We start from the raw sequence: 95,121 nt of genomic DNA, 5'->3' as shown, positions 1-95,121 counted from the left end.
CGGTGGTCCCACCTGACCCCATGCCGAACTCAGAAGTGAAACGCCGTAGCGCCGATGGTAGTGTGGGGTCTCCCCATGTGAGAGTAGGGAACTGCCAGGCATTAAATCAGTAAAAAGCCCATCCTGACGGATGGGCTTCTTGCGTTTTCGTCGTTATTTATCCGCTATGTTTAATCTTGCAGGAATAACGCAAACGGGCGTAATCTTACGCCCATTGCTGAAATACTCACTGCCATTAAGCTTCTGCCAACCATCGTAGAATAAACGCCGCGATCTGCGGAATATCGTTTAAATCTAACTGTGGGAGTGATGTCTCTAATGGGGTGTCGCTGACCACCGCAATCACATGCTCGTCCAGGACGAGTTCCTCGATACGATGCCCACCCTGTTGCCGAAAAAGCAGGAGCTTTGGCACCGGCTCATGCTTAAACCCTTCAACCAGAACTAAATCCAGCTTTGATGCATCCATCCTGCTAACCAGCCAGGCCAAATCCACCTCTTCTTGATCCGGCGTTTCCGTCATTAGCGCCCAGCGTTGTGAACTGGCGACAATCGTTTGAGCTGCCCCGGCTTTACGCAATTCATAGCTGTCTTTACCCGGCCGATCGACATCCATATTGTGATGGGTATGCTTGATCAAACCTGGACGCAGGCCAGCAGCGCACAATGCGGGGATTAATTTCTTTAACAGCGTTGTTTTACCGGTACCACTCCAGGCTGAAATGGCGAGAACGGGGATCATGATTGCTCCTGTATGCGCTGCAAGTCATCAAGGGTATTGACGTTAATAAATGCCGAGCGGACATCGCTGAAATCAACGCGATGTCCGCCGCTGTCGCGCATAAAAGCCATCACGCGTCGTTCGCCTGCAGCAAGATATGCCGCCAGATCGGGCATTAAACATCGATGCATCAGAGTAATAGCGGGATGATCGCGTTCGCCATCGTAAACCCAGACTACGGGGGCGGTCTTTTTCTGCTGTATAAAGCGCTCAGCCAGGAATGGGGGGATAAAGGGAGTATCGCAGGGACAGAAGAGAAACCATTCGCTCTGTGTCTGCTGCATCACGGATAGCATACCGGCTAATGGCCCCGGGAAGTCAGCGAGACTGTCGGAATACACCGGATACCCGCTTTCATACCAGCGTTCCAGATTACGGTTGGCGCTGATAGCCAGGTTGGCCACCTGAGGAGACAGCGCATCTGCAACATGGCGCCATAATGGCTTACCATCGAGTAGCTGCAATCCCTTATCCGCTCCTTCCATCCGCGTGGCCCTTCCGCCTGCTAATACAACGCCGGTTATGACCTCGCCTTGCATATCAATATCGCCTCTTTCATTGTGGGATTGACCCTGTTAAGTTGTCGCTATCAAGAGTAAGGAGCATGACCATGAAATGTAAACGTCTGAATGAAGTAATTGAACTCCTCCAGCCAGCCTGGCAGAAAGAGCCGGAGCTGAACCTGATGCAATTTTTGCAGAAACTCGCAAAAGAAGCCGGTTACGACGGTGAGCTGGTCGATCTTTCCGACGATATCCTGATTTATCATCTGAAAATGCGTGATTCAGCAAAAGAAGCCGTTATTCCTGGTATTCAGAAGGATTACGAAGAGGATTTCAAAACGGCCTTATTGCGCGCACGCGGCGTGATTAAAGAGTAAAAGGTTGTAAGTGCTGCCGCGGAACGAGTTATGAGATGATATCCTGAACTATTCCTAAGATTATCGGATGTCAGGATGCACGATAAGGCTTTTAATTTTCAGACGCTAAACCCGGATACCATCATCGATGGGCTATTCGATCTGGGGATGCGAGTGGACTCCGGGCTCACTCCGCTTAACAGCTATGAAAACCGCGTTTACCAGTTTCAGGACGAAGACCGCCATCGCTATGTGGTGAAGTTCTATCGTCCTGAACGTTGGTCTGCCGAACAGATCCTCGAAGAACACCAGTTTACCCTCCAGCTCAAGCAGGATGATGTTCCTGTTGCTGCGCCATTATTTTTCAATGACAGCACCCTTCATCAGCATCAGGGCTTCTTTTTTGCCGTGTTCCCCAGCTTAGGTGGGCGCCAGTTTGAATCTGATAACCTCGATCAAATGGAGTCCGTCGGCCGTTATCTGGGGCGCTTGCACCAGACCGGGCGTAAAGCGCGTTTTGTCGCGCGCCCTGAGATAGGAGTGAATGAGTATTTGCTCGCGCCGAGAGACGTTTTTGAACACTCAACGCTGATCCCCTCAGGTCTGAAGAAGGACTTCCTCTGCGCCGCAGATAAGCTGATTGCTGCCGTTATCGCTCAATGGCACGGCAACGCGGACATTCTGCGTCTGCACGGCGATTGTCATGCCGGTAATATTCTCTGGCGCGATGGTCCGCTTTTTGTCGATTTAGATGATGCCCGCAACGGTCCGGCCATCCAGGATCTCTGGATGCTGTTGAACGGTGATAAAGCCGAGCAGCGTATGCAGCTGGAGATGATCGTTGAAGCTTATGAAGAATTCAGTCCGTTCAATTCGGACGAAATCGCCCTTATCGAACCTTTACGCGCCATGCGGTTAGTTTATTATCTGGCATGGTTGCTCAGGCGCTGGGACGATCCTGCTTTCCCTATTAATTTCCCCTGGCTTACCGGGGAAGATTACTGGCGGGGGCAGACAGCAACTTTTCTTGAGCAGGTGAAGGTTCTGCAAGAACCCCCTCTTCAGTTAACGCCAATGTATTAATCAGATATTTCCAGGAGAGACGTAAACATGAAAAAAATTTGGCTGGCGCTGGCTGGTATGATTCTGGCTTTTAGTGCTTCTGCTGCCCAGATCACCGACGGTAAGCAGTACATCACCCTTGATAAGCCCGTAGCCGGCGCGCCTCAGGTTCTTGAGTTCTTCTCGTTCTACTGCCCGCACTGCTATCAGTTTGAAGAAGTGCTGCACGTTTCTGATAACGTGAAGAAAAAGCTGCCGGAAGGCGTCAAAATGACCAAGTACCACGTTGAATTCCTCGGGCCTTTGGGTAAAGACTTAACCCAGGCATGGGCCGTAGCGATGGCGCTGGGCGTTGAAGATAAGATCACTGTGCCGATGTTTGAAGCGGTACAGAAAACCCAGACCGTGCAGACCGTGGCTGATATTCGTAAAGTCTTCGTTGATGCTGGCGTGAAAGGTGAAGACTACGATGCGGCATGGAACAGCTTTGTCGTGAAATCCCTGGTTGCTCAGCAGGAAAAAGCGGCCGCTGACTTCCAGCTGCAGGGCGTACCGGCAATGTACGTCGACGGCAAATATCAGCTGAACCCGCAGGGGATGGATACCAGCAATATGGACGCCTTTGTCGCCCAGTATGCGGATACCGTTAAGCAGCTGGTTGAGAAGAAGTAAAAAAAAAGCCGGTCACTGACCGGCTTTTTTAATATCCCTGTTAAACCCCTGTCGAGGTGGCATCATTATCAGGTTCAACGCTCCTCGCGTCCTTTTGTCCGCATGATTTCCGTCAGCTGACGATCTTTCTCTTCCCACAGTTCATTCAACCAACGCTGGAAACGGCGCTTAAAGTTTTTGTCATTCACGTAGTCGCCGTGCAGATCTTCCGCCACGGGAACGAGATTAACGCGAACCACAATACGCGTCAGCCGGCCGCTTAACATATCGTAAAATGGCCTCTGGTTGTTCTCCGGATAGCAAAGCGTGACGTTCAACAGCTTATCGAACTGAGCACCGAGCACGTTCAACGCCATCGCGATACCAGCGGCCTTCGGTGGTAATAAATTGCGATAAGGTGAACGGGTTTGCCTCTGCTTGTCTTCGGTAAAACGTGAACCCTCTACAAAATTGACGATGGTCGTCGGATGTGAGCGAAATTTCTCGCAGGAGCGGCGAGTGGTTTCAACATCTTTACCGCGACGCTCAGGATGGCGAATTAAATAACCTCGCGAGTAGCGACGCATAAAGGGCATATCCAGCGCCCAGCAGGCAAGCCCGATAAAAGGCACCCACGCCAGCTGTTGCTTAAGGAAGTACTTATTCATAGGGATATGCTTGCGGAACAACACGCAGAGCACCACGATATCCGCCCAGCTGTGATGATTACTGATAAGCAGATACCAGTTTTTCTTATTCAGCCCTTCAAGACCTTGCACGTCCCACGTCAGTCTGGGATTCAGGTAGAGCAGCAGTGCCAACCCTTCGCACCAGCAATACATCATGAAATTGCAGAAACGGGAAATCGCACGCCATACCGCAGGGATGGGTACAAGAAGTTTAATCAGCCCGGCGATGATTATCGGTACGGAACAGATAATGGTGACTAAGATGGTAAGGGCGATACTCAGCGGAAGTGTTATTGCAGCGAGTAATCTCGACATAGTTAGTTTATTCAGAAAGTTAGGCTGATAAAGAGCGCAGTTAAACCGTGCAAGAGGCTGATTTTACCAGAAAACGCAGCAAATGACGGGTCTTACCAGAACAGAAAAAAAGGCGGATCTTATATCCACATGGAACATTGAGTCATTAGAAAGGTATTAAAAGCAAGGATCAATAATTAACTTTATGATAAATAAACTTAAATTATGTTTTTTGTTATTTTATTTCAGAGCAGACAGCTATCCTTATAAAACTATGCACAAAGTTATCCACAGATATTGCCGCCGCACGATCGACCGGATCAACGAATCTTTTTGGTGAAATGCGGGAAAAATTCAGGTTTTCAGGCCTGTCTGTGGCATCCTTTACCCATAATCTGATAAACAGGCACGGAAATTATGGTTCAGATCCCAGAAAACCCACTTATCCTCGTTGACGGCTCCTCTTACCTCTACCGGGCGTATCACGCTTTCCCGCCGCTGACTAACAGCGCCGGAGAACCGACAGGCGCTATGTATGGCGTGCTGAATATGCTGCGAAGCCTGATCCTCCAGTATCAACCCACGCATGCCGTGGTGGTATTTGATGCCAAAGGGAAAACTTTCCGTGACGAACTGTTTGAGCATTACAAATCCCATCGTCCGCCGATGCCGGACGATCTGCGGGCGCAGATCGAACCGCTGCATACCATGGTGAAGGCGATGGGGCTGCCGCTGATGGCTGTGCCTGGCGTCGAAGCGGACGATGTGATCGGAACTCTGGCGCGCGAAGCAGAAAAAGCGGGCCGCCCGGTGCTCATCAGTACCGGTGATAAAGATATGGCGCAGCTGGTCACGCCGGGAATTACCCTGATTAATACCATGACCAATACCATTCTTGGCCCGGAAGAAGTGGTGACGAAGTACGGCGTTCCGCCAGAGCTGATTATTGACTTCCTGGCGCTGATGGGCGACTCCTCCGATAACATTCCCGGCGTACCCGGCGTGGGCGAGAAAACGGCTCAGGCGCTGCTGCAGGGGTTGGGAGGGCTGGATACGTTGTACGCTGAGCCAGAAAAAATTGCCGGTTTGACCTTCCGTGGTGCCAAAACGATGGCGGCGAAGCTGGAACAGAATAAAGAGGTGGCCTACCTCTCGTATCAGCTGGCCACGATTAAAACTGACGTCGAGCTGGATCTGAGCTGTGAAGAGCTGCACGTGCTGCCGCCGGCGGCGGATGATCTGTTGGCTCTGTTCAAAAAATATGAATTTAAGCGCTGGATCACCGATGTTGAATCCGGCAAATGGATGCAGTCAAAAGGCGTGAAGCCAGCCGTAAAACCGACAGAAGCGGTGGCAGTAGCGGAAGACGAAGCCGAGGTGGTGGCGACGCTGTCTGCGGAAAACTACGTCACCATTCTTGATGAGCAGACGCTGATCGAATGGATCGACAAGCTGAAACAAGCGCCGCTGTTTGCGTTTGATACGGAAACGGACAGCCTGGATAATATTTCTGCCAATATGGTGGGTCTGTCGTTTGCCATCGAGCCCGGCGTTGCCGCCTATGTACCGGTTGCGCATGATTATCTCGATGCGCCGGATCAGATCTCCCGAGAACGCGTACTGACGTTGCTGAAACCCCTGCTGGAAGACGAGAATCTGCTGAAGGTCGGGCAAAACCTGAAATATGACCGCGGAATTCTGGCGAACTATGACATTGAGTTACGCGGTATCGCTTTTGACACCATGCTGGAATCCTACATTCTTGATAGCGTGGCGGGCCGTCATGATATGGACAGCCTTGCCGACCGCTGGCTGAAGCATAAAACGATTAGCTTTGAAGAGATTGCGGGTAAAGGTAAAAATCAGCTCACCTTTAACCAGATCGCGCTGGAAGAAGCCGGCCGCTACGCGGCGGAAGATGCCGATGTCACCCTGCAGCTGCACCTGAAGATGTGGCCGAAGCTGCAGCAGCATGAAGGTCCGCTGAATATTTTTAAAAATATTGAGATGCCGCTGGTTCCGGTGCTCTCCCGCGTAGAACGTAACGGGGTCAACATTGATCCGGCCGTACTGCATGCCCATTCACAGGAGATTGCCAAACGCCTGATCGAGCTGGAGCAGAAAGCCTACGAGATCGCGGGTGAAGAGTTCAATCTCTCCTCACCCAAGCAGCTTCAGACTATTTTGTTTGAAAAACAAGGCATTAAACCACTGAAGAAAACACCTGGCGGCGCGCCTTCAACTTCCGAGGAAGTGCTCGAAGAACTGGCGCTGGATTATCCGTTACCGAAAGTTATTCTGGAATATCGCGGACTGGCGAAGCTGAAGTCGACATATACCGACAAGCTGCCGCTGATGATTAACCCTAAAACCGGCCGCGTGCATACCTCTTATCATCAGGCGGTAACGGCGACGGGGCGTCTCTCCTCCACCGATCCTAACCTGCAGAACATTCCAGTGCGTAACGAAGAGGGGCGTCGTATTCGTCAGGCATTTATCGCGCCGCCGGATTACCTCATTGTCTCTGCCGACTATTCGCAAATTGAGTTGCGCATTATGGCGCATCTGTCGCGTGACAAAGGCCTGCTGACCGCCTTTGCGGAAGGTAAAGATATCCACCGCGCAACGGCGGCAGAGGTCTTTGGCCTGCCGCTGGAGAGCGTAAGCAGCGAGCAGCGTCGAAGTGCCAAGGCGATTAACTTTGGTCTGATTTATGGCATGAGCGCATTTGGTCTTGCCCGGCAGCTCAATATTCCGCGTAAAGAGGCGCAGAAATATATGGACCTCTATTTTGAGCGCTATCCTGGCGTCCTCGATTACATGGAGCGTACCCGGGCACAGGCAAAAGAGCAGGGCTATGTCGAAACGCTGGATGGCCGTCGCCTCTACCTTCCGGACATCAAATCCAGCAACGGCGCCCGTCGTGCCGGCGCCGAACGTGCGGCGATCAACGCCCCGATGCAGGGGACGGCGGCTGACATTATCAAGCGCGCGATGATCGCCGTTGATGAATGGCTGCTGACCGAGAAGCCGCGGGTGCGGATGATCATGCAGGTGCACGATGAACTGGTCTTTGAAGTGCACAAAGATGACCTTGATGCCGTGGCGAAAAAGGTGCACGAACTGATGGAAAATAGCACCACGCTGGCGGTACCGCTGCTGGTGGAAGTGGGAAGCGGAGAAAACTGGGATCAAGCGCACTAAGTATTCAGTGGATAAGGTGATTTCCTGTAAGTAAGCAACATAACTTATAGCGTTTTGTGATGATCATTTGAATTTGCTATGTAAAGAGTGAAAAAAAACTACAAAAAGTGCTTTCTCCGTAACCAAAAGAAGAGTAGAGTTAATGACGTAGGGTACAGAGGTAAGATGTTCTATCTTTCAGACCTTTTACTTCACGTAATCGGATTTGGCTGAATATTTTAGCCGCCCCGGTCATTTATGACCGGGGCGTTTTTTATTGCGCGAAAGAAAATTCTGGCGGACTGCGGTGGGCTGATGACGCAGCCCGGATAAGGCGTCAGGCGCCGCTATCCGGGAAAACAACGGCGATTACTCTCCGTCGGCGATCTCTTCCTGAGGAGGGATCTCATTAAACCAGCTGTCGAGCTTCTGACGCAGCTTATCCACGCCTGATTTTTTCAGCGAAGAGAAGGGTTCAACCTGCACATCGCCGTTAAAGGCAAGAACCGCCTCACGCACCATATTGACCTGCGCTTTACGTGCGCCGCTGGCCAGCTTATCGGCTTTGGTGAGCAGAACCAGTACCTGGATATCGCTTTCTACGGCCCATTCGATCATTTGCTGATCGAGGTCTTTCAGCGGATGACGGATATCCATCAGCACCACCAGTCCTTTCAGGCACAGACGCTTCTCCAGGTATTCACCCAGAGCGCGCTGCCATTTGATCTTCATCTCCTCCGGGACCTGAGCGTAGCCGTAACCCGGCAGGTCGACCAGGCGTTTGCCTTCGGCGACTTCAAACAGGTTGATTAGCTGGGTGCGGCCAGGGGTCTTTGAAGTACGCGCCAGGCTTTTCTGGTTGGTGAGCGTATTCAGGGCGCTGGATTTCCCCGCATTTGAGCGACCAGCAAAGGCAACTTCGATACCCGTATCGGATGGAAGGTGGCGGATATCGGGTGCGCTGGTGACAAAATGCGTCTGTTGATAGTTCCAGTTAGTCAAGACTGTCGTCTCCGTTAAATAAGGCTATGGCGAGGATTATACCTGAACAGCAGAAAAAGGCTGTTTTTACCGCATCCTCTGCCGTAAGTAAAAACCATTCACTTTGTGAGACATTGTCCATTCAATGTCGAGGTAATCGATGAGAAACGACGGTGTGGATAGTGTTAAGGCATTAAAATTCATACAATTAACTGTATAGAACAATCTTAAATAGCCATTTTTACTTTGTGGTTGGTTGTAGGATTTGATTAAAACGGTAAAGTAATGGGCACAGGCGAGGAAGCCGGCAGGAAAGTGACTCAGGATGAGTAGTCAGGAGCGCCAGGGAGGCGAAGACCCGGGATTAATGTCAGGATGACAAACGTCTGGAGACGTTTTAACAAGGAAAGGGAGATAACAGGGACTGTTATTTGCTAAAGGAAAGACAGGGTGCGTCGTGAGCTAACAGGGAAAGTGGAAACCCGCTAAGGGTTGTCAGTGAGGAAAAAGGCGGCAGAGTAATCTGTCGCCTTTTTTCTTTGCTTGCTTTCTGCTAGATTCCGCCTCAATTCTATACTGAAGAAAACGAATCTGAAGATTACCTATATGAAAAAACCGACATCCGTACCCCGTGGCAAAACGCATCGCAAGACACGTGAAGAAATGAATCAGGAATCCCGCGATCGCAAACGCCAGAAGAAACATCGTGGTCACGCGGCAGGAAGTCGCGCAACCGGCGGTGATGCCGCATCATCCGGCAAAAAACAGAGCCAGCAGCAAGATCCGCGTATTGGGAGTAAAAAACCGATTCCGCTGGGCGTGACTGAAAGCACCCCGGCTCCTAAGCAGCACAAACCGAAGAGCGAGAAACCTATGCTTTCACCACAGGCTGAGCTGGATTTGCTGGAAAACGATGAGCGCCTGGACGCGCTGCTGGAACGTCTGGAAGAGGGCGGCACCCTGAATGCTGAAGAGCAGTCGTGGGTCGATGCCAAACTCGATCGTATTGATGAGCTGATGCAGCAGCTTGGCCTGTCCTACGATGATGACGAGGATGAGGAAGAAGAAGAGCGTCAGGAAGATATGATGCGTCTGCTGAAGGGTGGAAACTAACGTTTGCACTCAATCGGATTCCCGGTCCTGCTTATAACCCTTTTGGTTGTATGTTATCTGCTGTGGTTATTCGTTAAACTACGACGGTTGTCGCGGCGTCAGAAATGGCTGCGCAACCGGCTCATTACCCGAGGTGCGGTTGGGCCGGGGCGGCGTACCCGCCGACGGCACCATCGGAAGGAGTGAGCATGTCTGTGCAGTTAATCGACTGGGATCTGGCCCTGATCCAGAAATATAACTATTCGGGGCCACGTTATACCTCATACCCCACCGCACTGGAGTTTTCGCCTGAGTTCGGTGCGGCAGAATTTGATGCGGCGGTAGCTCGCTACCCGCAGCGTCCGCTATCGCTGTATGTGCATATTCCGTTTTGTCACAAGCTCTGCTATTTCTGTGGCTGCAACAAAATTGTGACTCGCCAGCAGCATAAAGCCGACCAGTACCTGGATGTGCTGGAGCAGGAAATTATTCATCGCGCGCCGCTCTTTGCCGGGCGTCAGGTGCACCAGCTGCACTGGGGCGGCGGTACTCCCACTTACCTGAATAAAGCGCAAATCAGCCGCTTAATGCGTTTGTTGCGCAGCCATTTCAGTTTTAACGCCGATGCAGAGATCTCGATTGAAGTCGATCCGCGTGAAATTGAACTGGATGTTCTGGATCATCTCCGATCGGAAGGCTTTAACCGGTTGAGCATGGGCGTGCAGGATTTCAATAAAGAGGTTCAGCGGCTGGTGAACCGCGAGCAGGATGAGGCGTTTATCTTTGCCCTGCTCAACCATGCGCGTGAAATTGGTTTTACCTCGACGAATATCGATCTGATTTACGGCCTGCCGAAACAAACGCCGGAGAGTTTTGCCTTTACGCTGCAAAAAGTGGCCGAGCTCAACCCCGATCGTCTGAGCGTATTCAACTATGCGCATCTGCCGACGCTCTTCGCCGCTCAGCGTAAAATCAAAGATGCCGACCTGCCTTCGGCGGAACAGAAGCTGGATATCCTGCAGGAGACCATTGTCTCACTCACCGACGCCGGCTATCAGTTTATCGGCATGGATCACTTTGCCCGTCCGGATGACGAGCTGGCCATTGCTCAGCGCGACGGCGTCCTGCACCGTAATTTCCAGGGGTACACCACTCAGGGCGATACCGACCTGCTGGGGATGGGGGTGTCGGCGATCAGCATGATTGGCGACTGCTACGCGCAGAACCAGAAAGAGCTGAAGCTCTATTATCAACAGGTTGATGAAACCGGAGATGCGCTCTGGCGCGGTATCGCGTTGACCCGCGATGACTGTATTCGTCGTGACGTTATTAAGGCATTGATTTGCCAGTTCCATCTCGATTTCTCTGCGGTGGAAACGCGGTGGAAACTGGATTTTCAGCGTTATTTTGCCGACGATCTGGCGCTGCTGGCACCGCTGGCAAAAGATGGGCTGGTGGATGTGGATGACAAGGGCATTCAGGTGACGGCAAAAGGCCGTCTGCTGATTCGCAACATCTGCATGTGCTTTGACGCCTATCTGCGTCAGAAAGCGCGGATGCAGCAGTTCTCCCGGGTAATTTAAACACTATCCCGGCGGGCGACAGGCCTGCCGGGACAGCGAAGCATTACTCCATTCCTAACTCTTTCAGCTTGCGCGTTAGCGTATTACGCCCCCATCCTAGCAGTCGCGCGGCTTCCTGCTTATGCCCTTGCGTATGACGCAGGGCAGTAGTAAGCAGCGTCCGCTCCATCTCCGGCTGCGCTTCAGAAAGCAGGTTTTGATGACCGGAACGTAGAGCGCGATCGGCCCACTGTCCCAGTAAGGTTGCCCAGCTGTCCGGTTGCATATGCGTCGGGCTATCGGGAATCGCGGTTTCAAACAGTTCGCTGGGAAGATCCTGCGTCAGAACCTCCTGGCCTGCTGCCATCACCGTCAGCCAGCGGCAGGTGTTCTCCAGCTGGCGGACGTTACCAGGCCAGGCTAAACGGGTGAGCGCGGTTTCCGTCTCCGGATGAAGCAGCTTGGCTTCGACCCCCAGTTCGCGGGCGGCAATTTGCAGGAAGTGCCGCGCCAGGCGGGGAATATCTTCGCGGCGCTCGCGCAGCGGCGGCAGATGAACGCGAATCACGTTCAGGCGGTGGAACAGGTCCTCACGGAACTTTCCTTCCTGCACGCGCTGCTCAAGGTTCTGGTGGGTTGCCGCAATAATTCGCACGTCTACCTTCACCGGCGCATAGCCGCCAACGCGATAGAACTGGCCATCGGCCAGCACGCGCAGCAGGCGCGTCTGTACATCAAGCGGCATATCGCCGATCTCATCGAGGAACAAAGTCCCACCGTCAGCCTGCTCAAAACGTCCCTGACGTACGGTATTGGCGCCGGTAAATGCCCCTTTTTCGTGACCGAAAAGTTCAGATTCGATCAGGTCTTTTGGGATTGCAGCCATATTCAGTGCGATAAACGGCGCTTTTGCCCGCGGGCTATGGCGGTGCAGGGCGTGCGCAACCAGCTCTTTACCGGTACCGGATTCGCCGTTGATCAATACGCTGATTGATGAACGCGACAGGCGCCCGATGATGCGAAAGACGTCCTGCATTGCCGGCGCTTCGCCGATGATATCGGCCGTCGGGCTATTAATCGGCGCATTACGCGGCTGCTGCTGTTCCTGGTAATGGCTAATCGCCCGATCAACCAGCGCCACCGCTTCATCGATATCAAAAGGTTTGGGCAGATAGTCAAAGGCACCTTGCTGATAGGCGCTGACCGCCGCGTCCAGATCCGAATGCGCGGTCATTATGATGACCGGAAGCATTGGGTGACGCTGTTTGATTTGTTTCAGTAACGCCAACCCATCCATTCCCGGCATCCGGATATCAGATAACAGTACATCCGGGGTTTTGGTGGTGAGTGCATCAAGCACCTCGTTGCCGCTTTCAAACGTTGTACAACTTAAGCCTGCTCCGGTGAGCGCGCGTTCAAGCACCCAACGGATGGAGCTATCGTCATCAACGATCCAGGCTATCCCTCGTTGCATAAACACCTCTACTTCCGAATAGGCAGGTACACCGAGAATTCGGTATGTCCTGGCCAACTGGTAAATTCAATTTTGCCGGAGTGCTGATCGATAAGACTGCGGGCAATGGAGAGCCCCAGACCGGTACCGCCTTCGCGACCGCTAACCATGGGGTAGAACAGCGTATCCTGTAAGTGGGACGGAATTCCCGGGCCGTTGTCCTCGACGTCAATACGCGCGGTGAGGCGGTAACGTACGCCGTGCAGCGTCAGCTGAAAGGCGGTACGGGTGCGCAGGATGATCTCGCCACCTTCTGGCCCCAGCGCCTGCAGCGCGTTGCGTACGACATTCAGCAGAACCTGTTCGATCTGGTCCGGGTCATGAGGAAGCTCCGGCAGGCTCGGGTCGTAATCGCGGACCAGTTTGACGTTATCCGGCAGTTCCATCGAGACCAGCTTCACAACCCGTTCGGCGACCTTATGGATGCTTTCGGTAACGTGCATCCCTGGATGCTGCGGCCCCAGCAGGCGGTCGACCAGATTTCTTAAGCGATCGGCCTGTTCAATAATCACGTTGGTGTATTCCATCAACGCCGGGTCAGGCAGCGCTTTACTCAACAATTGCGCAGCGCCTCTCAGGCCGCCTAAAGGATTTTTGATCTCATGGGCCAACCCGCGAACCAAATCCCGCGCCGCGATTTGCTGGGCGTGCTGCAGCTGCTCCTGGCTCAGGCGTCGCTGGTTATCCATCGGTGCCATCTCCAGCAGGATATAGCCTTCAGGCAGGCGCTGTGCGGTCAGAGACAGGATATGCGAGCGGCCATCGATAACCAGCGTCACTTCGTTGTCGGTAAAGCCCTGGCCCGCCAGCAGGCTTTCCTGCATCAGGCCGATATTCAGTGAAAAGTAGCTCAACAGTTCCGGAAGCGGCGTGCCAAAGAGCTTACGTGAACTTTGCGCCAGCAGCTGCTGCGCGGCCGGGTTCGCGTAATGCACCGCCAGGTCGTCATCGACCAGTAAGATACTGTTGATTAAAGAGTTAAGGATCTGCCCAGCATCGGGCTGAGTGCCTGTTGCCATCTGACAGTCTCCTGAAAAGAGTGCACCATTTTAGTGCAGTATAGCTTTTTATAGATAAAAAGCGCATGAGATCAGAGTGTTGGTGGAGAAAAAAGCCCATCCTGAGATGGGCTGAAAGTTTCCACGGCAACAAAATATCCACGGTACCCCACGCCACAACACGGAATACCGGGGATTTACAGCAAAATCAGACGCTGTAGTACAGTTCGAATTCAACCGGGTGCGGAGTCATGCGTACGCGGTCGTTTTCTTCAATACGCAGGGCGATGTAAGCATCGATAGCGTCGTTGGTGAACACGCCGCCAGCCGTCAGGAACTCACGGTCAGCGTCCAGCGCGTTCAGTGCTTCTTCCAGAGAGCCTGCAACCTGTGGGATCTCTTTCGCTTCTTCCGGCGGCAGGTCGTACAGGTTTTTGTCCATCGCTTCGCCCGGATGGATTTTGTTCTTGATACCGTCAAGGCCAGCCATCAGCAGTGCTGCGAAGCACAGGTACGGGTTAGCCGCCGGGTCCGGGAAGCGCACTTCGATACGGCGTGCTTTCGGCGAGGTGACTACCGGGATACGGATGGAAGCGGAACGGTTACGGGCAGAGTAAGCCAGCATGACCGGTGCTTCGTAACCCGGGACCAGACGCTTGTAGGAGTTGGTGGTCGGGTTTGCCAGGGCGTTGATCGCTTTAGCGTGCTTGATAACGCCGCCGATGTAGTACAGCGCTTGTTCAGACAGGCCTGCATACTTGTCACCAGAGAACAGGTTAACGCCGTTCTTGGACAGAGACATGTGGCAGTGCATACCGGAACCGTTGTCGCCGAACATAGGCTTCGGCATGAAGGTCGCGGTTTTACCAAAACGGTGCGCTACGTTGTGCACAACGTATTTGTAGATCTGAATTTCGTCCGCTTTTTTGGTCATGGTGTTGAAACGGGTAGCGATTTCGTTCTGACCCGCGGTAGCCACTTCGTGGTGGTGAGCTTCAACAACCAGGCCCATCTCTTCCATGATCATACACATGGTGGAACGGATATCCTGAGAGGAGTCAACCGGCGGAACCGGGAAATAACCGCCTTTCACGCCTGGGCGGTGACCTTTGTTACCACCTTCGTATTTGGTGGAGGAGTTCCATGCGCCTTCGATGTCGTCGATAGCAACGTGGGAGCCGGAGATAGAGGCGCCGAAACGGATATCGTCGAACAGGAAGAACTCAGGTTCTGGCCCGAACAGAACGGTGTCCGCCAGACCGGTAGAGCGCAGGTATTCTTCCGCGCGTTTGGCGATGGAGCGCGGGTCACGGTCGTAGCCCTGCAGCGTACCTGGTTCCAGGATATCGCAGCGGATGATCAGCGTCGGTTCTTCATAGAACGGGTCGATCAGCGCAGTGGTCGCATCCGGCATCAGAACCATGTCAGATTCGTTAATACCTTTCCAGCCACCAATCGAGGAGCCATCAAACATTTTGCCTTCTTCGAAGAATTCGGCATTTACCTGATGAGAAGGAATTGTGACGTGCTGTTCTTTACCTTTGGTATCGGTGAAGCGCAGATCGACAAACTTCACTTCGTGCTCGTTCAGCATCGTCAAAACGTGTTCAGCGGACATACTTAAACTCTCCCGGATTGGTCATTGTCGTCGTGGTAACGAAAACTTTTTAACTGCTTAATGTGGCGTTGTTGCCTTAAAAAATATAAAGCGAAATCTGTGCCAACTTTTAAATTGCCCCCAAAAGGCGTTATCATGCACTCCATCGTGCAAAAGGGCTGCACCATTATGAATGCATTGCACCAATATAGTGCAATTGTGTGAACATTGGGCACTATTTTGGTGCAATTGACCTTGAATAACCCTTTTAACGCTCCGTGAAAGCGATCACAAAGAAACTCTGCAATACTTGTTTGTGGAGGATGTTTGTGATCCTGTTTTGTACTGCGATTAATCCGTGTACAATAACGCGCTATTTCTAATGCCTGAGGCAAAGTTGTGATCGAAAATTTGCGTAATATCGCCATCATCGCGCACGTTGACCATGGTAAAACTACCCTGGTTGATAAGCTGCTGCAGCAATCCGGTACGTTCGACGCGCGTGCCGAAACTCAAGAGCGAGTGATGGACTCCAACGATTTGGAGAAAGAGCGTGGGATTACCATCCTCGCGAAAAACACCGCCATTAAATGGAATGACTACCGTATCAACATCGTTGATACCCCTGGGCACGCCGACTTCGGTGGTGAAGTTGAGCGTGTAATGTCCATGGTTGATTCCGTTCTGCTGGTTGTTGACGCAATGGATGGCCCAATGCCGCAGACGCGCTTCGTAACCAAGAAGGCATTTGCTCATGGCCTGAAGCCCATTGTTGTCATCAACAAAGTTGACCGTCCTGGCGCGCGTCCTGACTGGGTTGTCGATCAGGTATTCGACCTGTTCGTTAACCTCGACGCTACCGACGAACAGCTGGACTTCCCGATCGTTTATGCTTCTGCGCTGAACGGTATTGCGGGTCTGGATCACGAAGATATGGCTGAAGATATGACTCCGCTGTATCAGACTATCGTCGATCGTGTTCCGGCACCGAACGTTGACCTTGATGGTCCGCTGCAGATGCAAATCTCCCAGCTGGATTACAACAACTACGTTGGCGTCATTGGCATCGGCCGCATCAAACGCGGTAAAGTGAAGCCAAACCAGCAGGTCACTATCGTTGATAGCGAAGGCAAAACCCGTAACGGTAAAGTGGGTAAAGTTCTGACCCACCTGGGCCTGGAGCGTATCGACAGCGATATTGCTGAAGCGGGCGATATCATCGCGATCACCGGTCTGGGCGAACTGAACATCTCTGACACCATCTGCGATCCGCAGAATGTTGAAGCGCTGCCGGCGCTGTCAGTCGATGAGCCAACCGTATCCATGTTCTTCTGCGTTAACACCTCTCCGTTCTGTGGTAAAGAAGGTAAGTACGTTACCTCTCGTCAGATTCTTGACCGTCTGAACAAAGAGCTGGTGCATAACGTGGCGCTGCGCGTTGAAGAAACTCCGGATGCTGATGCATTCCGCGTTTCCGGTCGTGGTGAACTGCACCTGTCGGTTCTGATCGAAAATATGCGTCGTGAAGGTTTCGAAATGGCGGTTTCCCGTCCGAAAGTTATCTTCCGCGAAATCGACGGCCGTAAACAAGAGCCGTTCGAAAACGTAACGCTGGACGTTGAAGAGCAGCATCAGGGTTCTGTCATGCAGGCTCTGGGTGAGCGTAAAGGCGACCTGAAAAACATGAATCCAGATGGCAAAGGCCGCGTACGTCTCGACTACGTGATCCCAAGCCGTGGCCTGATCGGCTTCCGTTCTGAGTTCATGACCATGACTTCCGGTACTGGTCTGCTGTACTCCACCTTCAGCCACTACGATGACATTCGTGCGGGCGATGTGGGCCAGCGTCAGAACGGCGTACTGATCTCCAACGGTCAGGGTAAAGCGGTTGCGTTTGCCCTGTTCAGCCTGCAGGACCGCGGTAAGCTGTTCCTGGGTCACGGTGCTGAAGTTTACGAAGGCCAGATCATCGGTATTCACAGTCGTTCTAACGACCTGACTGTAAACTGCCTGACCGGTAAGAAACTGACCAACATGCGTGCTTCCGGTACTGACGAAGCAACGGTCCTGGTTCCGCCAGTGAAGATGACCCTGGAGCAGGCTCTGGAGTTCATCGATGACGACGAACTGGTAGAAGTGACCCCAACTTCCGTTCGTATCCGTAAACGTCATCTGACCGAGAACGACCGTAAACGCGCAATGCGCGGTGCGAAAGAAGATTAATTCCCGCTTCTTGTCGATGCCAGAACCCCGCCTTGATGGCGGGGTTTTTTTTGTCTGTAGAAAATCATCGGTCAGGTGAACTGCATCCCAAAAGCTGGGCGGGGGCAGTTCACTGGTAGGGGGGCCGTAAATCTTTCCGCTTTGGGCCCGTTATGAGTGTGCGGGATTTATGGGATATCTGAAGGGAAAAAGTCGCCTGATACTGTATGAGCAGTTTGGTGATCTGAAGTGCAAATACAGAGTCAGGGCGTTCTGACACCGGGGTGACTACGCCGATACGGTGGGCAAGAACTCGGCGAAGATACAGGAATACATGAAGCACCAGATTGAAGAGGATGAAATGGGAAGACCGTTATCGATTCCTTATCCGGGCAGCATAAATCGTTCTGAACGCCGGTTTAAAAACCATACATAGTCAAACCCCGCCTTTCCCGCTACAGTTAATCTTTCATGGCGCGCAAGGAGACAAAAATGCTCTATATCTTTGATTTAGGTAATGTGATTGTCGACATCGACTTCAACCGGGTACTCGGGACATGGAGCGATTTGAGCCGTATCCCGCTCGCGACGCTCAAGCAGCATTTCACCATGGGCGAGGCGTTCCATCAGCACGAACGCGGTGAAATTAGCGATGAGGCCTTTGCGCAGGCGATGTGCCATGAAATGAATATGTCGCTGAGCTATGAGCAGTTTTCCCACGGCTGGCAGGCCGTTTTTGTCTCTCTGCGCCCTGACGTCATCGCGATTATGCAAAAACTGCGTGAGCAGGGGCATCGCGTGGTTGTCCTGTCGAATACTAATCGCCTGCATACCACTTTCTGGCCGGATGAATATCCGCAGGTGCGGGCCGCCGCCGATCGTATCTATCTTTCCCAGGAAATGGGGATGCGCAAACCCGAGGCGCGAATCTATCAAAGCGTCCTGCAGTCGGAAGGTTTCTCTGCGGAGGATACGGTCTTTTTTGACGATAACGCCGATAATATCGCGGGGGCTAACCAGTTGGGGATCACCAGTATTCTGGTGACCGGAAAGGAGACCATCCCCGCCTACTTTGCGAAATAACTATGCTCAAAACCGTTCATCAAAAAGCAAAGCACCGCGTCCGGCCCCTGATGGCCTGGATAAAACTGCTGTGGCGGCGCATTGATGAAGACCATATGACCACGCTGGCGGGGAATCTCGCCTACGTGTCGTTACTCTCCCTGGTGCCGCTGATCGCCGTGGTCTTTGCGCTGTTCTCGGCATTTCCGATGTTTTCCGAGGTCAGCGGGCAGATTCGCCATTTTATCTTCGCTAACTTCATCCCGGCGACGGGGGATGTCATCCAGGGATACATCGAACAGTTTGTCGCGAACTCCAGCCGGATGACGGCCGTCGGCGCCTTCGGGCTGATCGTGACGTCACTGCTGCTGATGTATTCTATTGATAGCGCGCTGAACACTATCTGGCGCAGCACGCGCACCCGGTCCAAAATTTACTCGTTTGCCGTTTACTGGATGATTCTGACGCTGGGGCCGCTGCTGGCGGGGGCGAGCCTGGCCATCAGCTCTTATCTGCTGTCTCTGCGCTGGGCAAGCGAACTGAACGGCGTGATTGATGATGTGCTGCGTCTCTTCCCGCTGATTTTATCGTGGACGGCGTTTTGGCTGCTTTACAGCATTGTACCGACGACCCAGGTACGCAATCGCGATGCGATTATCGGATCGCTGGTGGCGGCGCTGTTATTTGAGGCGGGTAAAAAAGCGTTTGCCTTATATATCACGGCGTTCCCGTCGTACCAGCTGATTTACGGCGTGATAGCCGTGGTGCCTATTTTGTTTGTCTGGGTGTACTGGACGTGGTGTATCGTCTTGCTTGGGGCAGAAATTACTGTCACTCTCGAGGAATACCGCAAACTTAAAAAAGAAGAAACAGAATAACTATGATTGCATTAATTCAGCGCGTATCCCGTGCAAGCGTAACCGTGGAGGGCGAGGTGACGGGTGAAATCGGCCCGGGGCTTCTGGTGTTGTTGGGCGTCGAGAAAGACGATGATGAGCAAAAAGCGAATCGCCTGTGCGAGCGCGTGCTTGGCTATCGTATCTTCAGCGACGCCGAAGGAAAAATGAATCTGAATGTGCAGCAGTCCGGCGGCAGCGTGCTGGTGGTCTCACAGTTCACGCTGGCAGCGGATACCGAACGGGGTATGCGCCCGGGGTTTTCCAAAGGGGCCGCCCCTGACAGAGCAGAAGCGCTGTATGACTATTTTGTCGCGCGCTGTCGCCAGCAGGAGATGAACACACAAACCGGGAGATTCGCTGCGGATATGCAGGTATCACTGGTGAATGATGGTCCTGTGACCTTTTGGTTGCAGGTATGAGCCAGCTTCCGGGCCGGCTGCGGGTAACAAAAGAGAGTACAGCTATGTATCACCTTCGTGTACCGCAAACAGAAGACGAACTCGAGAGCTACTATCAGTTCCGCTGGGAGATGTTGCGTAAGCCGCTTCATCAGCCCAAAGGATCGGAGCGTGACGCCTGGGATGCGATGGCGCATCACCAGATGGTAGTGGATGAAGAAGGCAACCTGGTTGCCGTCGGGCGGCTATATATCAATGCGGAGAACGAAGCCTCCATTCGTTTTATGGCCGTACACCCGTCGGTGCAGGATAAAGGCTTGGGTACGCTGATGGCGATGACGCTGGAGTCCGTCGCCCGTCAGGAGGGCGTTAAGCGCGTGACCTGTAGCGCTCGCGAAGACGCGGTGGATTTTTTTGCCAAGCTCGGTTTTGTTAACCAGGGCGAGATTACCACGCCAACCACCACGCCTATCCGCCACTTCCTGATGATTAAACCGATCGCCTCGCTGGACGATATTCTGCATCGCGGCGACTGGTGCGGGCAGCTGCAGCAGGCCTGGTATCAGCACATTCCGCTCAGCGAAAAAATGGGTGTGCGCATTCAGCAGTACACCGGCAAAAATTTCATCACCACCATGCCCGAAGCCGGTAACCAGAATCCGCACCATACGCTGTTTGCCGGAAGTCTGTTTTCCCTGGCGACGCTGACCGGCTGGGGGCTGATCTGGCTGATGCTGCGCGAACGGCATTTGGGCGGTACGATTATTCTCGCCGATGCCCATATCCGTTACAGCCAGCCGATTAGCGGCCGCCCGAGCGCAGTGGCCGATCTGGGTTCGCTCAGCGGCGATCTCGACCGTCTGGCGCGTGGACGTAAAGCCCGCGTGCAGCTGCAGGTTGAGTTGTTTGGCGGCGAGAGTCTGGGCGCCATTTTTGAAGGCATTTACATCGTTCTGCCCGCGAAGCCGTTTGGTTCGTATGAAGAGGGCGGGAACGAAGAAGAGTAATTCCCGCCGCAGCGATTATAGCGACCGACCTGGCGAACGGATTCGCCAGGCGATATCTCCCATGGCATGGCGCGCCGCCAGACTGATGCCACCCAGCTGAAAGAAACCGTGAATCACGCCAGCATAGCGCTGGCAGGTACAGGCCACATTTTGCTCAACCATCCGTTGGTACAGCGCTTCGCCTTCATCGCGCAGCGGGTCATATTCGGCGGTGAGGATATGCACGGGCGGCAGACCGCTGAAGTCGTCACGCCAGAGCGGGCTGGCCTCCGGGTGTGCAGATTCCGTGGCGGGCAGGTACATTTCGTAGCCGCTCAGCAGCGTATCCCGGGTGATGATGTAATCCTCTCCGTTGCTGATGTAGCTTGCCGAAGCCGCGGTAGCGTCCAGCATGGGATAAATCAGAATCAGTTGCGCGGGCAGCCAGGTCCCCGCAGCTTTCAGCCGTAGCGCGGTGACGAGAGCCAGATTGCCCCCCGCGCTATCGCCCGCAAGGGTGATTCGCGAGGTATCCACCCCAAGCGACTCTGCGTGGCGCCGGATAATCTGCGCTCCCCGTTCCGCGTCATTGTGCGCGGCAGGAAACGTCTGCTCGGGCGCCAGCCGGTATTGCACGGCAATCACCCGGCAGCCGCTTTCATACGCCAGCTGGCGCAATTGTTTATCGTGGGTGGTGAAGCCGCCGCTGACAAAACAGCCGCCGTGATAGTAGATAACGGTAGGTAGAGGGCCGGCAGCATTCTGCGGTGATACCACGCGAAAATTGATTCCTTCCAGCGTGATGTCGTCCACCTGCACACGCGTTTCGCTTTCTCCGGCCAGCACCGTACTGGCTACATAACCCGCCCTCCGGTCATCAATATTCTGCTGTCGTGAAGAGGGGCGCCCTGCGGCGATAAACTCCTCAACCAGCCGGGCGATACCTTGTTCCAGTGCCATCATTATATTCTTTTAATCTGTATGGATATACAGCGTTATAGCCTGGATTGCAGCCGATAGAAAAGGGTTTTTTTGTGAGAAATGAGCGCTGGGGCCGGGAGTGGGGCGTACTAAAGCGAAGGCGTTCCTCGGCTGAGGTGCTTACGCATCGGGGTGGAGTGCCGGGTAACCTGGATTACCCGGCACTATGAGGGGATTTACTCCCCTTCACCCGGGAACATAAACGGGTTAATCGAACTTCTGGCGAAGCCTTCCTGCTCCATGCGGGCATCCAGCACCAGCGAGGCGAGATCGTCGGCCACGGCTTCCACTTTCGGATCTTTTTCCTGATACAGAATCTTCAGGTACGTTCCGCAGTCACCGCAGCTTTCGGCTTTCACCGCCGCGTCTTCATTTTCCAGCGACCAATAGTTGAGATCGCGGGTCTGTTCGCAGTTGCTGCATTTGATGCGCACCACGTGCCATTCAGTTTCACACAGGTTGCAGTGCAGGTAGCGCAGCCCCTGAGTGGTCCCAATCTGCACCATGCTGGAAACAGGCATTGAGCCGCATACCGGGCAGAACTGGCGTGCTTCACCGTATTCGGCGCGGGCTTTACCTGGGATCAGGCTGGCCATTTGCGCCCAGTAGAGCGACAGGGCGGCCCAGATAAACGGCGCTTTATCACTGCTCACCAGCGAGAAGTCGGAAGCGAACAGCGCGCTTGCCATCTCTTCCAGCTCCAGATCGGAGGATTTTTCCAGATTCTCGATAACCGCCAGCGCGGTACCGCTCATCTCCGGCTTCAGCTCGGCAATGAGCGAATGCAGCAGCTTGTGCCAGTGCTTATCGCGCGGCAGGAGGTGAATATCCAGCGGCGGTTTGCCCTGCGCGTTGGCTTCTTTGATGCGCGCGGTCAGGTCCATTTGCAGCGGGTGGTCGTAGAGCACCACTTCCTGCGCGTGGGCGACCAGCGCGGCAAAACGCAGAAAATCGCCCAGCGGGTTGTTCTCTGCCAGCTCGCGCAGACGCTCTGCGCGGCGGTTGTAGAGGTTCTTGAGTCTGGGGAATAACAACGGCGGAATATAATCCGCCGTGCGTTTCTCGCTCGAACCCAGCTCATCTTGCGGGATTATGCGAATACTCATTCAGTCTTATTTTCCTGTTTCTGGCGAACTTCTCGGTACCAGCGGGGGTGATGTTTCTTCGCCCATGTTTTGGTAACCCAGCCTTCCACCATCGCGGTAATGGTGCCTTTCACCCACAGGGCGGCGTAAATATGCACCATGATAACCACAATTAGGGCAACGGCGGCAAATGAATGCAGCATGAGCGCTAACCGGATTACCGGGATTGAGAACGCAGGCGCAAAATACGGACGCCAGATGATCACACCGCTGACCAGCAGCAGAACCAGCAAAATAATCGCCGCCCAGAATACGCATTTCTGGCCGAAGTTATAGCGCCCGGTGTCACCCACTTCCTCGTTGACGACGATCTTACGAATATTCTTCGCCCAAAAGATATCATCCCGATTGATTAGGTTATGGTGCCAGTAGCGGAAAAACATGATGATGAATGAGGCAAACATAATGACCCCAACAAACGGGTGCAGAATGCGCGCCAGCTGCGGAGTGCCCATGATTTGCATCAGCCAGTTGAAGGACGGGAAAAAGAATCCCAGTCCGCTTATCGCCGCCAGCATGAAGCAGAAGGCGGTGACCCAGTGGTTGATGCGTTCCGGCGCCGTGTAGCGCACGATGGTGTCACGTCTTTTCATTTGCGCACCTCGTCATTCTCTTCATGCAGGTTGTCCTCTTCCTCTTCCGCACGGTTCGGACCGACCCCGACATAGTGGAAGACGCTGGCTGCAAAGGTCGCGGCAAACCCTACCGCCGCGAGCGGTTTCCAGATACCTTTCCAGAACTTCACGGTGGCGCTGATTTCCGGATTTTCCGGCAGGCCGTGATACAGATTCGGCTTGTCGGCGTGGTGCAGTACGTACATCACGTGCGTTCCGCCTACGCCAGCCGGATCGTACAGGCCCGCATTGTCATATCCACGAGTTTTCAGCTCGGCGACGCGTTCGCCGGCCAGCACCTTCATGTCCTCTTTGGAGCCAAAGTGAATCGCCCCGGTCGGACAGGTTTTCACGCATGCCGGTTCCTGGCCCACGGTGACGCGGTCTACGCACAGCGTACATTTGTAGACGCGGTTGTCTTCCGGGTTGAGTCGGGGGACGTCAAACGGACAGCCGGCGATGCAGTAGCCGCAGCCAATACACTGTTCGGACTGGAAGTCGACGATGCCGTTGGCATACTGAATGATTGCCCCTTCCGACGGACAGGCCTTCAGGCAGCCCGGATCGGCGCAGTGCATACAGCCATCCTTACGGATCAGCCACTCCAGTTTGTCGTTCTGTTCCACTTCCGAGAAGCGCATTACCGTCCAGGATTTGGCGGTCAGATCCGCGGGGTTATCGTACACCCCGACGTTGCTGCCGACTTCATCACGGATGTCATTCCATTCTGAACAGGCGACCTGACAGGCTTTACAGCCAATACAGGTGGTGACGTCGATTAGCTTCGCGACTTCCTGCTGGTGGTCCCGCGCCTGAGGCGCGGGAGTGAAACCGTTAGTCGCGGAACGACGAATGATGTCTTGCGATTGATAAGCCATAAGTCGTCTCCGTTACACCTTTTCCACGTTCACGAGGAAGGCTTTAAACTCCGGCGTTTGCGTGTTCGCATCGCCGACGAACGGCGTCAGCGTGTTGGCGATAAAGCCTTTCTTCGCCACCCCTTCATAGCCCCAGTGGATAGGAATACCGATCGTATCGATATCCTTACCGTCCACTTTCAGCGTGCGAATACGCTTGGTCACCACCGCCTTGGCTTTGATATAGCCGCGGTTGGAGGAGACGCGAACGGTATCGCCATGCGCGATGCCGAGCTTATTCGCCAGCTTCTCGCCGATTTCCACGAACTGTTCCGGCTGGGCGATGGCGTTGAGCAGCGCATGCTTGGTCCAGTAGTGGAAATGCTCGGTGAGACGGTAGGTGGTACCGACGTACGGGAACTTATCCGCTTTACCCATCTGTTCCAGGTCACCGCTAAAGACGCGGGCGGCCGGGTTAGAGACGACATTCGGGTGTAGCGGGTTGGTGCCCAGCGGCGTTTCAAACGGCTCATAGTGTTCCGGGAACGGACCTTCCGCCATCTTATCGAGAGCAAACAGGCGACCCATGCCTTCGGGCTGCATGATGAACGGCCCGACATCGCTGCCCGGTGCGGCGGCGCTGTAGTCCGGAATATCCATACCGGCCCATTTGGCGCCGTCCCATTTCAGAATCTGACGCTTCGGATCCCACGGTTTACCCTGCGGGTCCGCCGAGGCGCGGTTATACAGGATACGGCGGTTGAGCGGCCACGCCCAGGCCCAGCCCAGCGTATTACCCAGCCCTGACGGATCGGCGTTATCGCGGCGGGCCATCTGGTTGCCTTCCGGTGTCCAGCTCCCGGCGAAGATCCAGCAGCCGCTGGAGGTGGTGCCGTCATCGCGCAGCTGCGCAAAGGAGCTGAGCTGCTGGCCTTTCTTCACCACTACCGCGCCGGTGACCGGGTCGGTCAGATCCGCCAGCGCCTTACCGTTGCTCTCCATCGCCACTTCTTCCGAAGCCGGTTCGTGCGGCGTGGAGTAGTCCCACGTCATATTCAGCACCGGTTCTGGCGTCGGGCCGCCTTCTTCGGCGTACATTTTCCGCAGGCGTAAGAAGATACCGGCCAGAATTTCACCGTCGGTGGTCGCAATCCCCGGGGCGTCCGCGCCTTTCCAGTGCCACTGTAGCCAACGCCCGGAGTTGACGATAGAACCGTTCTCTTCGGCGAAGCAGGTGGAGGGCAGACGGAACACTTCGGTCTGGATTTTCGCCGGATCGACATCGTTCGACTCACCGTGGTTTTGCCAGAAGGTGGACGTTTCGGTGTTGAGCGGATCGATGGTCACCAGGAACTTCAGTTTCGACAGCGATTCGACCACCTTGTTTTTATTCGGGAATGAGGCCACCGGGTTAAAGCCCTGGCACAGATAGCCGTTCACTTTGCCCTGGTGCATCATCTCGAAGTATTGCAGGACGTCGTAGCCCTTATCCCACTTCGGCAGCCAGTCGAAGCCCCAGCTGTTTTCCGCCGTCGCTTTATCGCCAAAGAAGGCCTTCATCATTGATACGAAGAATTTCGGGTAGTTGCCCCAGTAGTTCACCTGATCTTTCAACAGTGGCTTCGGCGTGTTGGCGGTCAGGTAGGTTTGCAGGTCGGTCTGTTTCTCACTCGGAAGCGTCATATAACCCGGTAGGCTCTGCGACAGCAGCCCCAGGTCGGTCAGCCCCTGGATGTTGGAGTGACCGCGCAGGGCGTTCACGCCGCCACCGGCCATCCCCATGTTGCCGAGCAGCAGCTGGATCATCGCCATGGTACGGATGTTCTGCGCGCCGATAGAGTGCTGCGTCCAGCCGAGCGCGTAGAGGAATGACGCGGTTTTATCCGGTGCGCTGGTTTCGGCGATGTACTCGCAGACTTTCAGGAAGTCGGCCTTCGGCGTACCGCAGATGTTTTCCACGACGTCCGGGGTATAGCGGGAAACGTGCTGTTTCAGCAGGTTCCATACGCAGCGCGGATGTTGCAGGGAGGTATCGCGTTTGGCGAAGCCGTTTTCGTCCAGCTCATAGTTCCAGCTGGTCTTATCGTAGCTGCGTTTTTCCGCGTTATAGCCGCTGAACAACCCGTCGTCGAAGCTGTAATCCTCACGCACAATCAGGCTGGCGTTGGTATAGGCTTCGGTGTACTCGCGGTTGAATTTTTCGTTATTCAGCAGGTACAGGATAACGCCTGACAGGAAGGTAATGTCAGTCCCGGAACGAATCGGGGTATAGAAGTCGGCTACCGACGCGGTACGCGTAAAGCGTGGGTCGATAACAATCAGCTTCGCGCCGTTGTGAATTTTGGCTTCCATCGCCCAACGGAACCCTACCGGGTGCGCTTCAGCGGCATTACCGCCCATCACCACGATCAGGTTGGCGTTTTTGATGTCAACCCAGTGGTTGGTCATCGCACCGCGACCAAATGTTGGAGCAAGACTTGCTACCGTTGGTCCGTGTCAGACGCGCGCCTGGTTGTCGACCGCGAGCATACCGAGCGCGCGGGTGAATTTCTGCGTTAAATAGCCGGTTTCGTTACTGGAGGCTGAAGCGCACAGCATCCCGGTGGTCAACCAACGGTTGACGGTAGTGCCGGCGTCGTTTTTGGCGATAAAGTTGGCATCGCGGTCTTCTTTCATCAGCTTCGCGATGCGATCGAACGCTTCATCCCAGCTTATTTGCTGCCACTTGTCGGAGCCTGGCGCACGATATTCCGGGAATTTCAGACGACTTTCGGAATGGATAAAGTCGACCAGACCCGCCCCTTTCGGGCAGAGCGCACCACGGTTGACCGGATGGTCAGGGTCACCTTCGATATGAAAGATGGATGCTTTGGCGTTTTTCGCACCGTCGCCGAGGCTATACATTAACAGCCCACAACCGACAGAACAGTACGTACAGGTGTTACGGGTTTCACGGGTACGCAGCAGCTTATATTGCCGGGTTTCCGCGAGCGCGGCGCCTGGGGCAAAACCCAGCGCTGCAGCCGTTGTGCCTGCCATACCGCCAGCGCAGATCTTAAAGAACTGCCTTCTGCTGACCTGCATGGTTCACTCCTTGTATCGACATTGTCACATGTAGTTATTTACTTTGCGGTAAGCGCCGCAAAGGTTCAGAATTGGGGGGTGATCACCCTTTCACTTGAAGGGGTATGCAAAGAATACCACATTGTGTGTATGCCTGTTCCAATACGGTTAAGACAAAGTGAATAAGAACCCTCCCGAACAAATTGAAAATGTGACAAGCATCACAGGATGTCGTCAGGTCGCGCTCTGGAAGCGCGATGATTTGCAACATCCGCAGTCTGACGAATTAGCCGAAGAGGTTCCTGTGGCGCTGGTCTATAACGGTATCTCACACGTTGTCATGATGGCCTCTCCCAAGGATCTGCAACGATTTGCCGTCGGTTTCTCATTATCCGAAGGGATTATTGAAAACCGGCGCGAGATCTACGGGATGGAGGTGGTGCAGGCCTGCAACGGTCTGGAAGTGCAGATTGAACTTTCCAGCCGTCGTTTTATGGGGCTGAAAGAGCGCCGTCGCGCGCTGGCCGGGCGTACCGGCTGCGGCGTTTGCGGCGTTGAGCAGCTCAACGATATCGGCAAGCCGGTGCAACCTTTACCTTTCACGCAAACCTTTAGCCTGGGGAATCTCGATCGCGCGCTGGAGCAGCTTCGTGATGTTCAGCCGATTGGCCATATCACCGGCTGCACCCATGCGGCAGCGTGGCTGCGTCCGTCTGGTGAGCTGGCGGGCGGACACGAGGATGTCGGGCGTCACGTCGCGCTGGACAAACTGCTGGGGCGGCGCGTAGAAGAGGGCGATGACTGGCAATGCGGAGCGGCGTTAGTCTCCAGCCGCGCCAGCTACGAGATGGTGCAGAAGGCGGCAATGTGCGGGGTGGAAATTCTGTTTGCAGTTTCCGCCGCCACTGCACTGGCGGTGGAGGTCGCGGAACGTTGCAACCTGACGCTGGTGGGCTTTTGCCGCCCGGGCAGGGCGACGGTTTATACCCATCCGCAGCGGCTGATCGCAGGTTAAAAATAAGTCAATTTTTTTGAATGATGAGAGCAAATCCTTCCGCTTTTAGTTGTGGGTTGTGAGGTCTACTATTTATCACATCAAGGCAAAACGCCTTACCCAAACAACTTAATGAAGGATTTACATCATGAAAAGCATCAAAACTTTTGCTGCAGTTATCGCTCTTACCGCTTCCTTCGGTTCTTTCGCTGCACAGTCAGTGAGCGCAACCTCCTCTACAATGGACGGCGCGGAAGCGAAAATCGCCGCTCAGGCTCAGGCCGCCGGTGCTTCTTCTTACACCATCACCGAAGCCTTCACCGGTAACCGCGTGCATATGACGGCAGAACTGAATAAATAAAACCGGCACCACCGTCGAAAGAGCGCCTGCGGGCGCTTTTTTTGTTTTTGTGCTTTCATCATCGTGAAATCCCTCCACCCAACGCCTCCACTTCTCCTCAAAAAAATGTGGTGTTTATCACGTTTCTCTTCTTTGCTTTTGGCAACGAGGTTAAGCCTCTGGCAAGCAAAATGACGCGCTCTCCTCTCAATATTTAACCTAATGAATAATAACGTTATTTAAAAATAACTGTTAAGACGATCTCATCTTTTAAGTGAGATGTTCATCACAAAAAACACTCCATATTTATATCTGTCAATCGTTACAACGGATAAATTAATCATAATTATGTGATCTTGATTGCAAATCCAGGTCTTGAACTTAGGGATAAATGTGGGCAAGCAAATATGACGGTGGTGACCATGAAAATCGGTATTGTTATTAGCGGTGGCGATGTGTCTGGAATTAATAATTTCATTTTTCAGGTTGCGAAACTCGCGAGAGCGGAGATCACCATTTTTAATGGTGGAATACCTGGGCTGCTCGATAAAAATCACCAGGACATCGCCTGGCGGGATCTTGTCGATTTCTCTATTTGTTCACTGCCTGTTATTACGTCCGGCCGAACCACTCGCAAATTGCTGAGAAATGAGTATGAAACTATAGCCAGGAAAATTAAGTCACTGCGCCTTGATGTACTTATTATGGCCGGTGGTGATGGTAGCCTACAGTTCCTTAATACGCTTAGCGAATTTGATATTAACTGTTTCGGTGTCGGGATGACTATCGATAACGATGTATACGGTAGTGATTATACTATCGGATTTTCTACAGCCTGCGAACAAATTATCAAGGAGGTTTCTCGTTTAAGAAATACCGGCAGGGCATTACCTGGACGGGTGTTTATGGTTGAAATATTAGGAGGGTATTGTGGAGAGCTAACGCTGCAGTCAGCGATTAAAAGTAATGCCGATATTGCGCTGATCCCGGAAGCACAGATGTCATTAGAGGATCTGGCTGAGCGCGTCAGAGGCAAGCTTCGCGAGCAAAACAGCGTGGTGATACTTTGCTCTGAAGGTTACACCAGGGAGTATTCACCTGGGTTTCAAGGGGCTATCGATACGATGATCAAGCAGCTTGAGCCACGTATCGGTGTCCGCATCCGTAAAACCATCATCGGCTATGGACTGCGCAGCGGCGACCCGACCTGCGAAGAAATTTACCAGGGCACGATCATGGCGAATGAAGTTGTTCGCTGTATTCAGTCAGGAATGAAAAATAAAGCCATTATTATAAATTCAAGCAATAAACCTATTCCAATTGACTTAGTCAGTATGAAAAAACGTCTGGTAGATATCGAAGGACATCATTATAAACTTGCCAAACAACTCAATATTATTTGAGGAGACCCTACATGCTGAAAATTCTTTGCGTATGTGGCTGCGGCCTCGGTTCAAGCTTTGCCATCGAAATGACGGCGAAAGCAGTATTAAAGAAGCTGGAAATTCCTGCACATATTGAACATACCACCGTATCTGAAGCTGGAGCATTTAAATCTGACATTATTCTGACGCAAAAAACATTTGCCGACATATTAACTGCCGACGCTACTGAAGAGGAAATAAAACGAGTGGTGGTCCTCAACAAGCTGACGGATAAAGATGAAATTGAGCGAAAAATCGTCTCATTCCTGAAGGAGCGTAATCTGAAGGTGGCCGATCATGAATAGCTTTATCGAGTTTATTGTAAAAGATTTGCTCGGCCAGGCTTCGATATTAATCGCGTTTATTGCCATGCTGGGTCTGATCTTACAGAAGAAGTCAGTGGGTAAAACAGTAGAGGGGACATTTAAAACGCTGCTCGGGTTCTTAATTATGATGGCCGGCATTAATATTATTGTCGCCACCCTGAGCTTCCTTAACGATATCTTCACCCACGGTTTCGGGATGAAAGGATACATCACCGATGTCGCCGCTATCGCCGGTCTGGCGAATCGGGAGCTGGGTTCTGAAGTGGCGCTGACGCTGATGGTGATCTTTGCCGTTAACATTATTATCGCCCGCCTGACGCCGCTGAAATATATCTTCCTCACTGGGCAGGCGCTGCTGTGGATGGCGACGATTGGCACGGTGATTGGCTACAAAGCCGGGCTGACCGGGCTGCCGCTGATCCTGACCGGCGGTATCTTTGGCGGCGTCATGGCGGTACTGATGCCGGCATTAGCGCAGCCGGTGGTCAGACGCATTACCGATTCTGACGATGTGGCTCTCGGCCATTTTTGCACCATCGGATATTTAGTCCAGGCAGCGGTGGCCAAAGTGGTGGGTAAAGGCTCCCGTTCCACTGAAGATCTTGAACTGCCTGATAACTTCAAGTTTCTGCAGGATACCTATCTCGCCATGGCGGTGGTGATGGTCCCCATGTACCTGATTCCGGCGCTGGCGGCCGGACCAGAGTATATCGCCCAGTTTTCCGGCGGCGTGAACTACATGATGTATGCCTTTATGCAGTCTGTTCAGTTTGTGGCAGGGGTCTTTGTCCTCTACAGCGGCGTGCGCTTATTACTGAATGAACTGGTCCCGGCTTTTCGCGGTATTGCCATGCGTATTGTTCCGGATGCGAAACCAGCGCTGGACTGCCCCGTACTGTTCCCTTATGCCCCGAACGCGGTCATCGTGGGATTCCTGGCGACTACCGTGGGTTCGATCATCGGCATGTTGGTCTTCCCGATGTTTGGTCTGGCGATGATCCTCCCGGGACTGTTAACCAACTTCTTTGCCGGCGGTACGGCGGGCGTCTTTGGTAATGCGCTGGGGGGGCGTCGCGGGGCAATGATTGGCGGCGTGGTTCACGGTCTGTTTATTACTTTCCTGCCTGCCATTCTGGTACCGATGCTTGAAAGCTACGGTTTTACCGGCGTCACATTCAGTGATTCAGATGTCATTAGTTCAGGGCTGGTATTAGGCCATGCCTTGCAGAATAACTGGTTATTTGTCGCCTTGTTTATTGTTTTTGTCGCCGCACTGGCATGGTTCGTAAACGGTACATCATCTAAGCCTAAAGGGGAAAATATTCATGAGTCTGTATAATTTCAACGATATTCTGAAAGTCGCCCAGCAAAGAAATTACAAAGCTATTGGCTCATTTAATTTGCACTGTATTGAAATGCTACCGGCTTTTTTTAAAGCTGCGCAAAAGAGCAATAGCCCTTTAATGATTCAAATCTCGACCGGTACGGCGGAATATCTTGGCTATCGTTTACTGGTGGATGCCGTCCGCTCACTGGCGGAAAGTGAAAATGTGCCAACCTGTCTGCATCTGGATCACTGTTCTGATATTAGTGCGATTGAAACGGCCATGAATGCCGGATTTTCATCGGTTATGTATGACGGTTCACACCTGGGGCTCGAAGAAAATATCGGCAATACGCGGATTGTGGTGGAAATGGCGCGGCCGCGGAATATCACCGTTGAAGGGGAGCTGGGCGCCATCGGGGGTTCAGAAGATGGTAAAGCCGTTGCCGCAGAGGATATCTGTTTTACCACCGTCGAAGACGCCACGCGCTTTGTAAATGAGACCCAGGTTGACATGCTGGCTGTATCCGTCGGCACGGTGCACGGCCTTTATACCGGAAAGGCGCAGATCCAGCATCAGCGCCTGAAGGAGATTAGCCGGGCTACGGGCGTTCCGCTGGTGCTGCACGGCGGTACCGGCGTCAGTGATGAGGATATGCGTAAAGCGGTGACTGAAGGGATTAATAAGGTCAATGTGGGCACAGAAATGAACGTGCAGTGGGTTGACCAATGTAAAACCACTTTTGAAAAAGGCAAGGTTAATGACAGCGTGCGTAAGTTTTTAATTCCCGCCAATAATGCGGTCACGCAGGTGCTGATGGAAAAAATGGAATTATTTAAATAGTCCAACCGCAATAATAGATTGTTATTACCAGGTTAGCCCTGCACCCGTCAGGGCGGGAGAAGATTATGTTTCAATCACTGAAAGCGTTGTGGAAAAAAGAGAATCATCCGCCGCAGGATTATGATCGGCTGTCCCGTGAGCTGGCTGAGGAAATAAAGACGCTGGAAAATGAACTGCAGGGCGAGCCTGGCAATGGTGAAATCCAGAAGGCATTGATGCTGAAGTATAACAGGGCGCTATCGGTGTATGCTAAAAGCAAAATACATCGTCAGGATATCGACGCACTATTTATTCGTATTGATGAGTTACGCAATATTATTCGCCGTAATATCTAGGGAGGCGTAATGACCATAAAAGATTTGCTGATTGAGGCCGATGCGATTCAGGTCGGCGTGATGGAGTCTGACTGGCGCAAGGTGATTGAGCTTGCCGCCAGTCCCCTGGTGGCGAACGGGTATATCTCTGAGAGTTATAGTAAAGCGGTTATTGATAATACTCTCAATCATGGAGCTTATTACGTATTCGAAGAGGGGATTGCCATTCCCCATGCCAGACCGGAGTGCGGGGTGAAGCGAAACTGCTTCAGTCTGGTGGTATTAGATAAACCGATTCAATTTGCCGGAAGCGACAGGGCGGATATCGTCATTATGTTCGGCGCTCAGGATAGTAATGCGCATATTGAAGAGGGAATTCGGGCGATTGTTGCGCTGCTGGACAATAACGAAACCATGGCCAGGCTTCGCGCCGCCAGTACCAGAGAAGAGGTGATTGCGTTGTTATGAACAGACATCTCACTGCAGGCTGTAAAACCGTGATCTTAATTAACGGCATCCCCGCTTCGGGAAAGAGCACGATAACCCAGGCGCTATCGCAAACCTTTGGCCTGCCGCTCCTGACCATCGATGAGATTAAAGAGCCGTTTATGGCGTGCTTTACCGACATCGATCGGCCTTTTAACCGTCAGTTGGGATGCGCGGCCTACGAGGTTATCTGGTCGATCATCGGGAATTCGCCAGCCAACGTTATCTGGTTAATCGACGCCTGGTTCGGTTTCCAGCCCCGGGAAACTCTGCAGCGGTTGCTGCATCAGGCGGGGGTTGAGAAAGTGGTTGAGATCTGGAATCAAATCTCCCCTGAGCTTGCCGTGTCACGCTATGCCACGCGCCTGCAGGAGCGCCGCGCGGGCCACCCCGGAGAAGAATATCTGCCGGAACTTGCCCTGCTGGCTGAACGGGCTGAGCCGATGCGATTTGGCCCGGTCTTCACGGTGGATCAACAGCAACCGCTGGATATTGTCAGGCTATCGGCGTGGATTAAGCAGACGCTAGGTTGACGGAGCGTCTGATTGCCGGATAGCGCTTACGCCTGTCCGGCCTACGAAAGTCCGGCCAGACGCAGCAGCGCCGTGACCACCGCCGCCGAAATAATCACCACGATCAGCGGCATCTTGCGCCAGGCAAGAAAAACGGCGAAACCGACGCCCAGCACTCGTGCCATGCCAGCAAAATGTTCACCTTCATAAAAGGTGGTCGCCAGGGCCACAGAAAACAGCAACACCGTTGCCGCATCGGAAAGCAGCGCCTGAGATCGTTCAGAAAGCGCTAAACGACTGCCGAGCTTCGCCCCGCCCAGGCGCATCAAATAGGTTCCTGCCGATAAAATCGCCATGCCGACGATGAACAGCGTGATATCAGCCATTATTTTTTCCTCGTCATCAAACCAAACAGAGAGAGCAGCACCGGCAAACCCACCGGAGCGAAGGGAACGGTGGCAAGGGATAGCGCCGCGCCGCTGCAGGCGCGAATTAAGGTGGTGCGATTCTTAAACGCCGGAATGACCAGCGCCAGCAAAATAGCCGGGAATACCGCATCCAGACCAATGGTTTCCGGGTCGGGTAACAGCTTGCCGACCATGGCGCCGAGCAGTGCCCCGGCGGGCCAGATCATCGCCACGCCGAGGCCACACAGCCAGTAGGCGGCTTTACGCTGTTCCGGCGTTTTTTGCGAGAGCCCGAACACCACGCTCTCATCATTCATAATATGGCAACCCAGCAGGCTGACGCCGCGTTTGCCGACCAGGTCGCGCACCGTGACGCCGAACGGAATATGACGGGCGTTGACCAGCAGGCCTGCCGCCGCAGCGGCTAGCGGGTTCCCGCCGCTGGCGATAATGCCGATAAACATAAATTCTGAGGCGCCTGCCAGTACCGAAAGGGAGAGCGCAAACGGAACCCAGACCGGGAAGCCATAGGCTATCGCCAGCGAACCGTAGGACATGCCGACGATGCCGACTGCCAGGCACACTAACGCTATCGCTTTGATAGTGTCTGCTTTGAGACAGGAGAGGTGCTGCTTCATACTATTTAGCCATATCGAACGAATTTCCATTATAATGAACGCATCAGTATCGATTTTCAAGACGAACGAATCGTTCGATATAAAAAACGTGGAGCCGTGTATGACACAGCCAATTAGCCTGATTGCCAAAAGTCTGGTACGTGAACGTGCACGTACCGGGCTGTCGCTGGCGGAAGTGGCGCGCCGGGCGGGTATTGCTAAATCAACGTTATCGCAGCTGGAATCGGGCAACGGTAATCCTAGCCTGGAGACCCTGTGGGCCCTCTGCGTCGCGCTGGATATCCCTTTTGCGCAGCTGCTGGAGCCGCAGGCGCAAAAGACACAGGTATTGCGTCGCGGAGAAGGAACCAAAGTGGTGGCCGAACAGGCCCATTACCAGGCTATTTTGCTGGCGAGTTGTCCGCCGGGTGCGCGCCGCGATATCTATTTATTACTGACGCAGCCAGGCGCTGACCGAATTTCTCACCCCCATCCACCGGGTTCGGTTGAGCATATTATTATTACTCAGGGGCGCGCGCGGGTCGGGTTGACCGAAGCGCCGGAAGAGCTAGGTGAAGGGGATTACATCTGCTATCCGGCGGATCAGGAACATGTTTTCCAGGCGCTGGAACCGGATACCCAGGCGATACTGGTTGCTGAACAAAACTAACGGGATGGCGAGGACACAGGCGCCGTCGCTGTTGCTGGACGCCATCTCCGTATTGCGGGAAACTAGCCGCATTCTCCGCGAAGACAGGGATACATATGTCGCTGAAAGCCATTGCTAAAGAACTTGGGATCTCGGTCACCACCGTCAGCCGGGCATTAAACGGCTATGATGACGTGTCGCAGGAGACGCGAGCCCGCGTCGAGGCAGAAGCGAAACGCCGCGGCTATCGGCCCAATACCTTTGCCAGGCGTCTTAAAATGGGCAAAATCGATGCCGTGGGTCTGGTGTTCCCCGTACGTCCGGCTCCGCTGAATAACACGGTGTTTCTCGAGATGGTCGGGGAGATTAGCCATGAGCTGGCGCGTTATGAAATTGATTTGCTGCTGATCGCGGATGATGAGCAGGCGGATAAACATGGCTATATGCGCATGGTGCAAAGCCGGCGAGTCGATGCGCTGATCGTGGCGCACACGCTCGATGACGATCCGCGTCTGACGCAGTTGCTCTCCTCCGGGTTCCCGTTCCTCGCTCTTGGTCGCAGCCGCCTGCCGCAGCCCTACGCCTGGTTTGATTTCGATAATTATGCCGGGACGTATCGCGCGACCCGCCACTTAATCAGCCAGGGCCATCGGCGCATCGCCCTGCTGGGGGAAAACAACAGCCAGGCGTTTATCATTCAGCGGCGTAACGGCTACCTGGACGCCTTGCGTGAAGCGGGTCTGTCCGATAGCTGGCTGCGTAGCGTGTCGCCCACCCGACGCGGCGGATACCAGGCTACGCTGGAGCTATTGCGCCTGCCGGAGCCGCCGACGGCGATCGTCACTGACTGCAATACCCACGGCGACGGCGCGGCGATGGCGCTCTCGCAGCTGGGTCGCCTGACCGGCGATAGCCGCGTGTCATTAGTGGTTTATGACGGATTGCCGCAGGACAGCATTATCGATACTCCGGTCGCTGCGGTGGTTCAGTCCACCCGTCAGGGCGTCGGCCGGCAGATTGCAGAGATGGTCCGGCGGCTGATCGCCGGTGACGATCTCTCCTCTTTACAGGTGCTCTGGCAACCTGAATTCATCCCTGGCGAAACCGCCTGATCGTCTTTCTACAACGCTAATTTCTGCACTCGATCACGGATCCGAAACGTTTTGGTTGTTACCCGAAACGTTTCGGATCAACAGTAAGACATTCCTTGTTGTGGAGATGTCTGATGTCTGATTCGATTTTACGTCTGCAAAGCGCCACGGTTGATGTGGTGATCAAAACCCAGCCGTTCGCCGAAATTATCTACTGGGGGCCGCATTTAGCGCACTTTTCGCCGCAGGATGCTGACACACTTGCTCGCCCGATCGCCAACGGTCGCCTTGATGTTGACTCGCCGGTCACCTTGATGGCCGAGCTGGGCCACGGGTTGTTCGGCGCGCCGGGAATTGAAGGGCATCGTCAGGGCCTGGATGGTTCGCCGGTCTTTGTGACTACCGGGATTTTCCACGAGGGGCAGCGCTTAACGCTGACCAGCGAAGACAAGCAGGCCGGTCTGCGTCTGGATAGCGAGATTGAGCTCGATAGCAGCGGCGTCCTGCGCGTCCGACATGGCTTAACCAATCTTCGCTCGCAGCCCTGGCAGGTCGATCGCCTGGCCGTGACGCTCCCGGTTGCCGAACGTGCCCGCGAAGTTATGGCGTTCCACGGCCGCTGGATTCGCGAATTTCAGCCGCATCGTCTGACCCTTGAGCACGACAGTTTTGTGCTGGAAAATCGCCGCGGACGCACCTCCCATGAACATTTTCCGGCGTTGATTACCGGTAGCCCGGCGTTTTGCGAAATGGAGGGAGAGGTCTGGGGCGTGCATCTGGGCTGGAGCGGTAACCACCGTCTGCGGGCGGAGGTGAAAACCGACGGCCGCCGCTACCTGCAGGCGGAAGCCTTGTATCTGCCGGGCGAAATGGCGCTCGCGGAAGGGGAAACGCTGTGGACACCCAGCCTCTATGCCAGCTATTCCGCTCAGGGGCTGAACGGTATGAGCCAGCAGTTCCACCGCTATCTGCGTGAGCAGATCATTCGTTTTCCGGACAATAAGCCGCGACCGGTGCATCTCAATACCTGGGAAGGGATTTACTTCGACCATGATCCGCAATACATCATGCGCATGGCGGATGAGGCGGCGGCGCTGGGCGTCGAGCGATTTATCATTGACGACGGCTGGTTTAAAGGGCGCAACGACGACTGGGCGGCGCTCGGCGACTGGTATCTCGATGAGAAGAAGTATCCCAATGGTCTGACGCCGGTGATTGAGCATGTGAAGTCGCTGGGCATGGAGTTTGGCATCTGGGTTGAACCGGAAATGATTAACCCGAACTCCGATTTATATCGCGCGCATCCTGACTGGGTGCTGGCGCTGCCGGGCTATAAGGCGCCGACCGGACGTCATCAGTATGTTCTGAACCTGAATATCCCTCAGGCGTTCGATTATCTGCTGGAGCGGATGAGCTGGCTGCTGGGCGAACATGCGGTTGATTACGTGAAGTGGGATATGAACCGCGAGCTGGTGCAGCCGGCGCATAACGGCAAAGCGGCGGCCGACGCGCAAACCCGTCAGTTTTATCGCCTGCTGGATACCTTAGTGGCCCGCTTCCCGCAGATCGAGTTTGAATCCTGTTCTTCCGGCGGCGGACGCATTGATTACGAGGTGCTTAAACGCAGCCACCGCTTCTGGGCTTCAGACAATAACGATGCGCTGGAGCGTAATACCATCCAGCGCGGCATGAGCTATTTCTTCCCGCCGGAAGTGATGGGGGCCCATATCGGCAACCGTCACTGTCACGCCACCTTCCGCCAGCACAGTATCGCTTTTCGCGGCCTGACCGCGTTGTTTGGTCATATGGGGCTGGAGCTGGATCCGGTGAGCGCCGATGAACAGGAGCGTGCCGGCTACCGCAAGTATGCGGCGCTGCATAAGCAGTGGCGCGACGTGATTCACCATGGCGTGCAGTGGCGGCTGGATATGCCGGACACTACTACCCTCGCACACGGCGTGGTCAGCGAAGATAAGGGGCAGGCGCTGTTTCTGGTGAGCCAACTGGCGATGCCGGATTACAGCCTGATGGCGCCGCTGCGCATCGCGGGCCTGGAGGCGGGGGCGCGGTATCACATTACGCTCCTTGATCACCCGAATATTCAGATAACGGGGGAGGGCGGTCACACCATGCGCAAGCTGCCGGCGTGGATGACCTCACCGCAGACGGTAAGCGGCGAGTGGTTGCAACAGGCGGGACTGGCGCTGCCGATTCTCGACCCGGAAAGCGCCATTTTGATTGGTCTGCAACGCGTGTGATGGCAATGGGCCGCCCGGCGGCCCTTATTGAGGAATATAAAAATGAACCCGACCGCCTGTACCCATAAAAACAACCCTAACTTCTGGATTTTCGGGCTGTTCTTCTTTCTCTACTTTTTCATCATGGCCACCTGTTTTCCGTTTCTGCCGATCTGGCTATCGGACGTTATCGGACTGAACAAAACCGAGACCGGTATTGTGTTTTCCAGCCTGTCTCTGTTTGCGATCTGTTTTCAGCCGGTGCTGGGCGTTATCTCGGATAAGCTGGGGCTAAAGAAGCATCTGATGTGGGTCGTCTCCGTCCTGCTGGTGCTGATTGCGCCGTTCTTCCTCTACGTGTTTGCTCCGTTATTGAAAACCAATATCTGGGTCGGTGCGTTAAGCGGCGGTGCCTATATCGGCTTTGTGTTTTCCGCGGGCGCCGGGGCGATGGAGGCGTACATCGAGCGCGTCAGCCGGAATAGCGGGTTTGAGTATGGCAAAGCGCGTACCTTCGGTTGCCTGGGATGGGCGCTGTGCGCGACCACGGCAGGCATGTTGTTTAGCGTCAACCCGGAATGGGTTTTCTGGATGGGATCGGTCGCGGCCTTGCTGCTGCTGGTACTGGTGGCGATAGCTAAGCCGCAGGCCAGTCAGGCGACCCAGGTGCTGGGCTCCCTGGGGGCCAATCGTTCCGCTGTGGATTTGAAAACCGCGGTGCGCATGTTCCGCCAGCGCAAAATGTGGATGTTTATTTTGTATGTGGTTGGCGTGGCCTGTGTCTATGACGTGTTCGATCAGCAGTTCGCCACCTTCTTTAAATCCTTCTTTACCACCCCGGAGGCAGGCACGAGGGCGTTTGGTTTTGCCACCACTGCCGGGGAGATCTGCAATGCTATTATCATGTTCTGCTCACCATGGATTATTAACCGTATCGGCGCCAAAAATACCTTGTTGATTGCCGGGATGGTGATGGCGGCAAGGATGATCGGTTCATCGTTTGCCACGACGGCCGCTGAAGTGGTGGCGCTGAAAATGCTCCATGCGCTCGAGGTTCCGTTCCTGCTGGTGGGGGCATTTAAATACATCACCGGCGTCTTCGATACTCGCCTGTCGGCGACGATCTACCTGGTCGGTTTTCAGTTTGCCAAACAGGTGGCGGCGATTTTCCTCTCCGCGTTTGCCGGCAACATGTATGACCGGATTGGCTTCCAGGACACCTATATGATCCTTGGCGGAATAGCGCTGGTGGTCACGCTTATCTCGGCTATCACATTATCAGGTAAAGCCCCCCAGGGTAGCGTAGAGGGCAAGGCGATGACGACCTGATCGTGCAGTTAGCCATAACCCGGCGTGGCCGAGCGCCAGGCACGACGCCGCAGTGACCCGCGGCGTCGTTTTTTATACCCGGTTTCCGGGCGATTCAAGCGAGATAAAACACCTCTTTGAGCTCCGCGCTCACCGGGCTGTTGTCCGGATTGGCAGGCATCACATCGCGCATATGTTGCCACCAGCGCTGGCAGACATCGGTACTGGCGACCGCATTCCACCGCTCCTCAGATTCAATTTCCACCGTGGCGAACAGCAGATTGCGCTCTTTATCGAGATAAATCGCGTAGCGATGCGCGCCCTGTGCTTTGAGTACCGCCTCCAGCTCCGGCCAAATGGGATTATGGCGACGCTGGTACTCCTCATGCGCGTCGGGATTGACCTGCATGACAAAGGCTTTGCGGATCATAAGGCCTCCAGATAGAGCTCACGGACCTCATCGCGGCTGGCGCTGCGCGGGTTGCATGGCGCGCAGGGGTCAGCCAGCGCCTTATCCAGCCAGCCTTCGATATCGGCTTTGGTGACGCCAAGCTGGCTGAAACCTTGCGGGATTCCGACCCGTTTGCTCAGTGCGCGAATCGCGTTGATGGCTTCTGTGCTGGCGGCTTCATCGCTCAAACCGTGGGTGTCCACGCCCATGGCCTGCGCCACGCGGGCAAAGCGAGCGATGGCGTTCGGGCGGTTAAAATTTTCGATGATCGGCAGCAGGATAGCATTGCATACGCCATGCGGCAGATTGTGGGTGGCGCCTGGCTGATGCGCCAGCGCATGGACCAACCCCAGTCCGGCGCTGTTAAATGCCATGCCCGCCAGATACTGGCCGAATGCCATTTGTTCGCGCGCCTCGAGGTTATGCCCGTCCTCAACGGCCTTCGGTAGCCACCGGGATATCAGGCGGATGGCCTCCAGCGCGTTAGCGTCGGTAAGCGGATGGGCGCCGACGGAAACAAACGCTTCGATGGCGTGGGTCAGAGCGTCCATCCCGGTTGCGGCGGTGATGGATGGCGGAATATCCAGCATTACGCTGGCGTCATCCACCGCAATATCCGGAATAATATTCGGATCGATAATCACCTCTTTGACCTGACGCCCGGAGTCGATAATCACAGCGTTGCTGGTCATCTCTGCCGCGGTACCGGCCGTCGTGTTAATCGCCACCAGCGGTACGCCGGCATTTTTCACCTTGCCGACGCCGGAGTAAGCGGTGGAAGGCGCCGGGTTAGCGGTGAGGATTTTTACCGCTTTGGCGGTATCGATTGGGCTGCCGCCGCCAAAGGCGATGAGGTAATCGCACCCGGCCTCCCGATACGCCGCATAGCCTTGTTGTACCAGCGCCTCGGTGGGATTGGGAAAGACCTCGTCAAACAGATGATAAGACAGCTGCTGCTCATCCAGCGCGGCGAACAGGCTGTCCAGCAACCCGAGCTTGACCAACTGGCCATCGGTGACGATCAGCGCTTTGCCCCACTGTTTATTCGCCACCAGCTTGACCATATCACCGATAGCGCCCGCGCCGTGGAGGCTGATTTTGGGAAGTGCCAACATAAAACTCATCATAATTCTCCTTAATTACCGTGATTTTTATGCCCGGCGGCGCTGCGCTTGCGTGGGCCTGTTCTCTTGTAGGCGCAGCGCCGTCCGGCATTAGATCCGTCTTCGCTGCATCACTCGCCGCGTAATAATTGGCAGCGAGATCACCACAATCAGCATCGCGCCGATGATGATTGACATAACAATGCCCGGCACGTTGAGCAGGCTCAGGCCAAAGGTCACCAGCCCCATCAGGAAGGCGGCGATAATCACCCCCACCATGCTGCCGGAACCACCGAGAATATTGATGCCGCCGAGTACCGCCATCGTCACGACCGCCAGCTCCCAGCCCATCGCCAGGGTCGGGCGGGTGCTGCCAAGTCGGGAGGTCAGCAGCACGGCGGCTAACCCGGACATCAGCCCGACCAGCGCAAACAGCACCAGGTTGTGGCGCTTCACGTTGATACCGGAAAACCAGGCGCCGGTCGGGTTATTGCCAATGGCGTAGGTACGGCGGCCAAAGTTGGTTTTGTGCAGCAGGAAAGCAAAGGCGATGGCGAGAAGAATAAACAGCGCGAACTCGAACGAGAGCGCGCCCCACACATAGCCCTGGCCGAACCAGGCGAAACTGTCCGGATAGTGGTTCAGCGCTTTGTCGCCCAGCAGAATGTAGGTCATACCGCGATACAGGCTCATGGTGCCGATGGTAATGACGATCGACGACAGATTCAGGCGCGTGACCAGCAGGCCGTTAAACAGACCGCACAGCAGACCCACCCCCAGCCCGACGACGACCAGCAGCGGCGTATCGATCCCCGCCGCCGCGCAGAAGCCCATCACCGTTGAGCTCAGCGCCATGGTGGAGGCGACCGAGAGGTCGATTTCCCGGGCAATAATCAACATCGCCATCGGCAGGACCACAATCGCCTTCTCGGTAAAGTTAAAGGTGGCATCCGACAGATTCCAGATATTGAGGAAGTAGGGCGAGGCCAGCGCGCAGACCACGAAAACCACCACCGTGACCGCGAGTAAAAATCCTTCCCAGCACAGCAGGCGGCGCAGCGGTGACGGCGCAGGTGCGACGTTGATCATCTCTTCCGGAGTCATTATTTTACTCATGATTTCACCGTCTGTTTTTGCGCGGCAACCACCGCACTGCGCAGAATTAACCGCCCGTGTCGCTTGTTGCCGCGCTCATTGAGCACCACCGCGATAACGATGACCGCGCCGGAGATCGCCATTTGCCAGAACGGTGAGATACCAATTACCGGCAGCGCATTATTGATGATGCCGAGGAACAGCGCGCCGCAAAGGCAGCCGATGACGCGCCCGGTTCCCCCCATCGTACTGATGCCGCCAATCACGCAGGCGGCCACGACCTGTAATTCAAAACCGTTGGCAACGTCAACGTAGGCGACGGCAAAGCGCGAGATCCACAGGTAGCCACAAAAGCCCGCCAGCGCGCCGGAGAGGCAGAAGCTGATGAACTGCATTTTCCCCGCATTAATCCCGGTGTAATACGCCGCGGTAGCGTTGCCGCCTGCGGTATACAGTGCCCGGCCGGTACGGCTGTAACGCAGAAAGTAGCCCACCAGCAGCAGCGCGGCGATGGCGCACCAGCTCAGCAGCGGTAGCCCAAGCAGCGAGGCGCGCGGCAGGCTGAGAAAATCGGCGCTCATCTGGTGCGAGTTGACCCAGCCGCCGTCGGAAAGCAGGAAGATAATGCCGCGGTAGATGCTCATGGTACCGAGGGTGACCACAATGGCCGGGATGCCGAGCCGCCATACCAGCAGGCCGTTGATCATCCCCATCAGCAGGCCCAGCAGGGTTGCCAGAACCAACAACGCCCAAACCGGTACCTCGGGATAGTGGGCGTTGAGCAGCGCGACAATCATCCCGGTCAGCGCCAGATTGGCGGCCATCGACAGATCGATGCCTTTGGTCAGCAGCACCATCATCTGACCGAGGGCAAGGATGATCAAAATGGCGGTGTCGTTAAACATCTCCACCAGATTACCGGGAGTGATAAATGACGGCGCCCGGCTGCCGATAGCGCCGATCATCATAATGATGACGACAGCCAGCAGCGCTTCACGGTGTTTAAGCAGTTGTCGCCCCATTATGCTGCCTCCCGACCGAGGCCGCTGGCGGCGCTGACGATGGTTTCCGCCGTTGCCTCCCCGGCGCGATATTCGGCCACCATCAGCCCTTCATGCATCACGATGATGCGGTCTGCCATCCCCATGACTTCCGGCAGCTCCGACGACACCATGATCACCGCCAGCCCCTGGCCTACCAGTTCGGACATAAACTGATGCACCGCCGCTTTTGAACCGATGTCGATCCCCTTGGTTGGCTCATCGAGGATGATCACCTCCGGGTGCGTGGCCAGCCATTTGCCGATCACCACTTTCTGCTGATTGCCACCGGAGAGGGTTTCTACCGTCTGCTGCCAGTTAAACGCTTTGACCTGCAGACGTGAGGCATACTTATTCGCCAGCTGCCATTCGCGGGTGGCGTTCAATACGCCATTGGGGTTGAGTTGACTTAGCTGCGGCAGGCTAATGTTCTGGGCGATTGGCAGGGCAATAATCGCCCCCTGCTTCTGCCGCTCTTCCGGCACGCAGACAATACCCGCCCGGATGGCGTCCGCTGGCTGGCGGAAGTGCATGGTTTTACCGTTCAGCACGATCTCTCCGCTCGCGGGACGAGATACCCCGGAGAGCGCCTGCATCAGCTCGGTTCGCCCGGCGCCGACCAGGCCGTAGAAGCCCAGAATTTCACCTTTACGCAGCGAAAAATGGATGTTGGCAAACTCGGTGGGATGACAGAGGTTCTTCACCTCCAGGACCGTTTCGCCTGGCGTGCACTCGACTTTCGGGTAGGTCTGGGTGATGGCGCGACCAACCATCATCGCCACCATCCGTTCTTCGGTAATGTCACTCATCGCGCCGGAGCTGACGAAGACGCCGTCGCGCAAAATGGTATAGTAATCAGCCAGTTCGAAAATTTCGTCAAACTTATGCGAGATAAACAAAATCGCTTTCCCGTCTTGCTTCAGACGTTCAACGATTTGATAGAACTCCAGAATCTCATGCTGCGAGAGGGCGGCGGTGGGTTCATCGAGAATCACCACCTGGGCGTCGAAGGAGAGCGCCCTGGCAATCGCCACCATATGACGCTGGGCGATGCTGAGGGTTTTCAGCGTCGCGCGTGGGTCAATCTGCACCTCAAGGCGGGTGAGAATTTCGCGGGCTTTGCGGTGCATTGCGGGCCAGTCGAGTTTCTTCAGCAGGCCGGTATGCAGATACTGGCCGACGAAAATATTTTCGGTGACCGACAGCTCGTCGAACAGCACGGTTTCCTGATGAATCGCGGTGATCCCCACCTTATGCGCCGACTCCGGGTTCGGCAGCTGGATAGGGATCGCTTTATAGAGAATCTCGCCCTCTTCGGGCTGATAAATACCGGTCATGACTTTGACCAGCGTGGATTTGCCGGCGCCGTTTTCACCGATTAAGGCGGTCACTTTGCCGGGCCAGAGATCGAGCTGTACGTTCTCAAGGGCATGCACACCGGGGAAAACCTTGGTGATGCCCTTAAGCGACAGCAGAGGAGTGGATGCCATCATGATAATTCTCCAGTTTTTCCCCTCCCTGAATCGGTGAGGGGAACGGGGTCAAAAGATTTTTGAGAATTTATCGATGTTGCTGGCATCGTAAACGAACGGCTCGGCCATCGCGCCGTTGCCGTCGGCATCCAGCTGTACTTTACCCAGCTTGCCCATACTGGCTTCGGTTTTACTCGCTGTCCCTTTAACCAGATCGTCGGCCAGATATGTGGCGGCGTAGCCCAGATCAATAGGGTTCCAGATAGCGAAGCTTTTGCTGGCGCCGGATTTAATCGCCCCGGCCATTTCAGACGGCAGCCCGAGCCCGGTCACGTAGACCTTGCCAATCTTGCCCTGATCCTTGACCGCCTGCGCGGCGGCAACGATCCCGACCGAAGAAGGCGAGACGATCACTTTCAGATCGGGATACGACTTCAGCAGGCCCACCGCTTCGCGGTAGCTCTTATCCGACAGATCGTCACCGTAGGCCACGGTGACCAGATTGACGGACGGGTACTTTGGCAGCACCTTTTTCATCTCCTCGATCCAGATATTCTGGTTGGTCGAGGTCGGCGTGGCGCTTAACACGGCCACATCGCCTTTATCGACATTCAGCGTTTTTAACGCTTCGGCGGCGAGCCGGACGTTGGTTTCGCCAATCAGGGCATTATTGGAGGGGTTGAGATGGATTTGCCGACCCGCCGGCGCTACGCCGGAATCCCAGGAGACGACTTTGATACCGCGCTGCATGGCTTTTTTCAGTACCGGGACCACGGCATCAGGATCGTTGGCGGAGATAGCGATCGCATCCACTCCCTGGGCGATCAATCCGTTCAGCACTTCGATCTGCGCTTCTGCCGTGGTGGTGGTTGGGCCGGTATAAATCACTTTCACATCGCCTAACTCTTTGGCCGCTTCCTGGGCGCCGACGTTCGCGGCTTCGAAGAATCCATTTCCCAACGATTTCGCCACGAGGGCGATTTTCACTTCCGCGGAAGCAGAACCGGACAACGCCATAATGGCAACGGTGAGGATCAAGCTTGTCTTTGTTTTCATTGCTTTTACTCCACATGATTGAGTTAGATTCCCGTTGTCATGCACATGACAGATGCGTTGGCTTGTACGACCCGTCCATCCGTGGACTCCGCCCCCTTCCTGCAGTGCGACTTACTCGGGGAATGATTTGCAGGTGACAGAGTTCGCCCCGTCTCGGTGAGCGGGGCGCGATGTTGTTATTGATACAGGTCTAACGCGGACTGCATGGGTTGTACCGCAAAGCGTTTGCCCAGGGCGATGAGCTCTTCGCGGGTGATGGTCTGTTTCATGCCCCCCATCGAATAGACTTTCACCAGCACTTCGGCTGACTTCTCGGCGGTATCGATGAGACCGAAGGTTTCGTCCAGCGTCGGGCCGCTACCGAAGACGCCGTGGAACGGCCACAGCACCAGCGAATGTTTGCGCATTTCCTGGGCGGTGGCCTGGCCAATTTCATCGGTACCCGGCACCATCCACGGCAGAATGCCGACCCCGTCCGGGAAGACCACCAGACATTCGGTGCTGCCTTCCCACAGTTTACGGGTGAACAGATCGCTGTTGTTCTCCAGTACATAGGTCAGGGCAATCAGGTTGGTGGCGTGGCAGTGCATGATCACGCGGTCTTTGCCGTTGGTCAGCTTGATGCGTTCGCTGTGGGAGAGAAAATGCGCCGGTAATTCAGAGGTCGGCACCGCATCGTCCGTCAGTCCCCATAGCACGTGGTATCCCGCACCATCGCTGTCTACCTTCACCACGCCGAGATTGGCCGCAGGATTGAGCTGGACGTTGCGGAAAAATTTGCCGGAGCCGGTGACGATAAACGGCTGGTTCGCCAGCGTGGGCATCGGCTGACTGAGGGCGATGTAGCGCGGCTTAGCGTGAAAATCGGCCGCGAACGGTTCGATATCCGCTTCGTCGAGGCGCAGCGTCAGGTTACCGCCGTTACGCTCGTCCCAGCCCTTCAGCCAGGCATCGGAGGTGGCTTTAATCATGCCCTGGACGAACCAGGCGTTGATGATGTTCTGCATAGTCTTGTATTCCTGTTCATTTGGTGCGGGAATTGCCCTCACCGTAAATAGGGTGTTTATCTGCCGTAGGTCCTGTGATGGCGTCGTAAACGGCTTATCCGGATGAGCAGAATTCGCCGATCCGTAGCCCGGGTAAGGCGTCAGCCGCGACCCGGGGAAAATCCGGCATTATCTGCGCTGGTTCAGAACCGCTTTTTCGTAAGCCCGCACGCTATCCAGCCACTGGCTACCGGCCGGGGTATCATGACGCTGGCAGTACATCTCCCAGGCGGCCTGCCATGGCAGGCACTTCTGCTCTTCCAGCAGGGCCAGACGGGCGGTGTAGTCACCGTCAGCTTCCAGCTGGCGCAGCTGTTCCGTCGGTTCCAGCAGGGCGCGCAGCAGCGCTTTCTTCATGTTGCGGGTGCCAATCACCCACGCCGCGATGCGGTTAATCGAGGCGTCGAAGAAATCGAGACCGATGTGCACGCGGTCGAACAGGTTGTGACGGATGATTTCGCTGGCGATCGCCTGGGTTTCGTCATCCAGCAGCACGACGTGGTCACTGTCCCAGCGCACCGGACGGCTGACGTGCAGCAGCAGCCGAGGGATATACAGCATGGCGGCGGAGATTTTGTCGGAGATGACTTCCGTCGGGTGGAAGTGGCCGGCATCGAGGCACAGTGCGGTCTGGCGGCTGGTGGCATATCCCATGTAGAACTCGTTGGAGCCGACGGTGTAGCTTTCCGCGCCGATACCGAACAATTTGCTCTCTACGGCATCGATATGATGCGCCGGGTCGAGTTTTTCGCTGATGACCTCATCCAGCGCATTGAGCAGACGCTGACGCGGGGCAAAGCGGTCAACGGTAATATCTTTCATGCCGTCCGGGATCCAGATATTCATCACCGAGGGGGTGCCCAGCTGCTCGCCGAACCAGGCCGAGATACGGCGGCTGGCTTTACAGTGATCGATCCAGAACTGGCGGATTTCATCGTTGGCATGCGACAGAGTAAAACCATCGGCGCTCAGCGGGTGGGAGAAACAGGAGGGGTTAAAATCCAGCCCCAGCTTATTGGTTTTGGCCCACTCAACCCAGTTGCGGAAGTGTTGTGGTTTGATTTCATTGCGCGCCACCGGCGTGTCTGATTCCAGATAGAGCGCGTGCAGATTCAGGCGTTTCGGCCCCGGAATCAGGCTCAGCGCCTGCTCAAGGTCGGCGCGCAGCTCGCCAGCGTTCCGGGCTTTGCCCGGATAGTTCCCCGTGGCCTGAATCCCGCCCGTTAAGCTCCCTTCCGGGTTTTCGAAGCCGGCGACGTCATCGCCCTGCCAGCAGTGCATCGAAACGGGTAGCCGGTCCAGTTGACGCAGGGCCTCCTCGACATCCACGCCAACGGCAGCGTAGCGCTGTTTAGCAATATCCCAGGCTTGTTCAAGTTGAGTGGTCATGCGCAAAGCTCCTTAGTCTGTTGTGGCTGAAACTGCGCCACGAAACGGGCAATTTCATGTTCAGGATTGGGGGTAAAGGTGGTAAGCGCGGCATTGCGGCATACCACCTGACGGAAATCGTCGACGTTATTCAATTCGTCCAGGGTCATCAGCTGGATGCCGATATTGCCCAGCGTAGAGGCCTCTACGGGCCCGGCAACCACCGTGATGCCGCAGGCGTCGGCGCACAGCTGATTAAGCAGCGCGTTCTGGCAGCCGCCGCCGACAATATGCAGCTGGCTGAACGGCTGGCCGCGGAGTTGGGCCAGTTCGCGGAGTACGCGGGCGTAGAGCAGGGCCAGGCTGTCGAAAATACAGCGCGCCAGTTCGGCGTCATCGCCGGGAACCGGCTGCCCGGACTCGCGACAGGCGGACTGAATTTCGGCGCTCATATTGGCCGGATTGATAAAGCGTTCGTCGTTGCAGTCAATGACGAAACGGCAGGCCGGAAGAGGAGCGGTACGGGCGATCAGCGCCGACAGGTCGCTGATGTTTTGTTCTTTCAGCACCCGCTGTAGCAGCCAGAGGCCCATGATATTTTTCAGCACCCGATAGCGCCCTTCGGCGCCACCTTCATTGGTGATATTCGCCTGCAGCGCGTCGCTGCCGGTGTAGGGAGTTTTGCTTTCAAAGCCCATCAGCGACCAGGTGCCGGAAGAGAGATACGCGGCGTTTTTGCTGGCCAACGGCGCGGCGATCACCGCGCTGGCGGTATCGTGGCTGGCGACGGCCACTACCGGAATGGCGTTGCCCTGCGGGCATATCCAGTGACCGATCACGTTACCGGGATGCGTCGGCGTACCGAACCATTCGCGCGGCGCTCCGCTCCAGTTCAACAGCTCTTCATCCCAGCTATCGCTGTTAATATTGATCAACTGGGTGGTGGTGGCGTTGGTGTATTCCCAGTTCAGATTGCCGGTGAGGCGAAAGCTGAAATAGTCAGGGATCAGCAGCGCATGCGAAACCTGGCTGACCAGCTCCGGCTGCTGTTCAACCAGCGCGCGGAGCTGATAAAGAGTATTGAAGGACATAAACTGAATGCCGCTACGGCGGTAGATCTCGGCGCGGCCTATCTGCTCTTCGGCATGGTGCATCAGGCCATGGGTACGTGAGTCACGATAGGAGACCGGCAGGCCCACGCGTTCGCCGTGCTTATCCAGCAGGACATAATCCACGCCCCAGGTATCAATACCGATACTGTCGATGAGGATACCCTGCTCGCAGACCTTCACCAGCCCGCGGCGAATTTCGCCTTCCAGACGGTCGACATCCCAGCAGTCGTAGCCATCCACCTTTTGCAGGCTATTGGTAAAGCGGTGTATTTCGCGCAGCGTTAGCGTACGCGGTCCGCATTCATAGCTGGCAAGCATCACCCGCCCGCTGGAGGCGCCTAAATCAACGGCTACACAATGACGAAAGCTCATGGGGAGATCCTTGTAAAAATCATTGTCAGCAGTCTAAAAAAGTCGTGAATCGCGCACCTTCTTGCCACTGACAGGGAAAACAGGCGGCTGGCAAGAAAGCAAAGATGACCGTGAGGGAGGTCACAGTTTCTCTTCATGAGCGTCAGGGAAGAGGATGTGATGTTGTCCGCAGTTCCCGATCTTTCCGGCTGTTTCTTGAAAAAGCGGCAGGTTTTACGAATTTTGCGGTCAAAAATTGAAGGCCGGATTGCGGACCCTTAATTACTATTTGTGACACTGATTGATAACATTTCTCATTTCGAGGGCGCCGTTATGACCATCTTGCACAGCGTGGATTTCTTTAAGTCCGGGACTTCTGCTGTGGCCATTGAGCCACGTCTCCCTCAGGCGGCGTTCCCGGAACATCATCACGATTTCCATGAAATCGTCATCGTTGAGCACGGTACGGGGATTCATGTGTTTAACGGCCAGCCCTATACCATCAGCGGCGGTTCGGTGTGCTTTATTCGCGATCACGATCGTCATCTCTATGAACATACGGACAATTTATGCCTGACGAACGTGCTCTACCGCGCGCCGGATGCCTTTCGCTTTCTGAATGGCGTCAATCAGCTGTTACCGCAGGAGCAAGAGGGAAATTACCTTTCTCACTGGCGGGTGAACCAGACCGTGCTGCAGCAGGTACGGCAGATCGTCGGACAAATGGAAGATATCGGTCTCGAACCGGATATGCATACGCTCGCCGGACGGGAGATTCTCTTTATGCAACTGCTGGTCCTGCTGCGTAAAAGCAGCCTCGCGGAAGGGGCGGTTGGCAACGAAGCGCGGCTGAATCAGCTGATGGCCTGGCTGGAAGATCACTTCGCCGAGGAGGTCTGTTGGGAGGAGGTGGCGGCTAAGTTTTCCCTGTCGCTGAGGACGTTACATCGCCAGTTGAAGCAACAGACCGGCCTGACGCCGCAGCGCTACCTCAATCGGGTGCGACTGATGAAGGCGCGTCACCTGCTACGCCATAGCGATGAGAGCATTACGGATATCGCCTATCGCTGCGGTTTCGGCGACAGTAACCACTTTTCAACGCTTTTTCGCCGCGAGTTTTCCTGGTCACCGCGCGATATTCGCCAGGGACGGGACGCCATTCTTCAGTAACGCGAGAGCAGTCAACGTTTTAGCGAGCAAAAACGCGAATAATAAACCGTTATTGGCGGTGGAGTTCTGGTAGTGGCTGGTCAGCTGATTCTGCGCAAAGATGAGTTTTTTGCCTCTCCTTCTCAGGCGGTAGCGGTTGCCGACCGTTATCCGCAAAATGTCTTCGCCGAGCATACCCACGAGTTCTGCGAACTGGTGCTGGTATGGCGGGGAAATGGCCTGCATGTCCTGAACGATCGCCCATGGCGCATTACCCGTGGCGATCTGTTTTATATTCGCGCCGAAGACAAACACTCCTACGCCTCGGTGAATGATTTAGTTCTGCAAAACGTCATCTATTGCCCGGATCGTCTGCGGCTTAACTTTGACTGGGCGGCCCATATTCCCGGTTTGTTTGGGACGTCGTGGATGCCGCACTGGCGGATCGGCAGTTCTGGTATGGCCCAGGTTCGCCAGGTGATTACTCAACTGGAGCAGGAGAGCGCCCGCGGCGATGCGCAGGCTAATAACATGGCCGAGCTGCTGTTTGCGCAGCTGGTATTGATTCTTCATCGCCACCGCTATGCGACCGATAACCGGGCGGCGACCCAAAGCGAAACGCTCCTCGATAAGCTGCTGACCGAACTGGCCGGCAGCCTGAACCGACCTTTTATTCTCGAGCTGTTTTGTGAGCGGGAAGGGTGTGGCGAGCGTGCGCTGCGTCAGCAGTTTCGCCAGCAGACCGGGATGACGATCAACCATTACCTGCGTCAGCTGCGTATCTGCCACGCGCAGTATTTATTGCAGCACACCGAGCGCTTGATTGGTGACATTGCGATGCAGTGCGGATTTGAAGACAGCAACTACTTTTCCGTCGTCTTTAATCGTGAAATTGGCATGACCCCTGGGCAGTGGCGGCAACGCAGTCGCGTTGCCGCATAGGGCGTTAGCTGGCCATTCCGAGGCCAACGATATTGGCGGCGATGATAATCACCACGCAGCCCAGACTTAACACGCTGACCGGACGACGCCCGGCGTTGTTCCACTCTTTCAGCACCAGCCCGACCAGCCCGCCGCACAGCACATAGAAGCTCATATGCAGCATCCAGCTCATGTAGTCATACTGCGCGGGAATACTGGCGTGGCCCCAGGCATAGAAGAAAAACTGGAGATACCACATCAGGCCGCCCAGCGCCGACAGCAGCACGTTGGCGACGATCAGCGGTTTTGCCCGCGAGAAGTCGGCTTTGATCGACAGGTGTTTGACTTTAGCCAGACGAATAAAGCAGAAGCCAAGGTTGACCAGCGCGCCGCCGCCCATAATCACCACATAGCTGGGCAACGCGGTATACAGCGGGTCAACCCCCAGCGCCGCCGCGGCATCATGCATGGGTCTGGCGGCGTTCATCGCAAAGGACATCCCGGCAGAAAAAATGCCGCACATCACCGCCAGCATCAGCCCTTTTTTCAGATTGAAGTCTTCGGCTTTAATGCCCATCTTGCGTTCTTTCAGCTGGCCGGCGCGGGTGACTATCGCCACGCCAATCACCGCAACCAGCACGCCGAGCAGCGTCATCTGGCCACCCTGGGTATGCAGCAGCACATCGATCTGCCCGTTGATAATCGGGGTCATCAGCGTACCGACAATCAGGGTGATCCCGATGGCAATACCGATCCCCATCGACATGCCGAGGTAGCGCATGGTCAGGCCGTAGTTAATATTGCCGATCCCCCACATCGCACCAAACAGAAACACCGGCAGCAGCGTGGAGGCGTTGAAGGAACGGTAATAGGCCCAGAAATCAGGCAGCAGCATCGCGCTGATAGCCCAGGGAAGAATCAGCCAGGAGACAATCCCGCCGATTGACCACATGGTTTCCCATGACCACTGTTTAACTTGTTTGAACGGGGCATAGAAACAGGCTGCACTGGCCGCACCTATCAAATGCCAAAAAATACCCATCGTAATCGCGTGATTCATTGATTTTATCCTCATCTATTTTTTTATCGGATAAATCTTCTTCCGACACGATGAGTGTAAAAATCGGTCAGTTTTCTCGCCTTCAGGCTGTTGCCATGTGACGCTGAACTCTGGCAACCAAAAACTTAATTACTTGTTCCAGCTCACAAAAATGCAGGTATACCCTGTGGTTATAACCTTATTAAAAATACGGCATTGATAAGCGTTTTCAATATCATTTAATTAACTATAATGAACCAACTGCTTACTCGGCATTAACACTTCCTGCCGCTTAACAATAATGGAGATGATTATGAGTTATACACTGCCAGCCCTGCCGTACGCTTATGACGCCCTGGAACCGCACTTTGATAAGCAGACGATGGAAATCCATCACACTAAACATCACCAGGCCTACGTTAACAACGCCAACGCTGCGCTGGAAAGCCTGCCGGAATTTGCTGACCTGTCTGCTGAAGAACTGATCGCTAAACTGGATCAGCTGCCGGCTGACAAAAAAACCGTACTGCGTAACAACGCGGGCGGCCACGCTAACCACAGCCTGTTCTGGAAAGGCCTGAAAACCGGTACTACCCTGCAGGGCGACCTGAAAGCCGCTATCGAACGTGATTTCGGTTCCGTTGATAACTTCAAAGCTGAGTTTGAAAAAGCAGCTGCGACCCGTTTCGGTTCTGGCTGGGCATGGCTGGTGCTGAAGGGCGACAAACTGGCCGTGGTTTCTACCGCTAACCAGGACTCCCCGCTGATGGGCGAAGCTATCTCCGGCGCTTCCGGCTTCCCGATTCTGGGCCTGGACGTTTGGGAACACGCTTACTACCTGAAATTCCAGAACCGTCGTCCGGACTACATCAAAGAGTTCTGGAACGTGGTTAACTGGGACGAAGCAGCAGCGCGTTTTGCCGCCAAAAAATAAGGTTGCATTGTGCTGAACGAGAAGCGAGTCTGATGACTCGCTTTTTTTATATCCGCAGCAAAGGAGCAGCGATGCACTATCCGGTGAATGTCTTTGTGGGCAAGGTAAAGGATTACGACGGCAGCCGTCCAAGCGCCATCGGTAAAATTCAGGTCGACGGTGAACTGACCCTCGGCGAACTGGGGCTGGAGGGCGATGAACAGGCGGAGAAGAAAATACATGGCGGGCCGGACCGCGCGCTGTGCCACTATCCCCGTGAACACTACGCCCATTGGGCTCTTGAACTTCCGCAGCAGGCGGATCTTTTCTGCGCCCCGGCGTTTGGCGAGAATCTCTCGACCGAAGGGCTAACGGAAAACGACGTCTGTATCGGCGACATCTTCCGCTGGGGAGAGGCGCTGATTCAGGTGACGCAGCCGCGTTCACCGTGCTTCAAGCTTAACTATCATTTTGCTGTCAGCGATATGGCGCAGCTCATGCAGAACAGCGGTAAAACCGGCTGGCTGTATCGGGTCGTGGCGGGCGGGCTGGTATCCGGCGATGCGCCGCTGGAGCTGGTTTCCCGACTCAGCGACGTGAGCGTCCATGAGGCGGGCGCCATTGCCTGGCATATGCCGTTCGATGACGAACAATACCATCGCCTGCTCTCGGCGGCGGGGCTGTCGGCGAGCTGGAGCCGTACCCTGCAGAAACGGCGTCTGAGCGGGCAGATCGAAGACAATTCGCGGAGATTGTGGGGGAAATAGTTCGCCGATATCGCCGGAGGCGCTGGCTGCGAATTATCCCGGAAGCGGCGCGCTGCGCCTGTCCGGGCTACCCGTCTGTGGACGGTTGTTGTAGCCCGGCGAAGCGCAGCATAAGCCGGAGAAGAGCGATCAGGTGCGCTTATACAGCGGCAGCCAGATGGTCAGCCGCAAACCGCCTAACGGGCTGTCATCGGCTTTGACCCAGCCGCGATGCTGCTGAATCGCGGCCTCGACAATCGCCAGCCCCAGACCGGTGCCGCCGGACTCGCGATCGCGCGCCTCGTCGGTACGGTAGAACGGACGGAAAATCTGCTCGCGATCCTCCGGACTGACGCCCGGACCATCATCATCGACGTTGACCGTGATGCCGTCTTTATCCACCGAAAAACTGACCGAAATTTTGGTGTGCGAGTAGCGCAGCGCGTTACGGACGATATTTTCCAGCGCGCTTTCCAGCGCATTAGGATTGCCGTACAGCGGCCAGGGGCCCGGCGGATACTCGACGGTGAAGGATTTTCCAACCTGCTCGGCTTCAAACGCCGCGTTATCCAGCACTTCGCCCCACAGCTGATTGGCTTTCACCGTTTCACTGACCAGCGCGTTATTCGCCTGATTGCGCGACATCACCAGCAGGTCGTTAATCATGCTGTCCAGCCGGTGGGCCTCGGTCTCAATACGCTCAAGCTCTTTGCTCTCGCCGCTGCGACGGCGCAGTAAGGCCGTGCCCAGCTGCAGGCGCGTAAGCGGCGTACGCAGCTCGTGGGAAATATCGGACAGCAGACGCTGCTGACCGGTCATCATGCGCTCCAGCGCCGTGACCATCTGGTTAAAACTGGCCCCGGCGGCTAAAAACTCCTGCGGGCCGGCTTCCAGTTCCGGATGTTGACGCAGGTTGCCTTGCGCGACCTCATCGGCGGCGTTTTTCAACTTGCGCGCCGGTTTGGCCAGACTCCAGGCCAGCCACAGCAGCAGCGGCGAACTGACCAGCATCGTGACGATAAGCAGGAGCAGCGGGCGGTCGAACAGCAGGTTGATAAAATCGGACTGGGAGGTGCTGGCAGGGCGGATCAGATAGAGCTGGTAATTATCTTCCCCATCCCTGACGGAAAACGGCCCGACCATTTCCAGACGGCCGTAGCGTTTTTTCTGCGGATGATCGGCATTATCGGCCTGGCCGATAAAGTTACGAATGATCTGCATTTCGTTGCGTTCTGCACCGATCACGCGGCCTTCGCTGGTGACCAGCAGTAAACGCTGTCCCGGCGGAGCCCACTTATCGATAGCGCGAAACAGCCGACGCCACCACATCAGGTCATTGGGGGGATCGGTCGCCAGTTCGGCCTCGACGTGCTGTTCAATCATGGTGCCCTGACGCTGTTCGCTCTCCAGCAGTTCGGTCATCTGGCGCGAGTCCAGCTTGGGCAACATCAGAACCAGCATCAACACCAGCGCCAGCGTGAGCCAGAAAATAGCGAAGATGCGTGCGGTTAAACTTCCTATCATGAAGCCGAAACCATCAGGTAGCCGCGTCCACGCAGGGTTTTAAACCACGGATGGCCGTCTTTGCGTTCCGGCAGCTTACGACGCAGATTGGAAATATGCATGTCGATGGCGCGATCGAACGGCGTCAGGCGTTTTCCCAATACTTCCTGGCTCAGATGTTCACGAGAAACAACCTGGCCAAGATGCTGCGCCAGCAGGTAGAGCAGGGTGAACTCCGTGCCGGTCAGCTCCAGGGTCTGACCATCGAAATTGGCTTCCTGGCGGCCGGGGTTGAGGCTCAAGGCGTCAACTTCCAGCGTCGGGGAACCGACTTCGGTGGTTTGCTGCTGCTCACTCCAGTGAGAACGGCGCAGAATCGCGCGTATACGCGCCACCAGCTCACGATCGTTGAAGGGCTTAGGCAAGTAATCATCGGCGCCCAGCTCGAGGCCGAGAACGCGATCCAGCTCGCTGCCGCGGGCAGTTAGCATGATAACCGGGGTCTGGTGTGTCTGACGTAACTCTTTAAGCGTATCGATACCGTTTTTCTTCGGCATCATCACATCAAGCAAAAGTAAATCGATGCTGTCGTCCAGAAGGGCCAGCGCCTGTTCCCCGTCATGGGCCACGAGCACGTTAAATCCTTCCATATCGAGCAGCTCTTTTAACAGGGAGGTGAGCTCCCGGTCATCATCAACTAACAGGATTTTATTCATTGTTTAAATACCTCCGAGGCAGAAATTACGTCATCAAGGCTCGCTAATCCATGACTTTACGTTGTTTTACACCCCCTGACGCATGTTTGCAGCCCGAATCGTAGACTGTATCTCGTTGAATCGCTACACAGACACAAACGTATTGGGAGTATGTGATGCGCAATGTTATTGCTGCCGTCATGGCCTCAACGCTGGCGCTAAGTGCATATAGCCAAGCCGCTGAAGTCGTTACCAGCGTTAACTGGCTCCCTGGAGACGACGGGGCGCAGCGCACCAGCCAGAGTCATATGTTTGACGGCATAAGTTTAACCGAACAGCAACGCCAGCAGTTACGAGATCTTATGCAACGGGCACGCCATGACAGGCAACCCATTAATGTTAGCGAAATGGAGACAATGCATCGTCTTGTCACCGCAGAAAATTTTGATGAAAACGCTGTGCGCGCTCAGGCTAATAAAATGGCGCAGGAACAGGTTACCCGCCAGATTGAAATGGCGAAGGTTCGCAACCAGATGTACCACCTGTTAACGCCGGAGCAGCAAGCGGTTCTTAATGCTAAACACCAGCAACGAATGGATCAGTTGCGTGAGGTTGCAAGGATGCAAAAAGGTTCAGCAACCATGCTGTCGAGTAGTAGCAATACCGTGCAACCCCAGTAGTAGACCCTGTTTTCCTTGCCATAGACACCATCCCTGTCTTCCCCCACATGATGTGGGGGTTTTTTTTGCCTGTCATTCAGCGAAACGACTCCCGCCTTGCTCCTCGTGGCGACAAAAGTTCAGGTTATACTAAGCGCATCGCCGAAAAGGAGCATGTATGAATCAATCTTATGGGCGGCTGGTGAGCCGTGCGGCTATTGCGGCGACGGTGATGGCGTCCGCGTTACTTTTGATCAAGATTTTTGCGTGGTGGTACACCGGGTCTGTGAGTATTCTGGCTGCGCTTGTGGACTCGCTGGTGGATATTGCCGCCTCGTTAACGAATCTGCTGGTCGTGCGTTATTCGCTTCAACCCGCTGATGAGGAACATACTTTTGGCCACGGTAAGGCAGAATCGCTGGCCGCGCTGGCGCAAAGTATGTTTATCTCCGGGTCGGCTCTGTTTCTGTTTTTGACCGGTATTCAGCACCTGGCGCGTCCGGAGCCGATGCAGGCGGCGGGTGTCGGTATTGCCGTGACGCTGATCGCGCTGGTCAGCACGCTGGTGCTGGTAACGTTCCAGCGTTGGGTGGTGAGAAAAACGCAAAGTCAGGCGGTGCGAGCAGATATGCTTCATTATCAGTCTGATGTTATGATGAACGGCGCAATTCTGGTGGCGCTGGGTCTCTCCTGGTATGGTTGGCATCGTGCCGACGCGCTGTTTGCTCTCGGGATTGGCATCTATATTTTATATAGCGCTCTGCGTATGGGTTATGACGCCATTCAGTCGTTATTAGACCGCGCGCTTCCTGACGAGGAACGTCAGGAAATTATCAATATCGTGACCGAATGGCCAGGCGTCAGCGGGGCACACGATCTACGGACGCGGCAGTCAGGGCCGACTCGCTTTATTCAAATACATTTGGAAATGGAAGATAACCTCCCGCTGGTTCAGGCACACGTTATTGCCGATCAGGTGGAGCAGGCGATTCTGCACCGTTTCCCGGGTTCTGATGTCATTATCCATCAGGATCCCTGTTCTGTGGTGCCGCTGGCGCGGCAGGGCGTTTTTTGAGCTTTGGGTTATAGTCTGTAAACTCGATGTAAAAGTGTGGGGCAGATCGGCATTTTTTGTATAAATTACCGCCATTTGGTCTGACCTGAATCAATTCAGCCAGAAGCGTTTGATATACTATTGCAATTATCGTCGTGCACTCCTGGTGAAGGAGCGCTTCAGGCAACAGGATTATTTTTTGCTTCCTAAGTTCAGAGGTAGTCATGATTAAGAAAATCGGTGTATTGACAAGTGGCGGTGATGCTCCGGGCATGAACGCAGCAATTCGCGGCGTTGTGCGCGCAGCATTAACGGAAGGTCTGGAAGTTTTTGGAATCTATGACGGTTACCTCGGCCTGTATGAAGATCGCATGGTTCAGCTCGACCGCTATAGCGTTTCTGACATGATCAACCGCGGCGGCACTTTCCTCGGGTCAGCACGCTTCCCGGAGTTCCGCGAAGAGCATATTCGCGCCGTGGCGCTCGAGAACATGAAAAAGCGTGGCCTGGATGCGCTGGTCGTTATTGGCGGCGATGGCTCTTACATGGGGGCGATGCGCCTGACTGAGATGGGCTTCCCGTGCATCGGCCTGCCTGGCACCATCGATAACGATATCAAAGGCACTGACTACACCATCGGATTCTTTACCGCGCTGAGCACCGTGGTGGAAGCCATTGACCGCCTTCGCGATACCTCTTCTTCCCACCAGCGTATTTCGGTTGTTGAAGTGATGGGACGTTACTGCGGCGACCTGACTCTGGCTGCGGCGATTGCCGGCGGCTGTGAATTCATCATGGTGCCGGAAGTGGAATACACGCGTGACGATCTGGTTGCTGAAATCAAAGCGGGCATCGCCAAAGGTAAGAAACACGCTATCGTGGCCATTACCGAACATATGTGCGACGTGGACGAGCTGGCGCACTACATTGAGAAAGAAACCGGCCGTGAAACCCGTGCGACCGTTCTGGGCCACATTCAGCGCGGCGGTTCCCCGGTTCCTTATGACCGTATTCTGGCCTCGCGCATGGGCGCCTACGCCATTGAACTGCTGCAGCAGGGATTTGGTGGCCGCTGCGTCGGTATTCAGAACGAGAAGCTGGTGCACCACGACATCATCGACGCTATCGAGAACATGAAGCGTCCGTTCAAAAATGACTGGCTGGATTGCGCGAAGAAACTGTACTAATTCTGGCGTGACACAAACAAAAAGGCCTTCTCAGAGAGAAGGCCTTTTTTATTAGTGGGCAGGCTATTCGATATCCAGTGCATCCTCGGACAGGATGATCCCGGTATTATCGGCATACAGATGGTCACCGGAGAAGAAGGTCACACCGCCGAAATTGACGCGTACATCGCTTTCGCCGATACCTTCACCAGCGGCCCCCACGGGAATGGCGGCCAGCGCCTGGATGCCAATATCCAGGTCTTCAAGGTCGTCAACCTGACGCACCGCGCCATAGACGACAATCCCTTCCCACTCATTTTGTACGGCAAGACGCGCCAGGTCAGCGTCAATCAACGCGCGTCGGACGGAACCCCCGCCATCGATCAGCAAGATGTGACCACGGCCGTTCTGTTCGAGCATATCGTATAGCAACCCGTTATCCTCGAAACATTTCACCGTGATGATTTGTCCACCAAACGACGACCGCCCCCCAAAGTTGGAGAACAGAGGTTCCACTACGTTGACATCCTCCTGGTAGATGTCACAAAGCTCGGAAGTATCGTATTTCATAGGCTTAACGTTCAGTTGCTGCGAGAGATTTTAGTATATCTCGCGAATCGTATTGTTGGCAAAATCATCAATTGTTAATTGATATTTGTCAGTTAACCCACCAGCTTGCTGCAAATAATCCCAATGACAAACAGCAGGTTGGTCAACAGCGCGGCTTTCACCGTGCGTTCCAGCATCGGGCGCATCGCCATCGGCTCGCGCTCGCGCATCACAAATCGCGCCTGCTTCACCAGCAGAGGCGTGGCGAGCAGGAACAGCCAACCCCATGGGCTATGCAGAGAAATCAGAGTAAACAGCGCCAGGCACAGCGGCGCGCCGATGAGCAGGCAAGTGTGATAGCGGCGGGCGTTGAGCGGCCCCAGACGTACTGCCAGCGTGTTTTTGCCGTTCTCTCTGTCGCTGTCGATATCGCGCAGATTATTGATATTCAGCACCGCGGCGGCTAACAGACCACAGGCGGTGGCGGGGAGGAAAATGGTTGCTTCAATCGTGTGGGCCTGGAGATACCAGCTCCCTGCGACGCTAAGCCAGCCAAAGAACACCAGCACCGAGATATCGCCAAGGCCGATATAGCCATAGGGCCGGGTGCCGACGGTGTAGGTGATCGCGGCGATAATCGCTAAACTCCCCAGCACCATGAAACCAATAAAATCGGCCATCGTCTGCCAGGAGCAGAACAACAGCGCCAGCCCAGAGAGGCAAATCAGCACCACGGTAACGATCAGCGCGCGTTTCATCTGCGCCTGGGTAATGGCCCCTTTTTGCATGCCGCGTAGCGGCCCGATACGGTCGGGTTTATCGCTGCCCTTAACGGCATCGCCATAATCGTTGGCCAGGTTGGATAAGATTTGCAGCAGGCCGGCGGTGATCAGCGCCAGCAGCGCGACCCAGGGATCGAAGTACCCCTGCTGCCACGCGAGCGTCGTACCGACAACAATGGCGGAAAAGGCCAGCGGTAGCGTTTTTGGCCGCAGGCTTTCCAGCCAGGCCTGGGTTCGGTTTATCGGTTGTTCAGTCATAATTCCTGGCCAAAAAAATGGGGCTATATATAGCCCCATCGATTGTGATGAAAATACATTGAACCGGATTATAGGATAAAACGGCTCAGATCTTCATCCGCCACCAGCACATCCAGATGCTTACCGACATACTCGGCATCAATAATAATGCTCTGACCACCCATTTCACTGGCGTCAAAGGAGATGTCTTCAATCAGACGCTCCAGTACGGTGTGCAGGCGACGTGCACCGATGTTTTCGGTGGTTTCGTTAACCTGCCATGCCGCCTGCGCAATACGCTTGATGCCGTCTTCCGTAAACTCGATGTTGACGCCTTCGGTCGCCATCAGGGCTTTGTACTGGACGGTGATGGAGGCGTTCGGCTCGGTCAGGATGCGCTCGAAATCTTCCGTCGTCAGCGCTTTCAGCTCGACGCGAATCGGCAGACGGCCCTGCAGTTCAGGGATCAGGTCAGACGGACTGGCCACCTGGAATGCGCCAGAGGCGATAAACAGAATGTGGTCGGTTTTCACCATCCCGTGCTTAGTCGACACGGTGCAGCCTTCGACCAGCGGCAGCAGGTCGCGCTGTACGCCTTCGCGAGAGACATCCGGGCCGGAGCTGTTGCCGCCGCGCTTACAGATTTTGTCGATTTCGTCGATAAACACGATACCGTGCTGTTCAACGGCATCGATGGCGTCCTGCTTAAGCTCTTCCGGGTTGACCAGCTTCGCCGCTTCTTCTTCGATCAGCAGCTTCATTGCGTCTTTGATTTTCAGCTTGCGCGGTTTTTGCTTCTGGCCGCCGAGGTTCTGGAACATCGACTGCAGCTGGCTGGTCATCTCTTCCATGCCCGGAGGGGACATGATTTCCACGCCCATCGGTGCGGCGGCGAGGTCGATCTCGATTTCTTTATCGTCGAGCTGGCCTTCACGCAGTTTTTTGCGGAATGCCTGACGTGCAGCAGACGGTTCCTGAGGCTGTTCAGCCTGGCCCCAGTTGTTTTTTGCCGGCGGGATCAGCACATCAAGAATGCGCTCTTCCGCCAGCTCTTCCGCGCGATAGCGGTTTTTATCGATGGACTGCATGCGGACCATTTTGATCGCCGCATCGGTCAGGTCGCGGATAATCGAATCCACTTCTTTCCCGACATAGCCCACTTCGGTGAATTTTGTGGCTTCAACTTTGATGAACGGCGCGTTGGCCAGTTTCGCCAGACGACGGGCAATTTCCGTTTTACCCACACCGGTCGGACCGATCATCAGAATGTTTTTCGGCGTGACTTCGTGACGCAGCTCTTCGTTCAGCTGCATACGGCGCCAGCGGTTACGCAGCGCGATAGCGACAGAACGCTTCGCCGCGTCCTGACCGATAATATGTTTGTCCAGTTCGCTGACAATTTCGCGTGGGGTCATTTCAGACATGGGAGATCCTTACGCTTTAGAGGCTAATTCTTCGATGGTGTGGAAATGGTTGGTATAAATGCAGATATCACCTGCAATATTCAACGCCTTCTCTGCGATATCGCGTGCGCTCATATCGGTATTTTCCAGCAGAGCGCGGGCAGCGGCCTGAGCGTAGGGACCACCGGAGCCGATAGCAATCAGGTCGTTTTCTGGCTGCACCACGTCACCGTTACCGGTGATGATGAGCGAAGCGTTTTCATCCGCCACGGCCAGCAGAGCTTCCAGTTTGCGCAGCATCCGATCGGTACGCCAGTCTTTCGCCAGTTCCACGGCGGCTTTGACCAGGTGGCCCTGATGCATTTCCAGTTTACGTTCAAACAGTTCAAACAGCGTGAAGGCGTCGGCGGTGCCGCCGGCGAAGCCCGCGATCACTTTGTCGTTGTAGAGACGACGCACTTTTTTCACGTTACCTTTCATGACGGTATTGCCAAGCGTGGCCTGGCCATCACCGGCAATAACCACATGGCCGTTACGGCGAACACTAACTATTGTTGTCACGAGCAGACCCCTTGGTTACAAAAGCGGAATAGGGGCCCCGCGCTTCACGCGGGGCAGAATGCAATTATAGATGGGGGGGATTTTTAGGGTTTCAACCCCTGGCGGCGAGACGAATGCAGTTTGCGTGTCCGGCCATCTTCAGGCGAGTGATCATATCGTTGGCGCTCTCCTTGCCTTTCAGCGGCCCAATGACCACGCGATTCCAGCCATTGTTGGTGGTAATGCGTGAGGAGAACCCTTCAAACGCCAGCTGCGCCCGAACGGTTTCCGCCTGTTCTGCGCCTTTAAAGGAGCCGCACTGAATCATCCAGCTACGATCGTCTTTCTTCTCCGCCGCTGCTTTCGGCGCCTCTTCAACGCGAGCGACCGGCGCAGCCGCCTGGGTTTTAGGCTGTGCGGTGGTATGCGCAGGCGTCTGCAGCAGATCCTGATACGGCTGCTGCGTCGAGGCGGTTTGTTTCGGTTGCTGTACCGGCTTTGGCTGCTGCTCTGCCACGCGCTGCTGCACGCGCGGCTGTTGCTGCACCGGCGCCTGCTGCTGGGTTTGCGCCCATTGTTGTTGAGCCTGCTGCTGCTGTTGTTGTACCTGTTGCTGCGCCAGACGCTGACGCTGCAGCGTTTGCTGGCGCTGAGCCGGGGTTTGTTCGTTCCACGGCACCTCGGTCAGTTGGGTCGGCTGCTGGCGCATATCCGCCTGCATTTGTGCCAGCAGCTGGCGCTGTTCGTTGGTCAACTGCTCGGGTTTCATGACTTCCCCGCCGGCCGTCGGTTCAGTAGGTGCACGGACGCCTGGCTGGCGACTTTCCAGCTCTTTAATATAGCGCCAGCGCTCTTCCGGTTTCGGCGGGAGGCCATTACCTGCCACCTGACGGTTTTGCAGCGCTTCCGCTTCTTCTTTTTTATGGTGCGTGATGAAGTACAGCCCACCGATAAAGGCCACCAGCACTGCCGCCGCGATCGCAACCATAGTGGGTGAAACCGCCGGAAGGCTGCTCTGTTTATTCCTTGAGCTTCGGGTATTACCCTTTTTGCGCCGCGAAGGAGCCGGTTGGCTGCGGCGTACATAATCTCGTTGTGCCACTATCGTTTCGCTGTTTTATTCGTTCGTCAGTCCGCCATGTTACTTAAGCGGCGGGCCTTTGACCAGAAGAGCAGGCCCGAAAACCTGATGGTTATGCTCTGATTTTGCGTGTACTGCCGCGAACGATCAGTTCGCAGTCCAGCAATCGTGAACCGCTGTTCACATTGTGACCATGTAGCTGATCCAGTAACAGGAGCATTGCTTCGCGGCCAATATCAAAGCGCGGTTGCGCAACGGTCGTCAATGGCGGATCGCAAAATTCGGATAAAGAGATATTATCGAAACCGACAATCGACAGGTCGTCAGGTACCTTCAGGCCCCGACGTTTTGCCAGCGACAGCGCCCCCAGCGCCATAATATCGCTATGGCAGAAGACCGCGGTTGGTGGCACCGGCAGCGCCAGAAGCTGTTCCAGCGCGCTGGCCCCTGCTTCATAGGTAAAGTTGCCGCGAGCGATATAGTGCGGATCGATGGTGATCCCGCTACGACGCAACGCCTGCACATAGCCCTGGAGACGATAGTGGCAGAGCGGCATCTCTTCCGGGCCGGCGATACAGCCAATACGCTGGTGACCCAGTTCGTGCAGATAATTCACGGCATTAAATGCGGCGGTGAGGTTATCGATGTGCACCGTGGGCAGCTCCAGCTCCGGCGCAAATTCATTCGCCATCACCATCGGCGGTAGATTGCGCTGCTCTTCCACGCCTGCGTCAAACGGCAGGCGGGAGCCTAGCAACAACATACCGTCGATCTGCTTGGTAATGATCAGGTCGATAAAGGTCTTTTCCTGCCGGTTCTGGTGGGCGCAGTCGCCGATCAGCACCAGATATCCCTGTTCCGCCGCGGTAATCTCAATGCCGCGGATAATCTCGCTGAAAAAGGGATCGCAAATATCCGGTACGATGACCAGAATCGTACGCGATTCGTTACGTTTCATATTGCGTCCGAGCGACTGCGGCAAATAGCCGACTTCAAGCGCCGCCTGCTCCACCCGGTTACGGGTAGTCTGAGAAACCTTATCCGGATTCATTAACGCTCGGGACACGGTTGCCGTTGAAACGTTTGCCTTCAGGGCGACGTCTTTCATTGTGGCGGCAACCACCTGTTTTTTGGGCTTCACCTGTTTTCTCCTCGCTGACTGGCGCAGACACATCCCTTGCGATCTGACATCAGCAACATTTTTAGCAGATAGTCGATGTAGAGAGTTACAGAATTTTCATGAAAAACGTGATGGCCGTTGAATTTTTTCGATCCGTCTCGCAAGAGAAGGCTTAACCTTCAATAGGATCGACGTCGAGAACCCATTTTACCTTGCGCGCTTCCGGCAGCGTATTGATCAAGGCGAGCGTACCGCTGACGATATGCTGCAAGCGAACGCGGGAAGGATGCTGGAGCAGAATTTGCCAGCGCCAGCGGCCCCCGCGTTTGGGCGCCAGTGCCGGAACCGGGCCCAGCACCCACAGTTTGTCATCGGCCAGCGGACTGGCCTGCAGTAAATTACGCAACTGCTGCAGGAACAACGGCGCCTGCTGGTTGTTATGGTCTTCGGCACGAATCAGGACATGGCTGGTCCACGGCGGTAGCTGCATGGTCTGCCTTTCGGCCAGCGCCTGTTCGGCAAAGGCGTCGTAGCCTTTATACAACAGCGTTTGCAGCAGCGGATGTTCCGGGTGGTGGGTTTGCAAAATCACCTCGCCCTGTTTACCCGCGCGTCCTGCGCGGCCAGAGACCTGGGTATAGAGCTGAGCGAAGCGTTCTGCCGAGCGGAAATCGGCGGAAAACAGCGCGCCATCGACATCCAGCAGCGACACCAGGGTAACGTCCGGGAAATGATGACCTTTAGCCAGCATCTGTGTGCCGATCAGAATACGCGCCCCGCCGCGATGGATATCGCTGAGGTGCTGTTCGAGTGCGCCTTTACGGCTGGTGGTATCCCGGTCGACGCGTGAGATCGGCACGCCGGGGAACAGCGGCGCCAGCGCCTGCTCCAGCTGCTCGGTCCCCAGCCCGACCGGCACCAGATGCGTCGAGCCGCAGGAGGGGCACTGACGCGGAATCGGGCGCTGGCTGTCGCAGTGGTGGCAGCGCAGATGATGCTGCGCCTGATGCAGGGTGTAGTAGCTGTCGCAGCGCGGGCATTCGGCGATCCAGCCGCAGTCATGGCACAGCAGCGCCGGAGCGAAGCCGCGGCGGTTCAAAAACAGAATCACCTGATTATCGGCCTGCAAGTGCTGACGCATGCGGGCAATCAGCGCCGGGGAGAGTCCTGCCTGCAATTGCTGTCCTTTCAGGTCCAGCACGTGCTGTTGCGCCGGACTGGCGTTACCCGCACGCTTTGTCAGCTTCAGCTGGCGATATTTTCCCTGACGAACGTTGTATAAGGTCTCCAGCGCCGGGGTTGCCGAGCCAAGAATAATCGGGATTTGTTCGCTATGGGCGCGCCAGACCGCCAGATCGCGGGCGTGATAGCGCCAGCCTTCCTGCTGCTTATAGGAGCTGTCGTGCTCTTCATCGATAACGATCACGCCCAGGTTTTTAAATGGCGTGAACAGCGAGGAACGCGTGCCGATGACGATGGCCGCCTCGCCATTTTTGGCCTTCAGCCACGCGGAAAGACGTTCGCTGTCGTTAAGGCCGGAGTGCAGGACTTCAACCGGGGCGTTAAATCGCTGACGGAAACGGGCGATGGTTTGCGGCGTCAGGCCAATTTCCGGCACCATCACCAGCGCCTGTCGGCCTTGCGCCAGCACATTTTCCAGTACGCTGAGGTAAACTTCCGTTTTCCCGGAGCCGGTAATCCCCGCCAGCAGCCAGGTTGAAAAACGGTCCGATGCGCTGTGAATCGCCCCGACGGCAGTGGCCTGCTCGGTGTTGAGGCGCAGCCGTTCGCCGGGTACCGCAAAGTGGGTTCGCCAGTCGGTGAGGGCGGGCGCTTCGCTTGCCAGCTCGCAAAGTCCTTTCCCGCGCAGAGCCTGCAACGCCGCATCGTTAAACTCCAGCTCCGCAACCTGGTGACGCCAGATCCTCCCCTGACGCAGTGCGGCCAGAGCCTGCTGCTGTTTCGGGGAGCGTTTGAGGCTGTTGATATCGACAGCCTGGCCCTGTTCGGTAGCGAACCAGTACCACTGCGGCGCTGCGCTGGCCGGTTTCCCCTGGCGAAGCATGATCGGCAGGGCGTGGAACAGCACATCGCCGATAGGATGATGATAGTAGTCGGCCGCCCACAGCAGCAGTCGCCAGACGGCAGAAGAAAATACCGGTTCGGCATCCAGCGTGTCGATAACTGGCTTGAGCTCATCCAGCGGCAGTTCGCTGCGTTCGCTGACGGCGGTCACAATCCCAATACGCTCTTGCTTACCGAACGGCACGCGCACGCGGCAGCCTGCTTTGACCGGCATTCCCTCAGGTAGCAGGTAGTCAAAGGTACGGGGCAGCGGGACGGGCAGGGCAACGTGGGCGACGGGCATGTCATCTTCCTGACTTGAAATCTGGCCGGTTAGTATACACATTGTGATAAGGGCTCGCGGATCAGTTTGCATATGCTGGTCAAATTCTGTATGATTCGCCGCCTTTGGTGCGCTTCGTGCAGCATCAGAATCTATTACCCGGGGATTGCGTTTAGCGGAATTGCGCCGGGAAATTATTAACATCGCGTGGTGTCTGGCGTTAGGGCTGGAAGAGCGACGCGGCCTTAACTGAGGTTCTCCCATGAAAAAAGATATTCATCCGAAATACGAAGAAATTACTGCTTCTTGCTCTTGCGGTAATGTCATGAAAATCCGTTCTACCGTAGGTCACGACCTGAACCTCGACGTGTGCGGTAAATGCCACCCGTTCTACACTGGCAAGCAGCGTGATGTTGCGACCGGTGGCCGCGTTGACCGCTTCAACAAGCGCTTCAGCGTTCCAGGCACCAGCAAGTAAGTTGCCGGAAGAAAAAGCCGCCCACGGGCGGCTTTTTTTGTTTCTGTCGCTATGCCCTGGATGCAAATTCAGGGTGGGCGGGAAGAGACGTAAAAAGGGCGGAAGGTCACTTCCGCCCTTTTTTATTGACTTAGTATTCCCACGTATCCGGGTCGATACCCATCTCGCGCATAATCTGTTTCGCCGCTTCCGGGATCTCATCGCTGCGCTCTTTACGCAGGTCTTCATCGTTGGGTAACGGTTGACCGGTAAATGCATGCAGGAACGCTTCACACAGCAGTTCGCTATTGGTGGCGTGGCGCAGGTTGTTGACCTGACGACGCGTGCGTTCATCGGTGAGGATCTTCAACACCTTCAGAGGAATGGATACCGTAATTTTTTTTACTTGCTCACTCTTCTTACCGTGCTCAGCGTATGGGCTGATATATTCGCCGCTCCATTCAGCCATGAGATACCTTTAATCCTCTAGTCATTAGTTAAGGGCCAGAACCCAGGGTCCGGGCCATAATTGCGCGTAGTTTACCGTAGAGGGGGCGTTCTGACACCCGATAAGCCCCTGCAGAGATGCGCTAATGCATATAATTTTAACGGCTATTCTCTATTTGCTCAATCTATACGCAAAGAAGTTTAGATGTCCAGATGTATTGACGTCTATTGTGACAATGATTACTCTGGTGCCTGACTTTTCACCGATTCAGCCCAGGAACTGCCCAACATGACGCGTAAACAGGCCACCATCGCAGTGCGTAGCGGTTTAAATGACGACGAACAATACGGTTGCGTTGTCCCGCCGATTCACCTTTCCAGTACCTACAACTTCACCGGCTTTAATGAACCTCGTGCCCATGACTACTCCCGCCGCGGTAATCCTACCCGCGATGTGGTACAGCGCGCGCTGGCGGAGCTGGAAGGGGGAGCGGGCGCCGTTCTGACCAATACCGGCATGTCGGCGATTCTGCTGGTGACAACCGTATTCCTGAAGCCCGGCGATCTGTTGGTGGCGCCTCACGACTGCTACGGCGGCAGCTATCGTCTGTTTGATAGCCTGGCGAAGCGCGGCTGCTATCGGGTTCTGTTTGTCGATCAGAACGATGAACAGGCGCTGAGTGCGGCATTGTCTGAAAAACCGAAGCTGGTATTGGTCGAAAGCCCAAGTAATCCATTGCTGCGGGTGGTGGATATTGCGAAAATCTGCACGCTGGCTCGTGAAGCGGGGGCGGTGAGCGTGGTGGATAACACTTTCCTGAGTCCGGCGTTGCAAAATCCGCTGGCGCTGGGAGCCGATCTGGTGCTGCATTCGTGCACCAAATACCTGAACGGGCATTCTGACGTGGTGGCCGGGGTGGTGATTGCGAAAGATCCGGCGGTTGTCACCGAACTGGCATGGTGGGCGAATAATATCGGCGTGACCGGCGGCGCATTTGACAGCTACCTGCTGCTGCGCGGTTTACGTACGCTCTCTCCGCGTATGGAAGTCGCACAGCGCAATGCGCTGGCGATTGTCGACTATCTGAAAACCCAGCCGCTGGTGAAAAAACTGTATCATCCGTCTCTGCCGCAAAATCAGGGGCATGAGATTGCTGCCCGTCAGCAAAAAGGTTTTGGCGCGATGTTAAGCTTTGAGCTGAAGGGCGATGAGCAGACGCTGCGTCGTTTTCTGAGCGGATTATCGCTGTTTACGCTGGCCGAATCGCTGGGGGGCGTAGAAAGTCTGATTTCGCACGCTGCGACGATGACCCATGCAGGTATGGCACCTGAGGCGCGCGCGGCGGCGGGGATTTCAGAAACGCTTCTGCGTATTTCGACCGGTATTGAAGATGGTGAAGATTTAATTGCCGACCTGGAAAATGGCTTCCGGGCAGCAAACGAGGAATAAACATGAGTGTGAATGCGCAGGCAGGGGCGAAGGGTCGTCAGCTGCACAAATTTGGTGGGAGTAGTTTAGCGGATGCGAAATGTTACCTGCGCGTCGCGGGGATCATGACGGAATACTCGCAGGCCGGGGACATGATGGTTGTCTCCGCCGCGGGCAGCACCACCAATCAGCTGATTAGCTGGCTGAAGCTCAGCCAGACCGATCGCCTTTCTGCGCATCAGGTACAGCAGTCGCTGCGCCGTTACCATATGGAGCTGATCGCCAGCCTGCTGTCGGCAGAAGCGGCGGATACGCTGATCGCATCGTTTATTCACGACCTCGAGCGTCTCGCCGGCTTGCTGGATAGCGGCGTGACCGATGCGGTATATGCCGAAGTGGTCGGCCACGGCGAAGTGTGGTCTGCGCGTCTGATGGCAGCGGTGCTCAACCAGCTGGGACTGGAAGCGGCATGGCTTGACGCACGTAGCTTCCTGCGCGCCGAACGTGCTGCGCAGCCGCAGGTGGATGAAGGTCTGTCTTATCCGCTGCTGCAACAGCTGATGGCGCAACATCCCAACAAACGTCTGGTGGTGACCGGCTTCATCTCGCGCAACAGCGCCGGGGAAACCGTGCTGCTGGGGCGTAATGGTTCTGACTATTCCGCTACCCAAATTGGCGCCCTGGCCGGAGCTTCGCGCGTCACTATCTGGAGCGACGTGGCCGGGGTCTACAGCGCGGATCCGCGTAAAGTGAAGGATGCGTGCCTGCTGCCGCTGCTGCGCCTGGATGAAGCCAGCGAGCTGGCGCGTCTGGCGGCTCCGGTCCTGCACGCCCGCACCCTTCAACCGGTCTCCGGTAGCGATATCGATCTGCAGCTGCGCTGTAGCTACACGCCTGAGCAAGGCTCCACGCGCATTGAGCGCGTGCTGGCGTCTGGCACCGGCGCGCGTATTGTCACCAGCCATGATGATGTCTGCCTGATTGAGTTCCAGGTGCCCGCCGGTCAGGATTTCAAGCTGGCGCACAAGGAGCTGGATCTTATCTTTAAACGCGCCCAGCTGCGCCCGCTGGCGGTTGGCGTACATGCCGACCGTAAGCTGCTGCAGTTCTGCTATACCTCGGAAGTGGCCGACAGCGCGCTGCGCCTGCTCGATGAAGCCGGTCTGCCGGGCGAGCTGCGTCTGCGTCAGAAACTGGCGCTGGTGGCAATGGTCGGGGCTGGCGTCAGCCGTAACCCGCTGCACTGCCACCGTTTCTGGCAGCAGCTGAAAGGGCAGCCGGTCGAGTTTACCTGGCAGTCTGAAGAGGGGATTAGCCTGGTGGCGGTGCTGCGCGCAGGCCCGACGGAAAGTCTGATTCAGGGCCTGCATCAGTCTCTCTTCCGGGCAGAAAAACGTATTGGCCTGGTCCTGTTTGGTAAAGGCAATATCGGCTCGCGCTGGCTGGAGCTGTTTGCCCGTGAACAGAGCACGCTCTCAGCCCGCACCGGCTTTGAGTTTGTCCTCGCTGGCGTGGTGGACAGCCGCCGCAGCCTGCTTAACTACGACGGTCTGGATGCCAGCCGCGCGTTGGCCTTTTTCAACGATGAAGCCGTTGAGCAGGACGAAGAGTCGCTGTTCCTGTGGATGCGCGCTCATCCGTATGATGATTTAGTGGTGCTGGACGTGACCGCCAGCGAGCAGCTGGCCGATCAGTACCTCGATTTTGCCAGCCATGGTTTCCACGTCATCAGTGCGAATAAGCTGGCCGGTGCCAGCAGCAGCGACAAATATCGTCAGATTCACGATGCGTTCGAGAAAACGGGCCGTCACTGGCTGTACAACGCTACCGTCGGCGCGGGTCTGCCGGTGAACCATACCGTGCGCGACCTGATTGACAGCGGCGATACCATTCTGGCGCTGAGCGGTATTTTCTCCGGCACGCTCTCCTGGCTGTTCCTGCAGTTTGACGGCACCGTGCCGTTTACCGATCTGGTCGATCAGGCCTGGCAGCAGGGGCTGACGGAGCCGGACCCGCGCGTTGACCTGGCGGGGAAAGACGTGATGCGTAAGCTGGTTATCCTTGCGCGCGAAGCCGGTTATGACATCGAGCCCGATCAGGTGCGGGTGGAATCGCTGGTGCCTGCGCACTGTGAAGAGGGCTCTGTGGATCACTTCTTTGAGAATGGCGAAGAGCTGAACGAACAGATGCTGCAACGTCTGGAGGCCGCTCGTGAACTGGGGCTGGTTCTGCGCTACGTGGCGCGTTTCGATGCCAACGGAAAAGCGCGGGTTGGCGTTGAAGCCGTCCGCGAGGAGCATCCGCTGGCGGCGCTGCTGCCGTGCGATAACGTCTTTGCCATCGAGAGCCGCTGGTACCGCGATAATCCGCTGGTCATCCGCGGCCCGGGTGCCGGCCGCGACGTGACCGCTGGTGCCATTCAGTCGGATATTAACCGCCTGGCGCAGCTGCTCTAATCCTGCCTCTGCCCGAGACCAGACCGGCGTCTGGTCTCGGAGTATCAATGCGCCGCAAAGACCTCTTTGGCGGCGAACAGGCCATTTAAGGCCGCCGGGAATCCGGCATACACCGCCATCTGCATGATGACTTCGATAATCTCCTCCTGCGACAAACCGACGTGCAACCCGGCGGCAATATGTACTTTTAGCTGCGGTGCGGCATTGCCCAGCGCGGTTAAGGCGGCAATGGTGGCGATTTCACGGCTGCGTAAATCGAGCCCCGGGCGGGCGTAAATATCGCCAAACGGGAATTCAATCAGGTAGCGGGCAAAGTCCGGGGCGATGGCCTGTAGGCTTTTGACGACGGCATCGCCGCCTTTACCGTCAACGCGCTGCAACATGTCCAGGCCGGTGGTATAACGCTCTGATGTCATGATCTTTCCTCATAATGATGGTGGGTTGGGAAGAAGGTTAGAGGCGTTGATCGGACTTGAGTAATACCCTTTTCGTGATACCTTTCAGGTATGACAAGTTCACGCTTACAGACTCTTGATATTCGCCTGCTGCGCTATTTTGCCGTGGTGGCGGAAGAGAATAATATCAGCCGGGCGGCGCAGCGGTTGTTCATCTCACAGCCGCCGCTGAGCCGCCATATCCGTCATCTGGAAACGCTGTTGGGCGTGACGCTCTTTGTCCGCCATACCAAAGGGCTGATTCTTACCGCAGAGGGTGAGCGGGTGCTGGAGCTTATTCGTCCGCTTCTGGCGCTGCAGGAGACGACGCTGAGTGCGCTAGGCCAGCTGTCCGATGACCGGCAGCAGCCCTTACGTCTGGGGCTGACGACCGCCTTTGAGCAGGGTATTTTTGCGTCTCTGGAATCGGCGTTGGGTCGCCAGGCCCGTGCGCTTTCCCTCCTTCGCCACTCGTCGCCTGTCCTTGCCCGGCAAGTGCGCAATGGCAAGCTGAACGCTGCGCTGGTTGCGCTGCCGCTGGACGCCGATGGGTTAACGCTTTCTCCTTTGCCCTATCATGAAGCGCTGATTGCGGCGCTACCCGCGTCATGGCCGGAATCCGCAATCCCCCGGCTGGTCTTAAAACACCTGAATCATCGGCCGCTGTTTTGGTTCAGGCGCGAACGTAATCCGGCCTTTTTTGACGCAACCCGGCGTATTTTTGACCGTATTGGCTACGTGCCGGCGTATGTGGAGGAGCCTGCTGAGCATGACGTCCTGTTGGCGCGCATCGCACGCGGAGAAGGGATGATTTTGCTGCCGGCGTCATTTGCCGCGATACAGCGTCAGGGGGTGGTATTTCATCCGCTGGAGGAGACTCGCTTGCGTTTGTCGCTGGGATTACTGACGCGACCGGAAGATGAAGCTTTGCGCGCGTGGTTGCTGCCGTTTATTGAGGAATCATTATCTTAGCGTTGAGCGACATGAGTTAATCTCATCTTCACTGAATATTCCTCACTCTTTACGCTGATTTTTCTATTGACGCCCGCTCTCTTTTCCGTCATTTTTACATCTGGACGTCTAAACGTATAGAAGTTCGCAACACAACAAACAATAAAATGCGATTGATGAGGTAAGGTATGAGCTTTTTTCACGCCAATCAGCGGGAAGCCCTGAATCAGAGCCTGGCAGAAGTGCAGGGCCAGATTAACGTGTCCTTTGAATTCTTTCCGCCGCGCACCAGTGAAATGGAGCAAACCTTGTGGAAGTCCATCGATCGCTTAAGCAGCCTGAAGCCAAAGTTTGTCTCGGTGACCTATGGCGCCAACTCCGGCGAGCGCGATCGTACCCATAGCATCATTAAGGGTATTAAAGAACGTACCGGTCTGGAAGCGGCACCGCATCTGACCTGTATTGACGCCAGCCGCGATGAACTGCGCGCGATCGCCGAAGACTACTGGAACAACGGTATTCGCCACATCGTTGCCCTGCGCGGTGACCTGCCGCCGGGTAGCGGTAAGCCTGATATGTATGCGGCGGACCTGGTGACGCTGTTGAAAGAGGTCGGAGATTTTGATATTTCCGTTGCGGCCTATCCTGAAGTTCACCCGGAAGCCAAAAGCGCGCAGGCCGATCTGCTGAACCTGAAGCGGAAAGTCGAAGCCGGCGCGAACCGCGCGATTACCCAGTTTTTCTTTGACGTTGAAAGCTATCTACGCTTTCGCGATCGCTGCGTGTCTGCCGGGATCGATGTCGAAATTATCCCGGGCATCCTGCCGGTTTCTAACTTCAAACAGGCGAAAAAGTTTGCCGACATGACCAACGTGCGTATTCCAACGTGGATGTCAAAAATGTTCGAGGGTCTGGATAACGATGCGGAAACTCGCCAGCTGGTCGGTGCCAACATTGCGATGGACATGGTGAAAATTTTAAGCCGTGAAGGGGTGAAGGATTTCCACTTCTACACGCTGAACCGTGCCGAGATGAGCTACGCCATCTGTCACACCCTGGGCGTGCGTCCGGCGGTATAAAAAATGGCCCTCATCGAGGGCCATTATGCTTATTCCCATTCATGCAGAAAACGCTGCCCGTACTGATCGGCGACCAGCAGCGCGGCGTAGACTTCATCAGCGGTCGCGCCGCCGGGCATATTGTGGATAGTTTCTCCCTCTGCGCAGGCTGCTTCCGCGACGGTACGCATTTTGCCGGGAATATCTCCTTTAATATCCAGCTGTGCCAGGGTGACAGGCAGCCCGACGCTGTGACACAGCGCGGCGACGGTTTCAATCTCTTCCAGCGGGGCATTTTCCAGCACCAGCTGCGTCAGCGTCCCGAAGGCGACCTTTTCACCGTGATAGTAGTGATGCGCGTCCGGAATGGCGGTAAGGCCGTTATGGATCGCATGCGCTGCTGCCAGCCCGCCGCTTTCAAAACCCACCCCGCTCAGATAGGTGTTGGCTTCGATAACTTTTTCCAGCGCCGGCGTGACGACATGCTGCTCCGCCGCCAGCATCGCTTTTTCACCTTCTGCAATCAGCGTGTTGTAGCACAGCTCAGCCAGCGCCAGCGCCGCCTGAGTGCATTTGCCTCCGGCCATTGTCGTGGCGCCGCTGCGTGAACAGGCGCGGGCTTCAAACCAGGTAGCCAACGCATCGCCGATACCCGCTGCCAGCAAGCGCGGCGGAGCGCCTGCGACGATTTGCGTATCGACAATCACCATGTTCGGGTTGCGCGGCAGCATCAGATAGCTGTCAAACTCGCCTTCGTCGGTATAGATAACGGAGAGGGCGCTGCAGGGGGCGTCCGTTGAGGCAATGGTCGGGGCAATCACTACCGGAAGATTCATAAAGTGGGCTAATGCTTTCGCGGTATCCAGCGTTTTTCCGCCGCCGATTCCCAACACGGCATTGCAGCGGGCAGCGCCGGAGATTTCGCGTAAGCGATTGATTTCATTATGCGAGCATTCACCGCCAAACGGCACGATTTCAGCAGCCAGACCCGCATCGGCCAGGCTTTTTCGCAGCTTTTCTTCGGCAAAACCCAGCACAAACTTGTCGCCAACAATGAGCCAGCGTTCGGCCAGCGGTTTGAGATAGTTGCCAAGGCGGGTGATAGCATTCGCGCCCTGAATATATTTGCCTGGGGATTGAATAATGCGATCCATTTCTATTCCTCCTGGTTGATCGTGGCGCCGCCCTCTGGCGACGCGACAATCGGGTTACAGGTTCAGATTGCCAAAAGCGTTATTCCAGTCTTGCTCAAACTTCTCTATGGCTGACTCTACCGCGGGGGTGCCGAGCATTTGTTGCGCTACGTCTAAGGGAAGGGTGATAGCTTCACAGCCGGTCAGCAGGCAATCCAGCGCCTGACGTGGAGTTTTAAAGCTGGCGGCCAGCACTTTGCTCCCCGGCGCGTGCTGCTCCAGCAGGGATTGCAGCTCCTGCACCATGCGAATACCGTCCCCCCCCTGGGCATCGACGCGGTTGACGTAAGGGGCAACATATTTTGCGCCCGCCAGCGCTGCCAGCAGCCCCTGCGCGGCGCTATAGACCGCGGTACCCAGCGTCGGGATGCCTTCTTTCTTCAGTAATTTGATAGCGGCGAGGCCTTCAGCGGTGACCGGGATTTTAACCACGATGCCCGGAACGGCGTTGCTCAGCCGTTTGGCTTCCGCCACCATGCCTTCAGCATCGCGGCTCATCGTCTGGGCAAACAGCGTGCCATCAGGTCCGATGGCCTTTTGCAGACGCGGGAGAACATCCCAGATCGGCGTTTTGCCTGCGGCGATAATGCTCGGGTTGGTGGTCACTCCGGCCAGCGGATAGATTCGTGCCAGACGTTCAACTTCTGCTACGTTCGCGGTGTCCAGATAGAGTTCCATAGCCTTTCCTCAATTCTCAATTTAGTGATGTTGAGGTAAGGATACGGCTTCTCCTCGGCGGGTCGCCAGATGACAAATTTGCCAAAAACTGGATAAATGTACGCATTGCGGGTAAGGATGATTTAGATCACATTTTCCAGCTATATCTGGCGAGCCTGGGCAGAAGGATCGTAAAAACGCGATGGCTTACTTACAAAAATCTAGTTTCTGCTTAGCGCGGTTTCTCCGTCAGCTGGCTGTGATACTGGCGGCGATACTCGGAGGGGGAACGCTCGGTATTCTTGCGAAACAGACGGCAGAAATAGTTGCTGTCGACAAAACCGCAGGCGTGAGCGACATCTTTGATTTTCATGTCGTGGCCTTTTAACAGCATTCGGGCCTGCTCAAGTCGGATGTGATTCAGATACTCGTTAAACCCCATGGTCCCGCATTTCTGGAACAGATGGGAGAGATAGTTTGGTGAGAGATAAAATTCCTGTGCCACCGATTCGCGGGTTAACGGTTCGGCAAAGCGAGCGTCGATATATTTGCGGATCGCTTCAAAGAGCGCCTGACTTCGGGAGGCGGTTTGCACCTGGCTACCAAGCAGATCGGCGCAGTGGCTCAGCAGGCTGATAACGATGTATCTCGCGGTGTGCTGTTCCTGCGGTTGCATCTGCATCTCATTGAGCGCCTGGAGCAGGAAGGAGCCTGTCCGGGGGCCGCGGCGCGGTACCTGAAGCTTATCCTCAACATTCAACATACTGCCGTTCCAGCGCGTCAGGGCGAGCTCTAACTGCTGCTTGCCAAACACAATGCTCAGGACGGTACAGGGCGACTGCCAACGGGGACAATGCCATCCGCCGGCGTGAATAAACAGCACGTCGTGCCGGGACAGCACGGGCGGATCGGCTTTGATGCCGGGATCGTGAAGCTGGCCATCAAGCATGATTTCGAGGCGTGGGAAATCCGCCCTCTGCACGTTACCGGATGCCGGGCGGCCGTCGGTGGCAAATCGGATCTGCCGGATCGTCGCCGGGCTTTTGATTAACGCGTCGATGTGTTGATTGAGATCGGTATCCATTCTTGCTCCGTAGAAGGCGCCACATTTTTATCATACCGGACAGCGCGAAAAGGGTAAAAGTCAGTGGGCAATGAGGGGAAATCATATTGCAGCTTATATATGATATGTTATATCGTAACATAACATTGCAAATGTTAACTCAGGAGAGAGTGATGACCAAAATGATTTCTGCCCTTGCGCTGGGTGTTGGCATGCTGTTAGCCAGTGCTCAGACCTCCGCCCACGGCCACCATAGCCATGGCCCCGCGTTAACGGAGGCGGAGGTTAAGGCCAGCGAAGGTATTTTTGCCGATGCGGACGTTAAGGATCGGACGCTTAGCGACTGGGATGGGATCTGGCAGTCGGTGAATCCGTATCTGCTGAATGGGGATTTGGATCCGGTGCTGGAGCAAAAAGCCAAAAAAGCGGGCGGCAAGAGCGTGGCGGAATATCGGGAATATTATAAGAAAGGCTATGCCACCGATGTGGACCAGATTGGGATCGAAGATAACGTGATGGAGTTTCACGTTGGCAAAACCGTTAATGCCTGTAAATACACCTATTCCGGCTATAAGATCCTGACCTATGCTTCCGGCAAGAAAGGCGTGCGCTATCTGTTCGAATGCCAGCAGGCGGAATCAAAAGCGCCGAAATTTGTTCAGTTCAGCGATCATATTATCGGACCGCGCAAATCACAGCATTTCCATATCTTTATGGGCAATGACTCGCAGGAGGCGTTACTGAAGGAGATGGACAACTGGCCGACCTATTATCCTTATGCTCTGCATAAAGAGCAGATTGTCGACGAAATGCTGCACCATTAATAAAAATCCCCGGTCGCGTGAGGCTGACCGGGGAAAGGGTAACCGGATCAGGCGCGATCCGGTTTTTTCCCGGTAAATATCGTCTTACCGGGAACGGCTAATAAATTAGCCCGTGTTGCGCATACCTGCGGCAACGCCCGCAATCGTGACCATCAGCGCTTGTTCAACGCGCGGATCCGGCTCTTTACCTTCTTCTTCCGCCAGACGTGAACGATGCAGCAGTTCTGCCTGCAGGACGTTCAGCGGGTCGGTATAGATGTTACGCAGCTGGATAGACTCGGCGATCCACGGCAGGTCGGCCATCAGGTGGGAGTCGTTTGCAATATCGAGCACCACTTTGATCCCGTTGGATAGCAGCTCACGCAGCTCCGCGCCCAGTTCCCATAGCTCCGGTTTCACCAGACGCTGATCGTAGTATTCCGCCAGCCACAGGTCAGCCTTCGAGAACACCATTTCCAGCATGCCCAGACGGGTAGAGAAGAACGGCCAGTCGCGACACATGGTTTCCAGCTCGCTCTGCTTGCCATCTTCGACCACTTTTTGCAGCGCGGTACCTGCGCCCAGCCAGGCCGGCAACATCAGACGGTTCTGGGTCCAGGCGAAAATCCATGGAATGGCGCGTAGGGACTCGACGCCACCGGTAGCGCGACGTTTTGCCGGACGCGAGCCGAGCGGCAGTTTACCCAGTTCCTGCTCCGGCGTCGCGGAGCGGAAATAAGGGACAAAGTCTTTATTTTCACGCACGTAGCCGCGGTACATTTCACAGGAAATGTCGGAGAGCTCGGCCATGATGTGACGCCATTCCGGTTTGGGTTCCGGCGGCGGCAGCAGGTTGGCCTCCAGCACGGCGCTGGTGTACAGCGACAGACTGCTGATGGTGACTTCCGGCAGACCGTACTTAAAGCGAATCATCTCGCCTTGTTCCGTGACGCGCAGGCCGCCTTTCAGGCTTCCCGGGGGCTGAGAAAGCAGCGCCGCGTGCGCCGGGGCGCCGCCGCGACCAATAGAGCCGCCGCGTCCGTGGAACAGCGTCAGTTCAATACCGGCTTTTTCGCAGGTCTTGATCAACGCGTCCTGTGCCTGATACTGCGCCCAGGAGGCGGCCATCACGCCGGCGTCTTTCGCTGAGTCGGAATAGCCAATCATGACCATCTGTTTGCCCTGAATAAAGCCGCGGTACCAGTCGATGTTCAGCAACTGGGTCATGACGTCATTGGCGTTGTTCAGATCGTCCAGGGTTTCAAACAGCGGCGCAACCGGCAGGGCGAAGCCAATACCGGACTCTTTCAGCAGCAGGTGAACTGCCAGCACGTCGGATGGCGTTTTCGCCATGGAGATCACGTAAGCGGCGATGGATCCGTGCGGCGCTTCGGCGATCACCCGGCAGGTGTCGAGCACTTCGCGGGTTTCATTGCTCGGCTCCCACTGACGTGGCAGCAGCGGGCGTTTGGAGTTCAGTTCGCGGATCAGGAAGGCCTGTTTGTCGGCTTCTGACCAGCTTTCGTAATCGCCAATGCCGAGATAACGGGTCATCTCCCCCAGTGCTTCGGTATGGCGGGTGCTTTCCTGACGAATATCGATACGCACGAGCGGTACGCCGAACGATTTCACGCGGCGCAGGGTATCGAGCAGTTCGCCGTTGGCAATAATGCCCATGCCGCAGGACTGCAGCGACTTATAGCAGGCATAAAGTGGTTCCCACAGCTGTTCGTTCTGGGTAATCAGGCCGGCAGGTTTCGGCAGCTTCTGTCCTTTCAGGCGAGCTTCCAGCCAGGCCTGCGTTTCCATCAGCTGGGTACGCAGTTTTTTCATCAGATAACGGTACGGTTCCTGCGCGCCTTCCGCGCCGGCCAGCTCCCGCAGTTCGTCGGTACATTCGACCATCGACAGTTCGGAAATCAACAGCTGAATATCTTTCAGGAACAGGTCGGTGGCTTTCCAGCGGCTCAGCAGCAGCACCTGACGGGTGATATCGGCGGTCACATTCGGGTTACCGTCGCGGTCACCGCCCATCCAGGAGGTAAAGCGCACCGGTACAAAGTCAACCGGCAGCTGATAGTTGAGGTTCTCTTCCAGCTGTTCGTTCAGCTCACGCAGGTAGTTTGGTACCCCTTCCCACAGGCTGTTTTCAACTACGGCAAACCCCCATTTCGCTTCATCAACTGGGGTCGGGCGGTACTTACGGATTTCATCCGTATGCCATGACTGGGCGATCAGCTGGCGCAGACGGCGCATCAGCTGATGGTGTTCGTAATCCGCGATATCTTTATTATCAAGCTGCTTCAGGCAGTTGTTCACTTCCACCATTTTGTGGATCAGCGTACGGCGGGTGATCTCGGTGGGGTGAGCGGTTAATACCAGCTCCAGAGACAGGGACTCCACCGCTTTTTTAATGGTATCTTCGTTGAGATGGGGTTGGTCTTTGAGTTTTCTCAGGGTGCGGGCAATCACTTCCGGATTGCTGGCCGCTTCGCCGTTTGGCGAAATACTGTGGTACTGCTCCGCCGTATTCGCCAGGTTCAGGAACTGGCTGAAGGCGCGAGCGACCGGCAGCAGCTCGTCGTTGGACAAGTTTTGCAGCGTGGTGAGCAATTCCTGGCGATTGGCTTCATTGCCGGCGCGAGAAGACTTGGACAATTTACGGATAGTTTCGACACGATCAAGAATGTTCTCTCCCAGTGCATCCTTGATGGTATCGCCTAGCACCTTACCGAGCATACTGACATTACTACGCAAAGCGGAATATTGTTCGTTCATGTTACCCCAGACACCCCATCTCATTTTATTTTGTTATACCCGGCACTCTGCAACGTTGAGCGGCGGATAAGCAGCCGTCTTTTATAAAGCCACGTAAAAACCCCCACGTCAATTGTTGCGAAATCGCTTCAGCAAACGAATAAATGGCGGCAATTTGCGAAATTTAACTCAGACGTCGCTTGATAAGCGTTGCTTATGGAAATGTGACCAGAATCACCGTCCCGCCCCAGGAAAAGAGGCGGGATCCGCAGGCTTTAGTGCCAGCAGAAATGGTGGACAACCTGCGTAATCAGCTCACGGGTCGGCTTGATAAAGCGGGTTTCCAGATATTCATCCGGCTGGTGGGCCTGGTTAATGGAGCCAGGACCTAAAACCAGCGTCGGGCAGAGTGTCTGGATAAACGGCGCTTCGGTGCAGTAGTTCACGACTTCAGTTTGTGCGCCGAGGAGCTTTTCAACAACCTGAACCAGCCGGTGGTCCGGCGGGCATTCGTAGCCCGGAATCGGCGGATGCAGCTCGGAGACGGTCAGGCGACCCGGCCAGCGCTCGCTAACCGGTGCCAGCGCTTCATCCAGCAGTCCGTTGAGATCGTTGAGCGTCATGCCCGGAAGCGGGCGAATATCCATATGCAGCTCGCAGCAGGCGCAGATGCGGTTTGAGGCGTCGCCGCCATGGATAGCCCCGAGGTTGAGCGTCGGATACGGTACGGTGAAAGCATCGTAGTGATAGCGCTCTTTCAGCGAGTCGCGCAGCTGCATGATGCGACCAATGGCATCGTGCATCAGCTCAATGGCGTTGACGCCGCGCGCCGGATCGCTGGAGTGGCCGGACTGCCCCTGGATACGGATGGCGTTGGACATATGGCCTTTGTGCGCGCGTACCGGCTGCAGTGAGGTGGGTTCACCGATGATGGCGCAATCCGGGCGCAACAGGGTCGTTTCGGCAAAGTAACGGGCGCCGGCCATGCTGGTCTCTTCATCGGCGGTAGCCAGGATGTAGAGCGGTTTTTTCAGCTGACTGACATCGACATCGCGCAGGGCATCAAGAATAAAGGCAAAAAAGCCTTTCATGTCGGCGGTGCCGAGGCCGTACAGCTTGTTTTCGTGCTCGGTGAGGGTGAAAGGATCGCGGGTCCAGCGGCCGTCATCAAAAGGAACGGTATCCGTATGTCCGGCGAGGAGCAGGCCGCCAGCGCCGTGGCCGGTGCTGGCCAGCATATTGAATTTGTTGCGCGTATCCGGCACCGGCTGCACTTCGACATTGAAGCCAATTTCGCGGAACCAGCCGGCGAGTAAATTGATTAAAGTCTCATTACTTTGATCCAGCGCCTCTTCGGTTGCGCTGATAGAAGGTGTGGCGATCAATGCGCGGTAAATCTCGATAAAGGGTGGTAAATTGTTTTTCATTGTTGACACACCTCGGGTCATGATAGTATCAATATTCATGCAGTATTAGTGAATAAAAATACATTATCGTTGAGCGTAAGAAAACCCATAAAGTGTAGGGAAAGTGCTTACGGCTTAACAGGGTGAGGAAGAGAAATGCTTCCTGGACAAATATGACGTAAGAAGGTGAAGAGCCCCGATGTTGAAGACGCTGATTGTGGGTGCCAGCGGTTATGCCGGCGCAGAGCTAGTGACCTATGTAAATCGCCATCCTCATATGACCATAACCGCTTTGACGGTCTCCGCGCAAAGCAATGATGCAGGGAAATTCATTTCCGATTTGCATCCGCAGCTGAAAGGCATTGTGGATTTACCGCTGCAGCCGATGTCAGATATCAGCGAATTTAGCGCCGGGGTGGATGTCGTCTTCCTCGCTACCGCCCATGAAGTGAGCCACGATCTGGCGCCGCAGTTCCTTGCCGCAGGCTGCGTGGTATTCGACTTATCCGGCGCCTTCCGCGTAAACGACGCTGCGTTCTACGAAAAATATTACGGCTTTACTCATCAGCATCCGGCCCTGCTTGAGCAGGCGGTGTATGGCCTGGCAGAGTGGAGCGTCGACAAACTGAAAGAGGCGAATCTGGTCGCCGTACCGGGCTGCTATCCGACGGCGGCTCAGCTGTCGCTGAAGCCGCTGATCGATGCGGACCTGCTGGATCTTAGCCAGTGGCCGGTGATCAACGCGACCAGCGGCGTCAGCGGTGCGGGTCGTAAAGCGGCCATCGGCAATAGCTTCTGTGAAGTCAGCCTGCAGCCGTATGGTGTGTTCAACCATCGCCATCACCCGGAAATCTCGACCCATCTTGGCGCAGAGGTGATTTTTACGCCTCATCTCGGCAACTTTAAACGTGGGATTCTGGAAACCATTACCTGCCGCCTGAAGCCAGGCGTCAGCAAAGAGCAGGTTGCCGGAGTGTTCCAGCAGGCGTATGCCGATAAGCCATTGGTACGTTTATACGATAAAGGCGTGCCCGCATTGAAAAACGTCGTAGGTCTGCCATTCTGTGATATCGGTTTTGCGGTTCAGGACCAGCATATTATCGTGGTGGCGGCGGAAGATAACCTGCTGAAAGGCGCGGCGGCGCAGGCAGTCCAGTGCGCGAATATTCGTTTCGGCTTCGCTGAAACGCAGTCTCTTATTTAAGGTGTGATGATGAACCCATTAATTATCAAACTCGGCGGCGTTTTACTCGACAGCGAAGAAGCGCTGGAGCGTCTGTTTACCGCGCTGGTCAATTATCGTGAAACGCATCATCGCCCGCTGGTTATTGTGCACGGCGGCGGCTGTGTGGTGGATGAGCTGATGAAGCAACTCAACCTGCCGGTGAACAAGAAAAACGGTCTGCGGGTGACGCCTGCGGATCAGATCGACATTATTACCGGTGCGCTGGCGGGAACTGCGAATAAGACGCTGCTGGCATGGGCGAAGAAACACCATATTGCGTCCGTTGGCCTGTTCCTTGGCGATGGTGACAGCGTGAAGGTCACTCAGCTTGATGAAGAGCTGGGCCACGTTGGCCTGGCGCAGCCGGGATCGCCGGCGCTGATTAACACGCTGCTGGCGGGCGGCTACCTGCCGGTGGTCAGTTCGATCGGCGTGACCGATGAAGGGCAACTGATGAACGTGAACGCTGACCAGGCGGCCACTGCGCTGGCGGCGACCCTTGGCGCGGATCTGATTCTGCTTTCCGATGTCAGCGGTATTCTTGATGGTAAAGGCCAGCGCATCGCGGAAATGACCGCGGCGAAGGCGGAGCAGCTGATCGAACAAGGCATTATCACTGATGGCATGATCGTCAAGGTGAATGCCGCGCTGGATGCGGCGCGGACGCTGGGCCGTCCGGTGGATATCGCCTCCTGGCGCCACGCGGAACAGCTGCCGGCATTGTTTAATGGCACGCCTATCGGCACGCGTATTCTGGCTTAATATTTCATGCCCGGCGGCGTATTGTTTGCCGGGCCTACAAGACTGTAGGTCGGGTTAGCGAAGCGTCACCCGGCAGAACTAAACGAATTTAAGGAAATGGTTATGGCACTTTGGGGCGGGCGTTTTACTCAGGCAGCAGATCAGCGGTTCAAGCAGTTCAACGACTCTTTGCGCTTTGACTATCGTCTGGCGGAGCAGGATATCGTTGGCTCTGTCGCCTGGTCTAAAGCGCTGGTGACGGTGGGCGTTCTGAGTGCCGCTGAGCAGCAGCAGCTGGAAGAGGCATTAAGCGTGCTGCTGGAAGAGGTGCGGGCAAATCCGCAGCAAATTCTTGCAAGCGATGCGGAAGATATCCACAGTTGGGTGGAAGGTAAACTGATCGACAAAGTGGGCCAGCTGGGTAAAAAATTGCATACCGGTCGTAGCCGTAACGATCAGGTCGCAACCGACCTGAAGCTGTGGTGTAAAGATACCGTCGCGGAGCTGCTTTCTGCGAACCGCCAGCTGCAAAGCGCGCTGGTGGATACGGCGCAGAACAACCAGGATGCCGTTATGCCGGGTTATACCCACCTGCAGCGTGCGCAGCCGGTGACGTTCGCCCACTGGTGCCTGGCCTACGTTGAGATGCTGGCGCGCGATGAAAGCCGCCTGCAGGATACCCTCAAGCGTCTGGACGTCAGTCCTCTGGGCTGCGGTGCGCTGGCGGGTACCGCCTATGATATCGATCGCGAGCAGCTGGCCGACTGGCTGGGCTTTGCGTCGGCGACCCGCAATAGCCTGGACAGCGTTTCTGACCGTGACCACGTACTGGAGCTGCTCTCCGATGCGTCGATTGGCATGGTTCACCTGTCACGTTTCGCCGAAGATCTGATTTTCTTTAATACGGGCGAAGCCGGTTTTATTGAGTTATCCGATCGCGTCACCTCCGGTTCCTCGCTGATGCCGCAGAAAAAGAACCCGGATGCGCTCGAACTTATCCGCGGAAAATGTGGCCGCGTTCAGGGCGCCCTGACCGGGATGATGATGACTCTGAAAGGTCTGCCGCTGGCCTACAATAAAGATATGCAGGAAGATAAAGAAGGGCTGTTCGACGCGCTCGATACCTGGCTTGATTGCCTGCATATGGCGGCGCTGGTGCTGGATGGCATTCAGGTCAAGCGTCCGCGTTGTGAAGAGGCGGCGCAGCAGGGCTACGCAAATGCGACCGAACTGGCGGATTATCTGGTTGCGAAAGGGGTGCCGTTCCGTGAAGCGCACCATATTGTCGGGGAAGCGGTTGTTGAAGCGATTGCCCAGGGCAAGCCGCTGGAAGATCTGGCGCTGGCCGACCTGCAGAAGTTTAGCGGCGTGATTGCCGACGATGTCTATCCGATTCTGTCGCTGCAATCTTGTCTGGATAAGCGCTCGGCAAAAGGCGGCGTTTCGCCGAAGCAGGTTGCCCAGGCGATTGCTGACGCGAAACAGCGTCTGGTGTAAATCCTCGCCGCCCCTGGATGATTCCAGCGGGATGAGTGAGAAAAGAGGCTCGGGCTATGTCCGGGCTTTTTTATGCAAAAAAAAAGCGGACACAAGGTCCGCAAAAGTTCACGTTGGCTTTAGTTATCTGGTCAGGGAATATGCTGAGGCAATGTCGTGATTTTCTGACTTTCGCCTCGTTTCTGGGTTTATTATTGAACAGAAAACTTGATAGGGATAATCGTTCGTTGCTATGCTATCTATCGCCATGAACTATCATGGCGACGGAGGATGAATAATGAATATTCGCGATCTTGAATACCTGGTTGCGCTAGCCGAGCACCGCCACTTCCGGCGCGCGGCGGACTCCTGCCACGTCAGCCAACCCACGCTTAGCGGACAAATCCGTAAGCTGGAGGATGAACTTGGGGTCATGTTGCTGGAGCGCACCAGCCGTAAGGTGCTGTTTACCCAGGCCGGACTGTTGCTGGTGGATCAGGCGCGTACCGTGTTACGCGAAGTCAAAGTGCTCAAGGAAATGGCAAGTCAACAGGGTGAGACCATGTCCGGGCCGCTGCATATTGGCCTGATTCCGACCATTGGCCCTTACCTGTTGCCACAAATCATACCGATGCTACACCAGACGTTTCCAAAGCTGGAAATGTACCTGCATGAAGCCCAAACGCATCAGCTGCTGGCTCAACTGGACAGCGGTAAGCTTGACTGCGCGATCCTCGCACTGGTGAAAGAGAGCGAGGCCTTTATCGAGGTACCGCTGTTTGACGAGCCGATGATGCTGGCAATCTACGAAGATCATCCGTGGGCAAATCGCGATCGCGTGCCGATGTCCGATTTGGCCGGGGAAAAACTGCTGATGCTGGAAGATGGCCACTGCCTGCGCGATCAGGCGATGGGGTTCTGTTTTGAGGCCGGTGCGGATGAAGATACGCATTTCCGCGCGACCAGCCTCGAAACGCTGCGCAACATGGTGGCCGCAGGTAGCGGTATCACGCTGCTGCCGGCGTTAGCGGTGCCGCAGGAGAGAAAACGCGATGGCGTGGTCTATATTCCGTGCATTAAGCCGGAACCGAGACGAACCATCGGGTTAGTTTACCGCCCCGGCTCCCCGCTGCGCAGCCGCTACGAACATCTGGCGGAGGCCATCCGCAGCACCATGGATGGCCATTTCGACAAAGCGTTAAAACAGGCGGTTTAAGCCATTTAACGCAGCAACCCGATAGGCTTCCGCCATGGTTGGGTAGTTAAAGGTGGTGTTGACGAAGTACTCAATGGTGTTGCCACCACCTTTTTGCTCCATAATCGCCTGGCCGATATGAATAATCTCGGCCGCGCGCTCGCCAAAGCAATGAATCCCAAGGATCTCTTTCGTTTCCCGATGGAACAGGATCTTCAGCGTGCCCACGCTCATGCCGACGATTTGCGCCCGTGCCAGATGTTTAAACTGCGCGCGACCCACTTCGTACGGTACCTTCATGGCAGTCAGCTGCTGCTCCGTTTTACCGACGGAGCTGATTTCCGGGATGGTGTAGATGCCGGTGGGGATATCCTCAATCAGATGGGCAGAAGCCTCACCTTTAATCAGCGCCTGCGCGGCGATGCGACCCTGATCGTAAGCGGCTGATGCCAGACTTGGATAACCGATGACGTCGCCTACGGCATAGATATGCGGCAGCGCGGTCTGATACATGCTGTTGACCTTGAGCTGGCCGCGGCTATCGGTTTTCAGACCAATATTTTCCAGCGCCAGCGAATCGGTGTTACCGGTACGCCCGTTGGCGTACAGCAGGCAATCTGCTTTCAGTTTTTTACCCGATTTCAAATGCATGATCACGCCGTCATCAACGCCTTCAATCTTCTCGTACTCTTCGTTGTGGCGAATAACCACACCGCTGTTCCAGAAGTGATAGGAGAGGGAGTCGGACATCTCTTGATCGAGGAATGCCAGCAGACGATCGCGGGTATTTATCAGGTCCACTTTGACTTCCATACCGCGGAAAATGGACGCGTACTCACAGCCAATCACCCCGGCGCCGTAGATAATGACGTGGCGGGGCTCGTGCTGCAGACTGAGAATAGAATCGCTGTCGTACAGGCGCGGGTGGGAAAAGTCGACATCAGCCGGATGATACGGACGGGAGCCGCAGGCGATGACGAATTTCTCGGCGGTGATCGTCTCGACGGTACCGTCGTGACATTCCAGGGCGAGCGTGTGTTCATCAACAAAGTGCGCGTTGCCCTGCAATATTTCGCAGTGGTTGCGCTCATAGAAACCCTGACGCATATGGGTCTGCTGGTTAATGACGCTGTCGGCATGGTTAAGAATGTCGGCGAAGGAAGAACGAAGAAGACGGGAATGGTCGCTGTAGAGGGGGTTTTGGTTAAACTCGATAATACGACTGACGGCATGGCGGAGGGCTTTCGACGGGATGGTACCCCAGTGGGTACAGCCGCCGCCGACGTTATGATAGCGCTCAATAACGGCGACGCGCGCTCCTTGCTTAACCAGTCCCATCGCAGCACCTTCACCGCCAGGACCGGAACCAATCACTATTGCATCATAATCCCAAGAGTGTGACATGGCATTACTCACCTGTTTTATACATAAAATAAACACGATGATAACATTCGCCGGGCTTTAACCCAATTATCGTTGTGCTTTTTTGCGGCATAAAAGCAGATTCGGCTCGTAAACAATCATTCACAAACCTGGCTAAACCGATTAGTTTTAATCTCTGGTATAGTGCCAACAGGTCTATTGGAAGGATTCAGACATCGTGATGGGCGTAAGAGCACTACAAAAAGAGAAAACCCGACGTTCGCTGGTCGAAGCCGCATTCAGCCAGCTGAGTGCTGAGCGGAGTTTCGCCAGCTTGAGTTTGCGCGAAGTAGCGCGCGAGGCGGGGATTGCACCAACGTCCTTTTATCGCCATTTTCGCGATGTTGACGAACTCGGTCTGACGATGGTCGACGAGAGCGGGCTCATGCTACGCCAGCTGATGCGCCAGGCGCGGCAGCGTATCGCCAAAGGCGGCAGCGTGATTCGCACCTCGGTTTCCACGTTCATGGAATTTATAGGTAATAACCCAAACGCTTTCCGTCTGTTGTTACGGGAACGTTCTGGCACATCCGCGGCGTTTCGTGCCGCCGTGGCGCGTGAAATTCAACATTTCATCGCGGAACTTGCCGATTATTTAGAAATCGAAAACCATATGCCGCGCGCCTTTACCGAAGCGCAGGCTGAAGCTATGGTCACTATCGTTTTCAGCGCCGGCGCTGAGGCGCTGGACGTCAGTCCTGAACAGCGCCGGCAGCTGGAAGAGCGACTGGTACTGCAGCTCAGAATGATCTCGAAAGGCGCGTATTACTGGTATCGCCGCGAACAAGAAAAAATGTCACATCATTCCGAATAACGTGAAGGACGAGCAATGAAACACTCAGTTCAAGATAAAGGTACGCTGCTGCTGGCGCTGATCGCTGGTTTATCCATTAATGGAACCTTCGCCGCGCTGTTCAGCTCGATTGTTCCCTTTTCCATCTTCCCGGTGCTGTCTCTGCTGCTGACAGTTTACTGTCTGCATCAGCGCTACCAGAACCGCAGTATGCCCGTGGGCTTGCCTGGCCTGGCGGCGGCCTGCTTTATTCTCGGCGTTCTGCTGTATAGCACCGTGGTACGTGCGGAATATCCGGATATCGGCTCCAATTTCTTCCCGGCCGTGCTGTCGGTGATTACCGTGTTCTGGATCGGCTACCGGATTCGTAACCGTAAGGATACGGCGGCAGAGTAAGCCTCGTTACCCGGCAAACATTGCGTTGCCGGGTGTTTGGTGCTTACTTTTTCGTGAGCAGTACGCCACATTCCATATGATGGGTGTACGGGAACTGATCGAACAGCGCCAGACGCGTGACGTCATGAGTCTGGCTTAAGGTTTCCAGATTCTGGCACAGGGTCTCCGGATTACAGGAGATGTACAGAATACGCGGGTACGCCTGCACCATCTTCTCCGTTTCATTATCCAGCCCGCTGCGCGGCGGATCGACAAAAATCGTCTCACACTGATAGCTTTTCAGGTCAATACCCTGCAGGCGATTAAACTCTCGTACACCGTTCATGGCCTGCGTAAACTCTTCCGCCGCCATACGGATAATCTGCACGTTATCAATATGGTTAGCCGCAATGTTGTACTGCGCCGCCGCGACCGACGGTTTGGCGATTTCCGTTGCCAGTACGCGATCGAAGTTGCGCGCCAGGGCCAGCGAGAAGTTACCATTGCCGCAGTACAGCTCCAGTAAATCTCCCGTCGCCTCTTTGGTGGCGTCCAGCGCCCACTCCAGCATCTGGATATTCATGGCGGCATTCGGCTGAGTGAAGCTGTTTTCTACCTGGCGATAGATCATTTCGCGGCCGGCAACCGGCAGACGCTCATCGATGTAATCTTGATCGAGCTCGATTTTGGTTTTGGTGGCCCGGCCAATCAGATGCACGTTGAGGTTTTTCGCGCGCAGCGCATCGCGCAGAATCTCGGCCTGCTGACGCCACTCATCGTCGAGTTTTTTGTGGTACAGCAGCGATACCACGGCCTGGTTGCTCATGGTCGTCAGATAATCGACCTGGAATAGTTTGTGGCGCAGAACCGGGTTATCGCGCACGCCGTCAAGAATCTCGACCATCAGTTGATTGATGAGCTCACTTGCCGCCGGGAAGCTATCGACGCGAATCCGGGATTTCGTCTGCTGATCGAACATGATGTGGTACAGGTCGTCACCGTCATGCCACAGGCGGAATTCAGCACGCATACGATAATGACTCACCGGCGAACGAAACACCTCCGGAACCGGCGCGGCAAAAGGCACCATCATTTTTTGCAGACGGACGACTTTTTCTGCCAGCTGCGCTTCATATTGTTCGGTCGGAAGGTGTTCTGGGGTCATGATGCATCCTGAATAAAATAAGTACGCGGGGATTGTAGGGAAAGCGTAGGGGATGTCCAGCCCGGATAAGGGATCAAATATAATTATAGAAGTCTGGACATCTATATGTTTCTAATTATAGCATTGTGTAACCGGTCCTGTGAGTTAAAAGGGAACCCAGTGTAAATCTGGGGCTGACGCGCAGCGGTAAGGAAGGTGGGATGAACGCATTATGCAGACACTGCCGATATCAGGTGGGAAGTCCTCATCCATAACACGCCCCAAGCCCGAAGACCTGCCGGAATACGTCGCATTTGGTTTCTATCATCGCGTGCTACTGATGAAACCAGCGGCATCCTTTATATGTTACGGATGCTTTTACAATGATTAAAAAAGCTTCGCTGATGACGGCTCTCTCCGTCACGGCATTTTCTGGCTGGGCGCAAGACAGCAATTCAGATACGTTAGTGGTGACAGCAAATCGTTTTCAACAGCCGGTCAATACGGTTCTTGCACCGACCGATGTGGTCACCCGCGAAGATATCGATCGCTGGCAGGCGAAGGATTTGAATGACGTTATGCGTCGACTGCCGGGGGTGGATATTGCCCAGAACGGGGGAATGGGACAGAGCTCTTCTTTATTTGTCCGCGGTACCGAGGCCAAGCAGGTTCTGGTGCTGATCGATGGCGTTCCCATGCCGCGCCCCGGTATTACAAACAATCCTGACCTCAATCAAATACCGCTTTCTCTGGTACAACGCGTGGAATACATCCGCGGCCCGCGTTCGGCTATTTATGGTTCCGGCGCGATGGGCGGCGTAATTAACGTCATCACCCACTCTGATAAAGAAGAATCTAAGATTACCGCAGGCGTCGGTTCTGAAGGCTATCAGCAATACGACGGCACGCTTCGCCATCGCTTCGGTGATACGGTGGCGACGGTCGCCGGTTCCTATGAGGGCAATAAGGGCTTTAACGTTCAGCCTGACTCGAGCTGGTCTCACGATCAGGATCGCGATGGTTTCCGCAGCAAAGCGTTCTGGGGCGGTCTTGAACATAAATTTAACGATAACCTGAACGGTTTCTTCCGTGGGCGTAGCTATACCAATAATAGCGATTACGATCTGGGCAGCCCGCCATACAGCCCTGCCTACAGTGCAGATGAAGAGCAGCTCTATAACCAGAGCTGGGACGCGGGCCTGACATTCAGCTCCGGGATCTACTCTTCACAACTGATTGCCAGCTATCAGAAGGTCAAAGACTACAACTACAGCAGCATATACGGCCGTTACAATGATGGTACGACGCTCGATCGGATGACTCAGCGTAACCTGCAGTGGGGAAATAACGTTATTGTTGGCCACGGTTCGGTGAGCGCCGGCGTCGACTGGCAACAGCAGCGGCTGACCTCGTCGGATACGGTCATATCGGATACCTACAAGCGTGATAACACCGGCCTGTATCTGACCGGTCAGCAGCAGTTTGGCGATGTTACGCTTGAAGCGTCCGGTCGCGAAGACCATGACGAGCAGTTTGGCTGGCACGGGACCTGGCAGACCACCGCCGGTTGGGAATTCGTGGAAAACTATCGCGTAACCCTCGGCTATGGTACCGGCTTCCTCGCGCCTTCGCTGGGACAGCAGTTTGGTTCGACCCGTTTTGGTATCAGTTCAAACCCGAACCTGAAGCCTGAAGAGTCCCAACAATGGGAAGCCGGGCTTGACGGTCTCACCGGGCCGCTGGACTGGCGCCTGTCTGCGTATCATTACAAGATCACCAATCTGATTACCTATTACTCGGATCCTGTCACCTATGAAGGTGAGTATGACAATATCAATGCCGCAACCATTAAAGGCGTTGAGTGGACCGGTAATATCGATACCGGCATTTTCAGCCACCGCGTCACGTTGCAGTACGTCGACCCGCGTAATGATGACAATGGTGAAGTCCTGGCCAGACGTTCTAAGCGACAGGCGAAGTACCAGCTGGACTGGACAATGTTCAACGTCGATATGGATGTATCGTGGCAGTATTACGGTAAGCGCTACGATAACAACACGTCTCAGTACAATAATACGCAGCGCATTTTGCCAAGCTACAGCACTGTTGATGTTTCTGCCGCGTATCCGATCACCGATCACCTGACAGTTCGTGGTAAAATAGCTAACCTGTTCGATAAAGATTACGAGACAGCTTATGGCTACCAAACTGCAGGACGAGAATACTACTTGTCTGGCAGCTACACCTTCTGATCCACGTCCCACCGTGCTGGTGTTTGACTCCGGCGTCGGTGGGCTGTCGGTTTATCATGAGATTCGGCAGCTTCTGCCGAATCTGCATTACATCTACGCTTTCGATAACGTCGCTTTTCCTTACGGGGAGAAGAGTGAAGAATTTATCGTTGAACGCGTGCTCGAAATTGTCACTGCCGTTCAACAACGTTATCCGCTGGCGCTGGCCGTCATTGCCTGCAACACCGCCAGCACGGTCTCTCTTCCCGCCCTTCGTGAAAAATTCGCTTTTCCTGTCGTGGGAGTCGTCCCGGCGATTAAACCCGCGGCGCGTTTAACGGCGAACGGTATTGTTGGTCTGCTGGCGACGCGTGGAACGGTCAAGCGTCCTTACACCCGCGAGCTGATAAGCCGTTTCGCGAATGAATGTAAGATAGAGATGCTGGGTTCCGCTGAACTCGTTGAGCTGGCGGAAGCGAAGCTGCACGGCGAACCGGTCCCGCTGGAGGAGTTGCGGCGTATTCTGCGCCCGTGGCTGCGAATGGCGGAACCGCCTGATACGGTTGTGCTGGGCTGCACACATTTCCCTCTCTTACAGGAAGAGCTGCAGCAGGTGCTGCCGGAAGGGACGCGGATGATAGATTCAGGTGCTGCGATTGCGCGTCGTACCGTCTGGCTGCTGGAACATGAAGCGCCAGATGCGAAATCCAGTGATCCGAATATGGCTTATTGCATGGCGCTGACGGCCGAAACTGAACAACTTTTGCCCGTTTTACAGCGTTATGGCTTTGAGACGCTGGAAAAACTGCCACTTTAATCGCGTTTTGCACAAAAAAGAGACGGTTGAAAAGTTTTTTTAAAACAGGGCTTGTCAACGTCTCAGAACTCCCTATAATGCGCCTCCACTGACACGGAACAACGGCACGCAAGCCGCCGGGTCAGCGGGGTTCAGAGATGAACACCAACGGAGAAAAGCGAAAATAAACGCTTGACTCTGAATGAGGAAAACGTATTATACGGGACCTCGCGACAGAGCGCTCAGCGCCGTCGCACTGCTCTTTAACAATT

Annotated in this window: 88 protein-coding genes, 1 rRNA gene, 1 pseudogene and 1 riboswitch; of the genes and pseudogenes, 48 read left to right on the top strand and 42 right to left on the bottom strand. The window is 55.3% G+C overall.

Features of this window, described 5'->3' with window-relative positions:
- Positions 1-100 (top strand): 5S ribosomal RNA (rrf, locus tag BV390_RS23570); the annotation flags it as partial.
- Between the two features lie 135 nt (positions 101-235).
- Here rrf and mobB read toward each other — a convergent pair.
- Together mobB and mobA are read right to left on the bottom strand one after the other, a co-directional pair.
- On the bottom strand, positions 236-742 hold the full coding sequence (mobB, locus tag BV390_RS23565; RefSeq protein ID WP_085397418.1) for a molybdopterin-guanine dinucleotide biosynthesis protein MobB: 507 nt from the start codon (positions 740-742) through the stop codon (positions 236-238).
- Positions 739-1,320, bottom strand: a complete 582-nt coding sequence (gene mobA / locus BV390_RS23560; RefSeq protein WP_032690141.1) for a molybdenum cofactor guanylyltransferase MobA — start codon at positions 1,318-1,320, stop codon at positions 739-741. The genes mobB and mobA overlap by 4 nt, the downstream gene beginning before the upstream one ends.
- 71 nt (positions 1,321-1,391) lie before the next feature.
- Between mobA and BV390_RS23555 the strand changes: the two genes are divergently transcribed.
- The 3 genes from BV390_RS23555 (at position 1,392) to dsbA (ending at position 3,374) form a co-directional block, all read left to right on the top strand.
- Entirely contained in the window at positions 1,392-1,661 is a 270-nt protein-coding gene (locus tag BV390_RS23555) for a YihD family protein (protein ID WP_004869260.1), read from the top strand.
- A gap of 75 nt (positions 1,662-1,736) precedes the next feature.
- On the top strand, positions 1,737-2,723 hold the full coding sequence (locus BV390_RS23550; protein ID WP_032698470.1) for a serine/threonine protein kinase: 987 nt from the start codon (positions 1,737-1,739) through the stop codon (positions 2,721-2,723).
- A gap of 27 nt (positions 2,724-2,750) precedes the next feature.
- Positions 2,751-3,374: a thiol:disulfide interchange protein DsbA gene (gene dsbA, locus BV390_RS23545; protein WP_032690139.1), complete on the top strand. Its 624-nt coding sequence runs from the start codon at positions 2,751-2,753 to the stop codon at positions 3,372-3,374.
- Between the two features lie 74 nt (positions 3,375-3,448).
- Here the strand turns inward: dsbA and BV390_RS23540 are convergent, their stop codons facing one another.
- A complete protein-coding gene (locus tag BV390_RS23540) occupies positions 3,449-4,357 on the bottom strand; it encodes an acyltransferase (protein ID WP_032690138.1) in 909 nt (302 codons plus the stop codon).
- Between the two features lie 396 nt (positions 4,358-4,753).
- Between BV390_RS23540 and polA the strand changes: the two genes are divergently transcribed.
- A complete protein-coding gene (gene polA / locus BV390_RS23535) occupies positions 4,754-7,540 on the top strand; it encodes a DNA polymerase I (protein ID WP_064385852.1) in 2,787 nt (928 codons plus the stop codon).
- Between the two features lie 165 nt (positions 7,541-7,705).
- Entirely contained in the window at positions 7,706-7,753 is a 48-nt protein-coding gene (spfP, locus tag BV390_RS32130) for a small protein SpfP (RefSeq protein ID WP_071892919.1), read from the top strand.
- 135 nt (positions 7,754-7,888) lie between these two features.
- Here spfP and yihA read toward each other — a convergent pair whose 3' ends face one another.
- Complete coding sequence (gene yihA, locus BV390_RS23530; protein ID WP_032690136.1) at positions 7,889-8,521, bottom strand: ribosome biogenesis GTP-binding protein YihA/YsxC; 633 nt, start codon at positions 8,519-8,521, stop codon at positions 7,889-7,891.
- Positions 8,522-9,106: 585 nt separating this feature from the next.
- Here yihA and yihI point away from each other — a divergent pair.
- Both yihI and hemN read left to right on the top strand, forming a co-directional pair.
- Positions 9,107-9,613, top strand: coding sequence for a Der GTPase-activating protein YihI (gene yihI, locus BV390_RS23525; protein ID WP_032690135.1), 507 nt, complete (start codon positions 9,107-9,109; stop codon positions 9,611-9,613).
- Between the two features lie 188 nt (positions 9,614-9,801).
- On the top strand, positions 9,802-11,175 hold the full coding sequence (gene hemN / locus BV390_RS23515; RefSeq protein WP_046853297.1) for an oxygen-independent coproporphyrinogen III oxidase: 1,374 nt from the start codon (positions 9,802-9,804) through the stop codon (positions 11,173-11,175).
- 43 nt (positions 11,176-11,218) lie between these two features.
- Here the strand turns inward: hemN and glnG are convergent, their stop codons facing one another.
- From glnG to glnA, 3 genes are all read right to left on the bottom strand, one after another.
- Positions 11,219-12,628, bottom strand: a complete 1,410-nt coding sequence (glnG, locus tag BV390_RS23510) for a nitrogen regulation protein NR(I) (protein WP_032690144.1) — start codon at positions 12,626-12,628, stop codon at positions 11,219-11,221.
- Positions 12,629-12,636: 8 nt separating this feature from the next.
- Positions 12,637-13,686 (bottom strand): nitrogen regulation protein NR(II), encoded by a 1,050-nt coding sequence (gene glnL / locus BV390_RS23505; RefSeq protein WP_004869278.1) that lies wholly within the window; start codon positions 13,684-13,686, stop codon positions 12,637-12,639.
- A 187-nt stretch (positions 13,687-13,873) separates the two neighbouring features.
- Positions 13,874-15,283: a glutamate--ammonia ligase gene (glnA, locus tag BV390_RS23500; protein WP_004127100.1), complete on the bottom strand. Its 1,410-nt coding sequence runs from the start codon at positions 15,281-15,283 to the stop codon at positions 13,874-13,876.
- 378 nt (positions 15,284-15,661) lie between these two features.
- Here glnA and typA point away from each other — a divergent pair, with 378 nt between their 5' ends.
- From typA to fabY, 6 genes and pseudogenes are all read left to right on the top strand, one after another.
- Positions 15,662-17,485, top strand: coding sequence for a ribosome-dependent GTPase TypA (typA, locus tag BV390_RS23485; RefSeq protein WP_032690133.1), 1,824 nt, complete (start codon positions 15,662-15,664; stop codon positions 17,483-17,485).
- 160 nt (positions 17,486-17,645) lie between these two features.
- Positions 17,646-17,900: pseudogene (locus BV390_RS23480) on the top strand (transposase); the annotation flags it as partial.
- Positions 17,901-17,956: 56 nt separating this feature from the next.
- On the top strand, positions 17,957-18,547 hold the full coding sequence (gene yihX / locus BV390_RS23475) for a glucose-1-phosphatase (RefSeq protein ID WP_049267336.1): 591 nt from the start codon (positions 17,957-17,959) through the stop codon (positions 18,545-18,547).
- A 2-nt stretch (positions 18,548-18,549) separates the two neighbouring features.
- On the top strand, positions 18,550-19,404 hold the full coding sequence (locus tag BV390_RS23470) for a virulence factor BrkB family protein (protein WP_032690129.1): 855 nt from the start codon (positions 18,550-18,552) through the stop codon (positions 19,402-19,404).
- 2 nt (positions 19,405-19,406) lie between these two features.
- Positions 19,407-19,844, top strand: a complete 438-nt coding sequence (gene dtd, locus BV390_RS23465; protein ID WP_004869291.1) for a D-aminoacyl-tRNA deacylase — start codon at positions 19,407-19,409, stop codon at positions 19,842-19,844.
- Between the two features lie 44 nt (positions 19,845-19,888).
- Positions 19,889-20,830 carry a fatty acid biosynthesis protein FabY gene (gene fabY / locus BV390_RS23460; protein WP_032690128.1) on the top strand — a complete coding sequence of 314 codons (942 nt, stop codon included), beginning with the start codon at positions 19,889-19,891 and terminating at the stop codon, positions 20,828-20,830.
- A gap of 15 nt (positions 20,831-20,845) precedes the next feature.
- On the opposite strand, the gene BV390_RS23455 is transcribed toward fabY, so the two are convergent.
- The 5 genes from BV390_RS23455 to fdnG form a co-directional block, all read right to left on the bottom strand.
- Positions 20,846-21,769, bottom strand: coding sequence for an alpha/beta hydrolase (locus tag BV390_RS23455; RefSeq protein ID WP_085397417.1), 924 nt, complete (start codon positions 21,767-21,769; stop codon positions 20,846-20,848).
- Positions 21,770-21,966: 197 nt separating this feature from the next.
- Positions 21,967-22,896, bottom strand: coding sequence for a formate dehydrogenase accessory protein FdhE (fdhE, locus tag BV390_RS23450; protein WP_032690126.1), 930 nt, complete (start codon positions 22,894-22,896; stop codon positions 21,967-21,969).
- A complete protein-coding gene (gene fdoI / locus BV390_RS23445) occupies positions 22,893-23,528 on the bottom strand; it encodes a formate dehydrogenase cytochrome b556 subunit (RefSeq protein WP_032690125.1) in 636 nt (211 codons plus the stop codon). Before fdoI ends, fdhE begins: the two co-directional genes overlap by 4 nt.
- Entirely contained in the window at positions 23,525-24,427 is a 903-nt protein-coding gene (gene fdxH, locus BV390_RS23440) for a formate dehydrogenase subunit beta (RefSeq protein ID WP_004869304.1), read from the bottom strand. The genes fdoI and fdxH overlap by 4 nt, the downstream gene beginning before the upstream one ends.
- A gap of 12 nt (positions 24,428-24,439) precedes the next feature.
- Positions 24,440-27,490 (bottom strand): formate dehydrogenase-N subunit alpha, encoded by a 3,051-nt coding sequence (gene fdnG, locus BV390_RS23435; protein WP_094898567.1) that lies wholly within the window; start codon positions 27,488-27,490, stop codon positions 24,440-24,442.
- A 157-nt stretch (positions 27,491-27,647) separates the two neighbouring features.
- Here fdnG and fdhD point away from each other — a divergent pair, with 157 nt between their 5' ends.
- The 9 genes from fdhD to BV390_RS23385 all read left to right on the top strand — a co-directional run bounded on the left by fdhD (position 27,648) and on the right by BV390_RS23385 (position 34,054).
- Positions 27,648-28,484 (top strand): formate dehydrogenase accessory sulfurtransferase FdhD, encoded by an 837-nt coding sequence (gene fdhD, locus BV390_RS23425; RefSeq protein WP_032690122.1) that lies wholly within the window; start codon positions 27,648-27,650, stop codon positions 28,482-28,484.
- A 127-nt stretch (positions 28,485-28,611) separates the two neighbouring features.
- A complete protein-coding gene (locus BV390_RS23420) occupies positions 28,612-28,824 on the top strand; it encodes a YdgH/BhsA/McbA-like domain containing protein (RefSeq protein WP_032690121.1) in 213 nt (70 codons plus the stop codon).
- A gap of 401 nt (positions 28,825-29,225) precedes the next feature.
- The gene (locus tag BV390_RS23415) at positions 29,226-30,206 is read left to right on the top strand and encodes a 6-phosphofructokinase (RefSeq protein ID WP_085397416.1); all 981 of its coding nucleotides are present in this window, start codon (positions 29,226-29,228) and stop codon (positions 30,204-30,206) included.
- Between the two features lie 11 nt (positions 30,207-30,217).
- Positions 30,218-30,532, top strand: a complete 315-nt coding sequence (locus BV390_RS23410; RefSeq protein ID WP_032690119.1) for a PTS sugar transporter subunit IIB — start codon at positions 30,218-30,220, stop codon at positions 30,530-30,532.
- Complete coding sequence (locus BV390_RS23405) at positions 30,525-31,892, top strand: PTS sugar transporter subunit IIC (protein WP_032690118.1); 1,368 nt, start codon at positions 30,525-30,527, stop codon at positions 31,890-31,892. Before BV390_RS23410 ends, BV390_RS23405 begins: the two co-directional genes overlap by 8 nt.
- Entirely contained in the window at positions 31,879-32,721 is an 843-nt protein-coding gene (locus BV390_RS23400) for a class II fructose-bisphosphate aldolase (protein ID WP_032696659.1), read from the top strand. Before BV390_RS23405 ends, BV390_RS23400 begins: the two co-directional genes overlap by 14 nt.
- Before the next feature lie 65 nt (positions 32,722-32,786).
- Positions 32,787-33,056 carry a hypothetical protein gene (locus BV390_RS23395; protein ID WP_004869323.1) on the top strand — a complete coding sequence of 90 codons (270 nt, stop codon included), beginning with the start codon at positions 32,787-32,789 and terminating at the stop codon, positions 33,054-33,056.
- 9 nt (positions 33,057-33,065) lie between these two features.
- Complete coding sequence (locus BV390_RS23390) at positions 33,066-33,503, top strand: PTS sugar transporter subunit IIA (RefSeq protein WP_032690117.1); 438 nt, start codon at positions 33,066-33,068, stop codon at positions 33,501-33,503.
- Positions 33,500-34,054 (top strand): P-loop nucleotide/nucleoside kinase family protein, encoded by a 555-nt coding sequence (locus BV390_RS23385; protein WP_032690116.1) that lies wholly within the window; start codon positions 33,500-33,502, stop codon positions 34,052-34,054. The genes BV390_RS23390 and BV390_RS23385 overlap by 4 nt, the downstream gene beginning before the upstream one ends.
- A gap of 41 nt (positions 34,055-34,095) precedes the next feature.
- Here the strand turns inward: BV390_RS23385 and BV390_RS23380 are convergent, their stop codons facing one another.
- Both BV390_RS23380 and BV390_RS23375 read right to left on the bottom strand, forming a co-directional pair.
- The gene (locus tag BV390_RS23380; RefSeq protein WP_032690115.1) at positions 34,096-34,419 is read right to left on the bottom strand and encodes an AzlD domain-containing protein; all 324 of its coding nucleotides are present in this window, start codon (positions 34,417-34,419) and stop codon (positions 34,096-34,098) included.
- Entirely contained in the window at positions 34,419-35,078 is a 660-nt protein-coding gene (locus BV390_RS23375) for an AzlC family ABC transporter permease (RefSeq protein ID WP_032690114.1), read from the bottom strand. Before BV390_RS23375 ends, BV390_RS23380 begins: the two co-directional genes overlap by 1 nt.
- Positions 35,079-35,178: 100 nt before the next feature.
- On the opposite strand from BV390_RS23375, the gene BV390_RS23370 reads away from it, so the two are divergent.
- From BV390_RS23370 to BV390_RS23355, 4 genes are all read left to right on the top strand, one after another.
- Complete coding sequence (locus BV390_RS23370) at positions 35,179-35,727, top strand: helix-turn-helix domain-containing protein (RefSeq protein WP_032690113.1); 549 nt, start codon at positions 35,179-35,181, stop codon at positions 35,725-35,727.
- Positions 35,728-35,822: 95 nt separating this feature from the next.
- Positions 35,823-36,818: a substrate-binding domain-containing protein gene (locus BV390_RS23365; protein WP_032690112.1), complete on the top strand. Its 996-nt coding sequence runs from the start codon at positions 35,823-35,825 to the stop codon at positions 36,816-36,818.
- Positions 36,819-36,931: 113 nt separating this feature from the next.
- Entirely contained in the window at positions 36,932-39,055 is a 2,124-nt protein-coding gene (locus tag BV390_RS23360; protein WP_032690111.1) for an alpha-galactosidase, read from the top strand.
- Between the two features lie 42 nt (positions 39,056-39,097).
- Complete coding sequence (locus tag BV390_RS23355; RefSeq protein ID WP_032696650.1) at positions 39,098-40,363, top strand: MFS transporter; 1,266 nt, start codon at positions 39,098-39,100, stop codon at positions 40,361-40,363.
- Positions 40,364-40,457: 94 nt separating this feature from the next.
- Here BV390_RS23355 and rhaM read toward each other — a convergent pair whose 3' ends face one another.
- The 9 genes from rhaM to rhaB form a co-directional block, all read right to left on the bottom strand.
- Entirely contained in the window at positions 40,458-40,772 is a 315-nt protein-coding gene (rhaM, locus tag BV390_RS23350; RefSeq protein ID WP_032690106.1) for an L-rhamnose mutarotase, read from the bottom strand.
- On the bottom strand, positions 40,769-41,917 hold the full coding sequence (fucO, locus tag BV390_RS23345) for a lactaldehyde reductase (protein WP_032696649.1): 1,149 nt from the start codon (positions 41,915-41,917) through the stop codon (positions 40,769-40,771). Before fucO ends, rhaM begins: the two co-directional genes overlap by 4 nt.
- A gap of 90 nt (positions 41,918-42,007) precedes the next feature.
- Entirely contained in the window at positions 42,008-43,012 is a 1,005-nt protein-coding gene (locus BV390_RS23340; protein WP_049264782.1) for an ABC transporter permease, read from the bottom strand.
- Positions 43,009-44,016: an ABC transporter permease gene (locus BV390_RS23335; RefSeq protein ID WP_164887114.1), complete on the bottom strand. Its 1,008-nt coding sequence runs from the start codon at positions 44,014-44,016 to the stop codon at positions 43,009-43,011. The genes BV390_RS23340 and BV390_RS23335 overlap by 4 nt, the downstream gene beginning before the upstream one ends.
- Complete coding sequence (locus tag BV390_RS23330; RefSeq protein ID WP_085397415.1) at positions 44,013-45,524, bottom strand: sugar ABC transporter ATP-binding protein; 1,512 nt, start codon at positions 45,522-45,524, stop codon at positions 44,013-44,015. The genes BV390_RS23335 and BV390_RS23330 overlap by 4 nt, the downstream gene beginning before the upstream one ends.
- A 48-nt stretch (positions 45,525-45,572) precedes the next feature.
- Positions 45,573-46,559 carry a rhamnose ABC transporter substrate-binding protein gene (rhaS, locus tag BV390_RS23325; RefSeq protein ID WP_032690100.1) on the bottom strand — a complete coding sequence of 329 codons (987 nt, stop codon included), beginning with the start codon at positions 46,557-46,559 and terminating at the stop codon, positions 45,573-45,575.
- Between the two features lie 176 nt (positions 46,560-46,735).
- A complete protein-coding gene (gene rhaD / locus BV390_RS23320) occupies positions 46,736-47,566 on the bottom strand; it encodes a rhamnulose-1-phosphate aldolase (RefSeq protein ID WP_032696645.1) in 831 nt (276 codons plus the stop codon).
- 168 nt (positions 47,567-47,734) lie between these two features.
- The gene (gene rhaA / locus BV390_RS23315) at positions 47,735-48,994 is read right to left on the bottom strand and encodes an L-rhamnose isomerase (protein WP_032690098.1); all 1,260 of its coding nucleotides are present in this window, start codon (positions 48,992-48,994) and stop codon (positions 47,735-47,737) included.
- The gene (gene rhaB, locus BV390_RS23310) at positions 48,991-50,457 is read right to left on the bottom strand and encodes a rhamnulokinase (RefSeq protein WP_032698450.1); all 1,467 of its coding nucleotides are present in this window, start codon (positions 50,455-50,457) and stop codon (positions 48,991-48,993) included. The genes rhaA and rhaB overlap by 4 nt, the downstream gene beginning before the upstream one ends.
- Before the next feature lie 312 nt (positions 50,458-50,769).
- Here rhaB and rhaS (BV390_RS23300) point away from each other — a divergent pair, with 312 nt between their 5' ends.
- Positions 50,770-51,606: an HTH-type transcriptional activator RhaS gene (gene rhaS / locus BV390_RS23300; protein ID WP_032690143.1), complete on the top strand. Its 837-nt coding sequence runs from the start codon at positions 50,770-50,772 to the stop codon at positions 51,604-51,606.
- A 72-nt stretch (positions 51,607-51,678) separates the two neighbouring features.
- A complete protein-coding gene (gene rhaR, locus BV390_RS23295) occupies positions 51,679-52,527 on the top strand; it encodes an HTH-type transcriptional activator RhaR (protein WP_032696643.1) in 849 nt (282 codons plus the stop codon).
- 4 nt (positions 52,528-52,531) lie between these two features.
- Here the strand turns inward: rhaR and rhaT are convergent, their stop codons facing one another.
- The gene (rhaT, locus tag BV390_RS23290; RefSeq protein ID WP_032690095.1) at positions 52,532-53,566 is read right to left on the bottom strand and encodes an L-rhamnose/proton symporter RhaT; all 1,035 of its coding nucleotides are present in this window, start codon (positions 53,564-53,566) and stop codon (positions 52,532-52,534) included.
- Between the two features lie 292 nt (positions 53,567-53,858).
- On the opposite strand from rhaT, the gene sodA reads away from it, so the two are divergent.
- A complete protein-coding gene (gene sodA / locus BV390_RS23285; protein ID WP_004869361.1) occupies positions 53,859-54,479 on the top strand; it encodes a superoxide dismutase [Mn] in 621 nt (206 codons plus the stop codon).
- A 71-nt stretch (positions 54,480-54,550) separates the two neighbouring features.
- Complete coding sequence (gene yiiM, locus BV390_RS23280; RefSeq protein WP_032696642.1) at positions 54,551-55,225, top strand: 6-hydroxyaminopurine reductase; 675 nt, start codon at positions 54,551-54,553, stop codon at positions 55,223-55,225.
- A gap of 129 nt (positions 55,226-55,354) precedes the next feature.
- On the opposite strand, the gene cpxA is transcribed toward yiiM, so the two are convergent.
- Complete coding sequence (gene cpxA, locus BV390_RS23275; protein WP_004869367.1) at positions 55,355-56,728, bottom strand: envelope stress sensor histidine kinase CpxA; 1,374 nt, start codon at positions 56,726-56,728, stop codon at positions 55,355-55,357.
- A complete protein-coding gene (cpxR, locus tag BV390_RS23270) occupies positions 56,725-57,423 on the bottom strand; it encodes an envelope stress response regulator transcription factor CpxR (RefSeq protein WP_004869370.1) in 699 nt (232 codons plus the stop codon). Before cpxR ends, cpxA begins: the two co-directional genes overlap by 4 nt.
- Positions 57,424-57,578: 155 nt before the next feature.
- Here cpxR and cpxP point away from each other — a divergent pair, with 155 nt between their 5' ends.
- The 3 genes from cpxP to pfkA all read left to right on the top strand — a co-directional run bounded on the left by cpxP (position 57,579) and on the right by pfkA (position 60,302).
- A complete protein-coding gene (gene cpxP, locus BV390_RS23265) occupies positions 57,579-58,082 on the top strand; it encodes a cell-envelope stress modulator CpxP (protein WP_004869373.1) in 504 nt (167 codons plus the stop codon).
- 157 nt (positions 58,083-58,239) lie between these two features.
- Positions 58,240-59,136 (top strand): CDF family cation-efflux transporter FieF, encoded by an 897-nt coding sequence (gene fieF, locus BV390_RS23260; protein ID WP_004869375.1) that lies wholly within the window; start codon positions 58,240-58,242, stop codon positions 59,134-59,136.
- Positions 59,137-59,339: 203 nt separating this feature from the next.
- Positions 59,340-60,302, top strand: coding sequence for a 6-phosphofructokinase (gene pfkA / locus BV390_RS23255; protein ID WP_004869378.1), 963 nt, complete (start codon positions 59,340-59,342; stop codon positions 60,300-60,302).
- A 63-nt stretch (positions 60,303-60,365) separates the two neighbouring features.
- Here pfkA and rraA read toward each other — a convergent pair whose 3' ends face one another.
- From rraA to priA, 7 genes are all read right to left on the bottom strand, one after another.
- Positions 60,366-60,851, bottom strand: coding sequence for a ribonuclease E activity regulator RraA (rraA, locus tag BV390_RS23250; protein WP_004869382.1), 486 nt, complete (start codon positions 60,849-60,851; stop codon positions 60,366-60,368).
- 92 nt (positions 60,852-60,943) lie between these two features.
- Positions 60,944-61,870 carry a 1,4-dihydroxy-2-naphthoate polyprenyltransferase gene (gene menA, locus BV390_RS23245; RefSeq protein WP_085397414.1) on the bottom strand — a complete coding sequence of 309 codons (927 nt, stop codon included), beginning with the start codon at positions 61,868-61,870 and terminating at the stop codon, positions 60,944-60,946.
- Between the two features lie 68 nt (positions 61,871-61,938).
- Complete coding sequence (gene hslU / locus BV390_RS23240) at positions 61,939-63,273, bottom strand: HslU--HslV peptidase ATPase subunit (RefSeq protein ID WP_004869389.1); 1,335 nt, start codon at positions 63,271-63,273, stop codon at positions 61,939-61,941.
- Between the two features lie 9 nt (positions 63,274-63,282).
- A complete protein-coding gene (gene hslV, locus BV390_RS23235) occupies positions 63,283-63,813 on the bottom strand; it encodes an ATP-dependent protease subunit HslV (RefSeq protein ID WP_004869393.1) in 531 nt (176 codons plus the stop codon).
- A 91-nt stretch (positions 63,814-63,904) separates the two neighbouring features.
- Positions 63,905-64,894 (bottom strand): cell division protein FtsN, encoded by a 990-nt coding sequence (ftsN, locus tag BV390_RS23230; protein ID WP_072000057.1) that lies wholly within the window; start codon positions 64,892-64,894, stop codon positions 63,905-63,907.
- 91 nt (positions 64,895-64,985) lie between these two features.
- On the bottom strand, positions 64,986-66,014 hold the full coding sequence (gene cytR, locus BV390_RS23225) for a DNA-binding transcriptional regulator CytR (protein WP_004869399.1): 1,029 nt from the start codon (positions 66,012-66,014) through the stop codon (positions 64,986-64,988).
- Between the two features lie 151 nt (positions 66,015-66,165).
- A complete protein-coding gene (priA, locus tag BV390_RS23220; RefSeq protein ID WP_085397413.1) occupies positions 66,166-68,361 on the bottom strand; it encodes a primosomal protein N' in 2,196 nt (731 codons plus the stop codon).
- Positions 68,362-68,602: 241 nt separating this feature from the next.
- Here priA and rpmE point away from each other — a divergent pair, with 241 nt between their 5' ends.
- Entirely contained in the window at positions 68,603-68,818 is a 216-nt protein-coding gene (gene rpmE / locus BV390_RS23215) for a 50S ribosomal protein L31 (RefSeq protein ID WP_004869403.1), read from the top strand.
- 130 nt (positions 68,819-68,948) lie between these two features.
- On the opposite strand, the gene metJ is transcribed toward rpmE, so the two are convergent.
- Positions 68,949-69,266, bottom strand: coding sequence for a met regulon transcriptional regulator MetJ (gene metJ, locus BV390_RS23210; protein WP_004869405.1), 318 nt, complete (start codon positions 69,264-69,266; stop codon positions 68,949-68,951).
- Between the two features lie 267 nt (positions 69,267-69,533).
- Between metJ and metB the strand changes: the two genes are divergently transcribed.
- Both metB and BV390_RS23200 read left to right on the top strand, forming a co-directional pair.
- A complete protein-coding gene (metB, locus tag BV390_RS23205; protein WP_032690084.1) occupies positions 69,534-70,694 on the top strand; it encodes a cystathionine gamma-synthase in 1,161 nt (386 codons plus the stop codon).
- A 2-nt stretch (positions 70,695-70,696) separates the two neighbouring features.
- Positions 70,697-73,129 carry a bifunctional aspartate kinase/homoserine dehydrogenase II gene (locus BV390_RS23200; RefSeq protein ID WP_004869409.1) on the top strand — a complete coding sequence of 811 codons (2,433 nt, stop codon included), beginning with the start codon at positions 70,697-70,699 and terminating at the stop codon, positions 73,127-73,129.
- Between the two features lie 44 nt (positions 73,130-73,173).
- On the opposite strand, the gene BV390_RS23195 is transcribed toward BV390_RS23200, so the two are convergent.
- The gene (locus BV390_RS23195) at positions 73,174-73,545 is read right to left on the bottom strand and encodes a carboxymuconolactone decarboxylase family protein (RefSeq protein ID WP_004869411.1); all 372 of its coding nucleotides are present in this window, start codon (positions 73,543-73,545) and stop codon (positions 73,174-73,176) included.
- A 90-nt stretch (positions 73,546-73,635) separates the two neighbouring features.
- Here BV390_RS23195 and BV390_RS23190 point away from each other — a divergent pair, with 90 nt between their 5' ends.
- Together BV390_RS23190 and metF are read left to right on the top strand one after the other, a co-directional pair.
- Positions 73,636-74,535, top strand: coding sequence for a LysR family transcriptional regulator (locus BV390_RS23190; RefSeq protein WP_064793518.1), 900 nt, complete (start codon positions 73,636-73,638; stop codon positions 74,533-74,535).
- A 167-nt stretch (positions 74,536-74,702) separates the two neighbouring features.
- Positions 74,703-75,593, top strand: coding sequence for a methylenetetrahydrofolate reductase (metF, locus tag BV390_RS23185; RefSeq protein WP_032690080.1), 891 nt, complete (start codon positions 74,703-74,705; stop codon positions 75,591-75,593).
- Positions 75,594-75,622: 29 nt separating this feature from the next.
- On the opposite strand, the gene gldA is transcribed toward metF, so the two are convergent.
- The 3 genes from gldA to BV390_RS23170 form a co-directional block, all read right to left on the bottom strand.
- Entirely contained in the window at positions 75,623-76,726 is a 1,104-nt protein-coding gene (gldA, locus tag BV390_RS23180; RefSeq protein ID WP_085397412.1) for a bifunctional L-1,2-propanediol dehydrogenase/glycerol dehydrogenase, read from the bottom strand.
- 54 nt (positions 76,727-76,780) lie between these two features.
- Entirely contained in the window at positions 76,781-77,443 is a 663-nt protein-coding gene (gene fsa, locus BV390_RS23175) for a fructose-6-phosphate aldolase (RefSeq protein ID WP_046853285.1), read from the bottom strand.
- Positions 77,444-77,654: 211 nt separating this feature from the next.
- Positions 77,655-78,506 (bottom strand): helix-turn-helix domain-containing protein, encoded by an 852-nt coding sequence (locus tag BV390_RS23170; protein WP_085397411.1) that lies wholly within the window; start codon positions 78,504-78,506, stop codon positions 77,655-77,657.
- Positions 78,507-78,658: 152 nt separating this feature from the next.
- On the opposite strand from BV390_RS23170, the gene zinT reads away from it, so the two are divergent.
- Positions 78,659-79,309, top strand: coding sequence for a metal-binding protein ZinT (zinT, locus tag BV390_RS23165; protein ID WP_032690076.1), 651 nt, complete (start codon positions 78,659-78,661; stop codon positions 79,307-79,309).
- Positions 79,310-79,414: 105 nt separating this feature from the next.
- Here the strand turns inward: zinT and ppc are convergent, their stop codons facing one another.
- A complete protein-coding gene (gene ppc, locus BV390_RS23160) occupies positions 79,415-82,066 on the bottom strand; it encodes a phosphoenolpyruvate carboxylase (protein WP_032690075.1) in 2,652 nt (883 codons plus the stop codon).
- A 254-nt stretch (positions 82,067-82,320) separates the two neighbouring features.
- Positions 82,321-83,472, bottom strand: coding sequence for an acetylornithine deacetylase (argE, locus tag BV390_RS23155; RefSeq protein ID WP_032690073.1), 1,152 nt, complete (start codon positions 83,470-83,472; stop codon positions 82,321-82,323).
- Between the two features lie 178 nt (positions 83,473-83,650).
- On the opposite strand from argE, the gene argC reads away from it, so the two are divergent.
- The 4 genes from argC (at position 83,651) to oxyR (ending at position 88,109) form a co-directional block, all read left to right on the top strand.
- Positions 83,651-84,655 (top strand): N-acetyl-gamma-glutamyl-phosphate reductase, encoded by a 1,005-nt coding sequence (gene argC / locus BV390_RS23150; protein ID WP_032690072.1) that lies wholly within the window; start codon positions 83,651-83,653, stop codon positions 84,653-84,655.
- 6 nt (positions 84,656-84,661) lie between these two features.
- On the top strand, positions 84,662-85,438 hold the full coding sequence (gene argB / locus BV390_RS23145; RefSeq protein WP_094898572.1) for an acetylglutamate kinase: 777 nt from the start codon (positions 84,662-84,664) through the stop codon (positions 85,436-85,438).
- A gap of 102 nt (positions 85,439-85,540) precedes the next feature.
- Positions 85,541-86,914, top strand: coding sequence for an argininosuccinate lyase (gene argH, locus BV390_RS23135; protein ID WP_032696633.1), 1,374 nt, complete (start codon positions 85,541-85,543; stop codon positions 86,912-86,914).
- Between the two features lie 277 nt (positions 86,915-87,191).
- Positions 87,192-88,109 carry a DNA-binding transcriptional regulator OxyR gene (gene oxyR, locus BV390_RS23125; protein ID WP_004869452.1) on the top strand — a complete coding sequence of 306 codons (918 nt, stop codon included), beginning with the start codon at positions 87,192-87,194 and terminating at the stop codon, positions 88,107-88,109.
- Here oxyR and sthA read toward each other — a convergent pair.
- Complete coding sequence (sthA, locus tag BV390_RS23120; protein WP_004869456.1) at positions 88,092-89,492, bottom strand: Si-specific NAD(P)(+) transhydrogenase; 1,401 nt, start codon at positions 89,490-89,492, stop codon at positions 88,092-88,094. The genes oxyR and sthA overlap by 18 nt on opposite strands.
- A gap of 196 nt (positions 89,493-89,688) precedes the next feature.
- On the opposite strand from sthA, the gene fabR reads away from it, so the two are divergent.
- The gene (gene fabR / locus BV390_RS23115) at positions 89,689-90,324 is read left to right on the top strand and encodes an HTH-type transcriptional repressor FabR (RefSeq protein ID WP_032690068.1); all 636 of its coding nucleotides are present in this window, start codon (positions 89,689-89,691) and stop codon (positions 90,322-90,324) included.
- Between the two features lie 15 nt (positions 90,325-90,339).
- A complete protein-coding gene (locus tag BV390_RS23110; protein ID WP_032690067.1) occupies positions 90,340-90,699 on the top strand; it encodes a YijD family membrane protein in 360 nt (119 codons plus the stop codon).
- Positions 90,700-90,742: 43 nt separating this feature from the next.
- Here BV390_RS23110 and trmA read toward each other — a convergent pair whose 3' ends face one another.
- The gene (trmA, locus tag BV390_RS23105; protein WP_032698440.1) at positions 90,743-91,843 is read right to left on the bottom strand and encodes a tRNA (uridine(54)-C5)-methyltransferase TrmA; all 1,101 of its coding nucleotides are present in this window, start codon (positions 91,841-91,843) and stop codon (positions 90,743-90,745) included.
- 115 nt (positions 91,844-91,958) lie between these two features.
- Positions 91,959-92,138: riboswitch (cobalamin riboswitch) on the top strand.
- Between the two features lie 67 nt (positions 92,139-92,205).
- Here trmA and btuB point away from each other — a divergent pair.
- Positions 92,206-94,074 (top strand): TonB-dependent vitamin B12 receptor BtuB, encoded by a 1,869-nt coding sequence (gene btuB / locus BV390_RS23100; RefSeq protein ID WP_032690065.1) that lies wholly within the window; start codon positions 92,206-92,208, stop codon positions 94,072-94,074.
- Positions 94,019-94,870 carry a glutamate racemase gene (murI, locus tag BV390_RS23095; RefSeq protein ID WP_032690064.1) on the top strand — a complete coding sequence of 284 codons (852 nt, stop codon included), beginning with the start codon at positions 94,019-94,021 and terminating at the stop codon, positions 94,868-94,870. Before btuB ends, murI begins: the two co-directional genes overlap by 56 nt.
- The last annotated feature ends 251 nt before the right edge of the window (positions 94,871-95,121 follow it).

It is taken from the genome of Klebsiella sp. YJ (genome assembly GCF_002108615.1).
GTDB classification, from domain to species: domain Bacteria; phylum Pseudomonadota; class Gammaproteobacteria; order Enterobacterales; family Enterobacteriaceae; genus Klebsiella; species Klebsiella planticola.
Note: the sequence above shows the minus strand (reverse complement) of the source record. Positions and strands in the feature narration are given on the sequence as shown.

Excerpts from the sequence above, each read along its gene's own strand:
- fabY (WP_032690128.1), top strand. The coding sequence starts at position 19,889 with ATGTATCACCTTCGTGTACCGCAAACAGAAGACGAACTCGAGAGCTAC.
- rhaM (WP_032690106.1), bottom strand. The coding sequence starts at position 40,772 with ATGATCCGCAAAGCCTTTGTCATGCAGGTCAATCCCGACGCGCATGAG.
- ppc (WP_032690075.1), bottom strand. The coding sequence starts at position 82,066 with ATGAACGAACAATATTCCGCTTTGCGTAGTAATGTCAGTATGCTCGGT.
- gldA (WP_085397412.1), bottom strand. The coding sequence starts at position 76,726 with ATGGATCGCATTATTCAATCCCCAGGCAAATATATTCAGGGCGCGAAT.
- cpxA (WP_004869367.1), bottom strand. The coding sequence starts at position 56,728 with ATGATAGGAAGTTTAACCGCACGCATCTTCGCTATTTTCTGGCTCACG.
- rhaD (WP_032696645.1), bottom strand. The coding sequence starts at position 47,566 with ATGCAGAACATCATCAACGCCTGGTTCGTCCAGGGCATGATTAAAGCC.
- mobA (WP_032690141.1), bottom strand. The coding sequence starts at position 1,320 with ATGCAAGGCGAGGTCATAACCGGCGTTGTATTAGCAGGCGGAAGGGCC.
- BV390_RS23330 (WP_085397415.1), bottom strand. The coding sequence starts at position 45,524 with ATGATGGCATCCACTCCTCTGCTGTCGCTTAAGGGCATCACCAAGGTT.
- sthA (WP_004869456.1), bottom strand. The coding sequence starts at position 89,492 with ATGTCACACTCTTGGGATTATGATGCAATAGTGATTGGTTCCGGTCCT.
- yihI (WP_032690135.1), top strand. The coding sequence starts at position 9,107 with ATGAAAAAACCGACATCCGTACCCCGTGGCAAAACGCATCGCAAGACA.
- rhaB (WP_032698450.1), bottom strand. The coding sequence starts at position 50,457 with ATGAGCTTTCGTCATTGTGTAGCCGTTGATTTAGGCGCCTCCAGCGGG.
- metJ (WP_004869405.1), bottom strand. The coding sequence starts at position 69,266 with ATGGCTGAATGGAGCGGCGAATATATCAGCCCATACGCTGAGCACGGT.
- BV390_RS23110 (WP_032690067.1), top strand. The coding sequence starts at position 90,340 with ATGAAACACTCAGTTCAAGATAAAGGTACGCTGCTGCTGGCGCTGATC.
- cpxP (WP_004869373.1), top strand. The coding sequence starts at position 57,579 with ATGCGCAATGTTATTGCTGCCGTCATGGCCTCAACGCTGGCGCTAAGT.
- polA (WP_064385852.1), top strand. The coding sequence starts at position 4,754 with ATGGTTCAGATCCCAGAAAACCCACTTATCCTCGTTGACGGCTCCTCT.
- cpxR (WP_004869370.1), bottom strand. The coding sequence starts at position 57,423 with ATGAATAAAATCCTGTTAGTTGATGATGACCGGGAGCTCACCTCCCTG.
- rhaA (WP_032690098.1), bottom strand. The coding sequence starts at position 48,994 with ATGACCACTCAACTTGAACAAGCCTGGGATATTGCTAAACAGCGCTAC.
- rhaS (WP_032690100.1), bottom strand. The coding sequence starts at position 46,559 with ATGAAAACAAAGACAAGCTTGATCCTCACCGTTGCCATTATGGCGTTG.
- hemN (WP_046853297.1), top strand. The coding sequence starts at position 9,802 with ATGTCTGTGCAGTTAATCGACTGGGATCTGGCCCTGATCCAGAAATAT.
- BV390_RS23410 (WP_032690119.1), top strand. The coding sequence starts at position 30,218 with ATGCTGAAAATTCTTTGCGTATGTGGCTGCGGCCTCGGTTCAAGCTTT.
- BV390_RS23375 (WP_032690114.1), bottom strand. The coding sequence starts at position 35,078 with ATGAAGCAGCACCTCTCCTGTCTCAAAGCAGACACTATCAAAGCGATA.
- trmA (WP_032698440.1), bottom strand. The coding sequence starts at position 91,843 with ATGACCCCAGAACACCTTCCGACCGAACAATATGAAGCGCAGCTGGCA.
- glnG (WP_032690144.1), bottom strand. The coding sequence starts at position 12,628 with ATGCAACGAGGGATAGCCTGGATCGTTGATGACGATAGCTCCATCCGT.
- fdhE (WP_032690126.1), bottom strand. The coding sequence starts at position 22,896 with ATGAGTATTCGCATAATCCCGCAAGATGAGCTGGGTTCGAGCGAGAAA.
- BV390_RS23415 (WP_085397416.1), top strand. The coding sequence starts at position 29,226 with ATGAAAATCGGTATTGTTATTAGCGGTGGCGATGTGTCTGGAATTAAT.
- BV390_RS23470 (WP_032690129.1), top strand. The coding sequence starts at position 18,550 with ATGCTCAAAACCGTTCATCAAAAAGCAAAGCACCGCGTCCGGCCCCTG.
- BV390_RS23355 (WP_032696650.1), top strand. The coding sequence starts at position 39,098 with ATGAACCCGACCGCCTGTACCCATAAAAACAACCCTAACTTCTGGATT.
- BV390_RS23405 (WP_032690118.1), top strand. The coding sequence starts at position 30,525 with ATGAATAGCTTTATCGAGTTTATTGTAAAAGATTTGCTCGGCCAGGCT.
- glnA (WP_004127100.1), bottom strand. The coding sequence starts at position 15,283 with ATGTCCGCTGAACACGTTTTGACGATGCTGAACGAGCACGAAGTGAAG.
- fucO (WP_032696649.1), bottom strand. The coding sequence starts at position 41,917 with ATGAGTTTTATGTTGGCACTTCCCAAAATCAGCCTCCACGGCGCGGGC.
- BV390_RS23420 (WP_032690121.1), top strand. The coding sequence starts at position 28,612 with ATGAAAAGCATCAAAACTTTTGCTGCAGTTATCGCTCTTACCGCTTCC.
- btuB (WP_032690065.1), top strand. The coding sequence starts at position 92,206 with ATGATTAAAAAAGCTTCGCTGATGACGGCTCTCTCCGTCACGGCATTT.
- mobB (WP_085397418.1), bottom strand. The coding sequence starts at position 742 with ATGATCCCCGTTCTCGCCATTTCAGCCTGGAGTGGTACCGGTAAAACA.
- argH (WP_032696633.1), top strand. The coding sequence starts at position 85,541 with ATGGCACTTTGGGGCGGGCGTTTTACTCAGGCAGCAGATCAGCGGTTC.
- argE (WP_032690073.1), bottom strand. The coding sequence starts at position 83,472 with ATGAAAAACAATTTACCACCCTTTATCGAGATTTACCGCGCATTGATC.
- yihX (WP_049267336.1), top strand. The coding sequence starts at position 17,957 with ATGCTCTATATCTTTGATTTAGGTAATGTGATTGTCGACATCGACTTC.
- dtd (WP_004869291.1), top strand. The coding sequence starts at position 19,407 with ATGATTGCATTAATTCAGCGCGTATCCCGTGCAAGCGTAACCGTGGAG.
- oxyR (WP_004869452.1), top strand. The coding sequence starts at position 87,192 with ATGAATATTCGCGATCTTGAATACCTGGTTGCGCTAGCCGAGCACCGC.
- BV390_RS23540 (WP_032690138.1), bottom strand. The coding sequence starts at position 4,357 with ATGTCGAGATTACTCGCTGCAATAACACTTCCGCTGAGTATCGCCCTT.
- BV390_RS23395 (WP_004869323.1), top strand. The coding sequence starts at position 32,787 with ATGTTTCAATCACTGAAAGCGTTGTGGAAAAAAGAGAATCATCCGCCG.
- murI (WP_032690064.1), top strand. The coding sequence starts at position 94,019 with ATGGCTACCAAACTGCAGGACGAGAATACTACTTGTCTGGCAGCTACA.
- glnL (WP_004869278.1), bottom strand. The coding sequence starts at position 13,686 with ATGGCAACAGGCACTCAGCCCGATGCTGGGCAGATCCTTAACTCTTTA.
- fdoI (WP_032690125.1), bottom strand. The coding sequence starts at position 23,528 with ATGAAAAGACGTGACACCATCGTGCGCTACACGGCGCCGGAACGCATC.
- hslU (WP_004869389.1), bottom strand. The coding sequence starts at position 63,273 with ATGTCTGAAATGACCCCACGCGAAATTGTCAGCGAACTGGACAAACAT.
- BV390_RS23400 (WP_032696659.1), top strand. The coding sequence starts at position 31,879 with ATGAGTCTGTATAATTTCAACGATATTCTGAAAGTCGCCCAGCAAAGA.
- BV390_RS23365 (WP_032690112.1), top strand. The coding sequence starts at position 35,823 with ATGTCGCTGAAAGCCATTGCTAAAGAACTTGGGATCTCGGTCACCACC.
- BV390_RS23380 (WP_032690115.1), bottom strand. The coding sequence starts at position 34,419 with ATGGCTGATATCACGCTGTTCATCGTCGGCATGGCGATTTTATCGGCA.
- yiiM (WP_032696642.1), top strand. The coding sequence starts at position 54,551 with ATGCACTATCCGGTGAATGTCTTTGTGGGCAAGGTAAAGGATTACGAC.
- menA (WP_085397414.1), bottom strand. The coding sequence starts at position 61,870 with ATGACTGAACAACCGATAAACCGAACCCAGGCCTGGCTGGAAAGCCTG.
- argC (WP_032690072.1), top strand. The coding sequence starts at position 83,651 with ATGTTGAAGACGCTGATTGTGGGTGCCAGCGGTTATGCCGGCGCAGAG.
- rhaS (WP_032690143.1), top strand. The coding sequence starts at position 50,770 with ATGACCATCTTGCACAGCGTGGATTTCTTTAAGTCCGGGACTTCTGCT.
- BV390_RS23360 (WP_032690111.1), top strand. The coding sequence starts at position 36,932 with ATGTCTGATTCGATTTTACGTCTGCAAAGCGCCACGGTTGATGTGGTG.
- BV390_RS23370 (WP_032690113.1), top strand. The coding sequence starts at position 35,179 with ATGACACAGCCAATTAGCCTGATTGCCAAAAGTCTGGTACGTGAACGT.
- fsa (WP_046853285.1), bottom strand. The coding sequence starts at position 77,443 with ATGGAACTCTATCTGGACACCGCGAACGTAGCAGAAGTTGAACGTCTG.
- rpmE (WP_004869403.1), top strand. The coding sequence starts at position 68,603 with ATGAAAAAAGATATTCATCCGAAATACGAAGAAATTACTGCTTCTTGC.
- zinT (WP_032690076.1), top strand. The coding sequence starts at position 78,659 with ATGACCAAAATGATTTCTGCCCTTGCGCTGGGTGTTGGCATGCTGTTA.
- pfkA (WP_004869378.1), top strand. The coding sequence starts at position 59,340 with ATGATTAAGAAAATCGGTGTATTGACAAGTGGCGGTGATGCTCCGGGC.
- BV390_RS23170 (WP_085397411.1), bottom strand. The coding sequence starts at position 78,506 with ATGGATACCGATCTCAATCAACACATCGACGCGTTAATCAAAAGCCCG.
- priA (WP_085397413.1), bottom strand. The coding sequence starts at position 68,361 with ATGCCCGTCGCCCACGTTGCCCTGCCCGTCCCGCTGCCCCGTACCTTT.
- BV390_RS23190 (WP_064793518.1), top strand. The coding sequence starts at position 73,636 with ATGACAAGTTCACGCTTACAGACTCTTGATATTCGCCTGCTGCGCTAT.
- dsbA (WP_032690139.1), top strand. The coding sequence starts at position 2,751 with ATGAAAAAAATTTGGCTGGCGCTGGCTGGTATGATTCTGGCTTTTAGT.
- BV390_RS23200 (WP_004869409.1), top strand. The coding sequence starts at position 70,697 with ATGAGTGTGAATGCGCAGGCAGGGGCGAAGGGTCGTCAGCTGCACAAA.
- BV390_RS23385 (WP_032690116.1), top strand. The coding sequence starts at position 33,500 with ATGAACAGACATCTCACTGCAGGCTGTAAAACCGTGATCTTAATTAAC.
- rhaT (WP_032690095.1), bottom strand. The coding sequence starts at position 53,566 with ATGAATCACGCGATTACGATGGGTATTTTTTGGCATTTGATAGGTGCG.
- BV390_RS23550 (WP_032698470.1), top strand. The coding sequence starts at position 1,737 with ATGCACGATAAGGCTTTTAATTTTCAGACGCTAAACCCGGATACCATC.
- metB (WP_032690084.1), top strand. The coding sequence starts at position 69,534 with ATGACGCGTAAACAGGCCACCATCGCAGTGCGTAGCGGTTTAAATGAC.
- fdxH (WP_004869304.1), bottom strand. The coding sequence starts at position 24,427 with ATGGCTTATCAATCGCAAGACATCATTCGTCGTTCCGCGACTAACGGT.
- BV390_RS23390 (WP_032690117.1), top strand. The coding sequence starts at position 33,066 with ATGACCATAAAAGATTTGCTGATTGAGGCCGATGCGATTCAGGTCGGC.
- argB (WP_094898572.1), top strand. The coding sequence starts at position 84,662 with ATGATGAACCCATTAATTATCAAACTCGGCGGCGTTTTACTCGACAGC.
- BV390_RS23340 (WP_049264782.1), bottom strand. The coding sequence starts at position 43,012 with ATGAGTAAAATAATGACTCCGGAAGAGATGATCAACGTCGCACCTGCG.
- metF (WP_032690080.1), top strand. The coding sequence starts at position 74,703 with ATGAGCTTTTTTCACGCCAATCAGCGGGAAGCCCTGAATCAGAGCCTG.
- BV390_RS23455 (WP_085397417.1), bottom strand. The coding sequence starts at position 21,769 with ATGGCACTGGAACAAGGTATCGCCCGGCTGGTTGAGGAGTTTATCGCC.
- BV390_RS23555 (WP_004869260.1), top strand. The coding sequence starts at position 1,392 with ATGAAATGTAAACGTCTGAATGAAGTAATTGAACTCCTCCAGCCAGCC.
- sodA (WP_004869361.1), top strand. The coding sequence starts at position 53,859 with ATGAGTTATACACTGCCAGCCCTGCCGTACGCTTATGACGCCCTGGAA.
- BV390_RS23195 (WP_004869411.1), bottom strand. The coding sequence starts at position 73,545 with ATGACATCAGAGCGTTATACCACCGGCCTGGACATGTTGCAGCGCGTT.
- rraA (WP_004869382.1), bottom strand. The coding sequence starts at position 60,851 with ATGAAATACGATACTTCCGAGCTTTGTGACATCTACCAGGAGGATGTC.
- fieF (WP_004869375.1), top strand. The coding sequence starts at position 58,240 with ATGAATCAATCTTATGGGCGGCTGGTGAGCCGTGCGGCTATTGCGGCG.